General features: G+C 56.7%; 100 protein-coding genes, 7 tRNA genes, 3 rRNA genes and 1 riboswitch (2 of these 111 only partly in view). Of the genes, 44 read left to right on the forward strand and 66 right to left on the reverse strand.

Annotated features, from left to right (window positions below):
- The 6 genes from FHN83_RS10590 to FHN83_RS10615 form a co-directional block, all read left to right on the forward strand.
- On the forward strand, positions 1-1,336 hold the 3' portion of the coding sequence (locus FHN83_RS10590) for a beta-glucoside-specific PTS transporter subunit IIABC (protein WP_139563802.1). The gene continues 476 nt to the left of window position 1, outside the view; 1,336 of the gene's 1,812 nt are visible here — the last part of the coding sequence; the start codon falls outside the window, past its left edge; its stop codon occupies positions 1,334-1,336.
- Positions 1,336-2,799 (forward strand): glycoside hydrolase family 1 protein, encoded by a 1,464-nt coding sequence (locus tag FHN83_RS10595; protein WP_139563803.1) that lies wholly within the window; start codon positions 1,336-1,338, stop codon positions 2,797-2,799. Before FHN83_RS10590 ends, FHN83_RS10595 begins: the two co-directional genes overlap by 1 nt.
- Positions 2,800-2,822: 23 nt before the next feature.
- Positions 2,823-3,659: a PRD domain-containing protein gene (locus FHN83_RS10600; RefSeq protein ID WP_138370963.1), complete on the forward strand. Its 837-nt coding sequence runs from the start codon at positions 2,823-2,825 to the stop codon at positions 3,657-3,659.
- Between the two features lie 267 nt (positions 3,660-3,926).
- Complete coding sequence (locus FHN83_RS10605) at positions 3,927-4,424, forward strand: Hcp family type VI secretion system effector (protein ID WP_139563804.1); 498 nt, start codon at positions 3,927-3,929, stop codon at positions 4,422-4,424.
- Complete coding sequence (locus tag FHN83_RS10610) at positions 4,421-4,789, forward strand: tlde1 domain-containing protein (protein WP_138370965.1); 369 nt, start codon at positions 4,421-4,423, stop codon at positions 4,787-4,789. The genes FHN83_RS10605 and FHN83_RS10610 overlap by 4 nt, the downstream gene beginning before the upstream one ends.
- Positions 4,790-5,233 carry a Shiga toxin A subunit gene (locus FHN83_RS10615; protein ID WP_255296685.1) on the forward strand — a complete coding sequence of 148 codons (444 nt, stop codon included), beginning with the start codon at positions 4,790-4,792 and terminating at the stop codon, positions 5,231-5,233.
- An 89-nt stretch (positions 5,234-5,322) separates the two neighbouring features.
- On the opposite strand, the gene metE is transcribed toward FHN83_RS10615, so the two are convergent.
- Positions 5,323-7,584: a 5-methyltetrahydropteroyltriglutamate--homocysteine S-methyltransferase gene (gene metE / locus FHN83_RS10620; RefSeq protein ID WP_139563805.1), complete on the reverse strand. Its 2,262-nt coding sequence runs from the start codon at positions 7,582-7,584 to the stop codon at positions 5,323-5,325.
- A 116-nt stretch (positions 7,585-7,700) separates the two neighbouring features.
- Between metE and metR the strand changes: the two genes are divergently transcribed.
- Positions 7,701-8,654: an HTH-type transcriptional regulator MetR gene (gene metR, locus FHN83_RS10625; protein WP_072036703.1), complete on the forward strand. Its 954-nt coding sequence runs from the start codon at positions 7,701-7,703 to the stop codon at positions 8,652-8,654.
- Here the strand turns inward: metR and FHN83_RS10630 are convergent.
- The 3 genes from FHN83_RS10630 to pldB form a co-directional block, all read right to left on the reverse strand.
- Positions 8,542-9,441 carry a carboxylate/amino acid/amine transporter gene (locus FHN83_RS10630; RefSeq protein ID WP_039031199.1) on the reverse strand — a complete coding sequence of 300 codons (900 nt, stop codon included), beginning with the start codon at positions 9,439-9,441 and terminating at the stop codon, positions 8,542-8,544. The genes metR and FHN83_RS10630 overlap by 113 nt on opposite strands.
- 82 nt (positions 9,442-9,523) lie before the next feature.
- Positions 9,524-10,324: a sugar/pyridoxal phosphate phosphatase YigL gene (gene yigL / locus FHN83_RS10635; RefSeq protein ID WP_139563806.1), complete on the reverse strand. Its 801-nt coding sequence runs from the start codon at positions 10,322-10,324 to the stop codon at positions 9,524-9,526.
- Between the two features lie 25 nt (positions 10,325-10,349).
- Positions 10,350-11,342, reverse strand: coding sequence for a lysophospholipase L2 (gene pldB / locus FHN83_RS10640; RefSeq protein WP_139563807.1), 993 nt, complete (start codon positions 11,340-11,342; stop codon positions 10,350-10,352).
- A gap of 109 nt (positions 11,343-11,451) precedes the next feature.
- Here pldB and rhtB point away from each other — a divergent pair, with 109 nt between their 5' ends.
- Entirely contained in the window at positions 11,452-12,072 is a 621-nt protein-coding gene (gene rhtB, locus FHN83_RS10645) for a homoserine/homoserine lactone efflux protein (protein ID WP_139563808.1), read from the forward strand.
- On the opposite strand, the gene rhtC is transcribed toward rhtB, so the two are convergent.
- The 3 genes from rhtC to pldA all read right to left on the reverse strand — a co-directional run bounded on the left by rhtC (position 12,069) and on the right by pldA (position 15,532).
- Entirely contained in the window at positions 12,069-12,689 is a 621-nt protein-coding gene (gene rhtC / locus FHN83_RS10650; protein ID WP_139563809.1) for a threonine export protein RhtC, read from the reverse strand. The two genes, rhtB and rhtC, sit on opposite strands and share 4 nt — an antisense overlap.
- Before the next feature lie 61 nt (positions 12,690-12,750).
- Positions 12,751-14,580 carry an ATP-dependent DNA helicase RecQ gene (recQ, locus tag FHN83_RS10655; RefSeq protein ID WP_138370969.1) on the reverse strand — a complete coding sequence of 610 codons (1,830 nt, stop codon included), beginning with the start codon at positions 14,578-14,580 and terminating at the stop codon, positions 12,751-12,753.
- A gap of 91 nt (positions 14,581-14,671) precedes the next feature.
- On the reverse strand, positions 14,672-15,532 hold the full coding sequence (pldA, locus tag FHN83_RS10660) for a phospholipase A (RefSeq protein WP_139563810.1): 861 nt from the start codon (positions 15,530-15,532) through the stop codon (positions 14,672-14,674).
- A gap of 158 nt (positions 15,533-15,690) precedes the next feature.
- Here pldA and yigI point away from each other — a divergent pair, with 158 nt between their 5' ends.
- Complete coding sequence (yigI, locus tag FHN83_RS10665; RefSeq protein WP_039031206.1) at positions 15,691-16,158, forward strand: acyl-CoA thioesterase YigI; 468 nt, start codon at positions 15,691-15,693, stop codon at positions 16,156-16,158.
- Between the two features lie 51 nt (positions 16,159-16,209).
- Positions 16,210-17,106 (forward strand): EamA family transporter RarD, encoded by an 897-nt coding sequence (gene rarD / locus FHN83_RS10670; RefSeq protein WP_139563811.1) that lies wholly within the window; start codon positions 16,210-16,212, stop codon positions 17,104-17,106.
- A gap of 80 nt (positions 17,107-17,186) precedes the next feature.
- Here rarD and corA read toward each other — a convergent pair whose 3' ends face one another.
- From corA to lptM, 8 genes are all read right to left on the reverse strand, one after another.
- Complete coding sequence (corA, locus tag FHN83_RS10675) at positions 17,187-18,137, reverse strand: magnesium/cobalt transporter CorA (protein ID WP_039031208.1); 951 nt, start codon at positions 18,135-18,137, stop codon at positions 17,187-17,189.
- 151 nt (positions 18,138-18,288) lie between these two features.
- The gene (gene ysgD, locus FHN83_RS28965) at positions 18,289-18,432 is read right to left on the reverse strand and encodes a YsgD/CorL family protein (protein WP_353620505.1); all 144 of its coding nucleotides are present in this window, start codon (positions 18,430-18,432) and stop codon (positions 18,289-18,291) included.
- Positions 18,433-18,494: 62 nt separating this feature from the next.
- A complete protein-coding gene (gene uvrD, locus FHN83_RS10680; RefSeq protein WP_039031209.1) occupies positions 18,495-20,657 on the reverse strand; it encodes a DNA helicase II in 2,163 nt (720 codons plus the stop codon).
- Positions 20,658-20,735: 78 nt separating this feature from the next.
- The gene (yigB, locus tag FHN83_RS10685; protein ID WP_039031210.1) at positions 20,736-21,452 is read right to left on the reverse strand and encodes a 5-amino-6-(5-phospho-D-ribitylamino)uracil phosphatase YigB; all 717 of its coding nucleotides are present in this window, start codon (positions 21,450-21,452) and stop codon (positions 20,736-20,738) included.
- The gene (xerC, locus tag FHN83_RS10690; protein ID WP_139563812.1) at positions 21,452-22,354 is read right to left on the reverse strand and encodes a tyrosine recombinase XerC; all 903 of its coding nucleotides are present in this window, start codon (positions 22,352-22,354) and stop codon (positions 21,452-21,454) included. Before xerC ends, yigB begins: the two co-directional genes overlap by 1 nt.
- The gene (locus FHN83_RS10695) at positions 22,351-23,058 is read right to left on the reverse strand and encodes a DUF484 domain-containing protein (RefSeq protein WP_139563813.1); all 708 of its coding nucleotides are present in this window, start codon (positions 23,056-23,058) and stop codon (positions 22,351-22,353) included. The genes xerC and FHN83_RS10695 overlap by 4 nt, the downstream gene beginning before the upstream one ends.
- Complete coding sequence (gene dapF / locus FHN83_RS10700; RefSeq protein ID WP_039031213.1) at positions 23,055-23,879, reverse strand: diaminopimelate epimerase; 825 nt, start codon at positions 23,877-23,879, stop codon at positions 23,055-23,057. Before dapF ends, FHN83_RS10695 begins: the two co-directional genes overlap by 4 nt.
- A 32-nt stretch (positions 23,880-23,911) precedes the next feature.
- Positions 23,912-24,115 (reverse strand): LPS translocon maturation chaperone LptM, encoded by a 204-nt coding sequence (lptM, locus tag FHN83_RS10705; protein WP_039031214.1) that lies wholly within the window; start codon positions 24,113-24,115, stop codon positions 23,912-23,914.
- A 138-nt stretch (positions 24,116-24,253) separates the two neighbouring features.
- On the opposite strand from lptM, the gene cyaY reads away from it, so the two are divergent.
- A complete protein-coding gene (gene cyaY, locus FHN83_RS10710) occupies positions 24,254-24,574 on the forward strand; it encodes an iron donor protein CyaY (RefSeq protein ID WP_039031215.1) in 321 nt (106 codons plus the stop codon).
- 72 nt (positions 24,575-24,646) lie between these two features.
- Here the strand turns inward: cyaY and cyaA are convergent, their stop codons facing one another.
- Entirely contained in the window at positions 24,647-27,193 is a 2,547-nt protein-coding gene (gene cyaA / locus FHN83_RS10715; protein ID WP_039031216.1) for a class I adenylate cyclase, read from the reverse strand.
- A gap of 344 nt (positions 27,194-27,537) precedes the next feature.
- Between cyaA and hemC the strand changes: the two genes are divergently transcribed.
- From hemC to FHN83_RS10740, 5 genes are all read left to right on the forward strand, one after another.
- Positions 27,538-28,479, forward strand: coding sequence for a hydroxymethylbilane synthase (hemC, locus tag FHN83_RS10720; RefSeq protein ID WP_039031217.1), 942 nt, complete (start codon positions 27,538-27,540; stop codon positions 28,477-28,479).
- Complete coding sequence (gene hemD, locus FHN83_RS10725) at positions 28,476-29,216, forward strand: uroporphyrinogen-III synthase (protein WP_139563814.1); 741 nt, start codon at positions 28,476-28,478, stop codon at positions 29,214-29,216. Before hemC ends, hemD begins: the two co-directional genes overlap by 4 nt.
- Before the next feature lie 21 nt (positions 29,217-29,237).
- On the forward strand, positions 29,238-30,410 hold the full coding sequence (gene hemX, locus FHN83_RS10730) for a uroporphyrinogen-III C-methyltransferase (protein WP_039031219.1): 1,173 nt from the start codon (positions 29,238-29,240) through the stop codon (positions 30,408-30,410).
- Between the two features lie 2 nt (positions 30,411-30,412).
- Positions 30,413-31,612, forward strand: a complete 1,200-nt coding sequence (gene hemY / locus FHN83_RS10735) for a protoheme IX biogenesis protein HemY (RefSeq protein WP_039031220.1) — start codon at positions 30,413-30,415, stop codon at positions 31,610-31,612.
- A 158-nt stretch (positions 31,613-31,770) separates the two neighbouring features.
- Positions 31,771-32,976, forward strand: coding sequence for an MFS transporter (locus tag FHN83_RS10740; protein WP_139563815.1), 1,206 nt, complete (start codon positions 31,771-31,773; stop codon positions 32,974-32,976).
- A gap of 501 nt (positions 32,977-33,477) precedes the next feature.
- Here FHN83_RS10740 and FHN83_RS10745 read toward each other — a convergent pair.
- The 17 genes from FHN83_RS10745 to trxA all read right to left on the reverse strand — a co-directional run bounded on the left by FHN83_RS10745 (position 33,478) and on the right by trxA (position 48,693).
- Positions 33,478-33,554, reverse strand: a tRNA-Pro gene (locus FHN83_RS10745).
- A gap of 44 nt (positions 33,555-33,598) precedes the next feature.
- Positions 33,599-33,684: transfer RNA gene (locus tag FHN83_RS10750), tRNA-Leu, on the reverse strand.
- A 21-nt stretch (positions 33,685-33,705) separates the two neighbouring features.
- Positions 33,706-33,781, reverse strand: a tRNA-His gene (locus tag FHN83_RS10755).
- Between the two features lie 64 nt (positions 33,782-33,845).
- Positions 33,846-33,922 (reverse strand) — tRNA-Arg (locus tag FHN83_RS10760).
- A gap of 106 nt (positions 33,923-34,028) precedes the next feature.
- Positions 34,029-35,411, reverse strand: a complete 1,383-nt coding sequence (thrP, locus tag FHN83_RS10765) for a bifunctional threonine/serine APC transporter ThrP (RefSeq protein ID WP_139563816.1) — start codon at positions 35,409-35,411, stop codon at positions 34,029-34,031.
- A gap of 268 nt (positions 35,412-35,679) precedes the next feature.
- Positions 35,680-36,420 carry a lipopolysaccharide N-acetylmannosaminouronosyltransferase gene (gene wecG / locus FHN83_RS10770; protein WP_139563817.1) on the reverse strand — a complete coding sequence of 247 codons (741 nt, stop codon included), beginning with the start codon at positions 36,418-36,420 and terminating at the stop codon, positions 35,680-35,682.
- Positions 36,421-36,432: 12 nt separating this feature from the next.
- Positions 36,433-37,785: an ECA oligosaccharide polymerase gene (gene wzyE, locus FHN83_RS10775; protein WP_139563818.1), complete on the reverse strand. Its 1,353-nt coding sequence runs from the start codon at positions 37,783-37,785 to the stop codon at positions 36,433-36,435.
- Positions 37,782-38,861, reverse strand: coding sequence for a TDP-N-acetylfucosamine:lipid II N-acetylfucosaminyltransferase (locus FHN83_RS10780; protein WP_139563819.1), 1,080 nt, complete (start codon positions 38,859-38,861; stop codon positions 37,782-37,784). The genes wzyE and FHN83_RS10780 overlap by 4 nt, the downstream gene beginning before the upstream one ends.
- On the reverse strand, positions 38,858-40,108 hold the full coding sequence (wzxE, locus tag FHN83_RS10785) for a lipid III flippase WzxE (RefSeq protein WP_039031226.1): 1,251 nt from the start codon (positions 40,106-40,108) through the stop codon (positions 38,858-38,860). The genes FHN83_RS10780 and wzxE overlap by 4 nt, the downstream gene beginning before the upstream one ends.
- A 1-nt stretch (position 40,109) precedes the next feature.
- A complete protein-coding gene (rffA, locus tag FHN83_RS10790; RefSeq protein WP_139563820.1) occupies positions 40,110-41,240 on the reverse strand; it encodes a dTDP-4-amino-4,6-dideoxygalactose transaminase in 1,131 nt (376 codons plus the stop codon).
- 4 nt (positions 41,241-41,244) lie between these two features.
- Positions 41,245-41,922 carry a dTDP-4-amino-4,6-dideoxy-D-galactose acyltransferase gene (rffC, locus tag FHN83_RS10795; protein ID WP_138370981.1) on the reverse strand — a complete coding sequence of 226 codons (678 nt, stop codon included), beginning with the start codon at positions 41,920-41,922 and terminating at the stop codon, positions 41,245-41,247.
- Positions 41,919-43,181: a UDP-N-acetyl-D-mannosamine dehydrogenase gene (gene wecC / locus FHN83_RS10800; RefSeq protein ID WP_139563821.1), complete on the reverse strand. Its 1,263-nt coding sequence runs from the start codon at positions 43,179-43,181 to the stop codon at positions 41,919-41,921. The genes rffC and wecC overlap by 4 nt, the downstream gene beginning before the upstream one ends.
- Positions 43,178-44,308, reverse strand: a complete 1,131-nt coding sequence (wecB, locus tag FHN83_RS10805; protein WP_138370983.1) for a non-hydrolyzing UDP-N-acetylglucosamine 2-epimerase — start codon at positions 44,306-44,308, stop codon at positions 43,178-43,180. Before wecB ends, wecC begins: the two co-directional genes overlap by 4 nt.
- A 57-nt stretch (positions 44,309-44,365) precedes the next feature.
- Positions 44,366-45,412: an ECA polysaccharide chain length modulation protein gene (gene wzzE / locus FHN83_RS10810; protein WP_039031231.1), complete on the reverse strand. Its 1,047-nt coding sequence runs from the start codon at positions 45,410-45,412 to the stop codon at positions 44,366-44,368.
- Between the two features lie 12 nt (positions 45,413-45,424).
- On the reverse strand, positions 45,425-46,525 hold the full coding sequence (gene wecA / locus FHN83_RS10815; RefSeq protein WP_039031232.1) for a UDP-N-acetylglucosamine--undecaprenyl-phosphate N-acetylglucosaminephosphotransferase: 1,101 nt from the start codon (positions 46,523-46,525) through the stop codon (positions 45,425-45,427).
- A 240-nt stretch (positions 46,526-46,765) separates the two neighbouring features.
- The gene (gene rho, locus FHN83_RS10820; protein ID WP_001054528.1) at positions 46,766-48,025 is read right to left on the reverse strand and encodes a transcription termination factor Rho; all 1,260 of its coding nucleotides are present in this window, start codon (positions 48,023-48,025) and stop codon (positions 46,766-46,768) included.
- Positions 48,026-48,363: 338 nt separating this feature from the next.
- Positions 48,364-48,693, reverse strand: a complete 330-nt coding sequence (trxA, locus tag FHN83_RS10825; RefSeq protein ID WP_006179218.1) for a thioredoxin TrxA — start codon at positions 48,691-48,693, stop codon at positions 48,364-48,366.
- A gap of 144 nt (positions 48,694-48,837) precedes the next feature.
- Here trxA and rhlB point away from each other — a divergent pair, with 144 nt between their 5' ends.
- Together rhlB and gppA are read left to right on the forward strand one after the other, a co-directional pair.
- Positions 48,838-50,103, forward strand: a complete 1,266-nt coding sequence (gene rhlB, locus FHN83_RS10830) for an ATP-dependent RNA helicase RhlB (protein WP_138370984.1) — start codon at positions 48,838-48,840, stop codon at positions 50,101-50,103.
- Between the two features lie 5 nt (positions 50,104-50,108).
- Entirely contained in the window at positions 50,109-51,593 is a 1,485-nt protein-coding gene (gene gppA / locus FHN83_RS10835) for a guanosine-5'-triphosphate,3'-diphosphate diphosphatase (RefSeq protein WP_138370985.1), read from the forward strand.
- Between the two features lie 43 nt (positions 51,594-51,636).
- On the opposite strand, the gene rep is transcribed toward gppA, so the two are convergent.
- Entirely contained in the window at positions 51,637-53,658 is a 2,022-nt protein-coding gene (rep, locus tag FHN83_RS10840) for a DNA helicase Rep (protein WP_139563822.1), read from the reverse strand.
- A gap of 112 nt (positions 53,659-53,770) precedes the next feature.
- Between rep and ppiC (FHN83_RS10845) the strand changes: the two genes are divergently transcribed.
- Complete coding sequence (gene ppiC / locus FHN83_RS10845) at positions 53,771-54,052, forward strand: peptidylprolyl isomerase PpiC (protein ID WP_039031236.1); 282 nt, start codon at positions 53,771-53,773, stop codon at positions 54,050-54,052.
- A 49-nt stretch (positions 54,053-54,101) separates the two neighbouring features.
- Positions 54,102-54,383, forward strand: coding sequence for a peptidylprolyl isomerase PpiC (gene ppiC / locus FHN83_RS10850; protein ID WP_039031237.1), 282 nt, complete (start codon positions 54,102-54,104; stop codon positions 54,381-54,383).
- Between the two features lie 86 nt (positions 54,384-54,469).
- Here ppiC (FHN83_RS10850) and ilvC read toward each other — a convergent pair whose 3' ends face one another.
- Positions 54,470-55,945, reverse strand: a complete 1,476-nt coding sequence (gene ilvC / locus FHN83_RS10855; protein WP_039031238.1) for a ketol-acid reductoisomerase — start codon at positions 55,943-55,945, stop codon at positions 54,470-54,472.
- A gap of 149 nt (positions 55,946-56,094) precedes the next feature.
- On the opposite strand from ilvC, the gene ilvY reads away from it, so the two are divergent.
- A complete protein-coding gene (gene ilvY, locus FHN83_RS10860) occupies positions 56,095-56,985 on the forward strand; it encodes an HTH-type transcriptional activator IlvY (RefSeq protein WP_139563823.1) in 891 nt (296 codons plus the stop codon).
- A gap of 36 nt (positions 56,986-57,021) precedes the next feature.
- Here ilvY and ilvA read toward each other — a convergent pair whose 3' ends face one another.
- The 7 genes from ilvA to ilvL form a co-directional block, all read right to left on the reverse strand.
- Positions 57,022-58,566 (reverse strand): threonine ammonia-lyase, biosynthetic, encoded by a 1,545-nt coding sequence (ilvA, locus tag FHN83_RS10865; RefSeq protein WP_139563824.1) that lies wholly within the window; start codon positions 58,564-58,566, stop codon positions 57,022-57,024.
- Between the two features lie 2 nt (positions 58,567-58,568).
- The gene (ilvD, locus tag FHN83_RS10870; protein ID WP_039031241.1) at positions 58,569-60,419 is read right to left on the reverse strand and encodes a dihydroxy-acid dehydratase; all 1,851 of its coding nucleotides are present in this window, start codon (positions 60,417-60,419) and stop codon (positions 58,569-58,571) included.
- A 60-nt stretch (positions 60,420-60,479) separates the two neighbouring features.
- Positions 60,480-61,409, reverse strand: coding sequence for a branched-chain-amino-acid transaminase (gene ilvE, locus FHN83_RS10875; RefSeq protein ID WP_039031242.1), 930 nt, complete (start codon positions 61,407-61,409; stop codon positions 60,480-60,482).
- Between the two features lie 16 nt (positions 61,410-61,425).
- On the reverse strand, positions 61,426-61,695 hold the full coding sequence (gene ilvM, locus FHN83_RS10880) for an acetolactate synthase 2 small subunit (protein WP_039031243.1): 270 nt from the start codon (positions 61,693-61,695) through the stop codon (positions 61,426-61,428).
- Entirely contained in the window at positions 61,692-63,338 is a 1,647-nt protein-coding gene (gene ilvG / locus FHN83_RS10885; protein ID WP_039031244.1) for an acetolactate synthase 2 catalytic subunit, read from the reverse strand. Before ilvG ends, ilvM begins: the two co-directional genes overlap by 4 nt.
- Before the next feature lie 2 nt (positions 63,339-63,340).
- A complete protein-coding gene (ilvX, locus tag FHN83_RS28970; protein WP_205735748.1) occupies positions 63,341-63,391 on the reverse strand; it encodes a peptide IlvX in 51 nt (16 codons plus the stop codon).
- An 86-nt stretch (positions 63,392-63,477) separates the two neighbouring features.
- Positions 63,478-63,576, reverse strand: coding sequence for an ilv operon leader peptide (gene ilvL / locus FHN83_RS10890; RefSeq protein ID WP_023620831.1), 99 nt, complete (start codon positions 63,574-63,576; stop codon positions 63,478-63,480).
- A 342-nt stretch (positions 63,577-63,918) separates the two neighbouring features.
- Here ilvL and FHN83_RS10895 point away from each other — a divergent pair, with 342 nt between their 5' ends.
- Complete coding sequence (locus FHN83_RS10895; RefSeq protein ID WP_138370988.1) at positions 63,919-65,439, forward strand: YifB family Mg chelatase-like AAA ATPase; 1,521 nt, start codon at positions 63,919-63,921, stop codon at positions 65,437-65,439.
- 25 nt (positions 65,440-65,464) lie between these two features.
- Here FHN83_RS10895 and FHN83_RS10900 read toward each other — a convergent pair whose 3' ends face one another.
- Positions 65,465-65,803 carry a DUF413 domain-containing protein gene (locus FHN83_RS10900; RefSeq protein ID WP_039031246.1) on the reverse strand — a complete coding sequence of 113 codons (339 nt, stop codon included), beginning with the start codon at positions 65,801-65,803 and terminating at the stop codon, positions 65,465-65,467.
- 118 nt (positions 65,804-65,921) lie between these two features.
- Between FHN83_RS10900 and hdfR the strand changes: the two genes are divergently transcribed.
- Positions 65,922-66,743 (forward strand): HTH-type transcriptional regulator HdfR, encoded by an 822-nt coding sequence (gene hdfR / locus FHN83_RS10905; RefSeq protein WP_039031247.1) that lies wholly within the window; start codon positions 65,922-65,924, stop codon positions 66,741-66,743.
- 100 nt (positions 66,744-66,843) lie between these two features.
- On the opposite strand, the gene FHN83_RS10910 is transcribed toward hdfR, so the two are convergent.
- The 8 genes from FHN83_RS10910 to btuB all read right to left on the reverse strand — a co-directional run bounded on the left by FHN83_RS10910 (position 66,844) and on the right by btuB (position 75,123).
- A tRNA-Trp gene (locus FHN83_RS10910) sits at positions 66,844-66,919 on the reverse strand.
- Positions 66,920-66,969: 50 nt separating this feature from the next.
- Positions 66,970-67,046, reverse strand: a tRNA-Asp gene (locus FHN83_RS10915).
- Positions 67,047-67,101: 55 nt separating this feature from the next.
- Positions 67,102-67,217, reverse strand: a 5S ribosomal RNA gene (gene rrf / locus FHN83_RS10920).
- A 65-nt stretch (positions 67,218-67,282) separates the two neighbouring features.
- Positions 67,283-70,187, reverse strand: a 23S ribosomal RNA gene (locus tag FHN83_RS10925).
- A 209-nt stretch (positions 70,188-70,396) separates the two neighbouring features.
- Positions 70,397-70,471, reverse strand: a tRNA-Glu gene (locus FHN83_RS10930).
- Positions 70,472-70,558: 87 nt separating this feature from the next.
- Positions 70,559-72,092, reverse strand: a 16S ribosomal RNA gene (locus FHN83_RS10935).
- The 16S, 23S and 5S rRNA genes sit together here with 3 tRNA genes alongside, the layout of an rRNA operon.
- Before the next feature lie 381 nt (positions 72,093-72,473).
- A complete protein-coding gene (murI, locus tag FHN83_RS10940) occupies positions 72,474-73,325 on the reverse strand; it encodes a glutamate racemase (protein WP_138370870.1) in 852 nt (283 codons plus the stop codon).
- The gene (gene btuB / locus FHN83_RS10945; RefSeq protein WP_139563825.1) at positions 73,270-75,123 is read right to left on the reverse strand and encodes a TonB-dependent vitamin B12 receptor BtuB; all 1,854 of its coding nucleotides are present in this window, start codon (positions 75,121-75,123) and stop codon (positions 73,270-73,272) included. The genes murI and btuB overlap by 56 nt, the downstream gene beginning before the upstream one ends.
- 65 nt (positions 75,124-75,188) lie before the next feature.
- A riboswitch (cobalamin riboswitch) is annotated at positions 75,189-75,364 on the reverse strand.
- A 103-nt stretch (positions 75,365-75,467) separates the two neighbouring features.
- Here btuB and trmA point away from each other — a divergent pair.
- Complete coding sequence (trmA, locus tag FHN83_RS10950) at positions 75,468-76,568, forward strand: tRNA (uridine(54)-C5)-methyltransferase TrmA (RefSeq protein ID WP_138370872.1); 1,101 nt, start codon at positions 75,468-75,470, stop codon at positions 76,566-76,568.
- Positions 76,569-76,625: 57 nt separating this feature from the next.
- Here the strand turns inward: trmA and FHN83_RS10955 are convergent, their stop codons facing one another.
- Together FHN83_RS10955 and fabR are read right to left on the reverse strand one after the other, a co-directional pair.
- On the reverse strand, positions 76,626-76,985 hold the full coding sequence (locus tag FHN83_RS10955; protein ID WP_032615232.1) for a YijD family membrane protein: 360 nt from the start codon (positions 76,983-76,985) through the stop codon (positions 76,626-76,628).
- 10 nt (positions 76,986-76,995) lie between these two features.
- Positions 76,996-77,634, reverse strand: coding sequence for an HTH-type transcriptional repressor FabR (gene fabR, locus FHN83_RS10960; RefSeq protein WP_032615233.1), 639 nt, complete (start codon positions 77,632-77,634; stop codon positions 76,996-76,998).
- 196 nt (positions 77,635-77,830) lie between these two features.
- On the opposite strand from fabR, the gene sthA reads away from it, so the two are divergent.
- Positions 77,831-79,231 (forward strand): Si-specific NAD(P)(+) transhydrogenase, encoded by a 1,401-nt coding sequence (gene sthA, locus FHN83_RS10965; protein ID WP_138370873.1) that lies wholly within the window; start codon positions 77,831-77,833, stop codon positions 79,229-79,231.
- Here sthA and oxyR read toward each other — a convergent pair.
- From oxyR to argC, 4 genes are all read right to left on the reverse strand, one after another.
- On the reverse strand, positions 79,214-80,131 hold the full coding sequence (gene oxyR, locus FHN83_RS10970; protein WP_138370874.1) for a DNA-binding transcriptional regulator OxyR: 918 nt from the start codon (positions 80,129-80,131) through the stop codon (positions 79,214-79,216). The two genes, sthA and oxyR, sit on opposite strands and share 18 nt — an antisense overlap.
- Before the next feature lie 324 nt (positions 80,132-80,455).
- The gene (argH, locus tag FHN83_RS10975; RefSeq protein WP_138370875.1) at positions 80,456-81,829 is read right to left on the reverse strand and encodes an argininosuccinate lyase; all 1,374 of its coding nucleotides are present in this window, start codon (positions 81,827-81,829) and stop codon (positions 80,456-80,458) included.
- Positions 81,830-81,903: 74 nt separating this feature from the next.
- Positions 81,904-82,680, reverse strand: a complete 777-nt coding sequence (gene argB / locus FHN83_RS10980; protein ID WP_139563826.1) for an acetylglutamate kinase — start codon at positions 82,678-82,680, stop codon at positions 81,904-81,906.
- A 6-nt stretch (positions 82,681-82,686) separates the two neighbouring features.
- Complete coding sequence (argC, locus tag FHN83_RS10985) at positions 82,687-83,691, reverse strand: N-acetyl-gamma-glutamyl-phosphate reductase (RefSeq protein ID WP_139563827.1); 1,005 nt, start codon at positions 83,689-83,691, stop codon at positions 82,687-82,689.
- An 88-nt stretch (positions 83,692-83,779) separates the two neighbouring features.
- On the opposite strand from argC, the gene argE reads away from it, so the two are divergent.
- The 5 genes from argE (at position 83,780) to gldA (ending at position 90,600) form a co-directional block, all read left to right on the forward strand.
- Positions 83,780-84,931, forward strand: coding sequence for an acetylornithine deacetylase (gene argE, locus FHN83_RS10990; RefSeq protein ID WP_138370878.1), 1,152 nt, complete (start codon positions 83,780-83,782; stop codon positions 84,929-84,931).
- Between the two features lie 246 nt (positions 84,932-85,177).
- The gene (ppc, locus tag FHN83_RS10995; RefSeq protein WP_138370879.1) at positions 85,178-87,829 is read left to right on the forward strand and encodes a phosphoenolpyruvate carboxylase; all 2,652 of its coding nucleotides are present in this window, start codon (positions 85,178-85,180) and stop codon (positions 87,827-87,829) included.
- Positions 87,830-87,922: 93 nt separating this feature from the next.
- Entirely contained in the window at positions 87,923-88,693 is a 771-nt protein-coding gene (locus FHN83_RS11000) for a helix-turn-helix transcriptional regulator (RefSeq protein WP_139563828.1), read from the forward strand.
- Positions 88,694-88,821: 128 nt separating this feature from the next.
- Positions 88,822-89,484 (forward strand): fructose-6-phosphate aldolase, encoded by a 663-nt coding sequence (gene fsa / locus FHN83_RS11005; protein ID WP_139563829.1) that lies wholly within the window; start codon positions 88,822-88,824, stop codon positions 89,482-89,484.
- A gap of 12 nt (positions 89,485-89,496) precedes the next feature.
- Positions 89,497-90,600: a bifunctional L-1,2-propanediol dehydrogenase/glycerol dehydrogenase gene (gene gldA, locus FHN83_RS11010; RefSeq protein WP_138370882.1), complete on the forward strand. Its 1,104-nt coding sequence runs from the start codon at positions 89,497-89,499 to the stop codon at positions 90,598-90,600.
- 111 nt (positions 90,601-90,711) lie between these two features.
- Here the strand turns inward: gldA and katG are convergent, their stop codons facing one another.
- The 4 genes from katG to metB form a co-directional block, all read right to left on the reverse strand.
- Entirely contained in the window at positions 90,712-92,883 is a 2,172-nt protein-coding gene (gene katG, locus FHN83_RS11015; RefSeq protein WP_139563830.1) for a catalase/peroxidase HPI, read from the reverse strand.
- A 144-nt stretch (positions 92,884-93,027) separates the two neighbouring features.
- A complete protein-coding gene (gene metF, locus FHN83_RS11020; protein ID WP_039032119.1) occupies positions 93,028-93,918 on the reverse strand; it encodes a methylenetetrahydrofolate reductase in 891 nt (296 codons plus the stop codon).
- Positions 93,919-94,126: 208 nt separating this feature from the next.
- Positions 94,127-96,559, reverse strand: a complete 2,433-nt coding sequence (locus tag FHN83_RS11025; protein ID WP_039032120.1) for a bifunctional aspartate kinase/homoserine dehydrogenase II — start codon at positions 96,557-96,559, stop codon at positions 94,127-94,129.
- Between the two features lie 2 nt (positions 96,560-96,561).
- The gene (gene metB / locus FHN83_RS11030) at positions 96,562-97,722 is read right to left on the reverse strand and encodes a cystathionine gamma-synthase (RefSeq protein WP_139563831.1); all 1,161 of its coding nucleotides are present in this window, start codon (positions 97,720-97,722) and stop codon (positions 96,562-96,564) included.
- A 278-nt stretch (positions 97,723-98,000) separates the two neighbouring features.
- Here metB and metJ point away from each other — a divergent pair, with 278 nt between their 5' ends.
- On the forward strand, positions 98,001-98,318 hold the full coding sequence (gene metJ, locus FHN83_RS11035) for a met regulon transcriptional regulator MetJ (protein ID WP_007369220.1): 318 nt from the start codon (positions 98,001-98,003) through the stop codon (positions 98,316-98,318).
- Positions 98,319-98,369: 51 nt separating this feature from the next.
- Here the strand turns inward: metJ and rpmE are convergent, their stop codons facing one another.
- Entirely contained in the window at positions 98,370-98,585 is a 216-nt protein-coding gene (gene rpmE / locus FHN83_RS11040; RefSeq protein WP_039032122.1) for a 50S ribosomal protein L31, read from the reverse strand.
- Between the two features lie 201 nt (positions 98,586-98,786).
- On the opposite strand from rpmE, the gene priA reads away from it, so the two are divergent.
- From priA to rraA, 7 genes are all read left to right on the forward strand, one after another.
- Positions 98,787-100,982 (forward strand): primosomal protein N', encoded by a 2,196-nt coding sequence (priA, locus tag FHN83_RS11045; protein ID WP_139563832.1) that lies wholly within the window; start codon positions 98,787-98,789, stop codon positions 100,980-100,982.
- Between the two features lie 134 nt (positions 100,983-101,116).
- Positions 101,117-102,142, forward strand: a complete 1,026-nt coding sequence (gene cytR / locus FHN83_RS11050; RefSeq protein ID WP_039032124.1) for a DNA-binding transcriptional regulator CytR — start codon at positions 101,117-101,119, stop codon at positions 102,140-102,142.
- Positions 102,143-102,235: 93 nt separating this feature from the next.
- The gene (gene ftsN / locus FHN83_RS11055; RefSeq protein ID WP_139563833.1) at positions 102,236-103,219 is read left to right on the forward strand and encodes a cell division protein FtsN; all 984 of its coding nucleotides are present in this window, start codon (positions 102,236-102,238) and stop codon (positions 103,217-103,219) included.
- Positions 103,220-103,311: 92 nt separating this feature from the next.
- A complete protein-coding gene (hslV, locus tag FHN83_RS11060) occupies positions 103,312-103,842 on the forward strand; it encodes an ATP-dependent protease subunit HslV (RefSeq protein WP_039032126.1) in 531 nt (176 codons plus the stop codon).
- A gap of 9 nt (positions 103,843-103,851) precedes the next feature.
- Positions 103,852-105,183: an HslU--HslV peptidase ATPase subunit gene (gene hslU, locus FHN83_RS11065; protein ID WP_039032127.1), complete on the forward strand. Its 1,332-nt coding sequence runs from the start codon at positions 103,852-103,854 to the stop codon at positions 105,181-105,183.
- A 62-nt stretch (positions 105,184-105,245) separates the two neighbouring features.
- Positions 105,246-106,172, forward strand: a complete 927-nt coding sequence (gene menA / locus FHN83_RS11070) for a 1,4-dihydroxy-2-naphthoate polyprenyltransferase (RefSeq protein ID WP_139563834.1) — start codon at positions 105,246-105,248, stop codon at positions 106,170-106,172.
- Positions 106,173-106,264: 92 nt separating this feature from the next.
- Positions 106,265-106,750 carry a ribonuclease E activity regulator RraA gene (gene rraA / locus FHN83_RS11075; protein ID WP_039032129.1) on the forward strand — a complete coding sequence of 162 codons (486 nt, stop codon included), beginning with the start codon at positions 106,265-106,267 and terminating at the stop codon, positions 106,748-106,750.
- An 80-nt stretch (positions 106,751-106,830) separates the two neighbouring features.
- On the opposite strand, the gene zapB is transcribed toward rraA, so the two are convergent.
- On the reverse strand, positions 106,831-107,070 hold the full coding sequence (zapB, locus tag FHN83_RS11080) for a septal ring assembly protein ZapB (RefSeq protein ID WP_039032130.1): 240 nt from the start codon (positions 107,068-107,070) through the stop codon (positions 106,831-106,833).
- A gap of 401 nt (positions 107,071-107,471) precedes the next feature.
- Here zapB and FHN83_RS11085 point away from each other — a divergent pair, with 401 nt between their 5' ends.
- The 4 genes from FHN83_RS11085 to fpr all read left to right on the forward strand — a co-directional run bounded on the left by FHN83_RS11085 (position 107,472) and on the right by fpr (position 111,871).
- Positions 107,472-108,317: an MIP/aquaporin family protein gene (locus FHN83_RS11085; RefSeq protein ID WP_039032131.1), complete on the forward strand. Its 846-nt coding sequence runs from the start codon at positions 107,472-107,474 to the stop codon at positions 108,315-108,317.
- Positions 108,318-108,338: 21 nt separating this feature from the next.
- The gene (gene glpK, locus FHN83_RS11090) at positions 108,339-109,847 is read left to right on the forward strand and encodes a glycerol kinase GlpK (protein WP_039032132.1); all 1,509 of its coding nucleotides are present in this window, start codon (positions 108,339-108,341) and stop codon (positions 109,845-109,847) included.
- A 170-nt stretch (positions 109,848-110,017) separates the two neighbouring features.
- Entirely contained in the window at positions 110,018-111,028 is a 1,011-nt protein-coding gene (gene glpX / locus FHN83_RS11095; protein WP_139563835.1) for a class II fructose-bisphosphatase, read from the forward strand.
- Positions 111,029-111,124: 96 nt separating this feature from the next.
- Positions 111,125-111,871, forward strand: coding sequence for a ferredoxin--NADP(+) reductase (gene fpr / locus FHN83_RS11100; RefSeq protein ID WP_138370889.1), 747 nt, complete (start codon positions 111,125-111,127; stop codon positions 111,869-111,871).
- Here the strand turns inward: fpr and FHN83_RS11105 are convergent, their stop codons facing one another.
- Positions 111,872-112,291, reverse strand: coding sequence for a DUF805 domain-containing protein (locus tag FHN83_RS11105; protein WP_138370890.1), 420 nt, complete (start codon positions 112,289-112,291; stop codon positions 111,872-111,874).
- A gap of 113 nt (positions 112,292-112,404) precedes the next feature.
- Between FHN83_RS11105 and FHN83_RS11110 the strand changes: the two genes are divergently transcribed.
- Both FHN83_RS11110 and tpiA read left to right on the forward strand, forming a co-directional pair.
- Positions 112,405-113,001: a DUF1454 family protein gene (locus FHN83_RS11110; RefSeq protein ID WP_039032136.1), complete on the forward strand. Its 597-nt coding sequence runs from the start codon at positions 112,405-112,407 to the stop codon at positions 112,999-113,001.
- Between the two features lie 110 nt (positions 113,002-113,111).
- Positions 113,112-113,879 (forward strand): triose-phosphate isomerase, encoded by a 768-nt coding sequence (gene tpiA, locus FHN83_RS11115; RefSeq protein ID WP_039032137.1) that lies wholly within the window; start codon positions 113,112-113,114, stop codon positions 113,877-113,879.
- 81 nt (positions 113,880-113,960) lie between these two features.
- Here tpiA and FHN83_RS11120 read toward each other — a convergent pair whose 3' ends face one another.
- Both FHN83_RS11120 and FHN83_RS11125 read right to left on the reverse strand, forming a co-directional pair.
- A complete protein-coding gene (locus FHN83_RS11120) occupies positions 113,961-115,265 on the reverse strand; it encodes an SLC13 family permease (protein WP_139563836.1) in 1,305 nt (434 codons plus the stop codon).
- Positions 115,266-115,338: 73 nt separating this feature from the next.
- Positions 115,339-115,343, reverse strand: the 3' end of a protein-coding gene (locus FHN83_RS11125; protein ID WP_138370893.1) for a CDP-diacylglycerol diphosphatase. Its footprint extends 739 nt past the window's final position; 5 of the gene's 744 nt are visible here — the last part of the coding sequence; the start codon falls outside the window, past its right edge — the gene reads right to left on this strand; it ends in the stop codon at positions 115,339-115,341.

A 115,343-nucleotide genomic window follows, 5' to 3' on the forward strand; every position in this document is an offset into this window, starting at 1 on the left:
GATCACCACGGCGATGAAGCTGAAGGTGAACGTGCTGGTTGCCGTCTCGGCGGTCTCCGTCATGGTGCTGCCGGCAATGACCAAACAGCTGGCAGACGGCACGGCGTTCATGTCGTTTGATCTGCGCAACGTGGCCTATGCATCGCAGGTCTTCCCCGCCATTCTGTGCGTACTCTTTTACGCCCAGACGGAGAAGCTATTTAACCGCTATTCCCCCGGCGCGCTGCGCATTTTCCTCTCGCCGATGCTCTCTCTTCTGGTGACGGTCCCGGTCACGCTGCTGATCCTGGGGCCGCTGGGTTATGAGTTAGGTGCTGGTCTGGCAACGGTGATTTTGTGGCTGTACGGCAAACTTGGCTTTGTGGCAACCGGGCTGCTGGCCGCCGCCCTGCCCTTTATGGTCGCCGCCGGGATGCACAAGCCGATGCTGCCGTACGCCGTGGCCTCCATGAGCCAGTTCGGGCGCGAGATGCTCTATCTGCCGGCCTCTCTGGCGCACAACATTGCCGAGTCCGGGGCCTGTCTGGCGATTGCGCTCAAAAGCAAAGATAAGGTGCTGAAATCCACCGCCTTCTCCGCCGGGATCTCCGCGCTGTTCGGCATTACCGAACCGGCACTCTATGGCGTCACTTTGCTGAATAAAAAAGCGCTCTACAGCGTGATCCTCGGCAGCATCGTGGGCGGGGCATTTATCGGCTGGATGGCGATTGAGGCCTTTGCGCTCGTCGGCCCTGGGCTTGCCAGCATCTCGATGTTTGTCTCGCCGGATAACGCCATGAATATCGTCTGGGCCTTCGCCGGGGCAGGGTTATCTTTTGCCGTGGCGTTTATCAGCGCTCTGCTGCTCTGGCGCGATAAAGCGCCTGAAAAAAGCGACGCGCTGAGTTTCACCCGTCCGGTCGAGGGGCAAATCATCCCGCTTGAGAAGGTTAACGATGACGTTTTCTCCCGCAAGATCATGGGCGATGGGATCGCCATTATCCCTTCTCAGGGGGTGCTGCGTGCCCCGGCGGATGGAACCATCGTGAACGTATTTGAAAGCGGCCATGCGCTGAGCCTGCTCACCGATGCGGGCGTCGAGCTGATTTTCCACATTGGTATCGACACCATCAGACTGCAGGGCGAAGGCTTTTCCCCACGGGTGGTGGAAGGCCAGCACGTGAAGAGCGGCGACACGCTCATTGAATTTTCTCTTGATACCATCACGGCCGCCGGGCTCGATCCGGTGGTGATGATGGTGGTCACTAACGGCGAACGCTTTTCGCTGACACCAGGTAATACCGACGATAAGAATCCAGACCCGCATATCATCATGACGCTTAAGGAGTCCGTGTAATGGAAAAATCCCTCCCGTTTCCGCAAGGTTTTTTATGGGGCGGCGCGATAGCCGCCAATCAGGCCGAAGGGGCATGGAATGTGGATGGCAAAGGGCCGTCCGTCGCTGACGCCATCACCTGGAAGCCCAACCTGTCCGTGAAGGATTACAGTGGCCATATGGCGCTGACGGACGAGAATATCCGCGACGCGTTTGAAGGTAAAAGCGACGCGCGCTATCCCAAACGCCGCGGCATCGATTTTTATCACCACTATAAGGATGATATCGCCCTGTTTGCCGAGATGGGCTATAAGGTGCTGCGCGTGTCCATCGCCTGGTCACGTATCTTCCCCACCGGCGAAGACAGCGCGCCCAATGAGGCGGGACTGCAGTTTTATGAAGACATGTTCCGCGAATTGCGTCGCCATAATATTGAGCCGCTGGTGACGCTTTCTCACTACGAGATGCCGCTGGCCCTGAGCGAAAAATATAACGGTTGGGTGCACCGCAACGTGGTGGATGCTTTCGTGCGCTTCAGCAACGTCTGTTTTGACCGCTACAAAGAGCTGGTGCGCTACTGGCTGACGTTCAATGAGATCGACAGTATCCACCGCCACCCGTTTACCACCGCGGGCATCCGCGAAGAGAAAAGCGCCCCCGGCAAAGCGCAGCAGGATATCTACCAGGGGCTGCATCACCAGTTTGTCGCCTCTGCGCTGGTGACACGCGACTGCCATGCCAAAATCCCGGGTAGCCAGGTCGGGTGCATGCTGACCAAGCTCACGACCTATCCCCACAGTTGTCGTCCCGAAGATGTGGAAGCGACGCTGAAAAAGAATCTGGAGAACTACTTCTACGCCGACGTTCAGGTATTTGGCGAATATCCGCCGTTGATCCTGCGCGATCTTGCGCGTCGGGATATCCAGATCCAGATGCAGGCCGACGATCGGCGTATTTTAAAGGATCATACCGTCGACTTCGTCTCCTTTAGTTACTACATGTCGATGACCGAATCGACCCAGCCGGACGTTGAGCGCATCCCGGGCAATACCGTTCTCGGGGTGAAAAACCCCTACCTGCCCGCGTCCGAATGGGGTTGGCAGATCGATCCTGTCGGGCTGAAAATCTCCCTGCTGGAGCTATACGACCGTTACCAGAAGCCGCTGTTTATCGTTGAGAACGGTCTGGGCGCGAAGGATGTGGTCGAAAACGGCGAGATCCACGACAGCTACCGTATCGACTATTTCCGCGCCCACTTCGAGCAAACTTTGGCAGCTATTAATGAAGGGGTGGATGTGATGGGATTCACCACCTGGGGATGCATCGACATTATCAGTGCGGGCACCTCGCAGATGTCCAAGCGCTACGGTTTTATCTATGTCGATCAGGATGATGAAGGCAACGGCACGCTAAAACGCCTGAAAAAAGACTCCTTCTGGTGGTACAAAAAAGTGATCGCCAGCAATGGCGCAGACATGAGCTAACCGGCCATGCCGCAGGAATAACCGTGATAACGATAAAAAAGTCGCTTAATAACAGTATGCTGCTGGTCGACAACGACCAGCGGGAGATGATTTTGTTCGGCAAGGGGATCGGCTTTGGAGCGAAACCCGGTACCAATATCGACCTGACGCAGGTGGAGAAAGTGTTCCTGCCGCTGAGCGATCTTAAATCCCGCCATTTTTTATCCCTGACGGACACTATTCCTGCGGCCTTCTTCGACATTAGCCATGACATTCTTACCCTCGCGCGCAGCCTGTGCGGGGATAAGCTCAATTCCGTCTTGCTGTTTACCCTGGCGGAGCATCTGCATTTTGCGGTTGAGCGCAGCCGGAGCGGGCAGACGATCCTGAATAAGCTGAGCTGGGAAGTGAAGCGCTACTATCCGCAGGAGTACAGCGTGGGGTTGCAGGCGCGCGCGCAGGTCAATGAGAAGTTTGACGTTGCGTTACCTGAAGACGAGGCGGTAAACATCGCCTTTCATCTGATCAACGCCAGCAGCCAGGACGACGACAGCACCGCTCATCAGCAGGTTGAACTGGTCAACCGCATCGCCGATATCGTGCGCTATAAACTGGGCAAAGCCGTCGATACCCGGTCGGTTAACTACATGCGCTTTATCACCCATCTGCGTTACTTTGCGGAGCGGGTACTGGCCGGGAAAATCGCCCTCAGCGAGACCGAAGATTTTTATCAGGAGCTGATGCGCCACCGCCCGGACGCGATGACCGTGGCATGGGCGATCCGCGATTACGTGCAGGATAAATATCAGCTCACCCTGCCGAAAGATGAGCTGACGTGGTTAAGCATTCATATCAGCCGCCTGATGGACGGGCAGGCGTAAAATGCCCGGTGGCGGCTACGCCTTACCGGGCCTACAACGACAGCGAACCGTAGGCCGGGCAAGCGAACGCGCCGCCCGGCAATCGTGCCGCCGGGATTAACCCTGGCGCAAATTCTGCGCCGCCTTCACCATGTTCGCCGCCTGATTTTGTGAGCCATCACCAAATACAAACGCTTTAAGAAATTAACCAGACTTTTAGGGTTCTCTATTCGGCATGTCAGGCGTACGCTGATTTTAATATCTACTCTTAAAACAGGAGGTTATAAGATGGCTATTCAAGTCTATCTTTGGTTAACAGATTACGCAGGCAATCAGATTAAAGGTTCCGTTGATATACGAGGAAGAGAAGGAAGCATTGAAATTGTAGAGTTTATGCATTCTGTCGATCTTCCCATAGACAACCTTACCGGTAAAATTACTGGCAAACGAATTCATGGTGATTTTGCTTTAATTAAAGAAATAGATAGTTCTTCACCTTACCTTTATAAAGGCGTATCTACCGGTAGTAAATTCAAGCAAGCAGAACTTAAATTTTATCATATAAACCATAATGGTCAGGAAGAAGAGTACTTCCGGATAACGATGATGGATGTCAGAGTGAATGGAATAGAGCCATTAATGTTCGACATCAAAAACGCCACCTTTGAAAGACATAATCATCTTGAAGCTTTTTATTTGGCTTATGAAAAAATCACATGGCATTACCTGGATGGAAATATTATTCATTCAGATAGCTGGGATGCCAAGCAGGAGGCCAGAGTATGACCTGGGTTTATAAAGTTAGTTCACATTCTTTTTATCTGGATGGCACCTATCAATTTGATGGCCAGTATGCGGGTAGGCCTGGCTTTAAGAATAATTCTGAATATGAGTGTGTAAAAAATAAAGGCCCGTTGCCAAGAGGAACCTATACCATTGGGGCTGCCTTCTATCACCCTAAAACTAAAGCATGGACAATGAGGCTAACACCTTATGACGGGAATGACATGTGCGGCAGGGATAGTTTCATGATACATGGAGAAAGTTCATTGCATCCGGGGGAAGCATCCGATGGTTGTATCATTCTGAATATTTCTGGTCGTAAAATTATCGCTGCAAGCAGTGATAAAATATTAGTCGTGGAGGATTAAATGCTTAATAAAATACTCTTGTGTATGATAATCATTATTCCTCTGTTCTCACAAGCGCAAAGTAATAGATGTGCTATTGTCGGAGCGACAATGGAAACAACTTTATTCAATGCGCTATCTCGTGATTTACAGATTGACACTTCGACTATTCATCGAAACAAAACAGTCGTTGATATTATCGATATTTCTCCCGTATCCAGGCTGTATGCTGCAACACTTGCCAGATTTGATTATGAAAGTGCTATGACACAGGGTAAAGCGAATATACCTCAGAGTGCTTATCTTGATAGCTATTACGAAAACAACACCCAATCACTTACAGCAAAATATTCATACATTAATAAAGAAATGAAGAAAGATGTCTTTATTGCTTCCAGCCTTATAAATAAAGACGAATGTTCTGTCAGGTTTAATGGTTATATTGTGCTATCAAGAGAATTTTAATCTCTCTGAAAGGCCCTACCGGACCTACAACGGCAGCGAATCGTAGGCCGGGCAAGCGAATGCGCCGCCCGGCAATCGTGCCGCCGGGATTAACCCTGGCGCAAATTCTGCGCTGCTTTAACCATGTTCGCCAGCGCGGCGCGGGTTTCTGGCCAGCCGCGGGTTTTGAGGCCGCAGTCCGGGTTCACCCACAGGCGCCCGGCCGGGATACGCTGGGCCGCTTTCTGCAGCAGGGCTTCGATCCACTCTACGCTGGGCACGTTCGGGGAGTGAATGTCGTATACGCCCGGCCCGATTTCGTTCGGGTAGTTGAACTCTTCAAACGACTCCAGCAGCTCCATATCGGACCGTGAGGTTTCGATGGTGATCACGTCGGCATCCAGCGCGGCGATGGAATCCATGATGTCGTTGAACTCGCAGTAACACATGTGGGTGTGGATCTGGGTATCATCCTTGGCCACCGCGGCGTTAATGCGGAAGGCCTCCACGCCCCATGCCAGATAGGCATCCCAGTCGCTGCGACGCAGCGGCAGACCTTCGCGCAGCGCCGGTTCGTCAATCTGGATAATGCCGATGCCCGCCGCTTCCAGATCCGCCACTTCATCGCGCAGCGCCAGGGCGATTTGCTTGGCGATGGTTTCACGGGTCACGTCTTCACGCGGGAAGGACCAGCAGAGGATGGTCACCGGACCGGTCAGCATGCCCTTCACCGGCTTGTCGGTCAGGGACTGGGCATACTTCGCCCACTCCACGGTGATCGCTTCCGGGCGGCTGACGTCGCCGATCACCACCGGCGGCTTCACGCAGCGGGAGCCGTAGCTCTGCACCCAGCCGTTCTGGGTAAAGACGAAGCCGTCCAGGTGTTCACCGAAGTATTCAACCATGTCGTTACGCTCGGCTTCGCCGTGAACCAGCACGTCCAGACCCAGGCGCTCCTGCTCCACAATCGCCTGTTTGATGTGTTCAGCGATGCCGGTGCGGTAGTTGCCCGCATCCAGGTTGCCCTTTTTGAAGTCCAGCCGCAGGCCGCGGATCTCGGTGGTCTGCGGGAAGGAGCCGATAGTGGTGGTCGGCCATGCCGGAAGCTTAAAGCGCGCGCGCTGGGCTTCAGCACGCACTTCATAGGCGCTCTGGCGCTGGCTGTCCTGAGCGGTGATAGCGGCCAGACGCTTCGCCACCGCCGCATTGTGCACGCGGGTCGAGTGGCGACGGGCCTGGATTGGCGCGCTCCACGCGGTAATCGCCGTGGTATCGCCGCTGTTCAGCGCATCGCGCAGCAGGGCCAGCTCTTCACACTTTTGCAGGGCGAAGGCAAACCAGCTCTTCACTTCCTCATCCAGCCGGGTTTCGACGCTCAGATCGATCGGGCTGTGCAGCAGAGAGCAGGATGAGGCCACCCACAGATCACGAACGCCTGCGATGTCTTTAATCTGAGCATATTTTTCGGTCAGATCGGCACGCCAGACGTTACGACCATTTACCAGACCCGCAGAGAGCAGCCAGTCGGACGGCAGGCGGGCATTCAGTTCCGCCACATCATCTTTACCCTGCACCAGGTCAACGTGCAGGCCCTGCACCGGCAGCGCGGTGATGGTGTCGAGGTTCGGCGTGACGCCTTCAAAATAGGTGGTGAGCAGCAGCTTCACCTGACCCGCGAGGGTGTCGTAAGCCGGTTTGAAGGCATCCAGCCACGCCTGCGGTAGCTCCAGCACCAGGGCCGGCTCGTCGATCTGTACCCACTCCACGCCGCGTTTTGCCAGCTCGCCCAGCACCTGCTGGTACACCGGGAGGATGTCATTCAGCAGGCTCAGGCGGTCAAACTGCTCGCCCTTCACCTTGCCCAGCCAGAGATAAGTGACCGGCCCCAGCAGAACAGGTTTTACCTTGTGGCCCAGGGCCAGCGCTTCGTCCACTTCGTCCAGCAGTTGGGTCCAGGTCAGTCTGAACTGCTGGCCTTTCACAAATTCCGGCACCATGTAGTGGTAGTTGGTGTTGAACCATTTGGTCATTTCCGCTGCGGCTGCCGGTTCACCGGTGGGGGCGCGGCCACGGCCAATGCGGAACAGGGTGTCAAGATCGACCGATCCATCTTTGTTCTGATGACGAGCCGGCACGTTGCCAAGCAGCAGGCTGGTAGTCAGAACATGGTCGTACCAGGCGAAATCGCCCACCGGCAGCAGATCCACGCCTGCCTGTTTTTGCTGATCCCAGTGACGGGCGCGCAGCTCGCGGCCGACGGCCAGCAGCTCGTCACGGGTGGCGCTGCCCGCCCAGTAGCTCTCTTGCGCTTTTTTCAGCTCGCGACGAAGACCGACGCGCGGGAAACCGAGGGTGTGATTAATGATTGTCATGATATGTCCCCTGTGAATTTTTAGGATTTAGCCGTCCAGATGTTTACACTTCCATAATGTGAAGGTACTGTATATTCCTCAAGCGCAAATTGCTCATGGCGAAGTGAAGGACATTCATGATCGAGATTAAACACCTGAAAACGCTCCAGGCGTTGCGGAACTGCGGTTCTCTTGCGGCGGCAGCGGCCACGCTGCATCAGACCCAGTCCGCCCTTTCCCACCAGTTCAGCGATCTGGAACAGCGCCTTGGCTTTCGTCTGTTTGTGCGTAAGAGTCAGCCACTACGCTTTACGCCGCAGGGTGAGATCCTGCTGCAGCTGGCGAATCAGGTGTTGCCGCAGATCGCCAGCGCGTTGCAGGCCTGCCATGAACCGCAGCAGACCCGACTGCGCATCGCCATCGAGTGTCACAGCTGTATCCAGTGGCTGACCCCCGCGCTTGAGAACTTCCGCCAGCGGTGGCCGCAGGTGGAGATGGACTTTAAATCCGGGGTGACCTTTGATCCACAGCCCTCCCTCCAGCAGGGCGAGCTGGATCTGGTCATGACCTCGGATATTCTGCCGCGCAGTGGCCTGCACTATTCGCCAATGTTTGATTTTGAAGTGCGCCTGGTGCTGGCCCCGGATCACCCGCTGGCCTCCAGAACGCGCATTACGCCGGAAGATCTGGCGACCGAAACGCTGCTGATCTACCCGGTTCAGCGCAGTCGTCTGGATATCTGGCGTCACTTCCTGCAGCCGGCCGGCATCAGCCCGCAGCTGAAAAGCGTGGATAACACCCTGCTGCTGATTCAGATGGTGGCGGCCAGAATGGGTATCGCGGCGCTGCCGCACTGGGTGGTGGAGAGCTTTGAACGCCAGGGTCTGGTGGTGACCAAAACCCTGGGCGAGGGATTGTGGAGCCGGTTGTACGCCGCCGTGCGCGACGGCGAGCAGCGACAACCGATTACCGAAGCCTTTATTCGCTCAGCGCGGAATCACGCTTGCGATCATCTGCCATTTGTCCGGAGCGCGGAGCGACCCAACGGCGATGTACCCACAGTGAAGCCAGGATCACCGTCCCCCCAATAATGAAACTAGGCCAGTGCGGCTGTTCCTGCCAGATGGCGAGGTTCACCAGCAGGCCCGCAGGGACGTGAACGTTGTTCATAATCCCGAGCGTCCCGGCGTCCACCTGCGTGGCGCCATAGTTCCACATGAAGTAACCCAGCCCCGATGCCACTACGCCCAGCCACACCAGCACGCTCCACTGCAGCGTGGTGGTCGGCAGCTTCTGTGGGTTCCCCAGCATGAACCACGCCGCAACCGCAACGATTGCCGCTCCCATATAGAACCAGGCAAAGGCGTTATGCTGCGGCATCGGACGGGTTTCCATCAGACGTTTGTAGCCCACCATGCCGATGGCAAAGCTGATATTGGCGAGCTGGACGAACATCAGCCCGGTCCAGAAATGGTCGCTTACTTTGTCGTAGCGAATGATCGCCGCGCCCACCACCGCCAGCGCCGCGCTCAGCAGATAGCCCCAGCGCAGGCGGCGTTTGCTGAGCAGATCGTAAATCAGGGTGATATAGAGCGGGGTGAGAACGGTGAACAGCAGGAATTCCGATACCGACAGGTAGACGTAAGCCCGGAAGCTGAACAGATACATGATGCCGAGCTGCATCGCCCCCACCAGCATGTAGAGCAGAATGGTTTTCAACGTTTGCCCGCGCGTACGCAGGAACGGCAGGAACACCAGCGCCGCCAGCCCCACGCGCATCAGCACCGAGAAGTAGCTGTCGACATGGCCGGCAAGGTATTCGCCGATCAGGCTAAAAGAGAAGGCCCACAGGATAGTGGTGATAATGAGTAGCGCCACAATGCTTGTCTCTTGAAAAGATGGACAGGCATTGTAGCGAACTCTTCGGTTGACAACTGAACGTTAAATAACCAGGTGAAGATTATTCAAGAAACAGCTTACGCAGGTATTTTGGCACCGCGTTGTCAGCGTTGGTGCCGATCACTTCCAGCTCCGGGTGGAGATCTTTCAGGCGCTGGTGAGCGTTTTCCATGATGCAGCCCTTACCCGCCATCGACAGCATCTCGGCGTCGTTCATGCCGTCGCCAAAGGCGATGCAGTCCCGCAGATCAAAGCCCAGACGTTTAGCCACCGCTTCCAGGGCATGCCCCTTGGAGACACCGCCCGCCATCACTTCCAGACAGGTCAGCGTGGAGAAGCTGACGTTAACCCGGTCGCCCCAGCGGGCATTAATCGCCTGCTCCAGTGGAAGCAGCGCTTCGTGGTTGTCGGAGGTGAAGAACACTTTGCTGATGCCTTCCGGATCCAGCAGGCCCGGTTCATACAGCGAATAGTTAAAGACCGCCTCTTTGAAGAAACGCATCTCGTCCGGGCGGTGACGGTTCATAAACCACTCATCATCGCGATACACGTTAGTGATGATGTCGGGGCTGTTATGCATGATACCGAACAGATCGGTGGCAATGTCGCGATCGAGGTTATGGGTGAAGATCAGATTCCCGTCCAGATCGTGCACGCGGGCACCGTTGGAGGTGATCATGTAAGATTTGATCTCCAGATTATCGCGGATCTGCCCCACATCGACGTGGTGGCGGCCGGTAGCGAAGACAAAGTTCACGCCACGGGCGGTCAGGAGTTTTAAGGTCTCTTTCGCGTAAGGCGATAAAGTGTGGTCGGGAGAGAGCAGCGTGCCATCTAAATCAGACGCGACAACCTGGTACATAGAAAAATTTAACCTCTGGTGAATATCAGTTATGCCTGCCGAAAAAGTCGACGATGGCGTGGAGTGCGACTGAGCGCATGGCGTCCTTTTCGAAAAGGATCTCATGGTACGCGCCGTTTATGACCAGCGGTTTACCCCCTTCACAAGGGTGTCCGGCTGCGGCTCGCAGTTCACAAAAGCGGTCGTGCATGCGGTTATCCACCACCCGCTCCTCTTCAGCCTGAAGGATGAGCGTTGGCGTGTCGTCCTGACCGGCACCCGCCAGCGCCTGTTCCCCTGCCAGTATGCCTTCGCGAACCCAGTGCCAGGTGGGGCCGCCAACGCGCAAGCGCGGTTCATCGGCATAGAAACGCAGGTTACGGCGATAACGCTGCTGGCTGTGAGTTAAGACGTTGATGGCAAAAGGCAAAGCCCGCCAACGCCCTGTTCCGATGGCGTAGCTTTCACGAATGCGCTGATGGCCCTCAGCCCAGTCGAGAAGATGGCGCACCATCCAGTCCGGAAAACGTATCACAATGCCATACATCGGCGCGGTAAGCGCAATGGCATCGCACTGGTGATCGTAGCGCTGCAAAAAGAGCGTAGAAATAGCACCGCCCATGGAGTGCGCAAGAATATAGCGCTTGCGCCACGGGCCGGGCTGCACTTCCTGTTGCCAGAATGCGGCCAGATCGTCGACGTAATCACTGAAGTTATCCACGTGACCACGATGGGTATCCGGCAACATCCGACCGGAAAGCCCCTGTCCGCGATGGTCGATAATTAACACATCAAAACCCAGATGGAACAGATCGTACGCCAGCTCGGCATATTTGACGTAACTTTCGATACGCCCGGGGCAGACTACAATCACCCGGTCATTTTTTTCATCACGGAAACGAACGAAGCGTACCGGAATATCCCCGACGCCCGTAAACGCATCTTCCTCACGCTGACGCCAGAAATCGGTCAATGGCCCCATGGAGAAAGCAGCAAATGCCTTTTCTCGCGTTTCCCAGTCTTTATTCTGCTGAAACATCGGGTTTACGCCCCTGTAAGCCAAGGAATATCGTTTTTTCGGGACAGGCCGCATAATGACGTAACATTAGCGTATTGTGGCATAAAAATAGACGATTCGGGAGTTTCAAATGTCCTTCGAGTGGTGGTTCGCTTACCTGCTGACATCCATTATCCTCAGCCTTTCGCCGGGCTCCGGGGCGATCAATACCATGACCACCGCCATGAACCACGGCTATCGCGGCGCAGCGGCATCGATTGCCGGGTTGCAGACCGGGCTGGGCATTCACATCGTGCTGGTGGGCGTGGGGCTCGGCACGCTGTTCTCCCGTTCGGTGCTGGCCTTCGAAGTGCTGAAATGGGCCGGGGCCGCCTATCTTATCTGGCTGGGTATTCAGCAGTGGCGCGCCGCGGGAGCACTCGATCTGAACACGCTCGCCCACACGCAAAGCCGGGGCAAGCTGTTTAAACGGGCGGTGTTTGTGAATCTGACCAACCCGAAAAGCATCGTCTTTCTGGCTGCCCTGTTTCCGCAGTTCATCGTGCCGCACCAGCCGCAGATCATGCAGTACGTGGTGCTCGGCGTAACGACCATCGTGGTGGATATCATTGTGATGATTGGCTATGCGACGCTGGCGACGCGGATTGCGGTATGGATTAAAGGGCCTCGCCAGATGAAGGCCCTGAATAAAGTGTTTGGTTCGCTGTTTATGCTGGTAGGCGCGCTGCTGGCTTCAGCAAGGCACGCTTAACGCGACAGGATCAGGTGAATGCCGAAGCCGGCGAACAGCGCGCCGGCAACGCCGTCAATCCACTTCGCCAGACGCTGATAGCCACGACGCATCGACGGCAGCGCAAACAGGCTTGCCACCACGGTGAACCAGGCGAAGGTCTCCACCACGATCAGCAGGAAAATGCCCCAGCGCGCACCGGCGCCGACGTCTTCACCCACGAACAGTGAAAATACCGACCCGAAATAGATAATCGCTTTTGGATTGGCGAGGTTGGTCAGCAGCCCTTTCACGAAGCTGCGTCCGCCAGCCGCCAGCTCCATTTTTGGCTCTGGCGCTTCGTGATCGTCTTTCTTAAACGCCCCACGCAGCATCTGGTAACCCATCCAGCACAGATACAGACCGCCGCCGACCATAATGATGTTATGCAGCCAGGCCATCTTAGCGAGGATCAGGTTCAGGCCCAGCAGTGCCAGAGCGGCCCAGACCATTACGCCAAGGGTAATGCCCAGCACGCCCATCATCGCCTCTTTGCGCGAACGGCTCACCGCCGTTTGTGAAACGAAGAAAAAGTCGGGGCCAGGGCTCATCAGCGCCACAATATGCACCAGCGCCACGGTCAGAAACAGGGTTAACATAATTAACTCGCGGGGGAATAGTTCAGGGAGCAATCATCCTGGCACTTTTTTGCCGGGCTGACTACTCCTCATCATCACCATCGGCATGGGAGCGAATAAGCGCCATAAACTCTTTGCCAAAGCGCTCCAGTTTGCGCGTTCCGACGCCGTTGACGCTGAGCATTTCGCTGGCGCTGAGCGGCATCTGCTCGGCCATCTCAATCAGGGTGGCATCATTGAACACCACATACGGCGGGATATTTTCTTCGTCGGCGATGGCTTTGCGCAGCTTACGCAGCTTGGCGAACAGCTTACGGTCATAGTTGCCGCCGTAGGATTTCTGCATCACCCGCGGTTTCAGCGCCACCACGCGCGGCACGGCGAGCTGTAATTCGACCTCACCGCGCAGCACCGGACGGGCGGCTTCGGTGAGCTGCAGCGCCGAATGCTGGGCAATATTCTGGGTGGCAAAGCCGAGGTGGATAAGCTGGCGGATCACGCTGACCCAGTGCTCGTGGCTCTGCTCGCGGCCAATGCCGTAGACCGGCAGCTTGTCATGCCCCATCTCGCGGATACGCTGGTTATTAGCCCCGCGCAGCACTTCCACCACGTAGCCCATCCCGAAGCGCTGGTTGACGCGACCAATGGTGGAGAGCGCCTTACGTGCGTCCATCAGGCCGTCATACTGCTTCGGCGGATCGAGGCAGATATCGCAGTTGCCGCACGACTCCTGTCGGCCCTCGCCAAAGTAGTTCAGCAGCACCAGACGACGGCAGGTTTGCGCTTCGGCAAACGCGCCCATCGCGTTGAGCTTGTGGCGTTCGATATCCTGCAGCGCCCCCTGGGGCTTCTCCTCCAGGCAGCGGCGTAGCCAGGCCATATCCGCCGGATCGTAGAACAGCATCGCCTCGGCAGGCAGGCCGTCACGCCCGGCGCGGCCGGTCTCCTGATAGTAGGATTCGATATTGCGCGGGATGTCGAAATGCACCACAAAGCGCACGTTCGGCTTGTTGATGCCCATCCCGAAGGCGACGGTGGCCACCACGATCTGCAGGTCGTCGCGCTGGAATTTCTCCTGCACGTCGGCACGAATGTGGTTTTCCAGCCCCGCATGATAGGCGGCGGCGCTGAACCCGCGGCTTTGCAGACGGGCGGCGGTGTCTTCGACCTTCGCCCGGCTATTACAGTAGATGATGCCGGACTTACCGCGCTGCTCCTGGACATAGCGCAGCAGCTGATCGAGCGGCTTGAACTTCTCCATCAGCATATAGCGGATATTCGGACGGTCGAAGCTGCTGACCTGAATCAGCGGATCGTTGAGCCCCAGCAGGCGCACGATATCCAGCCGGGTGGTGTCGTCGGCGGTAGCGGTGAGCGCCATAAACGGCAGCTCGGGGAAACGCTGACGCAGCTGGCCGAGCGCGGCATATTCCGGACGGAAATCATGCCCCCACTGGGAAATACAGTGCGCTTCGTCCACCGCCAGCAGCACCGGGTTCCAGTGGGCCAGATGGTCAAGGAAGTTATCCAGCATCAGGCGTTCCGGGGCGATATACAGCAGACGAACCTGCCCGGTACGGCACCCGGCCATCACCTCCTGCTGCTGCTCGCGGGTCTGGGTGGAGTTAAGACAGGCCGCCGCCACGCCGTTTGCCAGCAGCTGGTCGACCTGGTCTTTCATCAGCGAGATCAGCGGTGAAACCACCACCGTCAGGCCATTCAGAACCAGCGCGGGAACCTGATAGCACAGCGATTTGCCGCCACCGGTCGGCATGACCACCAGGCAGTCACGGCCCTTAAGGGCGGTGTTGATGATGGTTTCCTGGCCCGGGCGGAACTGGTGATAGCCAAAGGTTTCATGCAAAACCTGTTTAGCCAGCGACTCCTGATTAACGACTTCCGCCTGCACCACATCAACCCCATTTGCCCGAAATAAAAACAGGCGCTATTTTCAGCGCCTGCGAGAGAAACTTCAACGTTTAAGACAAAAACATTCGAGGAGGCTAGAAAAGATCGTTCAGCATCACGCCCACACCGACACGGGTCTGGTTGAAGTTGTAGTCGATCAGGGATTCGCCATAGCCGCTGTAGACCTGCGTATAGAGACGAACATGTTTGGTCAGCGGGTAGCTGACGCCCATCTCGGCGCCGCCATAGCCGGTGTTCCAGTTGTACTGCCCCTTCACGCTCAGCACCGCCTCGCCCAGCTGATACCCCACCCGCAGCTGGTAGTAGCCCATGTATTTGGTGATATCCGGGTTATCGTCGGTATTGCCCACCACGTACCAGGGCTTCACCTCCACCAGCCAGTTACCGTTCTGCGCCATCAGGCGGGTATAGAGACGGTTCCAGCTGCGTGACGTCGGGTCGGAGCGACCGTTGGATTGATGGTTATAGCCAAACTCCACGTCCCGCAGCGTCCAGCCCGCCAGCGAGTAATCGGTGGCAAAGCCGAGGAACAGCTGAGGCTCGTAGTTGGTTTCACGAAACGGCGAGGATTCATCGCTGTTGGATAACTGCCACCAGGATTTCTGCGTGTAGGAGCCACCCAGAATGGAATTCGGCCCCAGAATGCCGCGCCACAGCGGGAAGGCGAGACTCAGCTGGAATTTCACCTCATCTTTATGCGAATCGTCGGCCCAGTCGTAGGTTTTGATCGCCTCTTTGTTGAGGTCGCTGGTGGCGGTATAGATCAGATAATTGCTGTCGTAAGGATAGAGCGTGAAAGGATTATCGTGCTCCTCCAGCAGGTTAGCGATGATGCTGCCCCGCACGGCAGGCACCTCCTGCGTTGTCGCTTCCTGTGCAAATGCCGTAAAGGGCAGCGCAGCCGCCGCCGTTAGCCCGGCCAGATATGTCCGCATCGGTGATGCTCTCCTGCAAAAGCGTTTTAATGAAGAATTATTTGGATCCCTTTTAACATATTTAATTATTAGTGGCTTCACCTGCGCTCCGAATCTGGCAATTCATATTGCTGAGGAATAAAATCAACATTCTTTTAACAATAAGGATGTGACGTGCTATGTCTGCCACGCTTACTGCCGAAGAAGCGCTGAAGCTTGTCGGCGAGATTTTCGTCTACCATATGCCGTTCAACCGCGCGCTGGGGCTGGAGCTGGAGCGCTACGAGAAAGATTTCGCCCGGCTCAGTTTTAACAACCAGCCGATGATGGTCGGCAACTGGGCGCAAAGCATTCTCCACGGCGGCGTGATCGCCTCTGCCCTCGACGTCGCCGCCGGCCTGGTCTGCGTCGGCAGCACCCTGACCCGCCACGACACCATCAATGAAGATGAGCTGCGCCAGCGCCTGTCGCGGATGGGCACCATCGACCTGCGCGTAGACTATCTGCGCCCTGGCCGCGGCAACCGCTTTACCGCCAGCAGCAGCCTGCTGCGCGCGGGTAACAAAGTCGCCGTCGCCCGCGTGGAGCTGCATAACGAAGAGCAGGTCTATATCGCCAGCGCAACTGCCACTTATATGGTGGGTTGAGAAGGTAAAATCGGGTAAAATTGCGTTACTTTTTTGTAACGGGTTTTCCTGATGGATGCTAAACAGACGCGGCAGGGCGTTTTACTCGCTCTTGCCGCTTATTTTATTTGGGGTATCGCGCCCGCGTACTTCAAGCTGATTCACTACGTCCCTGCCGACGAAATTCTTACCCACCGCGTGATCTGGTCGTTTTTCTTCATGGTGGCGCTGATGAGCGTGAGCCGTCAGTGGTCTGGGGTTAAAACGCTCCTGCAAACGCCGAAAAAGATCTTCCTGCTGGCGCTGTCCGCCGTGCTGATTGGCGGCAACTGGCTGCTGTTCATCTGGGCGGTGAACAACCAGCACATGCTGGAGGCGAGCCTCGGCTACTTCATTAACCCGCTGGTGAATATCGTGCTGGGGATGCTGTTCCTCGGCGAGCGCTTCCGCCGGATGCAGTGGCTGGCGGTGATCCTCGCCCTCTGCGGCGTACTGGTTCAGCTCTGGACCTTCGGCTCGCTGCCGGTCATCGCCCTGGGACTGGCGTTCAGTTTTGCCTTCTATGGCCTGGTGCGTAAGAAAATCGCCGTGGAAGCACAAACCGGGATGCTGTTTGAGACCCTGTGGCTGCTGCCGGTCGCTGCGATTTACCTGTTCGGCATTGCCGACAGCAGCACCAGCCATATGGGCAGTAACCCGTGGACGCTGAACCTGATGCTGATGGCGGCCGGTGTGGTCACCACCATCCCGCTGCTGTGCTTTACCGGGGCCGCGACGCGTCTGCGCCTGTCAACGCTGGGCTTCTTCCAGTACATCGGCCCGACGCTGATGTTCCTGCTGGCGGTGCTGTTCTACGGTGAAGTACCGGGGGCGGATAAGATGGTGACCTTTGGGTTTATCTGGGTCGCGCTGGCGGTGTTTGTGGCGGATGCGATCTATACCCAGCGCAGGACGCGCAAAGGGCTTTGATTTTTGCCGGATGCGCTTCGCTTATCCGGCCTACATTTGGCGTAGGCCGGGTAAGGCGTAGCCGCCACCCGGCATAACCGTCATAACCAGTTACGGCGCTTGAAGTAGAGATACGGCGCCAGTCCCGCGAGCACCATAAAGACAATTGCGCCAGGGTAACCAAAGCTCCATTTCAGCTCCGGCATAAACTCGAAGTTCATCCCGTAGCTCGACGCCACCAGCGTAGGCGGCAGGAACACCACCGAAACCACCGAGAAGATCTTGATGATGCGGTTCTGCTCGATGTTGATAAAGCCCATCGCCGCCTGCATCAGGAAGTTCACCTTCTGGAACAGGGATTCGTTGTGCGGCAGCAGGGATTCGATATCACGCAGGATCTCGCGCGCCTGCTCCAGCTGACCGCCCGGCAGACGCGCCTTGCGCACCAGGAAGTTCAGCGCGCGCTGGGTATCCATCAGGCACAGACGCACTTTCCAGCCGATATCTTCCAGCTCTGCCAGCGTTGACAGCGCTTCGTCGTACTCATCGCCCTGGTGCCCTTCCATGATCACCCGGCTCAGCTCTTCCAGATCGCTGTAGATGTTTTCAATCTCATCCGCCAGCTGTTCGATTTTGGTTTCAAACAGGTCCAGCAGCAGCTCGTAGGCGTTGCCGTCCACCATCGCCTGGTTACGGGCGCGCATACGGTAGAGACGGAACGCAGGCAGCTCGCGCTCGCGCAGGGTAAACAGGCGGCCATCGCGGATGGTAAATGCGACGGTGGAGTTACCGGCGTGATCTTCGGCGTCTTCAAAGAAGAAAAAGGAGTGAATGTGCAGGCCGTCTTCGTCTTCGAAGAAACGGGCGGATGCTTCGATGTCTTCCAGTTCCGGGCGGGTTGCCAGGCTTTGTCCGAGCTCAGATTGCACGCGCAGGCGTTCGTCGTCATCCGGCTCGACCAGATCCACCCATACGGCATCAATGAGGGGTTGTGACTCTTCAGCTTCAAGCCGAATCAGTCGGTTCTTTTCCAGTTGAAATGCGCTCAGCATGACCGGGACTCCCAATGCAAAAAATATCGGACAGTTCGGTGGGCACACAGAAACATATTGGGTTTCAGACCATTAAACAGCCTGACTCAGCGCGACGGGAATAATGCAGGTCGCTGACAACCACTAAGGCCATCAGCAAGAGGAGATAGCCTTAGGAGTTGTTCCTGGATGACAGGGAATTGAGCCAGTATTTACTGGGTGTGTCCAAGGCGAATGTCCTCTTAGCGTAATCGTGCGCGCATGTTACGCCAGCAGTAACGGCGGCGTCAACTCGCAACGAAACGCTGAAGAACATTAAATGCCCTTCAACGTATAAGCCTGGCAGATTATTACAAAATAGTGATATTTTTCTGAATCTTAAACCGCTTCAAGCCTGGCGTAAGCCGCAACCAGCCATTTGATCCCCTGGCCCTGGAACGCCACCTGCAGGCGACTGTGCTCGCCGCTGCCTTCCAGATTCACAATGGTGCCTTCGCCAAATTTAGCATGACGTACGCGCTGACCCAGCTTGAATCCGCTGTCGCTTTCCGACACCGGCGTACCCAGACGCTGATGGCTCACCGGGCGGCTGATGCTGGCGCGCAGGCGCACCTCTTCCACGCACTCCTCCGGCAGTTCACCGACGAAGCGCGACGGACGGTGATAAACCTCTTTGCCGTACAGACGGCGGGTTTCGGCGTAGGTCAGGGTCAGCTTTTGCATCGCGCGGGTCACGCCCACGTAGGCCAGACGCCGCTCCTCTTCCAGACGCCCGCCTTCATCCAGCGACATCTGGCTCGGGAACATCCCCTCTTCCATACCGACGATAAACACCTGCGGGAACTCCAGACCTTTGGCGGAGTGCAGGGTCATCAGTTGAACCGCATCCTGCCAGGTGTCGGCCTGCCCTTCGCCCGCTTCCAGCGCGGCATGGGACAGGAACGCCTGCAGCGGCATCAGGTCTTCGTCTTCTTCGTTGTAGCTGAACTGGCGCGTCGCCGTCACCAGTTCCTCTAAGTTCTCAATACGCGTCTGGCCCTTCTCGCCCTTCTCCTGCTCGTACATCATGCGCAGGCCGGAATCTTTGATCACCCGGTCGGTCTGAACGTGCAGCGGCATATCGGCGGTTTCCTGGGCCAGCGCGTCGATAAGCTCCAGGAAGCGCTGCAGCGCGCTGGCGGCACGCCCGGCGAGCGCCCGCTCCTGCAACAGCTCGCGACACGCCTGCCACAGGGTCAGCTGCCTGTCGCGGGAGGTCTGACGCACCACGTCGAGGGTGCGATCGCCTATGCCGCGGGTTGGCGTGTTGACCACGCGCTCAAACGCCGCGTCGTCGTTGCGGTTGGCAATCAGGCGCAGATACGAGAGCGCGTCTTTAATCTCCTGGCGTTCGAAGAAGCGCATGCCGCCATAGATGCGGTACGGCATCCCCACCTGGAGCAACGCCTCTTCCAGCACACGCGACTGGGCGTTGCTGCGATAGAGAATGGCGCACTGCTCAAGCGCGCCGCCGTTGTCCTGCCAGGTTTTGATCCGGTTAACCACGAAGCGGGCTTCGTCCAGCTCGTTAAACGCGCAGTAGAGAGAGATCGGCTCACCGTCGACGCCGTCGGTCCACAGCTTTTTGCCCAGACGCCCGTTATTGTTTTCAATCAGGGCGTTGGCCGCGCTCAGAATGTTGCTGGTGGAGCGGTAGTTTTGTTCCAGGCGAATGGTCTCTGCGCCCGGAAAATCTTTCAGGAAACGCTGGATGTTCTCGACCTGGGCGCCGCGCCAGCCGTAGATCGACTGGTCGTCGTCGCCGACGATCATCACTTTGCTGGAGTCGCCCGCCAGCAGGCGGATCCAGGCGTACTGAATGTTGTTGGTATCCTGGAATTCGTCGACCAGGATATTGGTAAAGCGTTCGCGATAGTGTTGCAGGATATGCGGCTTGTTCAGCCACAGCTCGTGGGCGCGCAGCAGCAACTCGGCGAAATCCACCAGCCCGGCGCGATCGCAGGCTTCCTGATAGGCCTGATAGACCTTCTGCCAGGTCTGCTCAATCGGGTTGCCAAAGCTCTGGATGTGATGCGGGCGCAGCCCTTCGTCTTTCTGGCTGTTGATGTACCACATCGCCTGACGCGGCGGCCACTGTTTCTCGTCGAGGTTCATCGCCTTGATCAGGCGTTTGAGCAGACGCAGCTGGTCTTCGCTGTCGAGGATCTGAAAATCCTGCGGCAGGTTGGCGTCCATATGGTGCGCACGCAGCAGGCGGTGCGCCAGCCCGTGGAAGGTGCCGACCCACATGCCGCCCTGGCTGGTGCCCATCAGCTGGGCGATACGGTGGCGCATCTCCGCCGCCGCCTTGTTGGTGAACGTCACCGCCATAATGGAGTACGGCGAGCAGTTTTCCACGCTCTGCAGCCAGGCGATACGGTGAACCAGCACGCGTGTCTTACCACTGCCCGCCCCTGCCAGCACCAGCATATTGGTGCGCGTCGCGGCAACCGCGTCACGCTGTTTGTCATTAAGGCTGTCGAGCAGGTAAGAAACGTCCATTGGGCACCGCCGCAAAGAGGTAATCCGGCGGCATTTAGCCGCCGGATACACTGTTAATTTATACAGAACTGCTGGTGATTATATCAGCGTGGTGAGGGATGCCAACCGTGAAATTTCGATGTGCGGCAACAGGCGGCTGTCGGCGGTCTGCATCAGATCGGCATTTTCCGGCTTGATCCAGCAGGCCTGCATCCCGCAGCGGATCGCCCCTGCGACGTCGGTCGTCAGGTCATCGCCCACGTGAAGAATTTGCCCCAGCGGCAGGCTAAGCTTCTCCGCCGCCAGATGGTACATATCGTTGAACGGCTTGGAGCGCCCGTGCGGGCCTGCGCGCAGTACAAACTGGAAGTAATCGCCAAGGCCGAACAGCTCCGGCTGGGCGTTACCATTGGTGATGGCTACCAGCGGCCACTTTTCGGCCAGCGCAGCCAGCGTGTCGTGCGTCTCCTGCGGGACGTCGATGCGGCTGCGCCACTGGGCAAAGTGCGCCATTGAGGCCTCGGCACCCAGCGCAGCCTCGGCCGCGGTCAGCCCCGCGTTCAGCATCGCCAGCTCCACGGCACGGCGACGCCATTCGGTCACGTCGTGATAGATTTCCGGCTCGGTCTGGCGTAACGCCTGGCGCAGGCGGTGGAACTCTTTGTTTTCCAGCGTTTTTAAGGCCGGGTGATAGTTTTGTACAAACGTCAGCGCTTCCTGCTCGGTACGCAGAATCACCTGACGGTTGTCGTAAAGGGTGTCATCAAGGTCGAATGTCAGGGCAGAGATTTGGCCTAATGGACGATAAAAACGCATTATTTCCCCCGTTTGGCGCGTGGATGCGCCGCGTCGTACACCGAGGCAAGGTGTTGAAAATCGAGATGGGTATAGATTTGGGTGGTGGAGAGATTAGCGTGGCCCAACAGCTCCTGGACGCCACGCAGGTCGCCGCTGGATTCCAGCATGTGCGTGGCGAACGAATGGCGCAGTTTATGCGGATGAACATGGCTGTTCAGCCCCTGCTTGATCCCCCACTCGGCAAACCGCTTTTGCACGTTACGCGCCGAGATGCGCTTGCCCAGCTTCGAGAGGAACAGCGCCTCTTCCTCGGTGCCAAACAGGCCGCGCAAGTCGAGCCAGTGTTCAATCCATACCACGGCGTTACGGCCAATGGGCAGGCGGCGCTCTTTGCTGCCTTTGCCCATCACCCACACTTCGCCGGACTCCAGATCGAGATGTTTAATATCCAGATTGACCAGCTCGGAAAGTCGCAGACCAGCGCCGTACATCACCTCCAGCATGGCGCGGTCGCGCACCGCCAGCGGATCGTTAAGATCGATATCCAGCAGGCGGTTAACGTCATCAACGTCGATATTTTTGGGCAGATGGCGCGGCGCTTTCGGCGCGGCAATCCCTTTCGCCGGGTTGGCGTTGAGTTCGCCCTGGCTGACCAGCCAGTCGAAGAAGCTGCGCAGCGCCGACAGACGCAGCGCAAGGCTGGCCGGGCCAAGCCCTTTACGGCGGCTACGCACGGCAAAGGTCCGCACCGTGGCGGCATCACATTGTTGCCAGCTCGTCAGGCCGATCTCATTGGCTAACTGCATGATGGCATCAAGCTGACGCTGATAGTTCAACAGGGTGATCGGGCTGAGCTGGCGCTCAACGCCCAGATAGCGCAGAAAACGCGTGACGGCCGGTGACAGCAGAGCGTCCGTCATACGCGCTCAATCCAGCGCTCCAGCAGCTCGGGCAGCATCTGCGCGATCTCCTGCAGCAGCTGTGTGCCTTGTCCCTGCTGGTAATGGTGCGGATCGCGGCTGGTAAACAGCATCACGCCAAGCTCGCCGTCGCGCCCCATCAGGGACATGGCGACCGATCCGATCGCTTTGGCCTCCGGCAGCACCACCAGCAGCTCTGGGCCATTCAGCTGCCCAAGGTAGTGGTTCTCCTGCCCCATACGCTGAATGCGCAGGGGTTCAAACGCCTGACGCGATAAGGCCAGATGGGTAAAACTGGACGGTGCGCCAATGCGCCAGCGATCCGGGAACAGGCGCAGGGTTGCCCCTGCCAGCCCCATGTCACGCGCCCAGCGATGCAGGCGGAGAAGAAATTCGTCGAGGCTGCTGGCCGAGGCCAGCCGGGACTGCAGGTGCAGCAGGCGATAGAACAGGCCTTCATTACTGCTGGCCTGCTCCATCAGCAGCGAGATGTTTTCTTCAAGATGGTTGATATGGTTGCGCGCGCGCGCCATATGCCACTCAACCAGCGAGACCGTCCCGCGAACCGGGTGCGGGACGCGCATGTCTTCCACGACACGTGCATTGCGAATGAAAAAGTCAGGATGGCGCAGCAGATAATCAACAACCGCCCGGTCGTCCATCTCCGTCAGCGTCTCCTGCAGTTCTTCTCCTGGTTGTTTCATAGATGGATAAACCCGTCGTAAACTTGTGTCGCCGGACCCGTCATATACAGCGGCTGGCCCGGGCCTTTCCAGGCGATATCAAGACGCCCGCCTGGCAAATCCACGCGAACCTCCTGCGCCAGTAACCCCTGCGTAATCCCCACCGCGACGGCCGCACAGGCACCGCTGCCGCACGCCTGCGTCTCACCTGCCCCACGTTCAAAAACGCGCAGGCGGATGTGTTCGCGAGTGAGAACCTGCATAAATCCAATATTGGCGCGTTCCGGGAAACGTTCGTGGCTTTCCAGCACCGGTCCGAGCGTCTCGACGGGCGCGGTCGCCACGTCATCAACCTGAATCACGCAGTGCGGATTGCCCATGGAGACCACGCCGCACAAGACTGTCTGTTCCGCGGCGCGCATGATATAGGTCTTTTCCGCTTTGTTGGCGCGGAACGGCACCTGGGACGGCTCGAAGTTCGGCTCGCCCATGTTGACCCGCACCAGTTCGTCGTCGGTCACGCTCAGTACCATCCGTCCGTTGGCGGTGCTGACGCGGATATCACGCTTGTTGGTGAGCCCCTTCAGGCGGACAAAACGGGCAAAACAGCGCGCGCCGTTGCCACACTGGGACACTTCGCTGCCGTCGGCATTGAATATCCGGTAGTGGAAATCGAGATCCGGATCGTAAGGCGGCTCAACCACCAGCAGCTGATCAAAGCCGACGCCAAGGTGCCGATCGGCCAGACGGCGGATCAGCTCCGGAGAAAAGAAGACATTCTGCGTTACCGCGTCGACAACCATAAAGTCATTGCCAAGGCCATGCATCTTAGAGAACTGCATTATTTACTCCATTGCGCGGATCGGAGCGCTTGTCAGTAATTGACCTGGCTTGGACCATTGTTATCGCCACGATCGTTACGACCCGGCATGGTGGACTCAACAGGACTTTCCACTTTTTTAGTCGGCGGCGGTGCGGTTTTATCTGCTGGCGGGAAATAGAGCGGCCCTTTAAGACCACAACCGGTCAGGCTAAACAGCGTGAGGAGAACGGCAAGCGTTCGAAAAACGTTTTTCATTATTGGTTGCCTGTAAGTTCGTGCTTTATGTGTTCTATCATCGCAGGAGAAGGCACAAAAGCAAGAGTTAGCCGCTAACCTGCAACCGGAATTATTTAGCGTTATACTGCCGCCATCACGAAAAACAGGAACAGAACCATGAATGACAGTGAATTCCATCGCCTTGCCGATAACCTGTGGCAAACCATCGAAGAACGCCTTGATGACTGGGACGGCGATAGCGACATCGATTGTGAAATCAACGGCGGGGTGCTGACCATCAGCTTTGAAAACGGCAGCAAAATCATTATTAACCGCCAGGAGCCGCTTCACCAGGTCTGGCTCGCCACCAAACAGGGCGGCTACCATTTCGACCTGAAGGGCGACGAGTGGGTTTGCGATCGTAGCGGTGAGACGTTCTGGGATCTGCTGGAGCAGGCAGCGACCGCGCAGTCAGGGGAAGAAGTTAGCTTCCGCTAGGGCTGTTTTGCCCGGTGGCGCTGCGCTTACCGGGCCTACAATGGCCCGGACCGTACATCCGGGCAATGGTCGTCAGGAGAAATACTGCTGCAACAGCGGGGTGCTGGCGTCCTGTCTGTCAGGCACGACCGGCGTAATCGCCTGGGTGCGGAACGGGATCACCTGCGCGCGGCCATCCACCTTCACAATCTGATAGAACTGCGGCAGGTTGAAGTTGATGAAACTTGAGCCGTAGGTGAAGCGATCGTGTGAAGAAGAGTAGAAGCGGCTGACGTCGCGCACCAGCTCCTCTTTGCTGCCTTCACAGTGGTGATACACTTCGGCGCGGTTGGTTTCATCGAGGATGTAGATGTTGAACCCGGCGTCATCCCCCGACTCTTCAAAGAAGAACTGAATAATCCCTTCGCTGGCAAAACCGTCCACTACCTGCGGCAGTTTGACGTGGTTGGTCTCAACCTGCACCGACAGACCGTGCAGCTTGTTGTGCGAAATAGCGCCGTAGAACTCGATGGCGTTTTCCAGCTTCTGCACCGAGACGTTCAGGCGTTCAAAGAACAGGCCCCAGGTCTGGCCGGAGACGCGCAGCGCTTTGAAGCGCCCGGTTTCCTGACGGGTGCTGGAGAGGCGCAGATCGATGCATTCGGAAACCAGCTGCTGCACGCGGGTACGGATCAGGCCGCGCAGATGCTGGCTGTAGCAGAACACCTCAACGCTGTCCGGCGGTGCGGCATCCTGATGCATCTTGCCGAGGATTGTTTTCAGCGCTTCGATCATCGCCTGCTCGCCGTTGAAGTGCAGGGTACGCACTTCGTTCCACGAGTTGCGGTACAGCAGATCGACGCTGCCCACCAGGCAGTTTTGCTGCTCGCCAAAGCTGAACACATCCAGCTTACGGAAATCGAAATGGACCACCTGATTGCGGAAGGCCGCCGTCGGGTCATATTCCAGGTTGACGATAATCGCCAGATGGCGAATTTCGCATGGGCTGTAGAGCGCTTTTGGCGTCGGCGCAGGCAGACGCAGCGGGAAGTGGTGCGAAACGTCGGCGACCATTTCCTGCAATTTGGCTAAATCGACAATCTCGTTGCCTTTGATAAACAGGCGCGTGCGGGAGGTCAGCAGGCCGTTAAACCAGGCCCAGGCCACCAGCTTGTTCAGGTAGCGGTTATATTCCAGCGGCTGATGGCTGATGATCGAATCCATGCTTGGCGCACGGTTGTAGAGATACCACCCGGTGCGGTTCGCGCGGCCCGGCGGCACATAGATAAAGGTCAGGTTCGGTTCAGACAGGTCAGGCGAAATCTGCGGGTTCACCAGCGTCACTTTACCCGGCAGCGCTTCAAACGCGGCGTACAGCTTACGGGTCAACACCCCGATGTCCTGCGGGCTGGCGGAAACGCTGAGGTTGTTACGACGGGCAAAGCGGATCAGGTTACGGTAGCTCTGCATCATCGCATCGAGCAGCTCGTTGTGCGCTTCACGCACCTGATCGATCTTCCAGTTGGCGCGGTTATCGAGCATCGACAGACGCTCTTCGTCCCATCCCCACTCTTTGACTAACTGACTGACCACTTCACGACGCCAGCCAACGCAGGCGCGTTCACGGCTGAGCTTCTCACACACTTTGAGATAGAAACATCGACGGACCAGATCCAGACGGGTGGGATCGTCGATGGCTTTCAGGTATTCGGTGACGCGCTCGAGCATCATGCAGTAGGCATCAAGACCGTAAGAGACGATCTCGCCATCATGCAGACGCTGTTTGATGTCTTTCGCCAGCAGGCGCGGCGTCGGGTATTCCCAGGAATAGGCTTCGAGCAGCAGGGTTTTCAGCACTGCTTTATACGGGGAATCAATACTTTTATACAGCTGCCACAGGCTGGCACCGAAGTACTCTTCCGCAGACAGCGAGCTCAGGCCGCCCAGATCCAGCCATTCGTTTGGCGTCAGGACACCCTGGGCGTAGAGCTTCATGACGTAGTCGTCGTAGTGCTCTTCTTCGTCGCACGGCACCATGCTCCACAGTATACGCTTCCCGGCCAGGCGCACGGCGGTACGGTAAAACTCATCCAGCAACAGGATGTGCTGAGTCGAGCCGCAGTCTTCACCACCCAGACTGCCGCTTTCATTATGGCGGAAACGGTTTTCATCAATCAGGAAGAAGCTGACTTCCACACCGAGCGATGCCGCCCAGCTCTCAAGCAGGCTGCATTTACGCTGCAGCAGCTGGCGCTCTTCGTTATCGAGCCAGGATTGATGGCAAACCCAGATATCGAGATCCGACGAACAGCTTTGCCCCACCGAAGAGGTGCTGCCCATGGTGTAGACGCCGGTGATCGGCAGTTCGCCTTTCGGGGACTCTTGTGCCGGCATGCCACGATAGAGTTCCAGCTCTTTCAGATAGTGCTGTTGGGTTTCATCAGGCGTGAAAAGGCAGATGCCCTTGGGAACGTTACCGTCAAGGTAACCCGGCATCAGCGGATGGTGATAGTGCAGCAATGTCGGCAGTAGACTGTAAACCTGTTGAAAAGCAGGTCCCATGGCAGCAAGCGCACGATCGACGCGCAGTTGATTGATGGCATCCAGTCGCTGTTTCAGAGTCTCAATATAGAGGTACAAGACGTATCGCCTGATGTTCAGAAGGCTCTAATCGCCAGTCAGACTGAGGATTAGGCGTTCACAGTATTTCGAAAGTAGCCGTCGCCTTTTTTCGCCCTTATCTTTATGGTCATGGAGACGAAAAAATGGTCTAAAACGTGATCAATTTAACACCTTGCCGTTTGACCGTAAAGAAAGATGCGCTACATACAAGTGTAGCACCGTTCTGTACGTGTAAATTCCTGAATACGGCAGCAGGCAACTTCTATCGCAGCCTTGTCCTGTCCCCCTCAACGTCCGTAAACCTGACAGTGCTGAGACAACAATGTTAGGATGGTCAACAGACGATTAAGACGGTAACAAGCATGTTAGACAATGTTTTAAGAATTGCCACACGCCAAAGCCCCCTTGCGCTCTGGCAGGCACATTATGTTAAGCAGCGCCTCGAGGCCTGTCATGCCGATTTGCGTGTAGAGCTGGTGCCCATGGTGACGCGCGGTGATGTCATTCTTGATACGCCTCTGGCGAAAGTGGGCGGTAAAGGCCTGTTCGTGAAAGAGCTTGAGCTGGCACTGCTTGACGGTCGTGCTGATATCGCGGTCCACTCTATGAAGGACGTCCCGGTTGATTTCCCTGAAGGGCTGGGGCTGGTCACCATTTGCGAGCGTGAAGATCCGCGCGATGCCTTTGTCTCCAGTCACTACGACTCTCTGGATGCCCTGCCTCAGGGGAGCATTGTTGGCACGTCAAGTTTACGCCGCCAGTGCCAGCTGGCCGAGTACCGCCCGGACCTGATCATCCGCTCCCTGCGCGGTAACGTCGGTACCCGTCTCGGCAAGCTGGATAACGGTGAATATGATGCCATTATTCTGGCGGTTGCCGGCCTGAAACGCCTGGGCCTGGAGTCGCGTATTAAGGCGGCGCTCTCCCCGGAACAGTCGCTGCCGGCCGTCGGTCAGGGCGCGGTGGGCATTGAGTGCCGACTCGATGACGCCCGTACCCATGCGCTGCTGGCGCCGCTCAATCACGACGAGACCGCAATCCGCGTCCAGGCGGAGCGTGCCATGAACACCCGCCTTGAAGGGGGATGTCAGGTGCCGATTGGCAGCTATGCTGAATTAACCGATGGCGAACTGTGGCTGCGCGCGCTGGTTGGCGCGCCGGACGGTTCGCAGATGGTGCGCGGCGAACGTCGCGGTAAACCACAGGATGCAGAACAGCTGGGGATTTCACTGGCGGAAGAGCTGCTGAATAACGGCGCCCGTGAAATTCTCGCGGACGTCTATAATGGAGAACCCCCGGCATGAGTATTCTCGTCACCCGCCCTTCTCCCGCTGGAGATCAGTTAGTGAGCCGACTGCGCGCACTGGGGCAGGTGGCGTGGAGCTTTCCACTGATTGAGTTTTCTCCGGGCCGGGAGCTGCCCCAGCTCGCCGGTCATCTTGGCGCGCTGCAGACTGGCGATCTGCTGTTTGCCCTGTCACAACATGCCGTGGAGTTTGCCCACGCCCGGCTGCAACAGGACGGCCAGCGCTGGCCTGATGCGCCGCGCTATTTCGCCATCGGCAGAACCACTGCCCTGGCGCTGCATACCGAAAGCGGCCAGCACATTCGCTATCCGTTGGATCGGGAAACCAGCGAAGTGTTGCTACAATTACCTGAATTACAAACTGTTGTGGGGAAACGCGCGCTGATTTTGCGCGGCAACGGTGGGCGAGAATTGCTGGGCGACACGCTGCGTGAGCGTGGAGCAGAAGTGACATTTTGTGAATGTTATCAACGTAGTCATAAACATTATGACGGTGCGGAAGAGGCGATGCGCTGGCAGGCTCGCGGCGTCACCACCCTGGTGGTAACCAGCGGGGAGATGCTGCAACAGCTCTGGACACTCATCCCACAATGGTATCGTGAAAACTGGTTACTCCGCTGTCGGCTTCTGGTCGTCAGTGAGCGTCTGGCGAACCTCGCCCGGGAACTGGGCTGGCAAGATATTCGGATCGCTGATAACGCCGACAACGATGCGCTGCTGCGCGCATTACAATAACTCTCATAATGGGAAGCCATAATGACGGAACAAGAAAAATCCTCCGCCGTGGTTGAAGAGACCAGGGAGACCGTGGACACCACGCCACAGCCAGAAACGACAGAGAAAAAGCATGGCAGCAATAAAACCAGTCTGGCGTTGAGCGCGATTGCCATCGCCATTGCGCTGGCCGCAGGCGTGGGCCTGTATGGTCTGGTGAAAAAACAGGCGACCAATCAGGTTGCGACGAACGATGAGCTGGTGACGCAAATCACCGCCTTACAACAGGCGCAGCAGTCGCAGAAAACCGAGCTGGACGGCGTCATCAAACAGCAGGCCGACCAGCTGGCTGCAGCCACTCACAAACAGGACGAGCTGGTCAAACAGCTGGATGAGATGCAGCAGAAAGTGGCGGCTATTTCGGGTACCGACGCCAAAACCTGGCTGCTGGCGCAGGCTGATTTCCTGGTTAAACTGGCCGGACGCAAGCTGTGGAGCGATCAGGATGTCACCACCGCTGCCGCGCTGCTGAAAAGCGCCGATGCCAGCCTGGGCGATATGAACGACCCGAGCCTGATTACCGCCCGCCGCGCGCTCACTGCGGATATCGCCAGCCTGTCGACCGTTTCGCAGGTGGATTACGACGGCATTATTCTGAAAGTGAATCAGCTGTCGAACCAGATCGATAACCTGCGTCTGGCAGACAATAATGACGACGACTCCCCGATGGATTCCGACAGCAGCGAACTCTCCAGTTCGCTGAGCGAGTGGCGTATCAACCTGCAAAAAAGCTGGCAGAACTTTATGGACAGCTTTATCACCGTCCGCCGCCGCGATGAGACCGCCGTGCCGCTGTTAGCCCCGAATCAGGACGTCTACCTGCGCGAGAACCTGCGTTCACGCCTGCTGGTAGCCGCACAGGCCGTGCCGCGTCATCAGGAAGAGACCTACAAACAGGCGCTGGATAACGTCTCCACCTGGGTACGCGCCTATTACGATACCGACGATGCCACTACTACGGCCTTCCTCGAAGACGTGGATAAGCTGAGCCAGCAGAACATCACCATGAACGTACCGGATAAGCTGGAGAGCCAGCCGATTCTGGAGAAATTGATGCAGACGCGCGTGCGTAACCTGCTGGCACAGCCGGGCGAAGCGGCGGCGCAGACTCCTGCCCCGGCTCCGGCCCCTGACAGCGCGCCGCAAGGAGAGTAATTATGTTAAAAGTCCTGTTACTCTTCGCACTGCTGATCGCAGGGATCGTTCTCGGCCCTATCCTGGCAGGTCATCAGGGTTACGTGCTGATCCAGACCGATAACTACAATATCGAAACCAGCGTCACGGGCCTGGTGATCATTCTGATCCTGGCGATGGTGGCGTTTCTGGCGATCGAATGGATCCTGCGCCGCATCTTCCGTACCGGCGCGCATACCCGCAGCTGGTTTGTCGGTCGCAAGCGCCGCCGTGCCCGCAAGCAGACCGAACAGGCGCTGCTGAAGCTGGCTGAAGGTGACTATCAGCAGGTTGAAAAGCTGATGTCGAAGAACGCCGATCACGCTGAACAACCGGTAGTGAACTATCTCCTGGCTGCAGAGGCTGCACAGCAGCGCGGCGATGAAGTGCGCGCCAATCAGCATCTGGAGCGCGCCGCTGAGCTTGCTGAAAACGACCCGATCCCGGTTGAGATCACCCGCGTGCGCCTGCAGCTGGCGCGCAACGAGAATCATGCCGCCCGTCACGGCGTTGATCGCCTGCTGGAGATCACCCCCCGTCATCCGGAAGTGCTGCGTCTGGCAGAGCAGGCCTACATCCGCACCGGCGCCTGGGGCTCGCTGCTGGATATCATCCCGTCGATGGCGAAAGCCGACGTGGGAGACGAAGAGCAGCGCGACAGCCTGCAACGTCAGGCCTGGATTGGTCTCATGGACCAGGCGCGTGCCGATCAGGGCAGCGATGGCCTGAAAGAGTGGTGGAAAAATCAGAGCCGCAAAACCCGTCAGCAGGTGCCACTGCAGGTTGCCATGGCGGAGCACCTGATTGAGTGTGACGATCATGATACCGCCCAGAGCATCATCGTTGATGGCCTGAAGCGTCAGTATGACGATCGTCTGGTGATGGTGATCCCGCGCCTGAAAACCAATAATCCGGAGCAGATCGAAAAAATGCTTCGCCAGCAGATCAAAGCCGTGGGCGATCGCCCCCTGCTGTGGAGCACCCTGGGTCAGTCGCTGGCAAGACATGGCGAGTGGAAAGAGGCCAGTCTCGCCTTCCGCGCCGCGTTAAAACAGCGCCCGGATGCCTTCGACTACGCCTGGCTGGCGGATACGCTGGATAAACTGCATCTGCCGGAAGAGGCCGCCGCGATGCGCCGCGATGGCCTGCTGCTGACGCTACAGAATAATCCCCCGCAACAATAATTTAACAGGAGGCCTGACGGCCTCCTTTTTTATTTGCTACATTCTCTGCATCATCTTCAGAGACCGACTCCGCCAATGTAACGAACTCCTTTCATTAAACAATTTTCTGCACACGCCTTTTACGGCGTGGACTATATCGTTTTTGAAAGGATCGTTTCATGAACACGCTTCTGTATGCGCTTTTTGACGCGCTGCGCTGCCATCGCTGGCTGCGCCTGCTGGCCTGCGCTTTTCTCTTCACCTCGCTGGGCAATGGCTTAACCCAGGTGATGGTCTTTGGCCTGCTGCTTGACTGGCAGGCACCCGCATCCTTACTGACAATGGCATACCTGTTTGCCACCCTGCCGGGGTTTCTCGGCAGCTTCGTCGGGGAAAAGCTCTGTATGCGCTATTCCCCTGTCCACCTGCTGCTCCTGACGGAGGGGCTGGGTCTGCTCGCCCTGCTGTTCCCTCTGCTGGGTATTCAGTATCACAGCGTTACGGCGCTGCTGGCGGTACAGTCTACCGAGGCCTTTCTGATGGGCATGACCTGGCCAGCCCTGACCCTGCTGTTCAGACGCGGCCTGTCAGAAGCCGAACTGCCTGCGGCCACCTGTCTGGAGAATATGATTTTTGCTTCGCAGGTATTGGCCGGGACGGGGCTGGGCATCATGCTGTTTCACCAACTGCCTGCGCTGGCTTTGGTGGGGATCGACGCGCTCACCTTTGCCGGCTCGCTGCTGATGTTAGTACTCACGGGCAAGGCGTTACCCTCTCTGGCACCCGAGCACGCAGCCGAAGCAGAAAAACCGGTGGCGGTACGCTGGCAGACGCTGGTTTCGCAGCAAAAGCGCAGCCTGTTATTGCTCCCGGCACTCGCCGCAGTGGGATCGCCTGCCATTGCGCTGTTGCCTGCCCTGGCGCAGCATATTGAACCGGATGATGCCACCGGTCTGGCTCTGCCTCTGCTGTTTGCCCGCAGCATGGGGCAACTGTGCGGCCCGCTGCTGCTCAAAAGAGAAAGTCTGGCCCGCTACACCGGACAAAACCGCCGTCTGCTGGCCTGCCTGGGGCTGTTTTTACTCTCTTATGGCGCGATCCCGCTGTTGCCCGGGATGCAGGCGCTGGGGGTCGTATTTATCGCCCATCTGGCCTCGAACATCGTCTTTGCGGCCGGAACCTACAGCGTATTGAGTAGCTTTCAGGCAGCACAAGTCTCTGCTGCCAGCGGTAAGGCATGGCGATGGCAAACCATCAGCGCTGCCCTCTTTACCTGCGTTACCGCCGTGGCGGCTGACGCGCTGGGACCGGTAGAAGCGCTGTACGGCGTTTCAGGCGGTGCCTTGCTGATTGTAGTGGGGATCATGATGCGATACCGCAAATAAGGCATAAAAAAACGCCTGCTAAAAAGCAGGCGTTAAACAGGTCTGTTTGACAACTTGTGGTGCTTCACTCAACGTTGTGCCCATGGTGTTTGATGAGGCCGAAGCGACATCTGTCAGTGGACGATAAGCACCGTAAATGGCTCTGCGTCATTCCGGAGTTTATGAGGCGCTAAGGCGAACATAAGAGGTGGAATGAGCATCTACAGGTATATTATTGCACGCAACGTGCCAAAGTTGCATCCCGAAGTTGTATGTATCCCAACTTTTTAAGATAAAAGGAAATTATCCCTGTAAGGCGGTAAACAGGCAGCAGAATGCTTCGTCAAATGGGGGAAACTGTCTCCTGGGAGAGACGCCCATAACGCAAAAGGAATATATTTATATATTTCAAATGGTTAAGTGTCACTTATTCACGACAGGCCAGCATATCGCTGTCGGCAATAAGCAACAGTGGCAGGAATGACAGAAAACAAAAAACCCCGCCGAAGCGGGGTTCAAAATTGGTCGGCGAGAGAGGATTCGAACCTCCGACCCACTGGTCCCAAACCAGTTGCGCTACCAAGCTGCGCTACTCGCCGAAATACTGCTTTTTTGAATTTTTAGTTCAATTCATTAAAAGTCGTGGTGCGAGGGGGGGGACTCGAACCCCCACATCCTAAGGACACTAACACCTGAAGCTAGCGCGTCTACCAATTCCGCCACCTTCGCAATTCACAACTCTTTAAATAATGGGGTGGCTAATGGGATTCGAACCCACGACAACTGGAATCACAATCCAGGGCTCTACCAACTGAGCTATAGCCACCACTGTATTCTTTCACGCGGTTCTGCCTACTTCACAGACCACCGCAGCTCGAGCACCGGGTAAATGGTGCGCCCGACAGGATTCGAACCTGAGACCTCTGCCTCCGGAGGGCAGCGCTCTATCCAGCTGAGCTACGGGCGCTTAGCGCCGTTGCGGGGCTGGATATTACGGAGGTCTCGGTCTGCTGTCTAGTGCTTTTTTAAAAATAAATGCGCGTTTGCTTAGACTTTGCGCACTTTGCCGCATATTACTGCGTTTTTGTCCGATCTATGTGTCGACCCAGGCCAAAAAGCTTATATCCCGCGCTCACGGCCGCCAGGAAGATCATCCCGACATACAGCGACATGCGGGTGTCTTGGTTGAAGTACATGCCGATCAGCACGCAGATCAGGAACGCCATCGTTACGTAGTTCGCCCACGGGAACAGAATGGAGCGGAACGGATGGCTGGCAATCGCTTTTTTGTGTGCCTGGCGAAAACGCAGCTGGCTAATCAGGATCACAAACCACGGCACCATGCCCGGCAGAACGCTGGCGCTGTACACGTAAACAAAGACACGCTGCGGGTTCGGGATGATGTAGTTCAGGCATGACCCCACCAGCAGGATGACAATCGAGATAGCTACACCCGCCACCGGCACGCCCGCGCGGGAAACTTTGCCCACCGCCGCCGGAAGCTGGCGATTTTTTGCCAGGGCGTAGAGCATACGTCCGCAGCTGTACATGCCGCTGTTACAGCCAGACAGCGCCGCCGTCAGCACCACAAAGTTGATAATCGCCGCCGCCGCGGTAATGCCGATTTTGGCAAAGGTCAGCACGAACGGGCTACCGTTACTGCCAATCTCATTCCACGGGAAGATAGTAACGATGACGAAAATCGCGCCCACGTAGAAGATCAGGATACGCCACAGCACCTTGCCTACCGCGCTGCGCAGGGTCACCTGCGGATTTTTCGCTTCACCGGCAGTAATCCCAATCAGCTCAACGCCCTGATAGGACGCCACCACGATACAGAGCGCGGTCAGGAAGCCTTTCCAGCCGCCGGCAAAGAAGCCGCCGTGTTCAGTCAGATTACTAAAGCCAATCGCCTGGCCGCCGTTACCCAAACCGAAGAAAATCACCCCCACGCCGATGACAATCATCACGATAATGGTGGTGACTTTGATCATCGCGAACCAGAACTCGATCTCACCGTACAGACGCACGGCGGCCAGGTTCGCCAGCGCCACCAGCCCCACGGCGATCAGCGCGGGTATCCATTGCGCCATCTCCGGGAACCAGAACTGCACGTAGACCCCAATGGCGGTGATCTCCGATATCCCCACCGCCATCCACATAAACCAGTACGACCACGCCGTGAGATAGCCAAAAAACGGGCTCATGTAGCGGTGCGCATAGACGGCAAACGAACCGGCGACCGGTTCAAGGAACAACATCTCGCCCATGGAGCGCATGATAAAGAAGACGAACAGCCCGGCGATGATATACGCCAGCAGGACCGACGGTCCGGCCCATTTCAGGGTACTGGCGGAGCCCATAAACAGGCCCACGCCAATCGTCCCGCCAAGGGCGATAAGTTCAATATGACGAGCTTCCAGCCCACGCTGAAGCTCCGATTTTTTCTCTGCCATAAATCCTCGGTTGTGCTTGCGACTCTCCCGGCCTTAGCCGGTTATTGTTATAGGTACAGATGCGCTATCACAGGCTGTGCGTAATGGACCGTTTATGTTAACGGTTGATGCAAAAACAGCCTGGTACGGTAGTGACGGGGGGGAATGGTTTCTTAAATTTTGTGAAATGGCAAACGATGCGTTAAAAAAATGAATGTATTGCACATAAAAGCAGCATGTTTGCAGGTGAGTTGCAGCGCGAACAGCATATCGCGCTGCTAATAAGATATTAAAGCCGTCCTGAGTAGTGCCAGCCGAGATAACGCAGCAGACGTAGCTGGCGGGTGATGCGGCTGGGCTGGGATAACAGACGATACAGCCACTCCAGCCCCAGGTTCTGCCACACTTTTGGCGCACGCTTCACATGGCCGGTAAAGACATCATAGGTGCCGCCCACGCCCATATAGAGCGCGTCCGGGTAGACCAGGCGGCAGTCGCGCATCAGGATCTCCTGGCGCGGAGACCCCATGGCGACGGTGATAATCTTCGCTCCGCTGTCACGAATGCGGGCAAACAGCGCCTGCTGATCGTCCGCGCTGAAATAACCGTCCTGGCTACCAACAATATTCACCTGCCACTGCGCACGCAGCTTCTGCTCGGTTTGCGCCAGCACCTCAGGCTTGCCGCCGACGAGAAACACCGGCGTGCCGTCTACGCCCGCCCGCGCCATCAGCGCTTCCCAGAGATCGGCACCTGCCACGCGGGAGATATTGGCAGACGGGTATTTCTTACGCACGGAGCGAACCACGCTGATCCCGTCAGCGTATTTAAACTCGGCCGCTTCGATAAGTTCCCGCACCTGGGCGTTATCCTCAATGGTAAGCATTTTTTCTGCATTGATGGCCACCAGCGTGCCGGTTTTGATCCCATCCCCGGCGCACAGATAGTCCAGCGCATGCTGCATATCACGCCAGCCGATCAGCTTCAGCCCCCGCAGGTCATACTGCGGTGCAGAGGTATTGTCAGTCATTATTATCCTTACTCAGACTCGCGAAAGCGCCCTGCCGCCAGCCGGTTCGCGCTTATGCACTAACCCGGCGCTGTCGAGCAGCCAGTACAGCAGCTTCGCCAGCAGCAGACAGGCGCCAAAAACCACCATGAAAAAGACCACGCGGGAGACGAATGAATCCAGTCCTTCTCGCGCCAGCACGATCATATTGAAAATGGCACCGAAACAGAAACTATGCAAAATCGCTGCCTTGTAGCGGTTGGTCTCCTGATTGCCCAGGGTATAGAGCCAGTCAAACCACTTGATAATCAGCCCCACGGCAATGGCGCCCGGCAGGATAAACCAGCCGCCGCCCATTACCACCAGCGAGCCGATCAGCGTCGGTGAAATCGCCAGCCCGGAGTGGTTGTTCAGCACTTCCCAGGTAAAGTAGTTCGCGGTGTTCAGCACCACGCCGGGCCTGTCCGGCCACAGCCAGGTGGGGATAAAGACATAAAAATCGCGCACGATGGGCGCCAGCCCCTGGAAGTCGATTTTGTCGTAGTTCTGCAGCAGCAGGGCCAGGTTTTCCCACGGCGAAAAGGTGTCGCGGGTGAGGTAGAGGAAGGTGTAAAACGCCTCGTCGCCGCTGACATCCATGCCATAGCGCTTCAGCGCCAGCCAGAACATCCCCACGATCCCCATGACGCCCGCCGCAGCCAGCATCCACAGCGAGATCCAGCCGCGAATGATGCCGATAAACAGGAAGATGGCGAAGGCGATAATGATGTTCGCGCGCGTGCCGCCAACAATCATGTAGGTCAGCAGGCCAAACGCCACGGTGCTGACCAGGAAGAACAGCCACGCCCGGGCATCCTGACGCAGAAAATAGACCACCAGCATCGCCGGAATGAAGAAATAGAAGAAGCGCTTGAGCGCCACGCCGGAGACTTCGCTGGAGAAGATCTGGCTGTAAGAGTGCAGCTTAAACAGCAGAAATCCGTTGTGCATGAAGAAGATACCGACGGTGACAAGCGCAATCCCCATCAGCATCATCCAGGCCAGGTGCGTCTCGACCCGGTTCATGGTGAACAGCGGCCGTCGCGATACATTGCTGCTGGCCGGTTTTAGCCGCGTCTTATAGGCGACGTAATAGACCCCATAGAAGCAGGTGGCCGACAGCAGCGCCTGCATCAGGATCTCCGGCGGGACGACGGCCACATCGAAGCGGAAGACCAGAATGCTGGTCAGCGGGAAGCCGAAGTAAAAGGTCAGCAGAAACAGCAGCGAGAAGAAGACGTTAAAGTTGAAGCGCACCCGGCGGAACTCGAACCACGTCAGGGTGGCGATAAACAAGGTGCTCAGAAGCCAGATGACCAGCAGGCCGCTAAATTGCAACTGGCTCATGCATTCTCTCCTGAGGCGATCCGCAGCGCCTGATGCCACGGCGTGAGGTAGTTCGGGCTGAAGAAGTCGATGGCGTTTTTATCCACCTGCGCCAGCTGTCGCTGAGCTTCACGCACCACTTCTTCGCTCAGGTCATCCGTGGTGAACAGCACCGGAATGTGCTGCTCAGCCATATCCTGCCAGAACGGGTTTTCGCGATTAAGCACGCAGGGTACGCCCGCCTGGATCAGCAGACACAGCGTGCCAATCCCCTGCTGGCGCGCAAAGATGAAATAGCCCAGATCGCACTGGCGCAGCAGCGCCAGGTAGTCGTCAAAGGCCAGCTTATCGCTGAGGATCTGCAGGTTGTCAGGGCTGAACAGCGCCAGCCCGCTCTGACGGACTTCATCGATGTACGCCGCATTATTAGCAGGATAGCCCATCGGCACGATCACGTTGACCGTATCGCCAAATTGCTGATGTACCGCCTTCAGAGCCGCAACGTGCTCGTTGCTGCGATCCCCGGAGTTGCCCACCAGAATCGTCAGCTTGCCCTCGCGTTTCACGTCACTGGCTAAACCGTTCAGCGCCGGGTCCATGCGGGTCGGGAAATAGAGCAGCTCGCCGCGCACGTTCGGATGCTGTTTCGCGAAGTAGTTCAGATCGCCGCGGGTGGCAAAGATACAACCCACCCGGCCCTGCGCCATGCGCCGCAGCGGGTAGAAGAGACGGAATTTCCAGCCCCGGGAGACTTCATACAGATCAGCGCCCCAGATATGCCAGTTAAACTGCGCGGGCTTGATCCCGCCGTTCAGCAATGCCAGCCACAGGCCGGTATTAAACTGGCCGTGGAAAAAGAAGCGCTGCTGACGATTCGCTTTGGCTTTGGCGATCACCGCTTTCGCAAGCGAGGCTTTGTCCGGCCAGAAGGTCAGCTGCAGTGCCGGGCAGGCGGCGCTGAGGCCGGTGTCCTTGCCCACCACCATAAATTCGCGCGCCAGCGCGCTGCCGGGTGCCAGTTCATCGTTGAAGAACCGCAGTACGGTCTGGTTATGATGTGGGATATCCGATCCCAGGACGTGAATCAGTGCAGTCATGCGCGTTTATGCCAAAGTAAAAAGACGCCGCAACAGGCAGCAAAATAGACAATGTAGGTGGCCATGTAGGCCTGAGCCGCCCCCAGCGCGCCGTGCGCAGGGATCAGCCAGTGCGAGAATGCGGTGAGCAACGCAAACTGGCTGATTTCCGCCAGGATATAGAGCCGCAGCGACGCTTTGGCGATCACCAGATAGCCAAAGACGTAAGCGCCTACTTTCAGCACGTCCCCCACCAGCTGCCAGGCGAACAGATCGCGCATCGCGGTAAATTTGTCAGAGAACAGCAGCCAGATGGCGACATCGCGCAGCAACCAGACGGTAAAACTGGCCACCGCGACCGCCGGTAAGACGAAGCGCAGCGAGCGGAGAATTTCGCGGGTGATCTCCTGCCGCGCCGTCAGGCGAGACAGGGTTGGCAGCAGGTAGACGCTAAAGGAGGCGGTAATAAACTGCAGGTAGGCATCGGAGATACTGCTGACCCCCTGCCAGATCCCCACTTCGTCCCAGCTGTAGTGCGCCGCCAGCAGGTTTCGCATCATCACATAGGCCACCGGCAGGGTGACGGAGGTGATGAGCGCCATCAGGGTAAATTTGCCCAGCTGGCCCGCGAGGATGTTGTCCCATTTGGGCTTGAGATAGTGCAGCGGAATGGTGCCCCTGCGCATCAGCATAAAGGCCGCCGGAACAACCACCAGCGCTGGCACCAGCGCCAGCCCCAGCAGCGCGCCTTCGTAGCCGCCCAGCCGGTAGCAGAAGTAATAGGCAATGACCCCAATTACGCTGCCGATAATCAGCGCCAGCGCATTGCCCGCGGCATCGCGAAAGCCCTTCATCAGCGCCAGCAGCAGGTTCGCCCAGGCGATGCCCATTTGAACCAGCGCCACCAGCCGCACCAGGCCCTGATAATTTGGATGACCAAACAGGCCCTGACTGATGGGCGCCGCCGCCAGTAAAAAGATGACCGCCAGCAGGGTGGAAAAGCCCAGTACCATCGCCGATGAGGTGCCGACAACCGTGCGCAGCTGCGCCGCATCGTCATGATACTGCGCGACGTACTTGGTCACGCCGTTGAAGATCCCCGCCCCGGCCAGTACGCCCAGTACGGTAACCAGCTGGCGGAAGTTACCCGCCTGCCCGACACCGGAAGGACCAAAGGAGACGGCCAGCAGTTTTACGACCAGCAATCCCACGCCGATCTTGACGAGTGTGGACGCGGCGGTCCACACCGATGCTTTCGCCAGAGACATATCAGCCGAAATAACTCAGAAGGGTATTAATCACCGTGCGCTGGTTAACCGCAGCGAGGTTGTAGAACAGCGGTAAGCGGAGTAACCGCTCACTTTCTTTCGTTGTGAAGCGATCTTCACCCACGAACTCGCCAAAGGCTTCGCCCGCCGGGCTCGAGTGCAGCGGAATATAGTGGAACACCGCCAGGATCTCAGCCTCTTTCAGATACGCGATAAGCGCGCTGCGATCGTCGTTATCCCGCAGCTTGATGTAGAACATATGGGCGTTGTGCACGCAGTCCGCCGGGATGGTCGGCAGTTCGATACGGCCTTTGCGCGCCAGCGGGGCAAGCGCATCGTGATAGGTCTGCCACAGGGCCAGACGTTGCTGGTTGATGCGGTCTGCCGCCTCCAGCTGGGCCCAAAGGTACGCCGCCTGCAGATCCGCCATCAGGTAGCTGGAGCCAATATCGCGCCAGGTGTACTTATCCACCTGCCCGCGGAAGAACTGGCTGCGGTTGGTGCCTTTCTCACGGATGATCTCTGCGCGCTCCACCAGGGCACGATCGTTAATCAGCGTCGCCCCGCCTTCACCGCCCGCGGTGTAGTTTTTGGTTTCGTGGAAGCTGAAGCAGCCAATGTGCCCGATGGTGCCCAGCGCGCGGCCTTTGTAGGTGGACATCACCCCCTGGGCGGCGTCTTCCACCACGAACAGGTTGTGCTTTTTGGCAATCGCCATGATGGTGTCCATCTCGCACGCTACACCGGCATAGTGAACCGGCACGATGGCGCGGGTTTTGTCGGTGATCGCCGCTTCAATCAGCGTTTCGTCGATGTTCATGGTATCCGGGCGGATATCCACAAAGACGATTTTCGCTCCGCGCAGCACGAAGGCGTTGGCGGTAGAGACGAAGGTATAGCTCGGCATGATCACTTCATCACCGGGACCCAGATCAAGCAGCAGCGCCGCCATCTCCAGCGACGCCGTGCAGGACGGGGTCAGCAGAACTTTAGGACTCTGGAAACGCTGCTCCATCCACTGCTGGCAACGACGCGTATAGCCGCCATCGCCACAAAGTTTGCCGCTGCCCATCGCAGACTGCATGTAATCGAGTTCGGTGCCCACCACAGGAGGCGCATTAAATGGGATCATCTTGTCACCTGTATAGCCAGTAAGCGGTCGATTCGATGTTGCCGCCGCTTGCGATGTAACGTTTAAGCGCGGCGGTGTTGCCCATCTGGGTCGCCACCCGCAAAGTAGAAATCTGCTGTTGCTGCGCCCAGTGCAGCGCCGCCTGCATTAACTTTTCGCCCATGCCGCGCCCGGCCAGCAGGCCGATACGCGCCTCGTCGTCGCTGAGCTTACGCAGGGATACAAAGCCCTCGATGGCACCATCCGGCGCACGGAACACCAGGCAAAGATGGTCGAAGGTGCCTTTTACCGCATTTTCGATCCATTGGGCATAGAAGCGGCCGCTGTCGTCCGGGGCGTACCAGGGCGCGCGAAAACGGCTCTGGGCAAAGGCCTGCGCGGCCAGCTGGCGCAGCGCCGGAATATCCTGTTCGGTTGCGGGTACAGCACCCGGGCAGGCATGCTGCGTTACGGTAATGGCAAGATCGACTTCGCCTTCTACCAGCCTGAACCCCAGCTGCTGCAGCGCATCCAGCCAGTCGGCGCGGGTGGCCGGAATTTTGGCCTGCACCCGCTGCCAGGCGTCTAAACCGGAGACCGCCAGCAACGGCGCATCATCAGAGAGGCGCACAATCGCCGTGGGGAGGGCAAAAAACTCACTCTCCCACGCCAGCGGCTGTAATTCGCCGAAGAGCTGGCTCAACGCCAGACACCTTTGGTATCAACGATATAATCCTGACGCACAGCCTCGCCCTTGATGGCTTTAAACTCGCTGTGATCCACCAGCAGCACCAGCACATCGGCGGTGGCCAGCGCATCATCAACGCTTACCAGGGTGCAGTGGCCGGCCAGTTTTTTCGGCAGCTCGTGGATATTGGGTTCAACCACCTGGGTTTCGCCGCTGTGCCACTGGGCAATCATTTCGGCAATTTCCATCGCCGGACTTTCACGCAGATCGTCAATGTTCGGCTTAAAGGCCAGACCGAAACAGGCGATGGTCACTTCACTGGCCCGCTTGCCGCTCTGGGTCAGGTAATCTGCCAGCGTGGCTTTCACCTGATTCAGCACCCAGTGAGGTTTGCTGTCGTTCACTTCGCGCGCGGTACGGATAAGACGCGCCTGCTGCGGGTTCTGCGCCACGATAAACCACGGGTCGACCGCAATACAGTGACCGCCCACGCCCGGTCCCGGTTGCAGGATATTTACGCGCGGGTGGCGGTTCGCGAGGCGAATCAGTTCCCAGACGTTAATCCCCTGATCGGCACAGATGAGCGACAGTTCATTGGCAAACGCGATGTTGACGTCGCGGAAGCTGTTTTCGGTCAGTTTGCACATCTCGGCGGTGCGGGAGTTGGTTACCACACACTCGCCTTCCAGGAAGATGTTGTACAGCTCGCTGGCGCGGGCGGAACAGACCGGGGTCATCCCGCCAATCACGCGATCGTTTTTAATCAGCTCGACCATCACCTGCCCCGGCAGCACGCGCTCCGGACAGTAGGCGACGTTGATATCGGCCTGCTCGCCCGCCTGCTGCGGGAAGGTCAGGTCCGGGCGGGCCTCCGCCAGCCACTCGGCCATCTGCTCGGTAGCGCCGACCGGCGAGGTGGACTCGAGGATCACCAGTGCGCCTTTCTTTAACACCGGGGCGATACATTTCGCTGCCGCTTCGACATACACCATATCCGGCTCGTGATCGCCCTTAAACGGCGTCGGCACGGCGATGAGATAGGCATCGGCGACCACCGGCGTGGTGCTGGCCTTCAGGTATCCCCCTTCAACGGCCGTTTTTACTACCTTGTCGAGATCCGGCTCAACGATATGAATTTCACCCTTGTTGATAGTGGCAACCGCATGCTGGTTGATATCAACACCCACTACCTGTTTTTGACGGGAGGCAAATGCCGCCGCCGTTGGCAGCCCGATATAGCCAAGACCAATGACAGAAATGGTAGTAAAACTCATAGCGATACCCGATTGTGTTTGAGTGCGAACAAAATACGGTCACAGGCCTGGCCATCACCATACGGATTATGGGCCCGGCTCATGGCCTGATACTCTTCGTTGTTGTGCAGCAGACGCGTCACCTCTTCAACGATGGTTCGCGAATCGGTGCCCACCAGCCTTACCGTTCCCGCTTTAACCGCTTCAGGACGCTCGGTGGTTTCACGCATCACCAGCACCGGCTTCCCGAGTGAAGGGGCTTCTTCCTGAATACCGCCTGAATCCGTCAGGATCAGCCAGGCATGGTTCATCAGCCAGACGAAAGGCAGATAGTCCTGCGGCTCAATAAGTATGACGTTTTTGACGTGCCCCAGGATGCGATTAACCGGCTCGCTGACGTTAGGGTTCAGATGCACCGGATAGACGATCTGGACATCTTCGTTCTGCGCGGCGATTTCGGCCAGCGCATGGCAAATTTGCTCAAAGCCCTGACCAAAGCTTTCCCGCCGGTGCCCGGTGACCAGAATCATCTTTTTACCGTTGGCGAGGAAGGGATACTGCTCGGCCAGGTGTCCGCGCAGGCTCTCGTTCGCCAGCACCCGGTCGCGCACCCAGATCAGCGCGTCGATCACCGTATTGCCAGTGACAAAAATATGCTGGTCGTTGACGTTTTCACGCAGCAGGTTCTGCCGGGAATTTTCGGTTGGCGCAAAGTGATACATCGCCAGATGGCCGGTCAGGGTCCGGTTGGCCTCTTCAGGCCACGGAGAGGAGAGATCCCCGGTACGTAAGCCGGCTTCGACATGACCAACCGGAATACGTTGATAGAACGCCGCCAGACTGGTGGCGATGGTAGTGGTGGTATCGCCATGCACCAGCACGACATCCGGTCTGAACGACTCCAGAATAGGCTTTAACCCTTCCAGAATACGGCAGGTGATTTCAGTTAATCCTTGCCCCGGCTTCATAATATTGAGGTCGTAGTCGGGAACAATGGAGAAGAGTTTAAGGACCTGATCCAGCATCTCCCGATGCTGCGCGGTAACGCAAACTTTCGCCTCAAAATAAGGGTCGTTTGCCAGCGCATGAACCAGAGGCGCCATCTTGATGGCTTCCGGCCTTGTACCAAAGACAGTGAGTACTTTCACATCGATTCTCTTCGATTAAGCGATGAAGGCCAGCAGCCTTCATCGTAGATGGCGTTCTTAAATTTTGCGACGACGGGTTAATGCCACGCCTGCGCCAATTAAAGCACCCACAATCCCCCACATAATCATCAGGAATGCGCGACGTGGACTATCGCGTTTTACAGGTTCTTCAGGTGTACGCAAATAACGATAGGTCTGAAAACGTGGGTCCAGTGTCGGACCGACGTTGAGGGTCGTGAGCATGGCGCGGTTCTGATCGTAATCGAGGTCAAAATCTGGCCCTACGGCCTGCAGATTTTCCAGGCGCGCCTGGAGCATAGGACGGCCCAGCAGGAACATTTCAGAATCTGGCAGTTCATCGGCAGGCACGTCGGTTTCGCTGCGGGAGATATTGCTCTTTTCGGCAATCTTCAGCGCCTGCTCGATGTTATGCACCCGACGATTAAAGATAGCTTTCGCCACCTCTTCCTGACGTTTGACCTGGGCTTTCGTCTGTACGGTACGCGCCGACCAGGCACCTTTCAGCTCATCATTAAGATGGCTTGCCGCACGCTGGCTGGCGAAAGCAACGTACTGACGCAGCAGGTTATTCGCATCCGGCGCGGTTTCAGCGATCAGCTTGACGCTATCGTTGATGTTGCGCAGCGGGTCGCCCGCCATAAACTGAATGTTGTTGATCAGTTCATCCAGCAGGGCCGCATCCGCTTTGCTGTTGCCGACCATCCGCTGTTTGAAATAGTCGGTCTGGTTCCAGAAATCGCGGCGTGTATCCCAGGAGGCGAGCTGCATAACGAACTCTTTGTAGGACTCATCCATCACCGAAGGCTGGTCAGCGGAGGCCGGATTTGCTTTTACATCCAGGTTACGCAGAAACTGTTGCTGAGAGTAGAAGCCTCCGAGCATGTTCACCGTAGGACGGTCGGTAATTGCCGTCGCGCTCCACTCTTGTCTGGCGAAAAAGGTATAAGCCAGGGCGATAAGTGCAAAGCCCAGCGCAATACCTGCAATCCAAAACTTGCCCGCCCATAACACGCGGAACAAGCCACGAACATCCAGCTCATTCTCAGTTACCACTGATTTTGCTCCCGCCAACGGTTGAGTCATTACAGTCCCGATTTACTTAGTTAAAGTTGGGTTATTACCATTTCTACGCATACGGCGTTTTACACGTTTGATAAAGCGCGCCACTTTCCATGCACGTTTAATACAGTAGCCGTACAGGAAAAATGCAAGCAAGAATAATACCAACATTACCCATTCAGGAATGAAATGCGCATATTCTGCGGCAACGCCAATCCCGGCTAGCAGCGCAGCGGCCAGCGTAATGAGGACAAATGCCTGACGTGAGGTGAAACCCGCGCGCATAATAAGATGGTGAATATGCTGGCGGTCCGGGGAGAACGGGCTCATCCCTTTGCGCAGACGGCGGTACATAATCGCCACCATATCCATCAGCGGAATGGCAATAATCCACAGGGCCGTCACCGGACTGATGGGATGGGTATTACCCTGGGTGGTTTCCAGCAGGATCCAGATAACGGTAAAACCAATCAGCGTACTTCCGGCATCGCCCATAAAGACTTTGTAGCGACGCCCCAGCACACCGAGGTTAAGACAGATATAAGGCAGAATGGCGGCGATCATCGCGAAACACCACATCGACAGGCTGTACTGGCCGTCGAACCACAGGATGATACCGATAGCCGCGAACGAGACGCTTGAGAGCCCGCCGAGCAGGCCGTCGATGCCGTCTACCATATTAAAGGCGTTAATCGCCGCCCACACGGCAAACAGCGTCAGGAAGTAGCCGAATGGCCCCAGTACCATCTCCCAGGTGCCAAAGATGTAGCCGAGGCTGCTGAGGTACAGCTTCCCCACCACCATCATAATGACGCCAATAGCCGCCTGAACCGCGGCACGGAATTTGACGCTGATGTCGTATCGGTCGTCCAGCGCCCCGACCAGCACCAGCACACCGGCACAGGCCAGATAGAGGGCCGCATGAGGGATATAATAATCCGCAATGCTGAAGGTGAAGCAGATACCCGCGTAAACAGAGATCCCACCAACCAGCGGAATCAAGCCTTGATGGCGTTTACGATAATTGGGCTTATCCACCAGTCCTACTCTCTTCGCCACCTTACGGGCGAGGAATAAAAAGCAGGTGGTGAAAAGAAAAATACTGATTAGCTCAGTCACCGCAGTGAGTAGATTCACAATGGATGCTCTCAACAAATGTTAATCCCGGAAGTATAACCTTGAAGGCTCAGCTCCAGAAGGAAAAAGCAGGCCTCACCCAAGTCCCTTTGTTTATTTTTCAGACAATTACTTTTCTGCTTTGACGAACATTCCGATTTTCGTCCCCGGCAGTATAATTTGACAGCTTACGTTTACAGCGTATAAGCCATAAAAGAAAAACGCCACGTAAAAACGTGGCGTTTCGGCGCTTTATTTACTTTACGAGCGTTTCATCATATCGAAGAAATCATCGTTAGTTTTGGTCATCGCCAGCTTGTTAATGAGGAACTCCATAGCGTCGATTTCACCCATTGGATGGATAATTTTGCGCAGGATCCACATTTTCTGCAGCTCTTCCTGAGTGGTGAGCAGCTCTTCTTTACGGGTACCGGAACGGTTGTAATCGATAGCCGGGAAGACGCGTTTTTCAGCGATTTTACGGGAGAGGTGCAGTTCCATGTTGCCTGTACCTTTAAACTCTTCGTAAATAACTTCATCCATCTTCGAACCGGTGTCGATCAGCGCAGTTGCGATGATGGTCAGGCTACCGCCCTCTTCCACGTTACGCGCAGCACCGAAGAAACGCTTCGGACGATGCAGGGCGTTGGCATCCACACCACCGGTCAGTACTTTACCGGAAGCCGGGACCACGGTGTTGTAGGCACGCGCCAGACGGGTAATGGAGTCGAGCAGGATAATAACGTCTTTTTTGTGCTCAACCAGACGCTTCGCCTTCTCGATAACCATTTCAGCAACCTGAACGTGGCGGGAAGCCGGTTCGTCAAAGGTAGACGCAACCACTTCACCTTTCACCAGACGCTGCATCTCGGTAACTTCTTCCGGACGTTCGTCAATCAGCAGTACCATCAGCACGCAGTCTGGGTGGTTGTAAGCGATGCTCTGCGCGATGTTCTGCAGCAGCATGGTTTTACCTGCTTTTGGCGGCGCAACAATCAGACCACGCTGACCACGACCAATTGGAGATGCCAGATCCAGAACGCGAGCGGTTAAGTCTTCGGTAGACCCGTTACCACGCTCCATGCGCAGGCGAGAGTTCGCGTGCAGCGGCGTTAAGTTTTCAAACAGGATCTTATTGCGCGAGTTTTCTGGTTTGTCGTAGTTAACTTCGTTAACTTTCAACAGCGCAAAGTAGCGTTCACCCTCTTTAGGAGGACGAATCTTACCTGAAATGGTGTCACCAGTGCGGAGGTTGAAACGGCGGATTTGGCTGGGGGAAACGTAGATATCATCAGGACCGGCGAGGTAGGAGCTGTCTGCAGAGCGGAGGAAACCAAATCCGTCCTGCAATATCTCCAGCACACCGTCGCCAAAGATATCTTCGCCACTCTTTGCGTGCTGCTTCAGGATGGCAAAAATGATGTCCTGCTTGCGCATACGGGCCTGGTTTTCCAGTCCCATATTTTCGCCGAGAGTGATCAGCTCAGAAACCGGCGTATTCTTTAATTCGGTAAGATTCATAATGGTGTGGGTTCTTAAACTCGGGGTGATACTCGAACTTAATTTGTGAATGGTATGGCAGGATCATCCATGCCTGTTAACGGCCATCAACTCATGTCTGTTCGCTGTCTGGTCACAGGGAAAGCACAGAACTGAAACGACAAGACGGATTGAGTGACAAGCCCGGAATCTATCCACTTCACGCACTGTTTAAAAGGAAACAACGGGAAGTATCGGGTAAAACAAGATTCAAACAACAAGGTATGTTTAAAACGAAGTCATAGGTAACTTAGCACGACTCTAGCCGGGCGTCCAGAGATCCAAACAATTTAGAAACCCTGGACGCACAGACGAGAACCTTACGCCAGGTTGGCGTCCAGGAACTCTTTCAGCTGACCTTTGGACAGTGCGCCCACTTTGGTCGCTGCCACTTCACCGTTTTTAAACAGCAGCAGAGTCGGGATGCCGCGGATGCCATATTTTGGCGCGGTGCCCGGGTTCTGGTCGATGTTCAGTTTAGCCACGGTCAGTTTGCCCTGATATTCGTCGGCGATCTCATCCAGAATCGGGGCGATCATTTTGCAAGGACCACACCATTCAGCCCAGAAATCGACGAGGATCAGCCCGTCAGCTTTAAGTACGTCCGTGTCAAAACTGTCGTCAGTCAGGTGAATAATTTTATCGCTCATATATAACTCCACAGGAATAAGCCTGGTGCGTTGATCTCGCTTTCATCAACGACCTGTTGATGTAGCATTAACCAACTAAAGGTTGACTTTATTTCACCGGATACGCTTTCGTAAAGCAATAGATAGCTGATATTCTACCACACTATGAGCAAAACACATTTAACAGAACAGAAGTTTTCCGACTTCGCCCTGCACCCAAAAGTCATCGAAGCCCTTGAAAATAAAGGGTTTCATAACTGCACGCCCATTCAGGCTCTCGCCCTTCCGCTGACGCTGGCGGGCCGCGATGTTGCAGGGCAGGCGCAAACCGGTACCGGCAAAACGATGGCGTTTCTGACGTCAACGTTTCATTATTTACTTTCTCATCCGGCAATTGATGACCGCAAAGTTAACCAACCGCGCGCGCTGATTATGGCGCCGACGCGAGAACTGGCGGTACAGATCCACGCTGACGCAGAACCGCTGGCGCAGGCTACTGGCCTGAAGCTCGGCCTGGCCTACGGCGGCGACGGTTATGACAAACAGCTGAAAGTGCTGGAGAGCGGCGTCGATATCCTGATCGGCACCACTGGCCGTCTTATCGATTACGCGAAACAGAACCACATTAACCTCGGCGCTATCCAGGTTGTGGTACTGGACGAAGCCGATCGTATGTACGATCTGGGCTTTATCAAAGATATCCGCTGGCTGTTCCGCCGCATGCCTGCCGCTAACCAGCGTCTGAACATGCTGTTCTCGGCAACGCTGTCATACCGCGTCCGTGAACTGGCGTTCGAACAGATGAACAACGCCGAATACGTTGAAGTGGAACCGGAACAGAAAACCGGCCACCGTATTAAAGAAGAGCTCTTCTACCCTTCTAACGAAGAGAAAATGCGTTTACTGCAAACGCTTATTGAAGAAGAGTGGCCAGATCGCGCGATCGTTTTCGCCAACACCAAACACCGTTGCGAAGATATCTGGGGCCACCTGGCTGCGGATGGACACCGCGTTGGTCTGTTGACCGGCGATGTCGCACAGAAAAAACGTCTGCGCATTCTTGAAGAGTTCACCCGTGGCGATCTGGATATTCTGGTTGCAACGGACGTCGCCGCACGTGGTCTGCACATCCCGGCGGTAACGCACGTCTTCAACTATGACCTGCCTGATGATTGCGAAGATTACGTTCACCGTATAGGTCGTACCGGTCGTGCGGGCGCCAGCGGTCACTCCATCAGCCTGGCCTGTGAAGAGTACGCGCTGAACCTGCCAGCGATTGAGACCTATATCGGGCACTCAATTCCGCAGAGCAAGTACAAGCCGGAAGCGCTGTTAAGCGAACTTCCACCGCCGAAGCGCCTGACCCGCGCCCGTTCCGGCAATGGCCCGCGCCGTAACAGCGCACCGCGTAATCGTCGTCGTTCAGGCTAAATAATATGCTCCGGTCTACCTCGCTTTATGCAGCTATTGATTTAGGTTCAAATAGTTTTCATATGCTAGTTGTACGCGAGGTAGCGGGAAGTGTACAAACGCTGACGCGTATTAAGCGCAAGGTCCGCCTCGCGGCGGGCCTGAGTGCTGATAATCAGCTCTCGCCAGAGGCCATGGAGCGCGGCTGGCAATGCCTACGCCTGTTTGCCGAACGTCTGCAGGATATCCCACCTCAGCAAATCCGCGTTGTCGCCACCGCAACCCTGCGTCTGGCGGTGAATGCCGGAGAGTTTATTGCTACCGCCCAGCAAATCCTCGGTTGCCCGATACAGGTGATCAGCGGTGAAGAAGAAGCCCGCCTGATTTATCAGGGTGTGGCGCATACCACGGGCGGTGATGAGCGTCGTCTGGTGGTGGATATCGGTGGCGCAAGCACTGAACTGGTTACCGGAAATGGCGCCCAGGCGACATCCCTGAACAGCTTATCCATGGGCTGCGTCACCTGGCTTGAACGCTACTTCACCGATCGCAATCTGGCTCAGGAAAACTTCGATGAGGCGGAAAAAGCCGCACGCGAAGTGCTGCGTCCGGTGGCGGATGAGCTGCGCTATCACGGCTGGAAAGTCTGCGTAGGTGCTTCCGGCACCGTTCAGGCGCTGCAGGAAATCATGATGGCGCAGGGGATGGATGAGCGCATCACGCTGGCGAAACTTCAGCAGTTAAAACAGCGTGCGATCCTCTGTGGCCGCCTGGAAGAGCTGGAAATTGAAGGCCTCACCCTTGAGCGCGCCCTGGTATTCCCCAGCGGACTGGCGATCCTGATTGCCATTTTCACCGAGCTGAACATTCAGTGCATGACGCTTGCGGGCGGCGCGCTGCGTGAAGGTCTTGTCTATGGCATGCTGCATCTGGCGGTCGATCAGGATATTCGCGACCACACCCTGCGCAACATTCAGCGTCGGTTTATGGTCGATATTGCTCAGGCACACCGGGTTGCCAATCTTGCCGACCATTTCCTCGATATGGTCGAAAACGAGTGGCATATTGAGCCGATCTGTCGCGAATTACTGATTAGCGCCTGTCAGCTGCATGAAATTGGCCTGAGCGTCGACTTCAAGCAGGCACCGCTGCACGCGGCGTATCTGGTTCGCAATCTCGATTTGCCGGGTTTTACCCCTGCGCAAAAGAAACTCCTGGCCACGCTGCTGTTAAACCAGACCAACCCTGTCGATCTCTCTTCGCTCCACCAGCAAAACGCGGTACCGCCACGCGTGGCGGAACATCTGTGCCGCCTGCTGCGTCTGGCGATCCTGTTTGCCAGCCGTCGCCGGGATGATTTACTGCCGGCCATCACGCTGATAGCGGAAGGTGAAACGCTGACGCTAACCCTGCCGGAAAACTGGCTGGATACGCACCCGCTGGGTGCCGAAATGCTGATGCAGGAGTGTCAGTGGCAGAGCTACGTCCACTGGGTGCTTGAAGTCCACTAACCACCACTCTGCCCGGCAGCGCTACGCTTACCGGGCCTTCAGACTAACGATTTTTAGCCTTTTCCATCATCGCACGAATATTGGCGATACTGGCCTGCCCTTTGTGCATCCGCTCTTCGGCGGTAATCACTTTGCGCTCCTGCTCCCAGAGCACATCATCCTGAGGTAGCTCCAGCAGGAAGCGGCTCGGCTCCGGCCGTACCAGCTCACCATACTGACGCCGCTCCTTACACAGCGTAAAGGTCAGCTCTTTCTGCGCTCGCGTAATGCCCACGTAGGCCAAACGACGCTCTTCATCGACGTTGTCTTCGTCGATGCTGCTCTGGTGCGGCAGTAAGCCCTCTTCCATCCCCACCAGATAGACGTACGGGAACTCCAGCCCCTTCGAGGCATGTAGGGTCATCAGCTGCACCTGGTCCGCCTCTTCTTCGCTTTCGCCGCGTTCCATCATATCGCGAAGGGTAAAGCGGGTGACGACCTGGGTCAGGGTCATCGGCTCGTCGATGTCTGAACCTTCCAGCATTTCGGTCATCCAGCTGAAAAGCTGGTTGACGTTCTTCATCCGCATCTCGGCCGCTTTCGGGCTGGCGGAGGTCTCATACAGCCAGGATTCATAGTCGATGCCGCGGATCAGATCCCGCACCGCATTGATCGGTTCCCGCTCGCTCAGCTGCTGGATCTCGCGCAGCCAGTGGGTAAAACGGGTCAGCGATTCATAGCCGCGCCCGGTTAGCGTATGGCTCAGGCCCATATCGAAACTGGCCGTAAGCAGGCTCTTGTTGCGGGTCATTGCCCACTCGCCCAGTTTTTGCAGCGTCGCCGGGCCAATCTCACGCTTAGGCGTATTCACGATCCGCAAAAAGGCGCTGTCATCATCCGAATTGGTCAGCACCCGCAGGTAGGCAAGCAGATCTTTAATTTCCGGACGCGAGAAGAACGACGTCCCGCCAGAAATTTTGTACGGGATGCGGTTCTGCATCAGCATCTTTTCAAAGACGCGCGACTGGTGATTCCCGCGATAGAGAATGGCGTAGTCTTTATAGTTGGTTTTATTCACAAAGTGGTGAGCAATCAGTTCACCCGCGACGCGTTCGGCTTCGTGATCTTCGTTATTGGCGCTGAGCACCTTCAGCTCAGTGCCATACCCGAGTTCGGAGAACAGGCGTTTTTCAAACACATGTGGGTTATTGGCAATCAGGATGTTGGCCGCCTTCAGAATGCGCCCGGATGAACGGTAGTTCTGCTCCAGTTTAATTACCTGCAGCGCCGGGAAGTCTTTGCTGAGCAGGACCAGGTTTTGCGGACGTGCGCCGCGCCAGGAGTAGATCGACTGATCGTCGTCGCCCACCACGGTAAAACGCGCCCGCTGGCCTACCAGCAATTTCACCAGCTCGTACTGGCTGGTGTTGGTGTCCTGATATTCATCCACCAGCAGGTAGCGGATCTTGTTCTGCCAGCGCTCGCGCACCTCTACATTACTCTGCAGCAGCAGCGTGGGCAGCAGGATCAGGTCGTCGAAGTCGAGCACGTTACAGGCTTTGAGATGATCGTTATACAGGCTGTAGCAGTGGGCAAAGATCCGATCCCGCTCCCCTTTGGCGCTTGCCGCGGCCTGGGCCGGGTTCATCAGATCGTTTTTCCAGTTTGAGATCGTGGAGATCAGCTGCTGCAGCACCACTTTGTCGTCTTCGATCAGCCCTTCGGTCAGCTCCTTGAGCAGCGCCACCTGATCGGTATCGTCAAACAGCGAGAAGTTAGCTTTCATCCCCAACGCAGCGTATTCACGCTTAATGATATCCAGCCCCAGGGTATGGAAGGTGGAGATCATCAGGCCGCGCGCCTCTTTGCGCCCTAACGTCTGACCGACACGCTCTTTCATCTCGCGCGCCGCTTTGTTAGTAAAGGTCACCGCCGCGATATGGCGGGCCTGATAGCCGCAGCCGCGGATCAGGTGGGCGATTTTGTTGGTGATGACGCGGGTTTTACCAGAACCCGCCCCTGCCAGCACCAGGCATGGTCCAGTAACGAATTCGACCGCTTGTTGTTGTCCAGGGTTTAAACGCATGGGAATATTGCTCAATCTTCGAACGGGGTGGGGATTGTAGCAGAAAGCCGGGCGCAGATTTAACGGCTAATGATAAAGTGAAGAAAACGCGATTAACCCCGAGAACAAAACCATGAAAAAGACCGCAGCCGCCCTGCACATTCTGGTAAAAGAAGAGAAGCTGGCGCAGGAGATCCTCACCAAACTGGAGCGCGGCATCAGCTTTGATCATCTGGCAAAGCGCTATTCTAAATGCCCGTCCGGGCGTAACGGCGGCGATTTAGGGGAATTTAAGCAGGGTGTGATGGTAGGGCCTTTCGATGAAGCGGTCTTTAGCTGTCCGCTCCTGAAGCCCTGCGGCCCGGTCAAAACCAAGTATGGCTACCACATCATTAAGGTGCTGTATCGCCGCTAACGCGTGGTATATTGCGCCCCGATTTAACTCAACCCTTCAAGGCACGATCATGGCAAAAACAGCAGCAGCACTGCATATTCTTGTTAAAGAAGAGAAACTGGCTCTGGATCTTCTGGAGCAGCTCAAAAACGGCGCCGACTTCGGCAAACTGGCAAAAAAACATTCTATTTGCCCGTCAGGCAAACGCGGCGGTGACTTAGGTGAATTCCGCCAGGGTCAGATGGTTCCGGCGTTCGACAAACTGGTGTTCTCCTGCCCTGAGCTGGAGCCTGTCGGCCCACTGCACACCCAGTTCGGTTACCACGTCGTCAAGGTTCTGTACCGGAAATAAAAAGCCGGGTGGCGGCTTCGCCTTACCCGGCCTACTTGATGCGATTTTGTAGGTCGGGTAAGCGAAGCGCCACCCGACATTGGCATTTAGCCAGCAACCGCAATACGTTTCATATCGGTCATGTAGCCACGCAGTTTCTGGCCCACTTTCTCGATCTCGTGGCTGCGAATCGCTTCGTTCACGTCACGCAGCTGGGCATTATCTACCGCACCTTCAGCGATGGCTTTGCCCAGATCGCCTGCCTGCAGGGTGGTCATGAACTCTTTCAGCAGCGGTACGCAAGCGTAAGAGAACAGGTAGTTACCGTACTCAGCGGTATCGGAGATAACCACGTTCATCTCATACAGACGCTTACGGGCGATGGTGTTCGCGATCAGCGGCAGCTCGTGCAGTGATTCGTAGTAAGCAGACTCTTCGATGATGCCGGAATCAACCATGGTTTCGAACGCCAGCTCAACGCCCGCTTTCACCATCGCAATCATCAGAACGCCTTTATCGAAGTACTCCTGCTCGCTGATTTTGCCTTCAAACTGCGCGGCGGTTTCGAACGCGGTTTTACCGGTCTCTTCACGCCAGGTCAGCAGGTTTTTGTCGTCGTTCGCCCAGTCAGCCATCATGCCGGAAGAGAACTCGCCGGAGATGATGTCGTCCATATGTTTCTGGAACAGCGGTGCCATGATGGTTTTCAGCTGCTCGGACAGCGCGAAGGCACGCAGTTTCGCCGGGTTAGACAGGCGATCCATCATCAGGGTGATGCCGCCCTGCTTCAGCGCTTCGGTGATGGTTTCCCAGCCGAACTGAATCAGTTTTTCAGCATATGCCGGGTCGGTACCCTCTTCCACCAGCTTGTCGAAACACAGCAGAGAACCGGCCTGCAGCATGCCGCAGAGGATAGTCTGCTCGCCCATCAGGTCAGATTTCACTTCCGCAACGAAGGAGGATTCCAGCACGCCTGCACGGTGGCCGCCGGTCGCCGCTGCCCATGCTTTGGCAATCGCCATGCCTTCGCCTTTCGGATCGTTTTCCGGGTGAACCGCGATCAGGGTTGGAACGCCGAAACCACGTTTGTACTCTTCACGCACTTCGGTACCTGGGCACTTCGGTGCCACCATCACAACGGTGATGTCTTTACGGATCTGCTCACCCACTTCAACGATGTTGAAGCCGTGGGAGTAACCCAGCGCCGCACCGTCTTTCATCATCGGCTGTACGGAACGCACAACGTCAGAGTGCTGCTTGTCTGGCGTCAGGTTAACAACCAGATCCGCCTGTGGGATCAGCTCTTCGTAGGTGCCTACTTTGAAGCCGTTTTCGGTCGCTTTGCGCCAGGAAGCACGCTTCTCAGCAATGGCTTCTTTACGCAGGGCGTAGGAGATATCCAGACCGGAGTCACGCATGTTCAGACCCTGGTTCAGGCCCTGTGCGCCACAGCCGACAATGACCACTTTCTTACCCTGAAGGTAGCTTGCGCCATCAGCAAATTCATCGCGCGCCATGAAGCGGCATTTGCCCAGCTGCGCCAGCTGCTGGCGCAAGTTCAGTGTGTTGAAGTAGTTAGCCATGGTGATACCTCGTGATGTTGTGCGTCTTATTGTTCGGTTCGCTTATGCGAGAATGAACTTACTATATGACAGGAAATTTATTGCGGAAATTGATATATTCACAACGTCACGTTGCAATATTTGCAATGTAAAATGGTGGAGTGGAATCAGTGGATTTACGCGATCTCAAAATGTTTCTGCATCTGGCGGAAAGCCGCCACTTTGGCCGCAGCGCGCGGGCGATGCACGTCAGCCCCTCCACGCTTTCCCGCCAGATCCAGCGCCTGGAGGAGGACCTCGGCCAGCCGCTGTTTGTGCGTGATAACCGCACGGTGACGCTCACCGAAGCCGGGGAAGAGTTGCGCGTCTTTGCCCAGCAGACGCTGTTGCAATATCAGCAGCTGCGCCACACCATCGATCAGCAGGGGCCGTCGCTTTCCGGTGAGCTGCATATTTTCTGTTCCGTTACCGCCGCCTACAGCCACCTGCCGCCGATCCTTGACAGGTTCCGCGCCGAACATCCCTCGGTCGAAATTAAACTCACCACCGGCGATGCCGCCGATGCGATGGAAAAGGTTGTGACGGGTGAAGCGGATCTGGCGATTGCCGGCAAACCGGAAACGCTGCCAGGCGCGGTGGCATTCTCAATGCTGGAAAATCTGGCGGTGGTGTTGATTGCTCCGGCGCTGCCCTGCCCGGTGCGCAATCAGGTGTCGGTGGAGAAGCCCGACTGGTCGACGGTGCCGTTTATCATGGCCGATCAGGGGCCGGTGCGTCGGCGCATTGAGCTGTGGTTTCGCCGTCAGAAGATCAGTAATCCTTCAATTTACGCGACGGTCGGCGGCCACGAGGCGATGGTGTCAATGGTGGCCCTGGGCTGCGGCGTGGCGCTGCTGCCGGAAGTGGTGCTGGAGAACAGCCCGGAACCGGTTCGCAATCGCGTGATGATTCTGGAACGCAGCGACGAGAAAACGCCGTTCGAGCTTGGCGTGTGCGCACAAAAAAAGCGGCTACAGGAGCCGCTTATTGATGCGTTCTGGAAGATATTGCCGAACCACTAATGCCGGGTGTGATGCGCTTACCCGGCCTGTGCGCAATTAACCCGCGAGGAAGAATCTGAAGGCCGGGTTATGGGTCTCATCATGACACTCATAGCCCAGTTCGTTCAGCCGGGTTTCGAAATCTGGTTCATGCTCGCCCAGTTCGAACGCCGCCAGCACCCGACCGTAGTCGGTACCGTGGCTACGGTAGTGGAACAGGGAGATGTTCCAGTGCGTGCCCAAGGTATGCAGGAACTTCAACAGCGCGCCGGGTGATTCCGGGAACTCAAAGCTGAACAGACGCTCCCGTAACGGCTTCGATGGACGGCCGCCCACCATGTAACGCACGTGCAGCTTCGCCATTTCATCGTCGGAAAGATCCACCACGCTATAGCCGCCGTCGTACAGCAGGTTGAGGATCTCTTTACGCTCTTCCAGACCCCGGCTCAGGCGCACGCCAACAAAAATGCAGGCATCTTTGGCATCGGCAAAACGGTAGTTAAACTCCGTCACCGAACGGCCGCCCAGCAGCTGGCAGAACTTGAGGAAGCTGCCCTTCTCTTCCGGGATGGTCACCGCCAGCAGCGCTTCACGCTGCTCGCCCAGCTCGCAACGCTCAGAGACGTAGCGCAGGCCGTGGAAGTTCACGTTAGCGCCAGAAAGCACATGGGCCAGACGCTCGCCGCGAATGTTGTGCTGAGCGATGTATTTTTTCATTCCCGCCAGCGCCAGCGCGCCGGACGGCTCTGCCACCGCGCGCACATCCTCGAACAGATCTTTCATTGCCGCGCAGATCGCATCGCTGTCGACGGTGATGATGTCGTCGAGATACTCCTGGCAAACGCGGAAGGTTTCATCCCCGATGCGTTTAACCGCCACCCCTTCGGCAAACAGTCCGACGCGCGGCAGGTCGACCGGATGTCCGGCATCCAGCGCCGCCTTCAGGCAGGCAGAATCTTCCGCTTCAACGGCAATCACTTTGATTTGCGGCATCAGCTGCTTGATGAGTACCGCCACGCCTGCCGCAAGGCCGCCGCCGCCGACCGGGACAAACACCCGGTCAAGATGGGCATCCTGCTGCAGTAGTTCCAGCGCCAGCGTACCCTGACCCGCAATCACCATCGGGTGATCGAACGGTGGCACCCAGGTAAAGCCCTGCTGCTGCGCCAGCTCAATCGCTTTGGCTTTGGCTTCGTCAAAATTGGCGCCGTGGAGCAGCACTTCGCCGCCAAAACCGCGCACGGCATCGACTTTGATATCCGCCGTGGCCACCGGCATCACGATCAGCGCTTTCAACCCCAGACGCGCAGACGAGAACGCCACGCCCTGAGCATGATTCCCCGCCGACGCGGTGATCACGCCACGCGCTTTTTGCTCGTCGGTTAAGCCAGCCATCATCGCGTAGGCACCGCGCAGCTTGAAGCTGTGCACCGGCTGACGATCTTCGCGTTTGACCAGGATGACGTTATCGAGGCGCGAGGAGAGCTTGTCCATTTTTTGCAGCGGCGTTACCTGCACCGCTTCATAGACCGGCGCACGTAGCACCGCCCTGAGATATTCCGCCCCCTCGGGGGCGGCGGATAAGGGTTGGGATTCGGCCATCATTAGCCCCCAAGTTTAGATTTATCGCGCACTGCGCCTTTATCTGCACTGGTGGCGAGGGTAGCGTAAGCGCGCAGGGCGAAGGAGACTTCACGCTGACGATCTTTCGGCGTCCAGGCTTTATCCCCACGCGCTTCCTGTGCTTCGCGGCGGGCTGCAATTTCCTGGTCGCTCAGCTTCAGCTGAATACCGCGATTCGGAATGTCGATTTCGATCAGGTCGCCGTCTTCGATGATGGCAATGTTGCCGCCGCTTGCCGCTTCCGGCGAAACGTGGCCGATAGAGAGACCGGATGTGCCGCCTGAGAAACGACCGTCGGTGATCAGCGCGCAGGCTTTACCCAGACCCATCGATTTCAGGAAGGTGGTCGGGTAGAGCATCTCCTGCATGCCTGGCCCGCCTTTCGGCCCTTCGTAGCGGATCACCACGACGTCGCCCTCAACCACTTTGCCGCCGAGGATCGCTTCTACCGCGTCGTCCTGGCTTTCATAGACTTTTGCCGGGCCGGTAAATTTCAGGATGCTGTCATCCACGCCTGCGGTTTTAACGATACAGCCATTTTCCGCGAAGTTGCCATACAGAACCGCCAGGCCGCCGTCTTTGCTGTAGGCATTTTCCAGCGAGCGGATACAGCCTTCAGCGCGATCGTCATCCAGGGTATCCCAGCGACAATCCTGCGAGAACGCCTGGGTGGTACGGATGCCGGCAGGACCCGCGCGGAACATTTTTTTCACGGCTTCGTCTTTGGTCAGCATCACGTCGTACTGATCCAACGACTGCGGCAGCGTCAGGCCCAGCACGTTTTTCACGTCACGGTTCATCAGTCCGGCGCGATCCAGCTCGCCGAGGATCCCCAGCACGCCACCGGCGCGGTGAACGTCTTCCATATGGTATTTCTGCGTGCTCGGCGCAACCTTACACAGCTGCGGCACTTTGCGGGAGAGCTTGTCGATATCACTCATGGTGAAGTCGATTTCCGCTTCCTGAGCGGCAGCCAGCAGGTGCAGAACGGTGTTAGTGGAACCGCCCATGGCGATATCCAGGGTCATGGCGTTCTCAAATGCCGCTTTGCTGGCAATATTGCGCGGCAGCGCGCTGGCGTCGTCCTGCTCGTAGTAGCGCTTGGTCAGCTCAACGATGCGTTTACCGGCGTTGAGGAACAGCTGTTTACGATCGGCGTGGGTCGCCAGCAGCGAGCCGTTGCCCGGCTGAGACAGGCCCAGCGCTTCGGTCAGGCAGTTCATCGAGTTGGCGGTGAACATACCGGAGCAGGAACCGCAGGTCGGGCAGGCTGAACGCTCAACCTGATCGCTCTGCTCGTCGGAAACTTTCGGGTCAGCGCCCTGAATCATCGCATCGACCAGGTCGAGCTTGATGATTTTGTCGGAGAGCTTGGTTTTACCTGCTTCCATTGGGCCGCCGGAAACGAAGATCACCGGAATGTTCAGGCGCAGGGAGGCCATCAGCATCCCCGGGGTGATTTTGTCGCAGTTGGAGATACAGACCATGGCATCGGCGCAGTGGGCGTTGACCATGTATTCCACCGAGTCGGCAATCAGCTCGCGCGACGGCAGTGAATAAAGCATGCCCCCGTGCCCCATCGCGATCCCGTCATCCACGGCGATGGTGTTGAACTCTTTCGCCACGCCGCCGGAGGCTTCAATCTGCTCGGCAACCAGCTTCCCGAGATCGCGCAGGTGCACGTGGCCCGGCACAAACTGGGTAAAAGAGTTGACCACGGCAATAATCGGTTTCCCGAAATCGGCGTCGGTCATTCCGGTGGCGCGCCACAATGCGCGGGCACCCGCCATATTACGGCCGTGAGTGGTGGTGGCGGAACGGTACTTAGGCATGCGTTATTTACTCCCGTCTATCTGGTAAATGGGACGGTGCGTGCCGTCCCATATTTATGCTTATGGATTAACCTGATCCAACCAACCCCATTTATCTTCGGTTTCACCGGTAAAGAGGCCAAAGAAAGCTTCCTGGATACGTTTGGTGACCGGACCACGGCGGCCTTCGCCTACCTGGATACCGTCAACGCTGCGTACCGGGGTGATCTCAGCTGCCGTGCCGGACATGAATACTTCATCGGCCAGATACAGAGATTCACGGGACAGCACCTGCTCACGAACTTCAATGCCCAGATCCTGCGCCAGCTTGATGATGGCGTCACGGGTGATACCCGGCAGGGCGGAAGAGGTGAACGGTGGGGTAAACAGGATGCCGTCTTTCACTTCGAACAGGTTTTCACCCGCACCTTCAGAGATATAGCCGTTCACATCCAGGGCGATACCTTCCTGATAGCCATGGCGACGTGCTTCGCTGCCAACCAGCAGGGAGGAAAGGTAGTTACCGCCCGCTTTGGCTGCGGTTGGGATGGTGTTTGGCGCCACACGGTTCCAGGAGGAGACCATTGCGTCGATCCCCTGTTCCAGCGCTTCTGCGCCCAGGTATGCCCCCCACGGGAACGCGGCGATGATCACATCGGTGGTGTAACCGGCTGGCGGGTTCACGCCCATGCCCACATCACCCACGAACACCAGCGGGCGAATATAGGCGCTGGTCAGGTTGTTTTTGCGCAGTACCGCGCGACAGGCTTCCATCAGCTCGTCGACGCTCTGAGAAACCGGGAAACGATAAATTTTGGCTGAATCACGCAGACGCTGCATGTGTTCACGATGACGGAACACCACCGGGCCTTTGTGTGAGTCGTAGCAACGGATACCTTCAAAGACAGAAGTACCGTAGTGAAGCGCGTGGGACATCACGTGGACTTTAGCGTCCTCCCAGCGAATCATCTCACCATTGGACCAAATGAAGTCAGCTTTTTTCGTCGTCATTTTTCTTCCTTTGCGCTCAGGCGCGGATTTGTTGTGTTTGTGATGAAGCGGCACGCTGCTGGATATCAACCCGAGCGACGTCGACAAGTTTGCTCAACTGGCTAAACAGTAAGTCGACGGGGCGCTGGCTGGCAACGGTCAATTCAATATTTATGTTCTGTGCATCGGTGGCGGTTTCCATGTTCATTGAACAGATCTGGAACCCACGATGGCGCACCACGCGCAATACACGTTCTAACGTTTCCGGGTTGAAGCGAGCCTGCACGGCGACCTGATGTTGCATCATGATAATTTCTCCAGCATTTGTGAGTTACTGGCGCCGGGCGGCACCAACGGCCAGACATTCTCAAGCTCGTCGATTGAGACATGAAGCAGGTAAGGCCCCTTGCTTGACAGCATTTCATCAAGTGCCGCTTCAACCTGGTCTTTACGGGTGATGTGCTGGCCAGGAATGCCGAAGGCGCTGGCCAGAACGAGGAAATCGGGGTTATCGGTCAGGGTGGTTTCGCTGTAACGCTCCTGGAAAAAGAGCTGTTGCCACTGGCGAACCATGCCCAAACGTTGGTTGTCCAGCAGCACGATCTTCACCGGCAACTGCTTACGCTTGATGGTGCCGAGCTCCTGCACGTTCATCATGAAAGAGCCGTCACCGGAGATACAGATGACCGTATCGTCCGGGCGCGCTACCTGTGCCCCAACGGCGGCAGGCAGACCAAAGCCCATCGTGCCTAAGCCACTGGAAGTGATGAAGTTTTCCGGACGCGTGTAGGTCATGTGCTGGGCTGACCACATCTGGTGTTGGCCCACATCGGTGGTTACTACGCTGTCAGCAGGTTTACGATCTGACAGCTGCTTCAGCAGCAACGGCGCATAGATGGCGTCGCCCGGATGGTCGTAGCGCCAGGCATGTTCGCGGCGCATCTCTGCCGCATGCTGGCGCCAGGCGTCGATAGTTAATGGCTGCTGTAACGCAGGCAGCAGCGCATTGAGATCGCCCTGCAGAGCCACGTGCGCCTGACGGAGTTTGTTCATTTCTGCCGGGTCGATATCCATATGGATAACTTTGGCATTCGGCGCGAAGGTGTTCAGCTTGCCGGTAACGCGATCGTCGAAGCGTGCGCCCACAGCGATCAGCAGATCACACTCCTGCACCGCGAGGTTAGCGGCTTTGGTGCCGTGCATTCCCAGCATGCCCAGATAGTACGGGTAATCGGCATCCACTGCGCCCAGCCCTTTCAGCGTGCAGGTCGCAGGCATTTGGGTTACTGCGATAAATTCACGCAGGGCCGGAACGGCCTGCGCCATCCCCACGCCGCCGCCAACATACAGAATGGGCTTTTGCGCATGGGCCAGCATCTGATATGCCTCTTGTACTTCGGCATGTGGGAAGTCATCTGCGTCTTCAACGGTGGAGAAGTGAGGCTCCAGTTCACCCAGCGCCACCTGAATATCTTTTGGAATATCAACCAGAACCGGGCCAGGACGGCCTGAGTTTGCCACCTCAAATGCCTCTGCCATTACGCGGGGCAACTCTTCCAGCGACTGGACGAGGAAGCTGTGTTTAGTACACGCCAGTGACAAACCGAGAACGTCCACTTCCTGAAAAGCATCGGTGCCGATGAAGGGAGAAGCCACCTGACCGGTGATGGCTACAACGGGAACAGAATCAAGCAGTGCATCAGCCAGACCGGTGATCAGATTGGTTGCGCCCGGGCCAGAGGTCGCCATACAGACGCCCGTTTTACCCGTAGCACGCGCATAGCCAATGGCCGCCATCGCCGCACCCTGCTCGTGTCGGCACAACAGATGTTCCACGCCGCCGTCATACAGAGCATCGTAAATCGGCATAATTGCGCCACCCGGGTAACCGAATACTGTCTCGACTCCCTGCGCTCGCAACGCATGTACTACCCACTGTGCGCCATTCATAGTTAGTTCCCCGTCGTAAATCGGGAGAAACAGAATTTTATGCTACTACTCATCGTCTGCTCCTCGCTTATGTTTTAAGGTCATAAAAAAACCCCCGGACCTTTCGGTGCGGGGGTCTTAGTTCGTTAAGGCTTGATTATTAAGCCTTTCCTCGTCCAAGTGCAGCCCCGCACGGTGGGATAATAATTACCACCACGCTAATCACGACCAGGCTAATCACTAGTAGAAGGGCTGTCATTTGCTGTTCTTTTTGCATCTTGTTCGAAGGAATACCTAAAGAGTTATCACAGATACTGAATGAAACACAACATTTTTTTATAAATGATTTTATTATGAGGCTAATAGTTTAGATAAAAATCATTGTTTTTTATGATAAAAATAGAAAATGAATTATTTTCATTTTTTTCATGCGCAGCAACGGTCAGAAGGCATCCTTATCACCTTTTGCGAGCCGAATTCCATGACAATGAAAATATTGCAATCTGAGGTGAGTTTTCAGGAACATACCGCGTAAAAACACGATTTGCCGATAAAAATTGCGATACACAAATGACATAGTGACTCATCAAGGAGGCCATATATGTCATTGTCGGTTGTCTATACCCGCGCTGCGTTAGGCGTAAAAGCGCCGCTTATTTCCGTTGAAGTTCATCTCAGTAATGGCCTGCCTGGCTTAACGCTGGTCGGCTTGCCCGAAACCACCGTCAAGGAAGCCAGAGACCGGGTACGCAGCGCGATCATCAATAGCGGCTACACCTTTCCGGCCAAAAAGATCACTATTAATCTGGCACCTGCCGATCTCCCCAAGGAAGGGGGAAGATACGACTTACCTATCGCCATTGCGCTTCTCGCAGCCTCTGAGCAACTCTCCTCCTCGAGGATAAGTGCATATGAGTTTGTGGGGGAACTGGCGCTTACAGGAGCATTAAGAGGGGTTCCTGGCGCGATATCTGGTGCTCTGGCGGCTATACGCGCTGGTAGAGAGATTATAGTTGCCAGAGATAATGCTGCCGAAGTTAGCCTTATCGAAGAAAAAGGCTGTCTGGTGGCAGAACATCTGCAGGAGGTTTGTGCCTTTCTGGAAGGGCGTCATGAGCTGGCAGCGCCCGCTGGTGAGCCTTTCGTTGCAGAGCATAACGATTGTGACATCAGCGATATCATCGGTCAGGAACAGGGTAAAAGGGCGCTGGAGATCACCGCTGCCGGTGCGCATAACCTGCTGCTTATTGGTCCACCCGGCACCGGCAAGACCATGCTCGCGAGCCGGCTTAACACCCTGCTTCCGCCGCTCAGCAACCATGAGGCGCTGGAGAGCGCTGCGATCGTGAGTCTGGTTAGCGCCACATCCATGTATAAGCAGTGGCGCCAGCGCCCCTTTCGCGCACCGCATCATAGCGCCTCGCTGGTGGCGATGGTGGGCGGAGGCGCTATCCCCGGCCCGGGAGAAATCTCGCTGGCGCATAATGGTATCCTCTTTCTGGATGAGCTCCCCGAGTTTGAACGCCGCGTGCTGGATGCTTTACGCGAGCCCATCGAATCCGGTCAAATCAATATCTCCCGTACGCGCGCCAAGATCAGCTACCCGGCGCGCTTCCAGCTTATCGCCGCCATGAATCCCAGTCCGACAGGGCACTATCAGGGCAATCATAATCGCTGCACGCCCGAACAGACGCTTCGCTATCTTGGGCGCTTATCGGGCCCGTTCCTCGATCGTTTTGATTTATCGCTTGAGATCCCTCTCCCGCCGCCAGGCTTATTAAGTCAGGCGCATAAAACGGGAGAATCCAGCCTCACCGTACGAAACAGAGTGATCGCTGCGCAGGAAAGACAGCTGGCGCGACAGAATAAACGCAATGCACATCTGGATAACGCGGAGATCCGCACCTTTTGCCAGCTAACCGCAGATGACGCGCTGTGGCTGGAGGAGACACTGACCCGCTTCGGCCTGTCCGTGCGTGCCTGGCAGCGGTTATTAAAGGTTGCGCGTACGATTGCCGATCTTGAAGAGTGTGAGAAGATTGAACGCAGGCACCTGCAGGAGGCCCTGAGCTATCGGGCTATTGACCGTCTGCTGTTGCATCTGCAGAAGATGCTGACATAAAAAAAGGGGCCGTAGCCCCTTCTTTTTAATCGTCTGAATCGGTGTAGTCTTCTGCACCTTCCATCTGTGGCTTACCACCAGACAGAGTATGGAAACGCTTTGGACGCTTAATACGCGCCATATACTTGATCCATACGCGCTCCGCTTCCGTTACCGGCTCACGTTCACCACGGCAGACGGCAACAAAAGATTTTTCGTCTTCAGTGGAGGGTTCACGTTTCCCCAAATCCAGTTCATTGAAGGCATAACCGTGGCGCTCAAGCAGTTGTGCTTCTTTGATGGTGAAATCACCGTGGCGAGAAAATCCGCGTGGATAATTTTTATTGTCGAAAAAACGATTAGTCGTCGTAAAGCTTTCCGCCATCCTACACGCTCCTATATCTTTGGCCGAGCTATTTATGGCGCGGAGTATTAGTTACGCTTGACAGAGCGTCCAACAAAAGATTTAAATCATTACGACAAATAATTTTGCGGAGAAAGCCGTGGATACGGAATTGCTAAAAACTTTCCTCGAAGTGAGCAGAACTCGCCACTTTGGGCGCGCCGCAGAAGCGCTTTATCTGACGCAATCGGCAGTGAGCTTTCGTATTCGACAGCTTGAAAATCAGCTCGGCGTGAACCTTTTTACCCGTCATCGCAACAACATACGCTTAACGCCAGCGGGAGAGAAACTTCTGCCCTATGCAGAAACGCTGATGAACACCTGGCAAGCCGCGCGCAAAGAGGTTGCCCATACCTCAAAGCATAATGAGTTTTCTATCGGAGCCAGCGCCTCGCTATGGGAGTGCATGCTCAGCCCATGGCTTAGTCGATTGTATCGCTCTTATGGCCACTTACAGTTTGAGGCGCGTATTGCGCAACGGCAGTCGCTGGTTAAGCAGCTGCATGAAAGACAACTGGATCTGCTGATCACGACAGAAGCACCGAAGATGGATGAATTCAGTAGCCAGGTCCTCGGGCAATTTAGCCTTGGGCTGTATGCGGCTGAACCCTCAGCTATCAAAAGCGATCTGAATTATCTGCGCCTTGAATGGGGTCCCGATTTCCAGCCGCACGAGGCAGGTCTGATTGCGACTGATGATGTGCCGGTGCTGACTACCAGTTCTGCAGAAATAGCATGCCAACAACTCGCAGCACTCAAAGGTTGCACTTGGTTGCCGCAATGCTGGGCAAGTAATAAACAGGGTTTGTATACGGTGACAGATTCAGCCCTGCTTCAGAGACCGCTTTATGCCATCTGGCTTCAGAACAGTGACAAGCAAGTGCAAATCAAAGATCTGCTAAAAATCAGTGTGATGGAGTAATTGAGCCGGTTGCAGGGACGCAATTAAGGCTTAGAGAGGAGAAAGTGGGATTTATTGCAGGCAAAAAAAAATCCTTCGCCGAAGCAAAGGATCCTTTATATGGCAGGGGCGGAGAGACTCGAACTCGCGACACCCGGTTTTGGAGACCGGTGCTCTACCAACTGAGCTACGCCCCTAAATTTCTTACTACTAAGCCTGCTAATGTAGCAGGCTTAGTTTAAATAAGTGGCGGAACGGACGGGACTCGAACCCGCGACCCCCTGCGTGACAGGCAGGTATTCTAACCGACTGAACTACCGCTCCACCGAATACTTCTACAACCACCGGTTTATTGCCCCGGTTCACTGCGTAATTTGATGCCTGGCAGTTCCCTACTCTCGCATGGGGAGGCCCCACACTACCATCGGCGCTACGGCGTTTCACTTCTGAGTTCGGCATGGGGTCAGGTGGGACCACCGCGCTACAGCCGCCAGGCAAATTCTGTAATCTGTATCAGCTGAAAATCGTCTCAAATCCCACCGAAACAGCTTCGGCGTTGTAAGGTTAAGCCTCACGGTTCATTAGTACCGGTTAGCTCAACGCATCGCTGCGCTTACACACCCGGCCTATCAACGTCGTCGTCTTCAACGTTCCTTCAGGACCCTTGAAGGGTCAGGGAGAACTCATCTCGGGGCAAGTTTCGTGCTTAGATGCTTTCAGCACTTATCTCTTCCGCATTTAGCTACCGGGCAGTGCCATTGGCATGACAACCCGAACACCAGTGATGCGTCCACTCCGGTCCTCTCGTACTAGGAGCAGCCCCCCTCAATTCTCCAGCGCCCACGGCAGATAGGGACCGAACTGTCTCACGACGTTCTAAACCCAGCTCGCGTACCACTTTAAATGGCGAACAGCCATACCCTTGGGACCTACTTCAGCCCCAGGATGTGATGAGCCGACATCGAGGTGCCAAACACCGCCGTCGATATGAACTCTTGGGCGGTATCAGCCTGTTATCCCCGGAGTACCTTTTATCCGTTGAGCGATGGCCCTTCCATACAGAACCACCGGATCACTATGACCTGCTTTCGCACCTGCTCGAGCCGTCACTCTCGCAGTCAAGCTAGCTTATGCCATTGCACTAACCTCCTGATGTCCGACCAGGATTAGCTAACCTTCGTGCTCCTCCGTTACTCTTTAGGAGGAGACCGCCCCAGTCAAACTACCCACCAGACACTGTCCGCAACCCGGATTACGGGTCCACGTTAGAACACCAGCCATTAAAGGGTGGTATTTCAAGGATGGCTCCACGCAGACTGGCGTCCACGCTTCAAAGCCTCCCACCTATCCTACACATCAAGGACCAGTGTTCAGTGTCAAGCTATAGTAAAGGTTCACGGGGTCTTTCCGTCTTGCCGCGGGTACACTGCATCTTCACAGCGATTTCAATTTCACTGAGTCTCGGGTGGAGACAGCCTGGCCATCATTACGCCATTCGTGCAGGTCGGAACTTACCCGACAAGGAATTTCGCTACCTTAGGACCGTTATAGTTACGGCCGCCGTTTACCGGGGCTTCGATCAAGAGCTTCTCCTTACGGATAACCCCATCAATTAACCTTCCGGCACCGGGCAGGCGTCACACCGTATACGTCCACTTTCGTGTTTGCACAGTGCTGTGTTTTTAATAAACAGTTGCAGCCAGCTGGTATCTTCGACTGATTTCAGCTCCACCCGCAGGGGCTTCACCTACATATCAGCGTGCCTTCTCCCGAAGTTACGGCACCATTTTGCCTAGTTCCTTCACCCGAGTTCTCTCAAGCGCCTTGGTATTCTCTACCTGACCACCTGTGTCGGTTTGGGGTACGATTTGATGTTACCTGATGCTTAGAGGCTTTTCCTGGAAGCAGAGCATTTGTTGCTTCAGCACCGTAGTGCCTCGTCATCACACCTCAGCGTTAACAAGGTACCGGATTTACCTGGAACCTCCGCCTACATGCTTAAACCGGGACAACCGTCGCCCGGCCAACATAGCCTTCTCCGTCCCCCCTTCGCAGTAACACCGAGTACAGGAATATTAACCTGTTTCCCATCGACTACGCCTTTCGGCCTCGCCTTAGGGGTCGACTCACCCTGCCCCGATTAACGTTGGACAGGAACCCTTGGTCTTCCGGCGAGCGGGCTTTTCACCCGCTTTATCGTTACTTATGTCAGCATTCGCACTTCTGATACCTCCAGCATGCCTCACAGCACACCTTCAACGGCTTACAGAACGCTCCCCTACCCAACAACACATAGTGTCGCTGCCGCAGCTTCGGTGCATGGTTTAGCCCCGTTACATCTTCCGCGCAGGCCGACTCGACCAGTGAGCTATTACGCTTTCTTTAAATGATGGCTGCTTCTAAGCCAACATCCTGGCTGTCTGTGCCTTCCCACATCGTTTCCCACTTAACCATGACTTTGGGACCTTAGCTGGCGGTCTGGGTTGTTTCCCTCTTCACGACGGACGTTAGCACCCGCCGTGTGTCTCCCGTGATAACATTCTCCGGTATTCGCAGTTTGCATCGGGTTGGTAAGCCGGGATGGCCCCCTAGCCGAAACAGTGCTCTACCCCCCGGAGATGAGTTCACGAGGCGCTACCTAAATAGCTTTCGGGGAGAACCAGCTATCTCCCGGTTTGATTGGCCTTTCACCCCCAGCCACAAGTCATCCGCTAATTTTTCAACATTAGTCGGTTCGGTCCTCCAGTTAGTGTTACCCAACCTTCAACCTGCCCATGGCTAGATCACCGGGTTTCGGGTCTATACCCTGCAACTTAACGCCCAGTTAAGACTCGGTTTCCCTTCGGCTCCCCTATACGGTTAACCTTGCTACAGAATATAAGTCGCTGACCCATTATACAAAAGGTACGCAGTCACACCACAAGGGTGCTCCCACTGCTTGTACGTACACGGTTTCAGGTTCTTTTTCACTCCCTCGCCGGGGTTCTTTTCGCCTTTCCCTCACGGTACTGGTTCACTATCGGTCAGTCAGGAGTATTTAGCCTTGGAGGATGGTCCCCCCATATTCAGACAGGATACCACGTGTCCCGCCCTACTCTTCGAGTTCACAGCAAGTGTGCTTTCATGTACGGGACTATCACCCTGTACCGTCGGACTTTCCAGACCGTTCCACTAACACACAAGCTGATTCAGACTCCGGGCTGCTCCCCGTTCGCTCGCCGCTACTGGGGGAATCTCGGTTGATTTCTTTTCCTCGGGGTACTTAGATGTTTCAGTTCCCCCGGTTCGCCTCGTTAACCTATGTATTCAGTTAACGATAGTGTGTCGGAACACACTGGGTTTCCCCATTCGGACATCGCCGGGTCAAAGGTTCATATCACCTCGCCGGCGCTTTTCGCAGATTAGCACGTCCTTCATCGCCTCTGACTGCCAGGGCATCCACCGTGTACGCTTAGTCGCTTAACCTCACAACCCGAAGCTGTTTCACTTCGCGTTGTGAAAATTTGAGAGACTCGAACACACTTTCCATCTGTTCCTGTTACGGAGAACAGACACAGTGTGTCGTTTCAATTTTCAGCTTGATCCAGATTTTTAAAGAGCAAATATCTCAAACGTGACTCTGAAGTCAGTTTTGAGATACTGATTGGTTGTGCCTTTCACTCACACCCAGCAAGTGGCGTCCCCTAGGGGATTCGAACCCCTGTTGCCGCCGTGAAAGGGCGGAGTCCTAACCGCTAGACGAAGGGGACACGATGTGTCACGACTTCGCAGCCGTCTTGCTCGTTACTTTTCATCAGACAATCTGTGTGAGCACTACAAAGGCAGGTTCTTTAAGGTAAGGAGGTGATCCAACCGCAGGTTCCCCTACGGTTACCTTGTTACGACTTCACCCCAGTCATGAATCACAAAGTGGTAAGCGCCCTCCCGAAGGTTAAGCTACCTACTTCTTTTGCAACCCACTCCCATGGTGTGACGGGCGGTGTGTACAAGGCCCGGGAACGTATTCACCGTAGCATTCTGATCTACGATTACTAGCGATTCCGACTTCATGGAGTCGAGTTGCAGACTCCAATCCGGACTACGACGCACTTTATGAGGTCCGCTTGCTCTCGCGAGGTCGCTTCTCTTTGTATGCGCCATTGTAGCACGTGTGTAGCCCTACTCGTAAGGGCCATGATGACTTGACGTCATCCCCACCTTCCTCCAGTTTATCACTGGCAGTCTCCTTTGAGTTCCCGGCCTAACCGCTGGCAACAAAGGATAAGGGTTGCGCTCGTTGCGGGACTTAACCCAACATTTCACAACACGAGCTGACGACAGCCATGCAGCACCTGTCTCAGAGTTCCCGAAGGCACCAATCCATCTCTGGAAAGTTCTCTGGATGTCAAGAGTAGGTAAGGTTCTTCGCGTTGCATCGAATTAAACCACATGCTCCACCGCTTGTGCGGGCCCCCGTCAATTCATTTGAGTTTTAACCTTGCGGCCGTACTCCCGTGCGGTCGACTTAACGCGTTAGCTCCGGAAGCCACGCCTCAAGGGCACAACCTCCAAGTCGACATCGTTTACGGCGTGGACTACCGGGTATCTAATCCTGTTTGCTCCCCACGCTTTCGCACCTGAGCGTCAGTCTTTGTCCGGGGGCCGCCTTCGCCACCGGTATTCCTCCAGATCTCTACGCATTTCACCGCTACACGAATTCTACCCCCTCTACAAGACTCTAGCCTGCCAGTTTCGAATGCAGTTCCCGGTTGAGCCCGGGGATTTCACATCCGACTTGACAGACCGCCTGCGTGCGCTTTACGCCCAGTAATTCCGATTAACGCTTGCACCCTCCGTATTACCGCGGCTGCTGGCACGGAGTTAGCCGGTGCTTCTTCTGCGAGTAACGTCAATTGCTGAGGTTATTAACCTCAACACCTTCCTCCTCGCTGAAAGTACTTTACAACCCGAAGGCCTTCTTCATACACGCGGCATGGCTGCATCAGGCTTGCGCCCATTGTGCAATATTCCCCACTGCTGCCTCCCGTAGGAGTCTGGACCGTGTCTCAGTTCCAGTGTGGCTGGTCATCCTCTCAGACCAGCTAGGGATCGTCGCCTAGGTGAGCCGTTACCCCACCTACTAGCTAATCCCATCTGGGCACATCTGATGGCAAGAGGCCCGAAGGTCCCCCTCTTTGGTCTTGCGACGTTATGCGGTATTAGCTACCGTTTCCAGTAGTTATCCCCCTCCATCAGGCAGTTTCCCAGACATTACTCACCCGTCCGCCACTCGTCACCCGAAGAGCAAGCTCTTCTGTGCTACCGTTCGACTTGCATGTGTTAGGCCTGCCGCCAGCGTTCAATCTGAGCCATGATCAAACTCTTCAATTTAAGTTTGATGCTCGTGAATTAAACTTCGTAATGAATTACGTATGTTCACTCAGAGACTTGGTATTCATTTATTGTCTTGCGACATTAAGAATCCATGTCACTTTGAGTGCCCACACAGATTGTCTGATAAATTGTTAAAGAGCAGTGCAACGCGGCTTTCGCTCACCGTTGCGAGGTCCCGTATATTACGTTTTCCTCATTCAGAGTCAAGCGATTATTTTCACTTTTCTCTGCCAGCGTTCATCGCTGAACCCCGCTGACCCGGCGGCTTGCGTGCCGTTGTTCCGTGTCAGTGGAGGCGCATTATAGGGAGTTCTCGGACGGTGACAAGCGCTAAATTAAAAAAAACTTTCAACCGTCTGTTTTTTGCTCAAAACCGTGCTATAGCGCTAGTTTTTCGAGCGTTTCGAAGCCATAACGATGCAAAACGGGTAAAAGTTGCTCAGTTACCGGGGTCAATGCCATGCAATAAGCGATATTCGCGTCGGTGGATTTCGCATCTGGCGCTTCATGTTCAAGCAGCCATGCCGTGCGACGGGCAATTGCCGCTCCCGAATCCACCAACCGGGTACCTTCCGGAAGTACGGCAAGCAGCTCTTCCTGTAATAGCGGGAAATGCGTGCAGCCCAGCACCACCGTATCTGGTGGCTCCGCCATCCGCAGCCATGGACGCAGAATACGGCGCAGCTCTTCCAGCGATACCGCCTGGCCGTGCAGTTTAGCTTCGGCCATCTCAACCAGCTCAGCAGAACCTAACATCGCAATCTGGCATTCATTGGCAAAGCGCTCGATCAGCTCACGGGTATAAGGACGTTTAACCGTCCCGCGCGTCGCCAGCAGTCCCACCACGCCATTCGCCGTCAGGCGCGCGGCAGGTTTAATCGCCGGAACGACGCCGACAACCGGGAACGGGAATTTTTCACGCAGTGCCGGAAGGGAGACTGTACTGGCGGTATTGCAGGCAATCACTGCCAGTGCGAGAGGATACTGCTGTTGTACGGCGGTAACGATCTCGACGACGCGCTCGACAATAAACGCTTCGCTCTTTTCCCCATACGGGAAAGCCACGTTATCGAACGCATAGATATAATGAAGATCCGGCAGAAGTTGCCGAATCTCATCATAGACTGAAAGCCCACCGACACCGGAGTCAAACACCAGTACGGTGGGACGTGGGTCAGAAGGTGTAGCTGCCAGACAAGGTGTATTCCCGTCCTGCAGTTTGGTAGCCATAAACTGTCTCGTAGTCTTTATCGAACAGGTTGGCTATTTTACCACGAACTGTAAGGTGAGAGGTGACAGGATATGAAACGGCGAGATCCCACAGGCTTACTCCACCCAGTTTCACGCGCTCTGAAGTAAAGGTATCAGGATCGTACGCCACGTCATAACGGGTTCCCAGATAGCGGTAGGCCAGATTCCAGTCGAGATCCCACACCTGCATGTCCAGCTGGTATTTCACCTGCTGTTTCGAACGGCGGGCAAGCACTTCGTTCGTTTTCGCATTGCGTGGATCGACGTAGTCATAGGAAACCTGATGCCCTACCGAGCCAGTATCAAACTGCGCCGTCGCTTCAATACCTTTGATACGCGCTTTGTCGACGTTGTAGTAGCGGAAAGTCCGCGGGTCGCTGCTAATCAGGTTGTCGATGTCGTTACGATAGCCTGACACACGCCAGTTCACCGGACCGGTCAGCCCCTCGAAGCCGCCCTCCCACTGCTTGCTCTCTTCCGGTTTCAGGTCCGGGTTGCCATAGCTCGCACTGTGGATCTGACTCATGGTCGGCGCTTTATAGGCTGTACCATAAGAACCAATGATCCGGTAACCGTCGATAAACTCCCATCCGGCGCTGGTCTGCCAGGTGTTATGGTTACCAAAGTTAGAGTTGTCGTCATTACGCGCGGCGGCTTCCAGGGTGACGCTATCGAACTGCTGCAGGGCAGACAGGAACACACCCGTGTTGCGCTGTTCGTAGCCTTTATCCAGATAGCCCGTTCCCGCCTGGGTTTTTTGCTTCTGCCAGTCCAGACCTGCGCCAATATTGCCGTGGCCGACAGTAACGGTGTTCAGCCACTGAGCGGTGTACTGCTTAACGTCATCCATGGTGGCAGAGGACGCATAACGGCCTTTGCTCGGATCGTAGTTCTGGTCTTTACTGCGACCATAACCAGCCACCAGCTGGGTCTGATAAATTCCCTGGTTATAGCGAAGACCGGTATCCCAGTTCTGGCTGTAAAGCTGACGCGTATCAGGGGTGCCATCGACCATAAAGTTATCGTCGTAATGCTCATAACCGTCATACGCCGTGCGGTTGTCGTAGCCGAGGCCACGCACGAAGCCGCTCAGGTTGTCAGTGATCTGCTGCTCAACGGAGCCGAACAGCGACTTACTCATAAAGCCGTCACGGTCTGGCTGACGCGGGGCATCTGCCGCATCAATATCAAAGCCGCGGGTATAGTTATAATTGCCGCCCAGGGTGATTTTGGTTTTATCCAGCACCAGCTGGAAGGAGCCATCGTAGGATTGATAGCCTTTCGAACCTACGCTGGCGTTAATTTCTGCCCCTGGCTTATCACGGCCAGTGATGATGTTAATCACACCGCCAATCGCATCTGAACCGTACAGGGCCGAGCGCGGACCACGAATGTATTCGACACGCTGAATGAGCGAAACGGGAATCTGGCTGAGATCCGGTGAGTTGCTGATCCCGGCGTTATTCAGTGGAATGCCGTCGATAAGAACCAGCACATGACGAGATTCTGTACCGCGAATAAAAGTAGAAGAGTTGGCACCCATTCCACCGCTTTGTGCAATATCAACGCCCGGTAAGCGCGACATCACCTCAACGACGCTTTTCGCCTGCCAGCGCTCGATATCTTCCCGGGTAACGACAGAGCTTGGGGCCAGGACGGTATTAGCAGGCTGTGCAACACGGTTTGCCGTCACCACCAACGAGTCTGCGCTATCCTGCGCCCAGCCCGAAAATGCCGTGACGGAAAGCGCCGTCAACAGCGATACTTTTTTTATCATTGTAAAAGCATCCACAATATAAGAAGGATGCCGCAGGCCCCACCCATAGCACGCGATGATGAAACCAAATGCGACGTGATCCCGGCAGGTCTTCGGGCTAGGTGGCGTTAACTGGATGACGACTTCCCATTTTCACAGTGTCGATTAACTCATCCCGCCAGTCTTTACCGCTGCGCGTCAGCTCCAGATTTGCACTGGATTCCCTTTTCACTCATAAGAGACCGGAAACATAATGCTACATTTAGACACGTATAGATGTCCAGACTGCCGTTAACCATTAGGGCTGGACATCCCCTGTACAATCCCTACAATCCCCGCGTAATTCATCTTCAACAGGAAGCATCATGACTCCAGAACACCTCCCGACAGAACAGTACGACGCGCAACTGGCAGAGAAAGTCGTCCGCCTGCAAAGTATGATGACGCCTTTTGCTGCGCCTGCGCCTGAGGTGTTCCGCTCCCCGGTCAGCCATTACCGTATGCGTGCCGAATTCCGTATCTGGCATGACGGCGACGACCTGTACCACATCATTTTCGATCAGCAGACCAAAAGCCGTATCCGCGTGGACAGCTTCCCGGCGGCCAGCGAGCTGATTAACCAGCTGATGACCCTGATGATGGACGGCGTGCGCAATAATCCTGTTCTGCGCCATAAGCTGTTTCAGATTGACTACCTGAGTACCCAAAGCAATCAGGCTATCGTCTCGCTGCTGTACCATAAAGCGCTGAATGACGAGTGGCGCCAGGCGGCAGAAGCCCTGCGCGATGCGCTGCGCGCGCAGAACATTAATGTGCATCTGATTGGCCGCGCGACAAAAACCAAAATTGCCCTGGATCAGGATTACATCGATGAACGCCTGCCGGTAGCGGGAAAAGAGATGATCTACCGCCAGGTTGAGAACAGCTTTACGCAACCGAACGCCGCCATGAACGTGCAGATGCTGGAGTGGGCGCTGAAGGCCACCGAAGGTTCAACCGGCGATCTGCTGGAGCTGTACTGCGGTAACGGCAACTTCTCCCTGGCGCTGGCGCGTAACTTCGAACGCGTGCTGGCTACCGAAATTGCCAAGCCGTCGGTCGCCGCCGCGCAATACAACATTGCAGCAAACCACATTGATAATGTGCAGATCATTCGTATGTCGGCGGAAGAGTTTACTCAGGCGATGAACGGCGTGCGGGACTTTAACCGTCTGCAGGGGATCGATCTGAAGAGCTATCAGTGTGAAACGATTTTCGTCGATCCGCCGCGCAGCGGGCTGGACAGCGAAACCGAGAAGATGGTGCAGGCGTACCCGCGTATTCTTTATATCTCCTGTAACCCGGAAACCTTATGCAAGAACCTGGAAACATTAAGCCAGACGCACAAGGTTGAACGTCTGGCATTGTTCGATCAGTTCCCGTATACGCACCATATGGAGTGCGGGGTGTTACTGACGGCGCGGTAACCCGTTATTGCCGGGTGGCGCTGCGCTTACCCGGCCTACAACTACAAAACAGAACCGTTACTCTGGCAGCTGCTGCTTACGGTTACGCATTTTAAAGCCAATCCAGAACACCAGCGCCACCGACAGTACAGCCGGCAGGAAGTTAGAGCCAATGTCCGGGTACTCTGCGCGCACTACGGTGCTGTACAGCAGGACGCCCAGAACAAAGAACGCTGCCGACAGCGCCGGTAAGCCTACCGGCATGGTGCGATTCTGATAACGCTGATGCAGACAGTAGACCGTCAGCACCAGAGAGATCATCGGGAAAACCGAGAACGGTACAATGGAGCTAAAAATCGCTGCGAACGTACCGTTAATGGATAAGCCAGCGATCAATGCCAGCAACAATGTTCCTTTATCCTGTCCTGTCTGTTTCATTACTCACCTTTCACTCATCGGATTGATGCGCCAGTTTTTCTTGTTCACGGCGATACCAGTAATAAGCCCCTTTAGAGATCATCCGCAGTTGCAATACCAGTCGCTCTTCGAGTTGCTTGCGTTGTTCAACGCTCACATCCAGTGCTTCGGCGCCCGCACTGAAGACTATTGTGACCATCGCCTCGGCCTGCGCCTCAGTGAAGGCGCGCGGCATATGGTTTTCGAGTTCAAGATAGTCGGCAAGTTCCGCAATAAAATGCTGAATCTCGCGGGCCACTGCGGCACGGAATGCTGCCGAGGTGCCAGAACGTTCCCGTAACAATAAACGAAACGCGTTGGGATTATTGCCGATAAACTCCATAAAAGTGGAAACGGAGGTGCGGATCACGCTGCCCCCTTTAGCGATACGCTGACGCGCCTGGCGCATCAGCTGGCGCAGCATCAGCCCGCTCTCATCCACCATGGTCAGACCCAGTTCATCTACGTCACGGAAATGACGATAGAAAGAGGTAGGCGCAATCCCGGCTTCGCGTGCGACCTCGCGCAGGCTCAGACTGGCAAAACTCCGCTCAGCACTCAGTTGACTGAATGCGGCTTCCACCAGCGAACGCCGGGTTTTCTCTTTTTGTTGTGCTCTTACGCCCATCACGATAGTTGAATCCTTCCAAAGGCCCGCTGGCACTATACCAGAGAATAAAATTAATCGGTTTACCTGGCTTACAGAATGAAGGTTTCCATGTGGTTTGTGCTCCACCACGCGAAAAGAGCACAACGATAATTGGGTTATCCCGCCAATGATGTTACTATTCTGTTGCTTTTATGTATAAGAACAGGTAAGCCTTACCATGTCACATTCCTACGATTACGACGCAATAGTTATTGGTTCCGGCCCCGGCGGCGAAGGCGCTGCTATGGGACTGGTTAAACAGGGAGCCAGAGTAGCGGTTATTGAGCGCTACCATAACGTTGGCGGCGGCTGTACCCACTGGGGCACCATCCCTTCCAAAGCCCTCCGCCACGCCGTCAGCCGCATTATTGAATTCAACCAGAACCCTCTCTACAGCGATCACTCCCGTCTCCTCCGCTCTTCTTTTGCCGATATTCTCAATCACGCGGATAACGTGATTAACCAGCAGACGCGGATGCGCCAGGGTTTTTATGAACGTAACCACTGCGAAATTCTGCAGGGCAGCGCGCATTTTGTAGATGAGCATACGCTGGCGCTGGAGTGCCATGACGGTTCTGTTGAGACGATCACCGCAGAGAAATTTGTTATCGCCTGTGGCTCACGCCCGTATCGTCCGGCCGATGTCGATTTCTCACACCCGCGCGTCTACGACAGCGACTCCATTCTGAGCCTGCATCATGAGCCGCGCCACGTGCTGATCTACGGTGCCGGGGTGATCGGCTGCGAATATGCCTCTATCTTCCGCGGCATGAACGTGAAGGTCGACCTGATTAACACCCGCGACCGTCTGCTGGCCTTCCTCGATCAGGAGATGTCCGACTCGCTCTCGTATCACTTCTGGAACAGCGGCGTGGTGATTCGCCACAACGAAGAGTACGAGAAGATCGAACCCTGCGATGATGGCGTGATCATGCACCTGAAATCCGGTAAAAAGCTGAAAGCAGACTGCCTGCTGTACGCTAACGGCCGTACGGGTAACACCGATTCGCTGGCGCTGGAGAACATCGGTCTCACCACCGACAGCCGCGGGCAAATCAAGGTTAACAGCATGTACCAGACCGCTCTGCCGCATATTTATGCCGTAGGCGATGTGATTGGCTATCCAAGCCTGGCGTCAGCGGCTTACGACCAGGGACGCATTGCGGCTCAGGCGCTGGTGAAAGGTGAAGCGACGGCGCATCTGATCGAAGATATTCCGACCGGCATTTATACCATTCCGGAAATCAGCTCTGTCGGGAAAACCGAGCAGCAGCTGACGGCCATGAAGGTGCCTTACGAGGTGGGTCGCGCCCAGTTTAAACATCTGGCGCGGGCGCAAATCGTGGGGATGAGCGTGGGTACGCTGAAGATTTTGTTCCATCGCGAGACGAAAGAGATCCTCGGCATTCACTGCTTCGGTGAGCGGGCGGCGGAAATCATTCATATCGGCCAGGCGATCATGGAGCAAAAAGGTGGTGGTAACACCATCGAATACTTTGTTAATACCACCTTTAACTACCCGACCATGGCAGAAGCTTATCGGGTAGCGGCGCTGAACGGCTTAAACCGCCTGTTTTAACTTACCGTCGAAATGGCCATCCATTGCACCACGGATGGCCTCTGCCAGCTGCTCATAGCGGCTGCGCAGCGGGGAACCCGGGCGATAAACCAGACCAATGGTACGGCGCGGTTCCGGCTTAATGCACGGCAGATAGACCACGCCGTCACGCTTACGCTCGCGCGGCACGGCCAGCGCAGGCAGCAGCGTAATGCCGCTTCCCGCCGCGACCATATTACGCAGCGTTTCCAGGCTGGTTGCGCGGAAGTGGGTATCTTCATCAGCACCCGCTTCAAAGCAGAAGCCCATCGCCTGATCGCGCAGACAGTGACCATCTTCCAGCATCAGCAGCTTTTCGCCGGCCAGATCGGCCATCGGGACGCGATCGCGGCTCGCCCACGGATGATCTTCATAGATCGCCAGCATCATCGGCTCATCAAACAGCGGCACTTCGATAAAGGCTTCGCTCTCTTTAACCAGCGCCAGAATGGCACAGTCGAGCTTGCCGCTATCAAGCTGCGCCAGCAGCTGATGGGTTTGCGCTTCATGCAGGTACATTTCGAGTTTCGGGAAGGTCTGATGCAGCATCGGAATGATGTGCGGCAGCAGGTACGGGCCAACGGTTGGGATCAGGCCAATATGCAGCGGGCCGGACATGGTCTCCCCCTGCTGGCTTGCCATTTCCTTGAGCACTTTGACCTCGCGCAACACGGTGCGCGCCTGATCCACCAGCAGGAGGCCTGCCTGGGTGAACAGCACTTTACGACTGGTGCGCTCCAGCAGCATTACGCCAAGCTCGTCTTCCAGCTTACGGATCTGACCGCTAAGCGTAGGCTGACTGACGTGGCAGGAATCTGCCGCGCGGCGGAAATGGCGATGTTCGGCTAACGCCACCAGGTATTCAAGATCACGAATATTCATTATTCATCCTCCGTCGCCACGATAGTTCATGGCGATAGATAGCATAGCAACGAACGATTATCCCTATCAAGCGTTCTGTTGAATAATGCATCACAGAGACGAGGCGGCACCGATTACCCTTGAAGTCCTGTCCCGTCTCACGAGTTTCTCTCAAAACTCGAACAACTAAAGCCAACGTGAACTTTTGCGGACCCCGTGGTCCGCATTTTTTTTGCGTAAAAAAGCCAGCGTATGGCTGGCCTTTTCCCCGGCGGCGCTACGCTTGCCAGGGCTACTCATTTTGTAGGTCGGGTAAGGCAAAGCCGCCACCCGACATATCACGGATCACACCAGACGGTTTTTCGCATCCGCGATGGCCTGCGCCACCTGCTTCGGCGACACACCGCCTTTTGCGGCACGCTTGTCCAGGCACGACTGCAGCGCCAGGATCGGATAGACATCATCGCCAATCACGCTGCTGAATTTCTGCAGATCGGAAAGCGGCAGGTCTTCCAGCGCTTTGCCCTGACGAATGGCTTCCACTACCGCTTCACCCACAATATGGTGCGCTTCACGGAAAGGCACGCCTTTAGACACGAGGTAATCCGCCAGCTCGGTGGAGTTAGCATAGCCCTGCTGAGCCGCTTCCTGACAGCGCGGACGTTTCACCTGGATGCCGTCCAGCACCAGGGTCGCCATATGCAGGCAGTCCAGCCAGGTGTCGAGCGCGTCGAACAGGCCCTCTTTGTCTTCCTGCATATCTTTGTTATACGCCAGCGGCAGCCCTTTCAGGGTCATCATCATACCGGTCAGCGCGCCCTGCACACGGCCACACTTGCCGCGGATCAACTCCAGCGCATCCGGGTTTTTCTTCTGCGGCATCAGGGAAGAGCCGGAGGTTACCCGATCCGACAGCTCAACAAACCCGGCTTCACCAGAGTTGAAGAAGATCAGGTCTTCGGCGAAACGCGACAGGTGCACCATGCCGATAGAGGCATTAGAAAGCAGTTCCAGCACGTGGTCGCGATCGGAGACGCTGTCCAGGCTGTTGCGGGTGGCGGAGGCGAAGCCCAGCCAGCCCGCCAGCTGTTCGCGGTCGATTTCATAGGCAGTACCGGCCAGCGCGCCGCTGCCCAGCGGGCTCACGTCCAGACGCTTTAAGGTATCCTGCAGACGGCTTTCATCACGCGCCAGCATCTCAACATAGGCCAGCGACCAGTGGGCAAAGGTAACAGGCTGCGCACGCTGCAGGTGGGTATAACCCGGCATCACCGCATCCTGGTTGTTCTGCGCGGTTTCCACCAGCGCGCTCTGCAGCTGACGGTTAGCCGCCAGCAGTTCCACCACGGTATCTTTGCACCACAGCTTCAGATCGGTCGCCACCTGGTCGTTACGGCTCCGGCCGGTATGCAGCTTTTTACCCAGCTGGCCGACTTTGTCGATGAGCTTCCCTTCCACCCAGCTGTGAATATCTTCGGCGTCGCTTTCGAGGATTTGCTGCGGGTTAAGACGCACCTCTTCCAGCAGATTATTCAACGCCTCTTCCAGCTGCAGCTGTTCGTCTGCGGTCAGCACGCCAACGGTGACCAGCGCTTTGGACCAGGCCACAGAGCCGACGATATCCTGTTCGGCCAGGCGGTAGTCGAAGCGCAAAGAGTCGTTGAACTGTTTGAACCGTTGATCCGCTGCCTGTGTAAAACGCCCACCCCAAAGTGCCATAACATGCTTCCTTTATTCGTTAGTTCCGCCGGTTGGCGCTACGCTTACCCGGCCTACGGTCATTCAATAAAATCTTACGCCAGAATACGCGTGCCGATCGGCGTGCCGTTAAACAGCGCCGGCAGCTGGTCCGCGTGACGCCAGGAGGCGATATCCACCGGGCGACCCAGCGTGCGCGCAGCGTCCAGCGCCGCGTTCACTTTCACGATCATGCCGTCGGTGATAATCCCCTGGTCGATCAGCTGTTCGGCTTTCGCCGCGGTCATCTCCGCGATGCGCTGGCCTTTGCCGTCCAGAATTCCGCTCACGTCAGAGAGCAGGATCAGGTCTGCACCCAGCGTCGCCGCCAGCGCGGTTGCCGCCTGATCAGCGTTGACGTTCATCAGCTGGCCTTCTTCGGTCACGCCGATAGAGCTCACCACCGGCAGGAAACCGCCTTCCAGCAGCGTATAAATCAGTTTTGGCGAACCCGGCTGCGCCAGCCCAACGTGGCCAAGCTCTTCGTCGAGCTGGGTCACTTTAACGCTGTCGCCATCGCCCAGGTAGAGGCCCACGGATGCGATGTGGTGTTTCTTCGCCCATGACAGCAGGGTTTTGTTGGCCGTACCCGCCAGCGCACCGGTAATGATGTCAATCTGATCGGCAGGCGTCACGCGCAGGCCGTTCTTCTTTTTCACCGGCAGGTTCAGGCCTTTCATTAACTCATCCACCACACAGCCGCCGCCGTGAACAATCACCAGCGGACGTTGATGTGATTCGCGATAGTTGACCAGCGCGGTAAACAGACGCTCCAGCGCCTCTTCGCTGTCCAGCAGTACACCACCAAGCTTGATAATTAATGGGTTCATCATCACACCTTAAATAAGAGACTGCGTTTCAGCATAGCCAAAACGAATATTTGCGCACTGCATTGCCTGGGCGGCTGCGCCTTTGAGTAAGTTATCTTCTGCGGCCACCACAATCAGGTGCTCGCCCTGCACGGCAAAGCCGATATCGCAGAATGGCAGGCCAACCACGTTTTTAAGCGCCGGCACGCCTTTGTCATACAGACGCACCAGCGGCTTATCCGCGTACGCCCTCGTGAAGACCTCTTTCACCTGGTCTTGGGTCACGCCCGGTTTCAGGCGGCAGGTAATAGTTTCGAGGATGCCACGCGGGAAGCTGCCCAGATGCGGAGTGAAAATCACGTCCGTACCCAGATGAGTGGTGATTTCGGGATGATGGCGGTGGTTAAACACGCCATACGGTTGCAGGCTCACTTCGCAGAAGCTGTTGGAGATAGCCGCCTTGCGCCCGGCTCCGCTCACGCCGCTGGTGGCGTTGATCACCGGCCACTGGTTCAGATCCAGCAGGCCTGCGTCGATCAGGGGTTTCAGGGCGAGCTGCGCTGCCGTAGGGTAGCAACCCGGTACAGCGATCAGGTTCACCTCTTTCAGCGCATCTGCGCTCCACTCCGCCAGACCATACACCGCCTTTTCAAGCAGATCCGGGTGCTGATGAGTGAAACCGTAGTATTTTTCATAGAACGCGGCGTCGTTCACACGGAACGCACCGGAGAGATCGAATACCACGCAACCGGCCGCCAGGAACTGCGGCGCCAGATCGTGGCTGACTTCGTGAGCGGTGGCTAAAAACACCACGTCCACGCCGTCGGTAAACTCGCTGATATCCGACATCGGCTGCAATGGCAGATCGACAACCCCTTTAAGTTGCGGATGTAAATCGGAAATTAACTTTCCTGCATCATTGCTTTGCGCTGAGACAGTCAAAGCGGTTATGGTCATATGAGGATGGCGATTCACGTAGCTTACAAGCTCTGCGCCCGCATAACCGCTAGCGCCTACAATCAGCGTATTCAACATCGGGTTCCTTTATGCTCAACGTTAATGTATTTTTATTCACATTTATTGCATGAATATTGATACTATCACGACCTAAGGTGTGTCAACAATGAAAATGAATTTACCGCCATTTATCGAGATCTACCGCGCCCTGATTGCCACGCCGTCCATCAGCGCAACGGAAGAAGCGCTGGATCAGAGTAATGAGACTTTAATCAATCTGCTGGCGGGGTGGTTCAGCGATCTCGGCTTTAAGGTGGAGGTTCAGCCGGTACCGGGAACCCGTAATAAATTTAACCTGCTCGCCAGTACCGGCCAGGGCGCGGGCGGTCTGCTGCTGGCGGGACACACCGACACCGTTCCGTTTGATGACGGGCGCTGGACGCGCGATCCCTTCACCCTGACAGAGCACGACAACAAGCTCTACGGGCTGGGCACCGCCGACATGAAAGGCTTCTTCGCCTTTATCCTCGACGCGCTGCGTGACGTTGACGTCACCACTCTGAAAAAGCCGCTCTATATTCTGGCTACCGCCGACGAAGAGACCAGCATGGCGGGCGCGCGATACTTCTCGGAAAACACGGCGATTCGCCCGGATTGCGCGATTATCGGCGAGCCGACCTCCCTGCAACCGATCCGTGCCCACAAAGGCCATATCTCTACGGCGGTGCGCGTGCTGGGCCAGTCCGGCCACTCCAGCGATCCGGCGCGCGGCGTCAACGCCATTGAACTGATGCACGACGCCATCGGCCGCATCATGACCCTGCGTGACGATTTGAAAGAGCGCTATCACTACGACGCCTTCACCGTGCCGTATCCCACGCTGAACCTCGGCAGCCTGCACGGCGGCGATGCGTCTAACCGTATCTGCGCCTGCTGTGAACTGCATATGGATATCCGTCCGCTGCCGGGCATGACTCTGAGCGATCTGAATGGCTTACTGACCGAAGCGCTGGCACCGGTGAGTGAACGCTGGCCGGGCCGTCTGACGGTGTCCGACCTGCATCCGCCGATCCCGGGTTATGAATGCCCGCCGGACCACCAGCTGGTGGAAGTGGTGGAGAAACTGCTCGGCGAGAAAACCGACGTGGTGAACTACTGCACCGAAGCGCCGTTTATTCAGACCCTGTGCCCGACCCTGGTGCTCGGCCCGGGCTCCATTAACCAGGCCCATCAGCCGGATGAGTATCTGGAAACGCGCTTTATCAAGCCCACCCGCGAACTGATTACCCAGGTTGTGCATCACTTCTGCTGGCATTAATCACGCCTCCCCTCTCTTCGGAGAGGGGAAAATCCCGCGATCTTCGTCACATTCTCATAAGCATCTCTTATCTGACGCAAAGCGAATTAAATTTCGTAAATTGCCCGCATTTATTCGTTTGCTGAACCGTTTTCGCAGCAATTGACGACGGGGGTTTTACGTGGCTTTATAAAGGGAGATGACAAAATAATGTCCGTTAGATGTCTGGCAGGGCATAAACAAAAATGATGGGGTGACTGGGTTTTTATGAACGAACAATATTCCGCGTTGCGTAGTAATGTCAGTATGCTCGGCAAAGTGCTTGGAGATACCATCAAAGACGCGTTGGGGGAAAACATCCTCGATCGCGTTGAAACTATCCGCAAGCTGTCCAAATCTTCCCGTGCAGGTAACGAAGCCAATCGTCAGGAGCTGCTCACCACTCTGCAGAACCTCTCCAATGACGAACTGCTGCCTGTTGCCCGTGCCTTCAGCCAGTTTCTGAATCTGGCGAACACCGCCGAGCAGTACCACAGCATTTCGCCGAACGGCGAAGCGGCAAGCAACCCGGAAGTGATTGCCCGTACGCTCAGAAAGCTCAAGGACCAACCCGATCTCAACGAAGCCACCATTAAAAAGGCCGTCGAATCCCTGTCGCTGGAGCTGGTGCTCACCGCCCACCCGACCGAGATCACCCGTCGTACCCTGATCCACAAAATGGTGGAAGTGAACAACTGCCTGAAGCAGCTGGATAACAAAGAGATCGTTGACTACGAACGTAACCAGCTGATGCGCCGCCTGCGCCAGCTGATTGCCCAGTCCTGGCATACCGATGAAATTCGTAAGCACCGCCCAAGCCCGGTAGATGAAGCCAAGTGGGGCTTTGCGGTGGTGGAAAACAGCCTGTGGGAAGGGGTGCCAAACTACCTGCGCGAGCTGAATGAACAGCTGGAAGAGAACCTCGGCTATCGCCTGCCGGTGGATTTTGTCCCGGTCCGCTTCACCTCCTGGATGGGCGGCGACCGCGACGGCAACCCGAACGTCACTGCCGACATCACCCGCCACGTGCTGCTGCTGAGCCGCTGGAAAGCGACCGATCTATTCCTGAAAGATATTCAGGTGCTGATCTCTGAGCTGTCGATGGTTGAAGCCACCCCGGAACTGCGCGAGCTGGCCGGTGAAGAGGGTGCGAGCGAGCCTTACCGCTATCTGATGAAAAAGCTGCGCGGCCAGCTGCTGGCAACGCAGGCCTGGCTGGAAGCGCGTCTGAAAGGCCAGCGCCTGCCGAAGCCGGAAGGACTGCTGAGCCAGAACGAGCAGCTCTGGGATCCGCTGTACGCCTGTTATAAATCTCTGCAGGCGTGCGGCATGGGCATCATCGCCAACGGCGAACTGCTCGACACCCTGCGTCGCGTGAAGTGTTTTGGCGTGCCGCTGGTGCGTATCGACGTACGTCAGGAAAGCACCCGTCATACCGAAGCGCTGGGCGAGCTGACCCGCTACCTTGGCATCGGCGACTACGAAAGCTGGTCAGAAGCCGACAAACAGGCCTTCCTGATCCGCGAGCTGAACTCCAAACGTCCTCTGCTGCCACGCAACTGGGAGCCGAGCAACGACACCCGCGAAGTGCTCAACACCTGCAAAGCGATCGTTGATGCGCCGAAAGGATCGGTGGCCGCCTATGTGATCTCCATGGCGAAGACCCCGTCCGACGTGCTGGGCGTTCATCTGCTGCTGAAAGAAGCCGGTATCGACTATGCCCTGCCGGTGGCACCGCTGTTCGAAACCCTTGATGACCTGAACAACGCCAATGACGTGATGACCCAGCTGCTGAACATCGACTGGTATCGCGGCTTTATTCAGGGCAAACAGATGGTGATGATTGGCTATTCCGACTCCGCAAAAGACGCGGGCGTAATGGCAGCCTCCTGGGCGCAGTATCAGGCGCAGGACTCCCTGATCAAAACCTGCGAGAAAGCGGGTATTGAACTGACCCTTTTCCACGGTCGCGGCGGCTCTATCGGTCGTGGCGGCGCGCCAGCGCATGCGGCGCTGCTTTCACAGCCACCGGGCAGCCTGAAAGGCGGTCTGCGTGTGACCGAACAGGGCGAGATGATCCGCTTCAAGTACGGCCTGCCGGAAGTGACCATCAGCAGCCTGTCGCTGTACACCAGCGCCATTCTGGAAGCCAACCTGCTGCCACCGCCGGAGCCGAAAGAGGCCTGGTGCCATATCATGGACGAGCTGTCAGATATCTCCTGCGATCTGTACCGCGGCTACGTGCGTGAAAACAAAGACTTCGTGCCTTACTTCCGCTCGGCCACACCTGAGCAGGAGCTGGGTAAACTGCCGCTCGGTTCCCGTCCGGCCAAGCGTCGTCCGACCGGTGGCGTTGAGTCCCTGCGTGCCATCCCGTGGATCTTCGCGTGGACGCAAAACCGCCTGATGCTCCCGGCCTGGCTGGGTGCCGGCGCCGCCCTGCAGAAAGTGGTGGATGACGGTAAGCAGAGCGAACTGGAAACCATGTGCCGCGACTGGCCGTTCTTCTCCACCCGTCTGGGCATGCTGGAGATGGTGTTCTCCAAAGTCGACCTGTGGCTGGCGGAGTACTACGATCAGCGTCTGGTGAAACCGGAGCTGTGGAAGCTGGGTACCGAACTGCGTGAACTGCTGGAAGGCGACATCAAAGTAGTGCTGGCTATCGCCAACGATTCCCATCTGATGGCCGACCTGCCGTGGATTGCGGAGTCTATCCAGCTGCGTAACATCTACACCGATCCGCTGAACGTTCTGCAGGCCGAACTGCTGTACCGTTCGCGTAAAGCAGAAGAAGAGGGTCAGGAGCCGGATCCACGTGTGGAACAAGCGCTGATGGTGACCATCGCGGGCGTTGCGGCGGGGATGCGTAACACCGGTTAATGTTTTATGCCCGGCGGCGCTGCGCTTGCACGGGCCTACGATAAGTAGGCCAGGTAAGCGTTAGCGCCACCCGGCTATTCTGGTACTCCCACCATGCCCCACGATATCACCTCAATCCTGACCGATCTGATCAACGGCACGTCGCCCCTGCATCAGGTGCGATTTGCATCTCCGGTCGACCCGATCCCCAACGCTTCTCCTCGTCTTACGATTGTTCTTGAAGGCGGAACCCATGACGCGGTGTTCTCTTCCGTCGGGTTTATTGCTGACCTTCAGCCCGCCACCCTGCTCAGCATCATTTTCGGGAAGCAGCAACTGACGCTTCAGCTCCAGCGCGACACCACCGTGTTGCTTCAGCAGCAGGTCGCCAGACGCGGGCCAAGAATCGGTGCCTTTTTGCTGCAAACCCTCGCTGAATTGCAAATGCAGCCGGACGAGCAGGCCACGGCGAGACTGGTGGTCTTAAGTCTGCTCAGCCACTGCCGCGATCTGCTGGGCAGCGACATTCACACCGCCTCCCGCAGTCGGGCACTTTTTGAAGCTATTCGCAGCCATATCGAAGAACATCATGCCGCACCGCTTACCCGTGAGTCGGTGGCGCAGGCGTTTTACATTTCACCCAACTACCTTTCTCACCTTTTTCAAAAGACCGGCAGCGTGGGGTTCAATGAATACCTGACCAGAACCCGTCTCGAGCATGCCCGACAGCTTCTCAAAGGCTATGACCTGAAAATTAAAGATATTGCTGCGCACTGCGGCTTCACGGACAGCAACTACTTTTGCCGCCTGTTTCGCAGGCACACCGAGCGCTCACCTTCGGAATATCGCCGCCAGTATCACAGCCAGCTTACCGCCAAAAACTAGCATTGTGATCGCCCTCTCACTTCGCTAAGGACCTTACATTTGTCCAGTATTTGGCAAATTTGACCTCTGGCTCACCCCGTCAGGCCCGCCGTATCCTTAATTCATACCCGCTGACTTAAGGAAAAATAATGGAATTGTATCTCGATACCGCTAACGTGGCGGACGTTGAACGCCTCGCCCGCATCTTCCCCATTGCGGGTGTCACTACCAATCCGAGCATTATTGCCGCCAGCGGTGAACCGCTCTGGGATGTCCTGCCGCGCCTGCAGAAAGCCATCGGCCCCCAGGGGACCCTGTTCGCCCAGACCATGAGCCGCAGCGCCGAAGGGATGGTTGCCGAAGCCAGACGCCTGCGTGATGCGATCCCCGACATCGTGGTCAAAATCCCGGTAACCGCAGAAGGGCTTGTCGCCATCAAAGCGCTTAAAAAAGAGGGCATTACCACGCTCGGCACCGCAGTGTACAGCGCATCTCAGGGTCTGCTGGCGGCGCTGGCCGGGGCGAAGTACATCGCGCCGTACGTTAATCGCGTGGATGCTCAGGGCGGAGACGGGATCCGCACGGTGCAGGAGCTGCAAACCCTGCTGGAACTGCATGCGCCAGACAGCATGGTGCTGGCTGCCAGCTTCAAAACGCCGCGTCAGGCGCTCGACTGCCTGCTCGCCGGCTGTGAGGCAATCACCCTGCCCACTGATGTCGCGCAACAAATGCTCAATACGCCAGCGGTAGAGTCAGCCATAGACAAGTTCGAGCAGGACTGGAAAAACACGTTTGGTAGCCTCAACCTGTAAAGGAGATATGTGATGGATCGTATTATTCAATCGCCCGGCAAATACATTCAGGGTGCAGACGTGCTCTCACGCCTCGGTGATTACCTGAAACCGCTGGCCGCACGCTGGCTGGTGGTGGGCGATAAATTTGTGCTGGGCTTTGCCGAAGAGACGCTGCGCCAGAGCTTTAAACAAGCGGAACTGTACGTAGAAATCGCGCCCTTTGGCGGCGAATGTTCGCAGAACGAGATTGACCGACTGCGTCAGTTGGCGAAGAGCGCCGACTGCCAGGCGATTCTCGGCATCGGCGGCGGTAAAACGCTGGATACCGCTAAAGCGCTGGCGCATTTTATGGACGTTCCGGTTGCTATCGCCCCGACTATCGCCTCCACCGATGCGCCCTGCAGCGCGCTCTCCGTCATCTACACCGACAGCGGGGAATTCGATCGCTACCTGATGCTGCCCCACAACCCGAACATCGTGATTGTGGATACCAAAGTGGTGGCCGGTGCCCCTGCGCGCCTGCTGGCAGCCGGTATTGGCGACGCGCTGGCGACCTGGTTCGAAGCCCGGGCCTGCTCGCGCAGCGGTGCCACCACCATGGCGGGCGGTAAATGCACACAGGCGGCCCTGGCGCTGGCCGAGCTGTGCTACAACACCCTGATTGAAGAGGGTGAAAAAGCGATGCTGGCCGCGGAACAGCATGTGGTGACCCCCGCCCTTGAGCGGGTGATTGAAGCGAATACCTATCTGAGCGGCGTCGGCTTTGAGAGCGGCGGGCTGGCGGCGGCGCACGCCATTCACAACGGGCTGACCGCCATCCCGGATGCCCATCATTACTATCACGGCGAGAAAGTGGCGTTCGGCACCCTGACCCAGCTGGTACTGGAGAATGCCCCGGTTGAAGAGATAGAAACCGTCGCGGCGCTCTGCCACAGCGTGGGGTTACCCATCACCCTGGCACAGCTGGATATCACCACCGATATCCCGGCCAAAATGCGCCTGGTGGCGACTGCATCCTGCGCGAAAGATGAAACCATCCACAACATGCCGGGCGGCACCACGCCGGATCAGGTATATGCGGCACTGCTGGTTGCCGACCAGTACGGTCAGCGATTTATGCAGGAGTGGGAGTAGCGGCTGTTGCCCGGCGGCGCTGCGCTTGCACGGGCCTACGGGTTTTGTAGGCCGGGTAAGGCGTAGCCGCCACCCGGCAAAAAAATCCCCGCCGAAGCGGGGATTTTCCTTTTACAGCAGATCAAACCGGTCGAGGTTCATCACTTTCACCCATGCCGCGACAAAGTCGTTCACGAACTTCTCGTGAGCATCGCTGCTGGCGTAAACCTCTGCCAGGGCACGCAGTACGGAGTTAGAACCAAATACCAGGTCGGCACGGCTTGCCTGGTATTTCACTTCACCACTTACGCGGTCGCGGCCTTCAAACAGCTCGCTGGATTCATCAGTAGCTTTCCACTGCGTGCCCATATCCAGCAGATTGACGAAGAAGTCAGTGCTGAGTACGCCCACGCGATCGGTAAAGACGCCGCTCTTACCGCCGTCAAAGTTAGCGCCCAGCACACGCAGCCCGCCCAGCAACACCGTCATCTCTGGCGCGGTCAGCGTCAGCTGCTGCGCTTTATCAATCAGCAGTGATTCGGTAGTCGACACGTCGATGGCCGCGCGGTAGTTACGGAAGCCATCGGCAACCGGCTGCAGCAGCGAGAACATGCCGATATCGGTCTGATCCTGACGCGCATCTACGCGGCCTGGCGTAAAGGGAACGGTGATGTTGAAGCCCGCCGCTTTCGCCGCCTGCTCGACGCCCACCACACCGGCCAGCACGATGATGTCCGCCAGCGACGCTTTATGCGCAGATTTATAGATGCCTTCCAGCACCGGCAGAACGCGTGCCGCTACGGCGTTAACATCCCAGCTGCGCTGCGGCGCCAGTGCCAGACGTGCGCCGTTGGCACCGCCACGCTTATCGCCACCGCGGAAGGTGGAGGCCGACGCCCATGCTACGGACACCAGTTCACTCACCGACAGTTCGGAAGCCGCAATATCTTCTTTCAGGCTCTGGATATCGTCAGCGGACGGGTGGAAGAATGGCTGCGGCAGCGGATCCTGCCAAATCAACTCTTCTTTCGGTACTTCCGGTCCGATATAACGGGAAATCGGCCCCATATCACGGTGGGTCAGTTTGAACCACGCCCGGGCGAAGGCTTCGTTAAATGCCTGCGGATCGTTCAGGAAGCGGCGTGAGATCTTGTCGAACTCAGGATCGAAGCGCAGCGTCAGGTCGGTAACCAGCATGGTCGGCTTACGTTTTTTCGACGGGTCGAACGGATCGGGCATGATTTCCGGCGCGTTCACCGCTTCAAACTGAATCGCCCCGGCCGGGCTGCGGGTTTGCACCCAGTCGTATTTATAGAGGTTCTCGAAGAAGTAGTTGCTCCACTGGGTCGGCGTCTGCGACCAGATCACCTCCAGACCGGAGGTAATCGCATCCGCCCCGATACCGGTACCGTGGGTGCTGGTCCAGCCCAGGCCCTGCGCCTCAAGCGGACCGCCTTCCGGATCGACACCCACATGGCTGGCTTCCCCTGCCCCGTGAGTTTTACCCAGGGTATGACCACCGGCGATCAGCGCGACGGTCTCTTCATCGTTCATCCCCATATTGCCGAAGGTGGCGCGAATAGCCGCCGCCGCCGACAGCGGTTCGCCGCTGGCGTTTGGCCCTTCCGGGTTCACGTAAATCAGCCCCATTTCGGTAGCTGACAGCGGATTCTTCGCCAGCGCTTCCGGGTCACGATGGGTTAACCAGGCTTTTTCATCCCCCCAGTTAACGTCCAGATCCGGTTCCCACACGTCTTCACGTCCGGCACCAAAGCCAAAGGTTCTGAAGCCGGAGTTTTCCAGCGCTACGTTGCCCGCGAGAATAAACAGGTCAGCCCAGGAAATTTTCTGGCCATATTTTTGTTTGATCGGCCACAGCAGACGACGCGCCTTATCGAGGCTGACGTTATCCGGCCAGGAGTTGAGCGGAGAGAAACGCTGCTGACCACGGCCCGCGCCGCCGCGTCCGTCGACTGAACGATAGGTGCCCGCACCGTGCCACGCCATACGAATGAACAGACCGGCATAGCTGCCCCAGTCCGCAGGCCACCATGGCTGTGAATCGGTCAGCAGGGCTTTAAGATCGCCCTTCAGCGCGGAATAATCGAGTTTGCTGAACTCTTTGCGGTAATTGAAATCTTTACCCAGGGGGTTAGAACGTTCGGAATGCTGATTGAGAAGGTCGATACGAAGTTGTTTAGGCCACCAGTCCCGGCTGTTGGTGCCAGCACCCGCACTCTTGTCATAACTGCCCTGGTGGAATGGGCATTTACCTGAATTCTGATTCTCGTCGGACTTACTCATCGCTCTGCTCCCTCTATGATTTTACCGTTAGGATATACACCACCGGGAGCAAGAGATAATTGAAACCATCCACAGATTTGATAGTTATTTCCGTCGAAATCGGACGAAAACAAAAAATCCCTCATATTTATGAGGGATTTGCTTTTACAGGCCCGGGCGAACCCCCAAAGTGTGGCAGATCGCGTAGCTCATTTCGGCGCGGTTGAGGGTATAGAAATGGAAATCTTTTACCCCTTCGCGGCTGAGAATTTTCACCATGTCCATAGCGATATTCGCGCCCACCAGCTTGCGGGTTTCAGCGTCATCGTCCAGACCTTCATACATTTTTGCCATCCACAGCGGGATACGCACGTTGGTCATGTCGGCAAATTTCTTCGCCTGTTTGAAGTTAGAGACCGGCAGGATCCCCGGAATAATCTCCACGTCGATACCGGCTGAAACACAGCGGTCACGGAAGCGCAGGTAACTTTCCACATCAAAGAAGAACTGGGTGATAGCGCGGTTCGCACCGGCATCCACTTTGCGTTTCAGGTTGAGCAGATCCGCCTGGGCGCTTTTCGCCTCCGGGTGAACTTCCGGGTAGGCCGCGACGGAGATATCGAAGTCACCAACCTCTTTCAACAGGGCAACCAGATCGGTGGCGTACATCTCCGGCTTGCCGCTGCCTGGCGGCAGGTCGCCGCGCAGGGCCACGATATGACGAATACCGTTGTTCCAGTAATCCTGGGCGATGGCGCGCAGCTCATCACGGGTGGCATCGATACAGGTCAGATGCGGGGCAGCTTCCAGACCGGTACGGTCCTTAATCCCCTTGATGATGCTGTGCGTGCGGTCGCGCTCGCCGGAGTTGGCGCCGTAAGTTACGGAGACAAATTTTGGCTTCAGGCTGCTCAGGCGATCGATAGAGGCCCACAGGGTCTGCTCCATTTCACTGGTGCGCGGCGGGAAAAATTCAAAAGAGACGTTAATCTGGCCGTTTACTTCAGCCAGGCTCTGATTCAGGGCTTCCCGCTGGTTGGCGTGAAAAAAGCTCATACCTTACCTCATCAATCGCGTGTCGTTGTTTGTTGTATTCGAACTTCTATACGTTTAGACGTCCAGATGCAAAAATGACGGAAAAGCGGACTGGCGTCAACTGAAAATATCATCAATAACGGTGAGGAATGCTCAGGGAAAGTGAAAAACGTTCAGGATGGGGTGACTATTCCCTCTCCCCTTAGGGGAGAGGGGGAAAACACAAAGATTACAGCAGCTGCGCCAGACGGTTGATATCTGACTGGATTGCCCCGGCGGTCACGTCGCGGCCCGCACCCGGACCACGGATAACCAGCGGGTTATCGCGATACCAGCGGCTTTCGATGGCAAAGACGTTATCGCACGGCAGCAGCGCCGCCAGCGGATGTTCAGGACGTACGGCCTCAACCCCAACGCGCGCTTTGCCGTTGGCATCGAAACGCGCCACGTAGCGCAGCACCAGACCCATTTCGCGCGCCGCTTCCAGACGCTGTAGCATCTGCTCGTTCAGCGCATCGCCGTTCTCGAAGAAGTGATCGACAGATCCCTCTTCGCAGCCCGCTGGCACCAGCGACTCCACACGTACCTGATTCGGCTCGATGTCGTAGCCCGCCTCACGCGCCACAATCACCAGCTTACGCATCACGTCTTTCCCGGAGAGGTCAACGCGTGGGTCCGGCTCGGTCAGCCCCTGCTGCCACGCCTGATCCACCAGGTCGGTGAACGGCACGGTGCCATCAAACTGCAGGAACAGCCAGGAGAGAGTGCCGGAGAAAATACCGCTGATCGCCAGAATGCTGTCGCCGCTTTCGATCAGGTCGCGCACGGTGTGGTTAACCGGCAGACCCGCGCCGACGGTGGCATTGTACAGCCAGTGACGGCCCGTTTTTTCAAACGCGTCATGAATCTGACGGTAGTTGCGGGTATTGCTTGCACCCGCCAGTTTGTTGGCGCTGATGACGTGGAAACCGTGGCTGGCAAAATCAAGATACTGATCGGCCAGCTGCTCGCTGGCGGTCACATCCAGCACCACCAGGTCGTCATACGGATGGGCACGCATCCACAGGAACAGCGACTCTTCATCCTGCTCAATGGCTTCGTCGTTGAAGAAGGCCAGCGCACGGCTGGCGTCCAGCCCTTCATAGCTGAGCAGGCTGCGGCGGCTGTCCACTACCCCCGCCAGCACAAATTCAAAGCCGGTACGCGCGGAAAGCGTGGTCTGTTCGCGGGCAAACAGCTCCAGCCAGCGGGAACCGATATTGCCTTTCCCGAACAGCATCAGGCCGATACGTTTTTCGGCGCGGAACAGCGACTGGTGCAGCCCCTGGATCAGGCTCTCCGTTGGCCCGGTACGCATCACCGCCACCAGGCTGATGCCCTCTTCCGACTGCCAGGTAAATTCAACCGGCTGGCCTTTCAGCTGCTGCCAGAAACGGTGGCAGTGCAGCGGGTTACGGGTGACGCCCGCGCCGACCATGGCGATCAGCGCCAGCCCCTGACGCAGACGAAGCTCGCCCGGCAGGCCCGCTTCATCGAGAATTTTCAGCGCGCTGTCGGCCACTTCTGCGGTGTAGCAGAACTGCAGCAGGTGACGGTCGGTATGCACACCCACGGCCAGCGGACGCACCTGAGCACGCTTGAGGATCAGATCAATCTCTTTATGCGCCTGTTTGAAATCCTGCCCGGCCGGAACGAGGAACTCGATCAGACAGATATCGTCATGGCTGGTAACGATACGCGCCCCCGTGCCGGAGGCCAGCACGCGCTCAATGCGGGTTGACCCCTGATCCGGCGTATAGCTACAGCGCAGCTGCAGGTCGATATCGCTGCCGGAGACCGGCTGTAAGGTACGGGCGTGAAGAACCGGGGCCGCGAGGCGCGCCAGTTCGCTGGCTTCGTCGAGACGCAGCAGCGGCAGCAGGCACGCATCTTTCACCTTACGCGGGTCGGCACTGTAGACGCCGGCCACGTCGCTCCAGATGGTGACGCGAGACACGCCCGCCAGGGCACCGATCTGCGTCGCAGAGTAGTCAGAGCCGTTACGTCCCAGCAGCACGGTTTCACCCGCGTTGCTGCGGCTGATAAAGCCGGTCACGACAATACGTTTATTCGGATGCTGCACCAGCAGTTGCTGAAGCAGCGGATAGGAGAGGCCTTCATCCACCTGCGGCTGAGCGCCACGTTCGGCGCGCAGGAAATCACGCGCGTCCAGCCATGCGGCCTCCAGCCCCTGCTGTTGCAGGACGGCCGCCATCAGACGGGCAGACCACACTTCGCCGTGGCCCACCACTTCTGCGTAGACGGCATCGGTCACGCCGCTGTCGAGTAACGCGGCCAGCCGCTCCAGATCCTGGATAAAGTTGCTAATCAGGCCATCGGCTACGTCAGCAGGTAATAAACCGGCGATCAGTTCACTCTGATAACGGCGTAACGCTTGTTGAACCTGATGCGCAGAGAGACGATCGGTCTGGCTTAACTTCAGCCAGCTAATCAACTGGTTGGTGGTGCTGCCCGCCGCGGAGACAACCATCATGTCCCCCGGCATCGAATACTCTGCCATGATCCCCGCGACCCGCAGGTAACATTTCACATCAGCAAGACTACTACCACCAAACTTGTGCAGCTGACGACCCTTCGCCCCTGCCTGCGCTATCACACTCATGATTACCCCTTGGCTGCGACCTGGAAGCCATTTTCCAGATCGGCAATTAAATCTTCACAATCTTCAATACCGGTTGAGATACGCAACAGCGTCTCGGAGATCCCGGCGGCGGCACGCGCTTCTGGCGCCATGCCTGCGTGCGTCATGGTGGCGGCGTGGGAGATCAAGCTTTCAACCCCACCTAAAGATTCCGCCAGCGTAAACAGTGACAACCCGCTCAGGAAGCGACGCAGCGTCTGCTCATCGCCATCCAGTTCAAAGCTTAACATCGCGCCAAAACCCTTTTGCTGACGCGCCGCAATCTCGTGCCCCTGATTCTCCGGCAGCGACGGGTGATAAAGCTTTTTCACCAGCGGCTGGGTCTTCAGGAAATCGACAATCGCCTGGGCATTACGCTGCGCCACGTCCATACGCGGCGACAGGGTGCGCAGACCACGCAGCAGCAGATAGCTGTCGAACGCGCTGCCGGTGACGCCGATGTTATTCGCCCACCATGCCAGTTCGGTGACAACTTCCGGATCTTTTGCAATCACCACCCCGGCAACCACATCCGAGTGGCCGTTCAGATATTTGGTGCATGAATGCAATACCAGATCTGCTCCCAGTGCCAGCGGGTTCTGCAGCGCCGGACTGAGGAACGTATTATCCACTACACTTATCGCTCCCGCATCCCTCGAAAGCTGACAAATTTTTGCGATGTCCACAACGCGCAGCAGCGGGTTGCTTGGACTTTCGATTAATAACAGCTTCGGTTTTTCTGCCAGCGCCTGTTTCAGCGCCTGCTCATCACCCTGATCGACAAACAGCACGCGATAGCAACCGCGCTTCGCCAGGCTGTCGAACAGACGGTAGCTGCCGCCGTAACAGTCGTGCGGGGCCACCAGCAGATCGCCAGGTTTCAGGAACACGGTGGTCACCAGATGAATCGCCGACATGCCGGTGTTGGTCATCACCGCGCCTGCGCCACCTTCCAGTTCCGCCAGCGCACGCTGGGTGACATCACGCGTAGGGTTGCCACGGCGCGAGTAGTCATGGGCGCGTGGTTCATTAAATCCGGTGAAGTTATAGGTACTGGAGAGATGAATCGGCGGGACAACGCAGCCGTACTGTTCGTCGTCATTCAATCCGCTACGCACTGCGATGGTGGCCTGTTTACGCGTCATGGTGAAGGCTTCCTGGCTTAATAGATGAAAAGTCAGGCACCAGAGTAAACATTGATTATATGGACGTCAATACATCTGGACATCTAAACTTCTTTGCGTATAGATTGAGCAATGCGCAAATAGCCGTTAAAATTATATGCTTTAGCGCATACCGCAGAGGCAATATCCGTGTCACGACGGCGTCTCTACGGTAAACTACGCGAGATTATGGCGCGAAACCCTGCGAACCGCTGCGGTGTCGGCCTCATATTAATGACAGAGAGGATTAAAGGTATCTCATGGCTGAATGGAGCGGCGAATATATCAGCCCATACGCTGAGCACGGTAAGAAGAGTGAACAAGTAAAAAAAATTACGGTTTCCATTCCTCTGAAGGTGTTAAAAATCCTCACCGATGAGCGCACGCGTCGTCAGGTGAATAACCTGCGTCACGCTACCAACAGCGAGCTGCTGTGCGAAGCGTTCCTGCACGCGTTTACCGGCCAACCTTTGCCGAACGATGAAGACCTGCGCAAAGAGCGTAGCGATGAAATTCCGGAAGAGGCGAAGGTGATCATGCGTGAACTGGGTATCGACCCGGATACGTGGGAATACTGATTTGCAGATACAAAAAAAGCGCCTTGCGGCGCTTTTTTTTCGGGATGCATCTTACTTAGAAGAGCCCGGGATGCTGAAACGCTTGTTGAAGCGGTCAACACGGCCACCGGTTGCAACATCACGCTGCTTACCAGTGTAGAACGGGTGGCACTGGCCGCACACGTCCAGGTTCAGATCGTGACCCACGGTGGAGCGGATCTGGATAGAGTTACCGCAAGAACAGTTTGCAGTAATCATTTCGTATTTAGGATGGATATCTTTTTTCATGGGAGAACCTCAGTTAAGGCCGCGTCGCTCTTCCAGCCCTAACGCCAGACACCACGCGATGTTGAATGTAAGTTCTTTGATGCAAAGTGCACCAAAGGCGGCGAATCATACAGAATTTAACCAGGGTATGCAAACTGATCCGCACGCCGCCTTTCACTAATGTGTATACTAACGCGCCACTTTTCAAGTCAGGAAGATTCGATGCCCGTTGCTCACGTTGCCCTGCCCGTTCCGCTTCCCCGCACCTTCGACTACCTGCTGCCGGACGGCATGCAGGCCGTAGCGGGCTGTCGCGTGACGGTGCCGTTTGGCAAACAGCAGCGTGTGGGCGTTGTGGTTTCCGTCAGCCAGCAAAGCGAACTGCCTCTCAGTGACCTGAAGAGCGTGGTTGAGGTGCTGGACAGCGAACCGGTCTATTCCTCCAGCGTCTGGCGACTGCTGCTGTGGGCCGCCGACTATTATCATCATCCCATTGGCGACGTGCTGTTTCACGCTCTACCCATTCTGTTACGTCAGGGCAAAAGCGCCAGCCACGCGCCGATGTGGTACTGGTTTGCCACCGAGCAGGGCCAGGCGGTGGACATTAACAGCCTGAAACGCTCCCCGAAACAGCAGCAGGCGCTGGCGGCGTTACGCCAGGGCCGGATCTGGCGGCATCAGGTTGAGAGCCTCGATTTTAACGACGCGGCGCTGCAGAGCTTGCGCAAAAAAGGGCTGAGCGAGTTGGCCTGCGAAGCGCCGGCGCTTATCGACTGGCGCGACGGCTTTAGCGTGGCGGGCGACCGTCTGCGGCTGAATACCGAACAGGCAACCGCCGTTGGCGCGATCCACAGCGCCTCCGATCGCTTCTCGGCCTGGCTGCTGGCGGGCGTCACCGGTTCCGGTAAGACCGAAGTCTATCTGAGCGTGCTGGAAAATGTGCTGGCTCAGGGAAAACAGGCGCTGGTGATGGTGCCGGAAATCGGCCTGACGCCGCAGACCATCGCCCGTTTTCGCGAGCGGTTTAATGCTCCGGTCGAGGTGCTGCACTCCGGGTTAAACGACAGCGAGCGCCTCAGCGCCTGGCTGAAAGCCAAAAATGGCGAAGCGGCGATTGTGATTGGCACCCGCTCATCCCTGTTCACGCCGTTTAAAAATCTTGGCGTCATCGTTATCGACGAAGAGCACGACAGCTCTTATAAACAGCAGGAAGGCTGGCGCTATCACGCCCGCGACCTGGCGGTGTACCGCGCCCACAGCGAGCAGATCCCGATTATTCTTGGCTCGGCGACCCCTGCGCTGGAGACGCTGCATAATGTGCGCCAGCGAAAATATCATCTATTACGCCTGACGCGACGGGCGGGTAATGCCCGGCCAGCCATGCAGCACGTGCTGGATCTGAAAGGTCAGCAGGTGCAGGCGGGATTAGCCCCGGCGTTAATTACCCGCATGCGCCAGCATCTGCAGGCCAACAACCAGGTGATCCTGTTTCTCAACCGTCGCGGCTTTGCCCCGGCACTGCTTTGTCACGACTGCGGCTGGATAGCCGAGTGCCCGCGCTGCGATCACTACTACACCCTGCATCAGGCGCAGCACCATTTGCGCTGTCACCACTGCGACAGCCAGCGTCCGGTGCCGCGCCAGTGCCCTTCCTGCGGCTCCACCCATATGGTGCCGGTCGGGCTGGGCACAGAGCAGCTGGAGCAGGCGCTGACCCCCTTCTTCCCCGGCGTGGCCATCTCGCGAATCGACCGCGATACCACCAGCCGCAAAGGGGCGCTTGAGCAGCAGCTGGCGGAGGTGCATCGCGGCGGGGCGCGCATCCTGATTGGTACCCAGATGCTGGCGAAAGGGCATCACTTCCCGGACGTCACCCTGGTGGCGCTGCTGGACGTTGACGGCGCGCTGTTCTCGGCGGATTTCCGTTCTGCAGAGCGCTTTGCCCAGCTCTATACCCAGGTGGCTGGCCGTGCCGGGCGCGCCGGTAAACAGGGCGAAGTGGTGCTGCAGACCCACCATCCCGAGCATCCGCTGCTGCAAACCCTGCTGCATAAAGGCTACGATGCCTTTGCCGAGCAGGCCCTGGCGGAGCGTCAGACCCTGCAACTCCCGCCGTGGACCAGCCATGTGATTATCCGCGCCGAGGATCACAACAACCAGCAGGCGCCGCTGTTCCTCCAGCAGCTGCGCAATCTGCTGCAGGCCAGCCCGCTGGTGGATAATCAGCTGTGGATTTTAGGTCCGGTTCCGGCATTAGCGCCCAAACGCGGCGGACGCTATCGTTGGCAAATTCTGCTGCAACACCCTTCCCGGGTGCGTCTGCAACATATCGTCAGCGGAACACTGGCGTTAATAAATACCCTGCCGGAAGCACGTAAGGTGAAGTGGGTGCTGGACGTCGATCCCATTGAAAGCTAAAAAATGGTGGGAGGCAGATCGAAAAATTCAACATGACTCACACTTTTTATGAAAATTCTGTAACCGCTTCCATTCGCAATCTGATAAAACTGATTCAGTCAGAAGAGCGGTGATACGCCTGCGAGGAGAAGAGGTTGAAGTCCAGGAAAGAGGTTGCCTCGGCGACCATGAAAGATGTTGCCCTGAAAGCAAAAGTCTCAACGGCAACGGTATCCCGAGCCTTAATGAATCCCGACAAAGTCTCGCAAAGCACGCGTAATCGCGTTGAGCAGGCTGCGCTGGAGGTGGGTTATCTGCCCCAGGCCATGGGCCGAAACGTCAAACGAAACGAATCCCGCACCATTCTGGTCATTGTGCCCGACATCTGCGATCCCTTTTTCAGCGAAATCATCCGCGGCATCGAAGTGACCGCCGCCGCCCAGGGCTACCTGGTGCTGATTGGCGACTGCGCGCACCAGAACCAGCAGGAAAAGACCTTCATCGACCTGATTATCACCAAGCAGATCGACGGCATGCTGCTGCTCGGTTCCCGTCTGCCTTTTGATGCCAGCATTGAAGAGCAGCGCAATTTACCGCCAATGGTGATGGCCAACGAGTTCGCTCCTGAACTGGAGCTGCCGACCGTCCATATCGATAACCTCACCGCCGCGTTCAACGCCGTGAATTATCTGCAGGAGCTCGGTCATAAACGCATCGGCTGCATCGCCGGGCCGGAAGAGATGCCGCTGTGCCACTATCGCCTGCAGGGCTATGTTCAGGCGCTGCGCCGCACCGGGGCGACGGTGGATCCGCACTATATCGCCCGGGGCGACTTTACCTATGCCGCAGGCGGCCTGGCGCTGGAAAAACTGTTGTCGCTGCCGCAACCGCCTACTGCGGTGTTCTGCCATAGCGACGTAATGGCGCTGGGCGCACTCTCTTACGCCAAACGGCGCGGCCTGAATGTGCCGAAAGACCTGTCGATTATTGGCTTCGATAACATTTCTCTGTCTGAATTTTGCGATCCGCCGCTCTCGACGGTGGCGCAACCCCGCTATGATATTGGCCGGGAAGCGATGCTGTTGCTGCTGGATCAGCTGAACGGACAAACAGTCAGCAGCGGCTCCCGTTTACTGGACTGTGAATTGATTGTTCGGGGTTCAACCCAGGCACTGACTTAAAGTAAACGCCTTTCAGACGTCCTCATCTGGTCAAAGGCCCGTCGCTTAAGTAACATGACGGGCTGACAAACGAAAAAATACAGCGAAACGATAGTGGCACAACGAGATTATGTACGTCGCGGCCAGCCGGCACCTTCGCGACGCAAAAAGAGTAGCTCACGGAAACCACAACGCAGCCTGCCTGCGGTCTCGCCTGCCATGGTCGCGATTGCGGCGGCGGTACTGGTGGCATTCATCGGCGGCCTCTGGTTCATTACGCACCATAAAAAAGAAGAAGCAGAAGCGCTGCAGGGCAATAAAGTTGTCGGCAACGGCTTGCCTCCGAAACCGGAAGAGCGCTGGCGCTATATTAAAGAGCTTGAAAGCCGCCAGCCGGGCGTGCGTGCACCAACCGAGCCTTCTGCCGGTGGCGAGGTGGTGGATCCTACCCAGTTAACCAATGAACAGCGCCAGTTGCTGGCCCAGATGCAGGCCGATATGCGCCAGCAGCCTACTCAGCTCAACGAAGTGCCGTGGAACGAGCAAACGCCGGCACAGCGCCAGCAAACGCTGCAGCGTCAGCGCCAGGCGCAGCAACAGGTTCAGCAACAACAGCAGTGGGCGCAGACCCAGACGGTACAGCAGCAGAAAGCGCAGCCGCGGGCAACGGAACAGCCGTACCAGCAGCCACGTACCGCGCAGACGCAACCGGCGCAACAGCCGAAGACGCAGCCTTCGAAGCAAAATAGCAACGCACAGCCGTATCAGGATCTGCTGCAAACGCCTGCGCATACCACCGCCCAGCAGCCGAAGGCCGCGCCGGTCACTAAAGAGACCGAAGCACCGAAGCAGACGGCAGAGAAGAAAGACGAACGTCGCTGGATGGTACAGTGCGGTTCATTTAAAGGCGCGGAGCAGGCGGAAACCGTGCGTGCCCAGCTGGCCTTTGAGGGCTTTGACTCACGCATCACCACCAATAACGGCTGGAATCGCGTGGTGATCGGCCCGGTAAAAGGCAAAGAAAATGCCGATGGCACCATCTCTCGTCTGAAGATGGCAGGTCACGCAAACTGCATTCGACTCGCTTCCGGGGGTTGAAACCCCCAAAATCCCCCCCATCTATCATTCTATTCAGCCCTGAGCACTGGCTCGGGGCCTCTATTCCGAATTTGTAACCAGGGGGTCTGCTCGTGACAACAATAGTAAGTGTACGCCGTAACGGCCAGGTGGTGATTGCCGGTGATGGCCAGGCCACGCTGGGTAATACCGTCATGAAAGGCAACGTGAAAAAAGTGCGTCGTCTGTATAACGACAAAGTGATCGCCGGTTTTGCGGGCGGTACCGCTGACGCCTTCACGCTGTTTGAGCTGTTTGAACGTAAACTGGAAATGCATCAGGGACATCTGGTGAAAGCCGCCGTTGAGCTGGCGAAAGACTGGCGTACCGACCGTATGCTGCGCAAGCTGGAAGCGCTGCTGGCGGTTGCCGATGAAAATGCCTCGCTGATCATCACCGGTAACGGTGACGTGGTGCAGCCAGAAAATGACCTGATTGCTATCGGTTCCGGTGGCCCGTACGCCCAGGCCGCCGCCCGTGCGCTGTTGGAAAACTCCGACCTGAGCGCGCGCGATATCGCTGTGAAGGCGTTGGATATTGCAGGGGATATCTGCATCTATACCAACCACTTCCACACCATCGAAGAATTGCCGTCTAAGGCGTAAGGATTTCTCATGTCTGAAATGACCCCACGCGAAATTGTCAGCGAACTGAACAAACACATTATCGGCCAGGATAACGCCAAGCGTTCTGTGGCGATCGCCCTGCGTAACCGCTGGCGTCGTATGCAGCTGGACGAAGTGCTGCGCCATGAAGTGACGCCAAAAAACATTCTGATGATCGGCCCGACCGGTGTCGGTAAAACCGAGATCGCCCGTCGTCTGGCGAAACTGGCCAACGCGCCGTTCATCAAAGTCGAAGCGACTAAGTTCACCGAAGTGGGCTATGTCGGGAAAGAAGTGGACTCTATCATCCGCGATCTGACCGATTCCGCGATCAAAATGGTTCGCGTCCAGTCCATCGAGAAAAACCGCTATCGCGCCGAAGAGATGGCGGAAGAGCGCGTCCTGGATGTGCTGATCCCACCGGCGAAAAACAACTGGGGCCAGGCAGAACAGCCTGCCGAGCCGTCTGCCGCGCGCCAGGCGTTCCGCAAAAAACTGCGTGAAGGCCAGCTGGATGACAAAGAGATTGAGATCGATCTCGCTGCCGCGCCAATGGGCGTAGAAATTATGTCTCCGCCAGGCATGGAAGAGATGACCAGCCAGCTACAGTCCATGTTCCAGAACCTGGGCGGGCAGAAGCAGAAGCCGCGTAAGCTGAAAATCAAAGACGCGATGAAGCTGCTGATTGAAGAAGAAGCGGCGAAGCTGGTGAACCCGGAAGAGCTGAAGCAGGACGCTATCGACGCGGTTGAGCAGCACGGCATCGTGTTTATCGATGAGATCGATAAAATCTGTAAGCGCGGCGAATCCTCCGGCCCGGACGTTTCCCGTGAAGGCGTACAGCGCGACCTGCTGCCGCTGGTTGAAGGCTGCACCGTCTCCACCAAGCACGGCATGGTGAAAACCGACCACATTCTGTTTATCGCCTCCGGCGCGTTCCAGGTGGCCAAGCCGTCTGACCTGATCCCGGAACTGCAGGGTCGTCTGCCGATCCGCGTTGAGCTCCAGGCGCTGACCACTGAAGATTTCGAGCGCATCCTGACCGAGCCGAACGCCTCCATCACCGTGCAGTACAAAGCGCTGATGGCGACCGAAGGCGTGAACATCGAGTTCACCGAAGACGGTATCAAGCGTATCGCACAGGCCGCATGGCAGGTTAACGAAACCACCGAGAACATCGGTGCGCGTCGTCTGCATACCGTGCTGGAACGCCTGATGGAAGACATCTCTTATGATGCCAGCGACCTTAACGGCGAGAGCATTACCATTGATGCCGACTATGTGAGTAAGCACCTTGATGCTTTAGTAGCAGATGAAGATCTGAGCCGTTTTATCCTATAATCGCGGTCATTGCATATTCATCACTGATGATGGGGCTGAAAAGCCCCATTTTTATTGGCTAAATAACTATGACTGAAATCAGCCGTACACGTGCCTGGCTGGAAAGCCTGCGTCCTAAAACTCTTCCTCTCGCTTTCGCCGCCATTATTGTCGGCACCGCCCTCGCGTGGTGGCAGGGACATTTCGACCCGCTGGTGGCCGCACTGGCGCTGGTTACCGCCGGTCTGCTGCAAATCCTCTCTAACCTTGCCAACGATTATGGCGATGCCGTTAAGGGCAGCGATAAGCCTGACCGTATCGGGCCCCTGCGCGGGATGCAAAAAGGGGTGATCACCCAGGAGCAGATGAAACGGGCGCTGATTATCACCGTCGCGCTGATCTGTCTTTCCGGAATTGCACTGGTGCTGGTGGCCTGTAAAACGCCGGCGGATGCGGTTGGCTTCCTGGTGCTCGGCCTGCTGGCCATCGTCGCGGCGATCACCTATACCGTTGGCACCCGCCCCTACGGATACATTGGTCTGGGTGATATTTCCGTGCTGGTGTTCTTCGGCTGGCTGAGCGTGATGGGCAGCTGGTATCTGCAGGCGCACACGCTAATCCCTGCCCTGTTCCTGCCGGCCACCGCCTGCGGCCTGCTGGCGACGGCGGTACTCAATATCAATAACCTGCGCGATATCGACAGCGATCGGCAGAACGGTAAAAACACCCTGGCGGTCCGTTTAGGGCCGGTGAACGCGCGCCGCTACCATGCCTGCCTGCTGATGGGTGCGCTGTTCTGTCTGGCGCTGTTTAATCTGCTCTCGCTGCACAGTCTGTGGGGCTGGCTGTTCATCCTTGCCGCGCCGCTGCTGTTCAAACAGGCACGCTACGTGATGCGCGAGCAGAGCGCCTCGGCCATGCCGCCAATGCTGGAGCGCACGGTAAAAGGGGCGCTGCTGACTAACCTGTTGTTCGTGATAGGGATTGTTCTCAGCCAGACGCTAAATTAGCTGACAAATATCAATTAACAATTGATGATTTTGCAAACAATGCATTTCGCGCGATATACTGAAATCACTTGCAGCAACAGAGCGTTAAACCTATGAAATACGATACCTCCGAGCTTTGTGACATCTACCAGGAAGATGTTAACGTCGTAGAACCGCTGTTCTCCAACTTTGGTGGACGGTCGTCATTTGGCGGACAAATCATCACGGTTAAATGTTTTGAGGATAACGGGTTGCTGTACGATCTGCTCGAACAGAACGGCCGTGGTCGCATTCTGCTGATCGACGGCGGCGGCTCCGTGCGTCGCGCGTTAATTGATGCCGAACTGGCCCGTCTTGCCATGCAAAACGAATGGGAAGGCATTGTGGTCTATGGCGCGGTGCGTCAGGTGGATGACCTCGAAGAGCTCGATCTGGGCATTCAGGCGATTGCTGCAATCCCGGTGGGTGCCGCAGGGGAAGGCATTGGCGAAAGCGACGTGCGCGTCAATTTCGGCGGTGTGACGTTCTTCTCCGGCGACCATCTCTATGCCGATAATACCGGCATTATCCTCTCTGAAGATCCGCTGGATATCGAGTAATAAAAAAGCCGGGTGGCGGCTTCGCCTTACCCGGCCTGCTCATTCTCTCTCACGCCGTTAAGCGTAAAAGATAACGGGAATCAGACTTCTTCCATACGTCCCAGCAGGGCATGCAGACGATCCTGCCAGCCGTTCTGCTGTTCGCGCAGGTGGTGGTTTTCACGCTCCAGCTCTTCGCGACCGTGCTGAGCAGTCTGAATTTCCTGCGACAGCGCGTTGTTTTTTTCTTTCAGCTCTTCGATTTCCATCTGCAGCAGGGTGATGGTATCAATCGCCTGCTGTACTTTGGATTCCAGTTTCTCAAACACTTCTAACGACATAATCCTACCTCTCCTGAATTTGCAAGGCGACGCTTGACGTAAACGCGCACAACACCTGGTGTCGATTGTATGGAGCCCCGCCCTCCCTGTCCAGCGGCAGACCGCGCAGATTGCGGTTTGCAACACTTTTCAGCCTCCTCCTGGTGCGTTCGCACCATATACCCCTAAATTGTTAACACTTTAGTTAACGGGATGCTTCAACCCGCATTCGCTCATTAACGCTCGCACACACTTTATGGCGCGTTATCGCTCATTTTGTTGACGCGGCACACACATTTTAAGTTCGATATTTCTCGTTTTTGCTCGTTAACGATAAATTAACACTATGTCTACAGGACATCGTGGCGGTTTCGACAATCGTCGCGCCAACAATAACCATTAATTCTTTTCAGGATCCGATTATGAGTGAAACATCAACCTTAAAAGGCCAGTGCATCGCAGAGTTCCTGGGTACTGGGTTGTTGATTTTCTTTGGCGTAGGATGTGTGGCTGCATTGAAAGTGGCGGGCGCCAGTTTCGGGCAGTGGGAAATCAGCATCATCTGGGGTCTGGGCGTGGCGATGGCCATCTACCTGACGGCGGGTGTTTCTGGTGCGCATCTCAACCCTGCGGTCACCATCGCGCTGTGGCTGTTTGCCTGCTTCGACAAACGCAAGGTGATCCCCTTCATTGTTGCGCAGTTTGCCGGTGCCTTTTGTGCAGCAGCGTTAGTTTACGGGCTCTATTACAATCTGTTTATCGACTTTGAACAGACGCACCAGATGGTGCGCGGCAGTACCGAAAGCCTTGAGCTGGCGGGTATCTTCTCCACCTATCCGAACCCGCACATTAACTTTGTGCAGGCCTTCGCGGTGGAAATGGTGATTACCGCGATCCTGATGGGCGTTATTATGGCCCTGGGGGATGACGGCAACGGCATTCCACGCGGGCCGCTGGCACCGCTGCTGATTGGCCTGCTGATTGCGGTAATCGGTGCATCAATGGGACCGCTGACGGGCTTTGCCATGAACCCGGCGCGCGACCTGGGACCCAAGACGTTTGCCTTCTTCGCGGGCTGGGGCGACGTTGCCTTCACCGGCGGTAAAGATATTCCTTATTTCCTGGTGCCGCTGTTCGGCCCCATTGTAGGTGCTGCGCTGGGTGCCTTCGGCTATCGTAAACTGATTGGCCGCCACCTGCCGTGTGACACCTGTGTCGCCGAGGAGAAGGACACCTCCTCCGCCACACAACAAAACGCTTCGCTGTAATCTGACTACGGGACCACAACTATGACCGACAAAAAATATATCGTTGCGCTCGACCAGGGCACGACCAGCTCCCGCGCTGTCGTTATGGATCATGACGCGAACATCGTCAGCGTGTCACAGCGCGAATTCGAGCAAATTTATCCGAAGCCAGGCTGGGTCGAGCACGATCCAATGGAAATCTGGGCGTCGCAAAGCTCGACGCTGGTTGAAGTGCTGGCGAAAGCCGATATCAGTTCCGATGAGATTGCCGCTATCGGTATCACCAACCAGCGTGAAACGGCCATCGTCTGGGAGCGCGAAACCGGTAAGCCGATTTACAACGCTATCGTCTGGCAGTGCCGCCGCACCGCGGATATCTGCGAGAAGCTCAAGCGCGACGGTATGGAAGAGTACGTGCGTAGCGCCACCGGCCTGGTGGTGGACCCGTACTTCTCCGGCACCAAGGTGAAATGGATCCTCGACCACGTTGAAGGCTCCCGCGAGCGGGCAAAACGCGGCGAACTGCTGTTCGGCACCGTGGATACCTGGCTTATCTGGAAGATGACCCAGGGCCGCGTCCACGTGACCGACTACACCAACGCCTCGCGTACCATGCTGTTCAACATCAACACCCTGGAATGGGATGACAAGATGCTGGAGGCGCTGGATATCCCGCGCGCCATGCTGCCGCAGGTGCGTAAATCCTCGGAAATCTACGGCCAGACCAATATCGGCGGTAAAGGCGGCACGCGTATTCCTATCGCCGGGATCGCCGGTGACCAGCAGGCGGCGCTGTTTGGCCAGCTGTGCGTGAAGGAGGGGATGGCGAAAAACACCTACGGCACCGGCTGCTTCATGCTGATGAATACCGGCGAGAAGGCGGTGAAATCAGAGCACGGCCTGCTGACTACCATCGCCTGCGGCCCGCGCGGGGAAGTGAACTACGCCCTGGAAGGCGCGGTGTTTATGGCGGGGGCCTCCATCCAGTGGCTACGCGACGAGATGAAGCTGATCAGCGACGCCTTTGACTCAGAGTATTTCGCCACCAAGGTGAAAGATACCAACGGCGTGTACGTGGTGCCGGCCTTTACCGGGCTGGGTGCGCCGTACTGGGATCCGTATGCGCGCGGGGCGATTTTCGGCCTGACGCGTGGGGTAAACTCCAACCACATCATTCGCGCCACGCTGGAGTCGATTGCCTATCAGACCCGCGACGTGCTGGAAGCGATGCAGGCCGACTCCGGCATTCGCCTGCACGCCCTGCGTGTGGACGGCGGCGCGGTTGCCAACAACTTCCTGATGCAGTTCCAGTCCGACATTCTGGGTACCCGCGTGGAGCGCCCGGAAGTGCGTGAAGTGACGGCGCTGGGTGCGGCTTATCTTGCCGGTCTGGCGGTGGGCTTCTGGCAGAACCTGGATGAACTGCAGGAAAAAGCGGTCATTGAACGCGAATTCCGCCCGGGCATCGAAACCACCGAGCGCAACTACCGCTACAGCGGCTGGAAGAAAGCGGTGAAACGCGCCCTGGCGTGGGAAGAGCACGACGAGTAAGACAAGCCTTACCCCTTACCCCTCACCCTAACCCTCTCCCCAAAGGGGAGAGGGAACTTGAACACCCTCGCCCCTTTGGGGAGAGGGCCGGGGTGAGGGGGACCCAGCCCGCACCCCACCCCACTCTGTGATAAACTTCGTGCAATTCCTTTTGATTGCACGAGTATCTGATGAAACGTGAACTTGCTATCGAGTTTTCCCGCGTAACCGAAGCTGCCGCCCTGGCAGGCTATAAGTGGCTTGGCCGTGGCGACAAAAATACCGCTGACGGCGCAGCCGTCCATGCCATGCGCATCATGCTTAACCAGGTCAACATCGACGGCACCATCGTGATTGGCGAAGGTGAAATCGACGAAGCGCCAATGCTCTTTATCGGTGAAAAAGTCGGGACCGGCAAAGGCGATGCGGTGGATATCGCCGTGGATCCGATTGAAGGCACCCGCATGACCGCCATGGGCCAGGCTAACGCGCTGGCGGTGCTGGCCGTGGGCGATAAAGGCACCTTCCTCAACGCGCCGGATATGTATATGGAAAAGCTGATTGTCGGCCCTGGCGCAAAAGGGGTTATCGACCTCAATCTGCCGCTGGCGGATAACCTGCGTAACATCGCCGCCGCGCTCAATAAACCGTTGAGCGAACTGACGGTCACTATCCTGGCTAAACCGCGCCACGATGCGGTGATTGCCCAGATGCAGCAGCTCGGCGTGCGCGTCTTCGCCATCCCCGACGGCGACGTGGCGGCCTCCATTCTTACCTGCATGCCGGACAGCGAAGTCGACGTGCTGTACGGCATCGGCGGCGCACCGGAAGGGGTGGTCTCTGCCGCGGTGATCCGCGCCCTCGACGGGGATATGCACGGGCGTCTGCTGGCGCGCCATGAGGTGAAAGGCGACAGCGAAGAGAACCGCCGTATCGGCGAGCAGGAGCTGGCCCGCTGTGCGGCAATGGGGATTGCAGCCAACACCGTGCTGCGTCTGGACGATATGGCCCGCAACGATAACGTCATCTTCTCCGCCACCGGGATCACCAAAGGCGATCTGCTGGACGGCATCAGCCGCAAAGGCAACATGGCGACCACCGAAACGCTGCTGATCCGGGGTAAATCACGCACCATTCGCCGCATCCAGTCAATTCACTATCTGGACCGCAAAGATCCCGACGTGCAGACCCACATTCTGTAAAACCGTTTGATCAATTGAGCTTTCCGGCCCGCCCGGGCTGGAAATCTCCCCTCCAGGAAAGGAAGATAGATCCCGACATAAGCACAGGAGAACATCATGGCTGACTGGGTAACAGGCAAAGTTAAAAAGGTAGAATTCTGGACCGATGCACTATTTAGTCTCACCGTTCATGCGCCCATCCACCCCTTCACGGCGGGGCAGTTTGCCAAGCTGGGGCTGGAGATCGACGGCGAACGCGTGCAGCGCGCCTACTCCTATGTCAACGCGCCGGATAACCCGGATCTCGAGTTCTATCTTGTCACCGTCCCCGACGGCAAACTCAGCCCGCGTCTGGCGGCACTAAAACCCGACGATGAGATCCAGATTGTCAGCGAAGCCGCTGGCTTCTTCGTGCTGGATGAAGTACCCGACTGCGAAACGCTGTGGATGCTGGCGACCGGTACCGCCATCGGCCCTTACCTGTCGATCCTGCAGTATGGGCAAGACCTCGACCGCTTCAAGAATATCGTGCTGGTGCATGCCGCGCGCTATGCCGCAGACCTGAGCTACCTGCCGCTGATGCAGGAGCTGCAGAAGCGCTATGAAGGGAAAGTGAAAATCCAGACGGTAGTGAGCCGTGAAACGGTAGCGGGGTCACTCAACGGGCGCGTCCCGGCCCTGATTGAAAATGGCGAACTGGAAGCCGCCGTAGGTCTGAAAATGGATGCAGCCACCAGCCATGTGATGCTGTGCGGTAACCCGCAGATGGTGCGCGACACCCAGCAGCTGCTGAAAGAGACCCGGCAGATGACCAAACATTTACGCCGTCGGCCGGGCCATATGACCGCAGAGCACTACTGGTAATCAGCGGTACTTCACGTCGATCGTATCTTTACCGTATTTATTCTCGCCCTGGGTGCCAACGAACGCGCCCAGGTCGACAATCATCATCACAAAAATAACGGTGGGGATCAGCCTGCCAACCACCCACGGCAGCATGGAAGGGAGCATCGACCAGTTGCCAGCCAGCAGCATCCACGCCAGCACCACCAGCAGCGCCCACAGCCCCGAACGTCCACGATCGTGCAGACGTTTCACTAACACCGCTGCGGTCGGCCATAGCAGCGACACCAGCGCGAAGGCCGCCGTCTGGGTGCTCAGCCACGCGTTATTGGCAAAAATAAACAGAGCCAGCATGGCGACAATCCATACACCAATCCAGATCCAGAAATCACGGCGTCCAATACGCCCTTTGAATGCAAACAACCACTGCTGTATGGTCATGTCAGGTTCCTTAAAATCATTGCGGAGCGTAGTTTACCCTGGAGTCGCATCCTTTTGACAAGCCAGCCGGATCCCGTTTTAATCGTGGGCAGTAACATTCAGAGACTTTATTGATGAAGATGTGGTTTCACCTTATTTGGCTGGGTTTAACACTGTTAAGTGCGAGCTTTTCTCTGCGTGCTGCCGAGACCTCCGCACCGGCTACCGCACCCTACGTGATGCCGGGCGCGCCGACGTTCGATCAGTCCATTAGCCTGTTCCGTGAAGCCTTTAATCAGGATAATCCAACCCTGCCGCTCAGTGAGTTTCGCTCCATCGACGGCGCCCGCGATACCCCGAACCTGACCCGGGCTGCCAGCAAAATTAATGAGAATCTGTACGCCTCCACGGCGCTGGAGCGTGGAACCCTCAAAATTAAGAGTATGCAGGTCACCTGGCTGCCGATTCAGGGGCCGGAACAGAAAGCCGCCAAAGCCAAAGCGCTGGAGTATATGAGCGCGATATTACGCGCGTTCACCCCTGCGCTGACCAAATCCCAGAGCCAGCAAAAACTGCAAAAGCTGCTCACCGCCGGTAAAAACAAACGCTACTACGCCGAAACGGAAGGTGCGGTTCGCTATGTGGTGGCAGATAACGGCGAAAAGGGGCTGACCTTCGCTGTTGAACCGATTAAGCTGGCGTTATCTGAGACTCTCGGCGGCTCGAATTAATGACAAAAAGCAAAGCCTTTCGAGGGAAAATCTCTATACTGATTCACAGACCATGCTGCCCAATCGGGTGGCCATATTCCTTAATTCGCTCTTGAGCGTGGAGAATTGAAATGCGACATCCTTTAGTGATGGGTAACTGGAAACTGAACGGCAGCCGCCACATGGTAAACGAGCTGGTAGCTAACCTGCGTAAAGAGCTGGCTGGCGTGACTGGCTGTGCTGTTGCTATCGCTCCGCCGGACATGTACCTGGATATGGCTAAGAAAGCGGCTGACGGCAGCCACATCGTTCTGGGTGCTCAGAACGTTGACGTTAACCTGTCTGGCGCGTTCACCGGTGAAACCTCCGCTGAAATGCTGAAAGATATCGGCGCGAAATACATCATCATCGGCCACTCTGAGCGTCGCACCTATCACAAAGAGTCCGACGAGTTCATCGCTAAGAAATTCGCGGTGCTGAAAGAGCAGGGTCTGATCCCGGTTCTGTGCATCGGTGAAACCGAAGCAGAAAACGAAGCGGGCAAAACTGAAGAAGTGTGCGCACGTCAGATCGACGCAGTGCTGACCACTCAGGGCGCGGCAGCGTTCGAAGGCGCGGTCATTGCTTACGAGCCAGTATGGGCGATCGGTACCGGCAAATCTGCAACCCCAGCACAGGCTCAGGCCGTTCACAAATTCATCCGTGACCACATTGCGAAAGCCGACGCGAAAGTTGCTGAGCAAGTGATCATCCAGTACGGCGGTTCCGTAAACGCAGCGAACGCCGCAGAGCTGTTCACCCAGCCTGACATCGACGGCGCGCTGGTTGGCGGCGCATCCCTGAAAGCAGACGCTTTCGCGGTGATCGTTAAAGCAGCAGAAGCCGCTAAAAAGGCGTAATTGCCTTTGTGGCGGGTGGCGCTTCGCTAACCCGCCCTACGGTTCTGTAGGCCCGGTAAGCGCCAGCGCCACCGGGCTTTTTTACAGCCGTCCCAACATGCTAAACCACAGATAATCCAGCGGCAGCAGCACCAGATACGTTGCCACCGCCAGCGCCAGACAGAGCAGCATCCCCGCCCGCGCAGGCACCCTTCCCAGCCCCATCGCCACCACAATCGGCGACGCCTGATACGGCAGCAGCGGCGTGGAATACCCCAGCACCTGAATCATGATCACCGATAATAACGGAAAGCCGGTGGCATCCGAGAAGCTTTGCGCCAGCGTGGTGTACAGGGCCGGCACGCCGTTGGCAGTCATGATGAAGTTCAGCGCGGTGGTGATGCCGGTCAGCGCGAGGAAACTGGTGAACGGCGCGTCGGCATCCAGCGGCATCACCCGCATCAACGCCTCACCCACGGCATTGCCAATCCCGGTCTGCGTCACGGTGATCGCCAGCCCCAGAATGCCCGCCACATAGATACAGGTGCGCATATTCACCCCGGCCGAGAACTCCTCCCCGGTAATAAAACCCACGCGCGGCAGCATCACCACAACCGACGCCGCAAGCCCCGTCCACGCCGGGCCAATGCCGTGCCAGCTTTCGGTCACCCACATCACCAGCACCACCGCCAGCAGCCAGGCGAGGCGTTTTTCGTCGCGGCCCATAGGCTCCGACGAAGTCAGATCCTGCGCCGGTTTGGGCGCACCAGGAAACAGCCAGCAAATCAGGCCGATCAGAATCAGGCCCTTGAGAATGCCCAGCACCGGGGTATGCAACAGCAGGTAGGGAACATAGTTGAGATGGATCCCGTACGAGCCCTCCGCCGCCCCGCTCATCACCAGATTGGGCACGTTGGCAGGCAGGATAGTGGCCGACAGCTGGAAGGTGCCAAACCCCACCGCCAGCGCCAGGCCGAACCATGCCCGGGAGCCGTCGGCAATGCCCGCCCGCTTCGCCATCGCCGCCACAATGGGCATCAGCAGCGCAATACGCCCCATGTTGGAAGGCATAACAAACGCCAGCGCATAGGTGAGCAGCACCACGCTTGCCACCATCAGCGGCCAGGAGTCGGTCAGCCTGGAGGATAATGCCCGCGCCGCCCTGTCCGCCAGCCCGGTTTTGCGGATCGCCACGCCCAGCACAAACCCGCTGAATACCAGCCAGAACGCCGACGATGCAAAACCGCCAAAGATCACCTCCGGCGGCGCAATTCTGGCGATCATCGCCGCGGTAAAAAACAGCAGCGCGGTGATAAATTCCGGCAGCAGCGAGGTGGCCCAGAGCACAATAGTGACGCCGACGATCAGCGAGGGCAGAAACAGCGGATGAGTTAACCAGAGCGACATACCTGTCTCCTGTAGAATTTTTCAGCAAGTCTACGGCGACAGGCAGGGCGAGTAAACGCTATTTATGGTGGGGTCAAT

Origin of the sequence: Leclercia adecarboxylata (assembly GCF_006171285.1) — a bacterium.
In the GTDB taxonomy this organism is placed as follows: domain Bacteria; phylum Pseudomonadota; class Gammaproteobacteria; order Enterobacterales; family Enterobacteriaceae; genus Enterobacter; species Enterobacter barmai.

Bases quoted from the DNA above. Each gene is read 5' to 3' on its own strand.
- ilvA (WP_139563824.1), bottom strand. From the start codon at position 58,566: ATGGCCGAATCCCAACCCTTATCCGCCGCCCCCGAGGGGGCGGAATAT.
- yigB (WP_039031210.1), bottom strand. From the start codon at position 21,452: ATGCGTTTTTATCGTCCATTAGGCCAAATCTCTGCCCTGACATTCGAC.
- pldB (WP_139563807.1), bottom strand. From the start codon at position 11,342: ATGTTTCAGCAGAATAAAGACTGGGAAACGCGAGAAAAGGCATTTGCT.
- fsa (WP_139563829.1), top strand. From the start codon at position 88,822: ATGGAATTGTATCTCGATACCGCTAACGTGGCGGACGTTGAACGCCTC.
- ilvL (WP_023620831.1), bottom strand. From the start codon at position 63,576: ATGACAGCCCTTCTACTAGTGATTAGCCTGGTCGTGATTAGCGTGGTG.
- ppiC (WP_039031237.1), top strand. From the start codon at position 54,102: ATGGCAAAAACAGCAGCAGCACTGCATATTCTTGTTAAAGAAGAGAAA.
- wzxE (WP_039031226.1), bottom strand. From the start codon at position 40,108: ATGTCTCTGGCGAAAGCATCGGTGTGGACCGCCGCGTCCACACTCGTC.
- rarD (WP_139563811.1), top strand. From the start codon at position 16,210: ATGGATGCTAAACAGACGCGGCAGGGCGTTTTACTCGCTCTTGCCGCT.
- trmA (WP_138370872.1), top strand. From the start codon at position 75,468: ATGACTCCAGAACACCTCCCGACAGAACAGTACGACGCGCAACTGGCA.
- corA (WP_039031208.1), bottom strand. From the start codon at position 18,137: ATGCTGAGCGCATTTCAACTGGAAAAGAACCGACTGATTCGGCTTGAA.
- trxA (WP_006179218.1), bottom strand. From the start codon at position 48,693: ATGAGCGATAAAATTATTCACCTGACTGACGACAGTTTTGACACGGAC.
- ilvC (WP_039031238.1), bottom strand. From the start codon at position 55,945: ATGGCTAACTACTTCAACACACTGAACTTGCGCCAGCAGCTGGCGCAG.
- ilvD (WP_039031241.1), bottom strand. From the start codon at position 60,419: ATGCCTAAGTACCGTTCCGCCACCACCACTCACGGCCGTAATATGGCG.
- katG (WP_139563830.1), bottom strand. From the start codon at position 92,883: ATGAGTAAGTCCGACGAGAATCAGAATTCAGGTAAATGCCCATTCCAC.
- FHN83_RS10895 (WP_138370988.1), top strand. From the start codon at position 63,919: ATGTCATTGTCGGTTGTCTATACCCGCGCTGCGTTAGGCGTAAAAGCG.
- argH (WP_138370875.1), bottom strand. From the start codon at position 81,829: ATGGCACTTTGGGGTGGGCGTTTTACACAGGCAGCGGATCAACGGTTC.
- zapB (WP_039032130.1), bottom strand. From the start codon at position 107,070: ATGTCGTTAGAAGTGTTTGAGAAACTGGAATCCAAAGTACAGCAGGCG.
- FHN83_RS11025 (WP_039032120.1), bottom strand. From the start codon at position 96,559: ATGAGTGTGATAGCGCAGGCAGGGGCGAAGGGTCGTCAGCTGCACAAG.
- rho (WP_001054528.1), bottom strand. From the start codon at position 48,025: ATGAATCTTACCGAATTAAAGAATACGCCGGTTTCTGAGCTGATCACT.
- rraA (WP_039032129.1), top strand. From the start codon at position 106,265: ATGAAATACGATACCTCCGAGCTTTGTGACATCTACCAGGAAGATGTT.
- FHN83_RS10615 (WP_255296685.1), top strand. From the start codon at position 4,790: ATGCTTAATAAAATACTCTTGTGTATGATAATCATTATTCCTCTGTTC.
- rhlB (WP_138370984.1), top strand. From the start codon at position 48,838: ATGAGCAAAACACATTTAACAGAACAGAAGTTTTCCGACTTCGCCCTG.
- FHN83_RS10740 (WP_139563815.1), top strand. From the start codon at position 31,771: ATGAACACGCTTCTGTATGCGCTTTTTGACGCGCTGCGCTGCCATCGC.
- xerC (WP_139563812.1), bottom strand. From the start codon at position 22,354: ATGACGGACGCTCTGCTGTCACCGGCCGTCACGCGTTTTCTGCGCTAT.
- wzzE (WP_039031231.1), bottom strand. From the start codon at position 45,412: ATGACTCAACCGTTGGCGGGAGCAAAATCAGTGGTAACTGAGAATGAG.
- FHN83_RS10780 (WP_139563819.1), bottom strand. From the start codon at position 38,861: ATGACTGCACTGATTCACGTCCTGGGATCGGATATCCCACATCATAAC.
- rhtC (WP_139563809.1), bottom strand. From the start codon at position 12,689: ATGTTAACCCTGTTTCTGACCGTGGCGCTGGTGCATATTGTGGCGCTG.
- uvrD (WP_039031209.1), bottom strand. From the start codon at position 20,657: ATGGACGTTTCTTACCTGCTCGACAGCCTTAATGACAAACAGCGTGAC.
- FHN83_RS10695 (WP_139563813.1), bottom strand. From the start codon at position 23,058: ATGAAACAACCAGGAGAAGAACTGCAGGAGACGCTGACGGAGATGGAC.
- glpK (WP_039032132.1), top strand. From the start codon at position 108,339: ATGACCGACAAAAAATATATCGTTGCGCTCGACCAGGGCACGACCAGC.
- oxyR (WP_138370874.1), bottom strand. From the start codon at position 80,131: ATGAATATTCGTGATCTTGAATACCTGGTGGCGTTAGCCGAACATCGC.
- dapF (WP_039031213.1), bottom strand. From the start codon at position 23,879: ATGCAGTTCTCTAAGATGCATGGCCTTGGCAATGACTTTATGGTTGTC.
- rffA (WP_139563820.1), bottom strand. From the start codon at position 41,240: ATGATCCCATTTAATGCGCCTCCTGTGGTGGGCACCGAACTCGATTAC.
- FHN83_RS11110 (WP_039032136.1), top strand. From the start codon at position 112,405: ATGAAGATGTGGTTTCACCTTATTTGGCTGGGTTTAACACTGTTAAGT.
- fpr (WP_138370889.1), top strand. From the start codon at position 111,125: ATGGCTGACTGGGTAACAGGCAAAGTTAAAAAGGTAGAATTCTGGACC.
- lptM (WP_039031214.1), bottom strand. From the start codon at position 24,115: ATGAAAAACGTTTTTCGAACGCTTGCCGTTCTCCTCACGCTGTTTAGC.
- metF (WP_039032119.1), bottom strand. From the start codon at position 93,918: ATGAGCTTTTTTCACGCCAACCAGCGGGAAGCCCTGAATCAGAGCCTG.
- priA (WP_139563832.1), top strand. From the start codon at position 98,787: ATGCCCGTTGCTCACGTTGCCCTGCCCGTTCCGCTTCCCCGCACCTTC.
- gppA (WP_138370985.1), top strand. From the start codon at position 50,109: ATGCTCCGGTCTACCTCGCTTTATGCAGCTATTGATTTAGGTTCAAAT.
- FHN83_RS11000 (WP_139563828.1), top strand. From the start codon at position 87,923: ATGCCCCACGATATCACCTCAATCCTGACCGATCTGATCAACGGCACG.
- rpmE (WP_039032122.1), bottom strand. From the start codon at position 98,585: ATGAAAAAAGATATCCATCCTAAATACGAAATGATTACTGCAAACTGT.
- FHN83_RS10605 (WP_139563804.1), top strand. From the start codon at position 3,927: ATGGCTATTCAAGTCTATCTTTGGTTAACAGATTACGCAGGCAATCAG.
- ysgD (WP_353620505.1), bottom strand. From the start codon at position 18,432: ATGTTCTTCAGCGTTTCGTTGCGAGTTGACGCCGCCGTTACTGCTGGC.
- argC (WP_139563827.1), bottom strand. From the start codon at position 83,691: ATGTTGAATACGCTGATTGTAGGCGCTAGCGGTTATGCGGGCGCAGAG.
- metR (WP_072036703.1), top strand. From the start codon at position 7,701: ATGATCGAGATTAAACACCTGAAAACGCTCCAGGCGTTGCGGAACTGC.
- wecG (WP_139563817.1), bottom strand. From the start codon at position 36,420: ATGACTGACAATACCTCTGCACCGCAGTATGACCTGCGGGGGCTGAAG.
- FHN83_RS10595 (WP_139563803.1), top strand. From the start codon at position 1,336: ATGGAAAAATCCCTCCCGTTTCCGCAAGGTTTTTTATGGGGCGGCGCG.
- ppiC (WP_039031236.1), top strand. From the start codon at position 53,771: ATGAAAAAGACCGCAGCCGCCCTGCACATTCTGGTAAAAGAAGAGAAG.
- ilvG (WP_039031244.1), bottom strand. From the start codon at position 63,338: ATGAATGGCGCACAGTGGGTAGTACATGCGTTGCGAGCGCAGGGAGTC.
- thrP (WP_139563816.1), bottom strand. From the start codon at position 35,411: ATGGCAGAGAAAAAATCGGAGCTTCAGCGTGGGCTGGAAGCTCGTCAT.
- argE (WP_138370878.1), top strand. From the start codon at position 83,780: ATGAAAATGAATTTACCGCCATTTATCGAGATCTACCGCGCCCTGATT.
- metE (WP_139563805.1), bottom strand. From the start codon at position 7,584: ATGACAATCATTAATCACACCCTCGGTTTCCCGCGCGTCGGTCTTCGT.
- hemD (WP_139563814.1), top strand. From the start codon at position 28,476: ATGAGTATTCTCGTCACCCGCCCTTCTCCCGCTGGAGATCAGTTAGTG.
- hemX (WP_039031219.1), top strand. From the start codon at position 29,238: ATGACGGAACAAGAAAAATCCTCCGCCGTGGTTGAAGAGACCAGGGAG.
- wzyE (WP_139563818.1), bottom strand. From the start codon at position 37,785: ATGAGCCAGTTGCAATTTAGCGGCCTGCTGGTCATCTGGCTTCTGAGC.
- hemY (WP_039031220.1), top strand. From the start codon at position 30,413: ATGTTAAAAGTCCTGTTACTCTTCGCACTGCTGATCGCAGGGATCGTT.
- metB (WP_139563831.1), bottom strand. From the start codon at position 97,722: ATGACGCGTAAACAGGCCACCATCGCAGTGCGTAGCGGATTGAATGAC.
- cyaY (WP_039031215.1), top strand. From the start codon at position 24,254: ATGAATGACAGTGAATTCCATCGCCTTGCCGATAACCTGTGGCAAACC.
- FHN83_RS10610 (WP_138370965.1), top strand. From the start codon at position 4,421: ATGACCTGGGTTTATAAAGTTAGTTCACATTCTTTTTATCTGGATGGC.
- ilvE (WP_039031242.1), bottom strand. From the start codon at position 61,409: ATGACGACGAAAAAAGCTGACTTCATTTGGTCCAATGGTGAGATGATT.
- glpX (WP_139563835.1), top strand. From the start codon at position 110,018: ATGAAACGTGAACTTGCTATCGAGTTTTCCCGCGTAACCGAAGCTGCC.
- ilvM (WP_039031243.1), bottom strand. From the start codon at position 61,695: ATGATGCAACATCAGGTCGCCGTGCAGGCTCGCTTCAACCCGGAAACG.
- FHN83_RS11105 (WP_138370890.1), bottom strand. From the start codon at position 112,291: ATGACCATACAGCAGTGGTTGTTTGCATTCAAAGGGCGTATTGGACGC.
- yigL (WP_139563806.1), bottom strand. From the start codon at position 10,324: ATGTACCAGGTTGTCGCGTCTGATTTAGATGGCACGCTGCTCTCTCCC.
- FHN83_RS11120 (WP_139563836.1), bottom strand. From the start codon at position 115,265: ATGTCGCTCTGGTTAACTCATCCGCTGTTTCTGCCCTCGCTGATCGTC.
- rhtB (WP_139563808.1), top strand. From the start codon at position 11,452: ATGTCCTTCGAGTGGTGGTTCGCTTACCTGCTGACATCCATTATCCTC.
- FHN83_RS11085 (WP_039032131.1), top strand. From the start codon at position 107,472: ATGAGTGAAACATCAACCTTAAAAGGCCAGTGCATCGCAGAGTTCCTG.
- metJ (WP_007369220.1), top strand. From the start codon at position 98,001: ATGGCTGAATGGAGCGGCGAATATATCAGCCCATACGCTGAGCACGGT.
- pldA (WP_139563810.1), bottom strand. From the start codon at position 15,532: ATGCGGACATATCTGGCCGGGCTAACGGCGGCGGCTGCGCTGCCCTTT.
- argB (WP_139563826.1), bottom strand. From the start codon at position 82,680: ATGATGAACCCATTAATTATCAAGCTTGGTGGTGTACTGCTGGACAGC.
- hemC (WP_039031217.1), top strand. From the start codon at position 27,538: ATGTTAGACAATGTTTTAAGAATTGCCACACGCCAAAGCCCCCTTGCG.
- sthA (WP_138370873.1), top strand. From the start codon at position 77,831: ATGTCACATTCCTACGATTACGACGCAATAGTTATTGGTTCCGGCCCC.
- ppc (WP_138370879.1), top strand. From the start codon at position 85,178: ATGAACGAACAATATTCCGCGTTGCGTAGTAATGTCAGTATGCTCGGC.
- gldA (WP_138370882.1), top strand. From the start codon at position 89,497: ATGGATCGTATTATTCAATCGCCCGGCAAATACATTCAGGGTGCAGAC.
- yigI (WP_039031206.1), top strand. From the start codon at position 15,691: ATGTCTGCCACGCTTACTGCCGAAGAAGCGCTGAAGCTTGTCGGCGAG.
- wecC (WP_139563821.1), bottom strand. From the start codon at position 43,181: ATGAGTTTTACTACCATTTCTGTCATTGGTCTTGGCTATATCGGGCTG.
- rep (WP_139563822.1), bottom strand. From the start codon at position 53,658: ATGCGTTTAAACCCTGGACAACAACAAGCGGTCGAATTCGTTACTGGA.
- tpiA (WP_039032137.1), top strand. From the start codon at position 113,112: ATGCGACATCCTTTAGTGATGGGTAACTGGAAACTGAACGGCAGCCGC.
- FHN83_RS10955 (WP_032615232.1), bottom strand. From the start codon at position 76,985: ATGAAACAGACAGGACAGGATAAAGGAACATTGTTGCTGGCATTGATC.
- btuB (WP_139563825.1), bottom strand. From the start codon at position 75,123: ATGATAAAAAAAGTATCGCTGTTGACGGCGCTTTCCGTCACGGCATTT.
- murI (WP_138370870.1), bottom strand. From the start codon at position 73,325: ATGGCTACCAAACTGCAGGACGGGAATACACCTTGTCTGGCAGCTACA.
- FHN83_RS10900 (WP_039031246.1), bottom strand. From the start codon at position 65,803: ATGGCGGAAAGCTTTACGACGACTAATCGTTTTTTCGACAATAAAAAT.
- hslU (WP_039032127.1), top strand. From the start codon at position 103,852: ATGTCTGAAATGACCCCACGCGAAATTGTCAGCGAACTGAACAAACAC.